The sequence below is a fragment of the Micromonospora sp. Mcm103 genome (assembly GCF_024519755.1).
GTDB classification, from domain to species: Bacteria; Actinomycetota; Actinomycetes; order Mycobacteriales; family Micromonosporaceae; genus Micromonospora; species Micromonospora aurantiaca.
This window is the reverse complement of record NZ_JALJRJ010000008.1, coordinates 1-114828: the sequence shown is the minus strand read 5'-3', so window position 1 is coordinate 114828 and position 114828 is coordinate 1. Positions and strand designations below refer to the sequence as shown.

Genomic DNA, 114828 nt, shown 5'->3' with positions numbered 1-114828 from the left:
GGTGGACGCGGACGCGCCGGTCGGTGCGTACTGCGGCTCCGGGGTGACCGCCGCGCAGGCCGTGCTCGCGTTGCACCTGGCCGGTCGCCCGGACGCCGCGTTGTACGTCGGCTCGTGGAGCGAGTGGGTGGCCGACCCGGACCGTCCGGTCGCGACAGGTGGCACGTCCGGCCGGTGAGCGTACGACTGGTGGGCGCGTCCCGGACCACGTGCGACGATGGCCGCATGGCCGACGACACGGTGGTGGTGTGGGACGAGGCTCTCCTCGCCTACGACATGGGCGACCATCCCCTCGACCCGGTGCGGGTCGAGCTGACCATGGCGCTCGCCCGTGAACTGGGTGTGCTGGACCGGCCCGGCGTACGGCTGGTCAAGCCCGAGCCGGCCGACGACGCGCTGCTCACCCGCGTACACGATCCGGCCTACCTGGAGGCGGTCCGGTCCGCGCCGCGTGACCCGCTGTTCGCCGGCTTCGGTCTGGGCACCTCGGACAATCCGGTCTTCGACGGGATGCACGACGCGAGCGCGCTGATCGCCGGCGCCACGACGGCCGCGGCCGAGGCGGTGTGGCGCGGCGACGCCCGGCGCGCGGTCAGCGTCGCGGGCGGGCTGCACCACGCCATGCCCGCCCGCGCCGCCGGGTTCTGCGTCTACAACGACCCGGCCGTGGCCATCGCGCGGCTGCTCGACCTCGGCGCGCAGCGCATCGCGTACGTGGACGTGGACGTGCACCACGGCGACGGCGTGCAGGAGATCTTCTACCGCGACCCGCGGGTCCTCACGATCAGCCTGCACGAGACGCCGCTCGCATTGTTCCCCGGCACCGGGTTCCCGGACGAGACCGGCGGCCCGGGCGCGGAGGGCACCGCTGTGAACGTGCCGCTGCCCCCGGGTGTGGGTGACGCGGGCTGGCAGCGGGCGTTCCACGCGATCGTGCCGTCGGTGCTGCGCGCGTTCCGGCCGCAGGTGCTCGTCACCCAGTGCGGCGCCGACGGGCACCGCAAGGATCCGCTGGCCGACCTGCACCTGTCGGTGGACGGGCAGCGGGCCACGTACCGCTCGCTGCGGGCGCTCGCCGACGAGCTGTGCGACGGTCGCTGGGTCGCCACCGGCGGCGGCGGGTACGCGCTGGTCGAGGTGGTGCCCCGGGCGTGGACGCACCTGCTCGCGATCGCCACCGGTGAGCCGGTCGACCCGGCGATGCTGACCCCGCCCGGCTGGCGGGAGCTGGCCGCGCGGCGGCTACCCGGGCACGACGTGCCGTTGCGGATGACCGACGACGTGGACCCGTCGTACCTGCCGTGGCAGCCCAGCGGCGAGCCGAACGCGGTGGACCGGGCCGTCGCGGCCACCCGCAAGGCCGTCTTCCCGCTGCTCGGGCTCGATCCGCACGACCCGCGCGACTGAGCCGGCGGCAGGGGAGGATCGACCGGTGACCACCGTCGAACAACCGCTGGACGTGCTGCTCAGCGACGGCACGACCGTCCAGTTGCGACCGATCCGTCCGGAGGACGCGCCCGAGATCGTGGCCATGCACGGCCGTTTCTCGGAGCGCACCCGATACCTGCGGTACTTCTCGCCGTACCCGCGTATCCCGGAACGCGACCTGAAGCGTTTCGTCAACGTCGACCACCGCGACCGGGAGGCGTTCGTGGTGCTGGCCGGCGAGCGGATCGTCGCCGTCGGCCGCTACGAGCGGCTCGGCCCCGCCTCGCCCGAGGCCGAGGTGGCGTTCGTGGTCGAGGACGCCTACCAGGGCCGGGGCATCGGCTCGGTGCTGCTGGAGCACCTGGCCGACGCGGCCGGGCGCCACGGGATCGTGCACTTCGTCGCCGAGGTGCTCCCGGCCAACGGGACGATGCTGCGGGTCTTCGCCGACTTCGGCTACCAGGTCCAGCGCCAGTACGCCGACGGCGTGGTGCACCTGAGCTTCCCGATCGCGCCCACCGAGGCGACGCTTGCGGTGCAGCGCGGCCGGGAGCACCGCACCGAGGCCCGGTCGATCGCCCGGCTGCTCGCGCCGCGTGGCATCGCCGTGTACGGCGCCAGCACCACCGGCCAGGGCGTCGGCGCGGCGCTGCTCGGGCACCTGCGCGACGGCGGCTTCGCCGGGGCGATCGTGCCGGTGCACCCGAGCGCGGCGACGGTGGCGGGGCTGCCCGCGTACCCGTCGGCGGCCGACGCCGGCCAGGACGTCGACCTCGCCGTGGTGGCGGTCCCGCCGGACGCGGTGACCGACGTGGTGCACGACGCCGCACGCGCCGGCGCGCACGGCTTGGTGGTGATCTCGGCCGGGTTCGCCGAGTCCGGCCCGGCCGGCGCGGCGGCGCAGCGCGCGCTGGTCCGCGCCGCGCACCTGGCCGGCATGCGGGTGGTCGGCCCGAACTGCCTCGGCGTCGCCAACACCGACCCGGCGGTACGCCTCAACGCCACGCTCGCCCCGGTGCTGCCGGCGGCGGGCCGGGTCGGCGTGTTCAGCCAGTCCGGCGCGTTCGGGGTGGCGCTGCTGGCCGAGGCGTCCCGGCGCGGGCTCGGCCTGTCCAGCTTCGTGTCGGCCGGCAACCGGGCCGACGTGTCCGGCAACGACCTGCTCCAGTACTGGCAGGACGACCCGGCCACCGACGTCATCACGCTCTACCTGGAGACGTTCGGCAACCCGCGCAAGTTCGCCCGGCTGGCCCGGCGCATCGGCCGCAGCAAGCCGGTGGTGGCACTCGCCTCGCTGGCGCGGCCGCCGGGCGTGGGGGAGGCACCCGCGCTGGACGCGGCGGCGGTGAGCGCGCTGTTCGCCCAGTCCGGTGTGATCCGGGTGGACACCGTGTCCGAACTGCTCGACGTGGGTGTGCTGCTGGCCCACCAGCCGCTGCCGGCCGGGCGGCGGGTCGCGGTGGTGGGCAACTCGTCGGCGCTGACCGGGCTGGCCGCGACCGCCTGCGCCGCCCAGGGACTGGCAGTCGCCGACGGCTACCCGCAGGACGTGGGGCCGAGCGCCGGTGCCGCCGCGTACGCCGCCGCGCTCGGTGACGCGGTGGCCGACGAGCGGGTGGACGCCGTGGTGGCGGTGTTCGCGCCGCCGCTGCCGGGCCAGCTCGCCGACCCGGTGGCCGACTTCGCCGCGGCGCTGCCCGACGCGAAGGTCACCGGCAAGCCGGTGGTGGCGACGTTCCTGGCCGGGCTGGTGCCGGCCGGGGTGCCGGCGTACCCGAGCGTGGAGGAGGCGGTACGCGCGCTGGGCCGGGTGACCGCGTACGCGGACTGGCTGCGCCGGCCACCGGGCGTGCTGCCGGAACTGGCCGACGTGGACCGGGCGGCCGGGCACGCCGCGTTGCGCCCGGACGGGGCCGACTCGGCGGCGTTGCTGCGCGCGTACGGGATCGACGTGGTGGAGTCGGTGCCGGCCGGCAGCGCCGACGAGGTGCTGACGGCGGCCGACCGGCTCGGCTGGCCGGTGGCGCTCAAGGCCGCCGCGCCCGGGCTGCGGCACCGCCTCGACCTCGGCGCGGTACGCCTCGACCTGGCCGACGCCGCCGCGCTGCGCCGCGCGTACGCCGAGATGGCCCCGGTGTTCGGCGCGGAGGTGCTGGTGCAGCCGATGGTCGCGCCGGGTGTGGCGTGCGTGGTGGAGCTGGTGGAGGATCCGGCGTTCGGGCCGGTGGTCGGGTTCGGGCTGGGTGGCGTGGCGACCGAGCTGCTGGGCGACCGGGCCTGGCGCGCGGTCCCGCTCACCGACCGGGACGCCGCCGAGCTGGTCGACGAGCCCCGCGCGGCGCCGCTGCTGCGCGGGCACCGGGGCGCCGCGCCGGTGGACCGGGCGGCCCTTGTCGACCTGCTGGTGCGGGTCGGCCGGCTCGCCGACGAGCAGCCCCGGGTGCGGTCGCTCACGCTGAATCCGGTGCTGGCCCGGCCGGACGGCATCTCGGTGCTGCACGCCGCCGTGCGCACCGGCGCCGAGGCCGCCCGCCCGGACACCGGCCCGCGAAGGTTGTAGACCTCAGCCGCGCGCGGAGATCTGCTGCACCGACCACTCGTTGCCGTCCGGGTCGCGGAAGAACGCGAAGCCGACGTTGTCCAGCGGGTGCGGCACCGGGTACGGGTTCTGGCCCATCACCTGGATCTCGCTCACCTCGACGCCCCGCTCGACCAGTTCGGCGCGCGCCCGTTCCAGGTCCGGTACGACCAGTTGCACGCCCTTGAGCGAGCCCGGCGGCATCTCCGGTACGACGCCCCGGCCGAGGACGATCGAGCAGCCGGAGCCCGGGGGAGTGAGTTGGACGATCCGCCCCGCGCCGCCCAGATCGGTGTCGTGGTCGAGGTCGAAGCCGAGCCGTTGCGCGTAGAACTCCTTGGCCCGGTCCAGGTCGGAGACCGGTACGACCACCACTTCCAGCGTCCAGTTCATGTCGTCGCTCCTGTCGTCGAATCGGTGTGCAGCACTGCCGCGAGCCGGTCGAACGCCTCGCTCAGGCCGCGGGTCATCGGATAGCGCAGGACGGTGTCGCGCCCCTGCGCGGTGGCGTACCGCAGGTGGGTGACGACTGTCGTCCGGTCCGCCGAGCCGGTGAAGTCGTGGCGGACGAGTGTCTCGCCCGGATAGGACTGGTCGTCGAAGAGTTCGGTGCAGACCAGTCGCGCGGGCGGGTCGACCTCCCGGTACGTGCCGCCCTGGCCCATCAGGTCGCCGTCCGGCCCTCGGGAGACGAACCGCCACCGTCCGCCCACCCGCAGGTCCACCTCGCACTCGACGAGGTGCCAGCCGCGGGCGCCCCACCAGCGGACCAGCAACTCGGGGCGGGTGAAGGCGGCGAACACGAGGTGGCGCGGAGCGGCGAAGTCGCGGCTGAGCCGGATCTCCCGGTCGCCGGGCAGGCTCACGGTCAGGCCGGTCACCGCTGCTCCCCGGCGGTCAGTTCGGCGAGCACCTCGTCCAGTCGCGCGTAGCTCTCGGCCCAGTAGTCCCGGTAGTCCGCCAGCCACGCGACCGCCTCCCGCAGCGGCCGGGCGTCGAGCCGGCAGGGACGGCGTTGCGCGTCCCGGCCCCGGGTGACCAGGCCGGCGCGTTCGAGCACCTTGAGGTGCTTGGAGACGGCCGGCTGGCTCATCGCGAACGGCTCGGCCAGTTCGGTGACAGTCGCCTCGCCGGCGGCCAGCCGGGTGAGGATGGCGCGCCGGGTGGGGTCGGCGAGCGCGGCGAAGGTGGCGTCGAGCAGATCCGCGGGCACGTTTATAACCTCCTGGTTGTGTAACCAGTCGGTTGTATACGGTGGGAGCGCGCAGGTCAAGCACGACAGGCCCCGGCGAACCGCCGGGGCCTGTCGGGGCAGGGATGGATCAGCAGGCGTACGCCTCCAGCCGGTTCGCCCGCTCCGGGTCGCGCAGCTTGAGCAGCGTGACCTTCTCGATCTGCCGGATCCGCTCCCGGGACAGGCCGAACTCGCGGCCGACCTCGTCCAGCGTGCGCTGCCGGCCGTCGTCCAGGCCGAAGCGCAGCCGGATCACCGCCTGCTCCCGCTGGGACAGCGTGGCCAGCACGATGCGGACCTCGTTGCGCAGCTCGCCGTTGGTGGCGGCGTCGCCCGGCTCGGTTCGCGGGTCGACGGCGGCGACGAAGTCGCCGAGCGCGCTCTCGCCGTCCTCGCCGACGGCCTGGTCCAGGCTGACCGGCTCCCGGTCGTAGGAGATCAGCTCGATCACCTGGAACTCCGGGATCTCCAGCGCCGTGGCGACCTCGCTCACAGTGGGCTCGCGGCCCAGCGTCACCGACAGCTCGCGGCGTACCCGGACCATCCGGTTGACCTGCTCGACCATGTGCACCGGGATGCGGATGGTGCGGGCCTGGTCAGCCATGGCGCGGGTGATGGCCTGGCGGATCCACCAGGTGGCGTAGGTGGAGAACTTGTAGCCCTTGGTGTAGTCGAACTTCTCGACGGCGCGGATGAGGCCGAGGAAGGCCATGCCGCGACCGGTGTAGCGCTTGGCGATGCTCACCACCAGCCGCAGGTTGGCCTCCAGCAGGTGGTCCTTGGCGGCGCGGCCCTCGGCCGCGATCAGCGCCAGGTCCGCGCGCAGCTCGGCGGAGACGGGGGTGCAGGTGGCCAGCTTCTCCTCGGCGAAGAGGCCGGCCTCGATCCGCTTGCTCAGCTCGACCTCCTGCGCCGCGGTGAGCAGCTTGGTGCGGCCGATGCCGTTCAGGTACGCCCGGACCAGGTCGGTGGAGACGCCGCGCTCGTCGGTGGCGTCGAGGTCCGTGAGGGTGACGTCCATGTCCTGGTGCTCGATCATCTGCTGGGTCATCTCTGTTCTCCCCGTGTCCGACGTGCCTACCGGTCCCGTGCCGCCCACGCGGTGGTGGCCGATGACAAACAGCTTGGCGGTCGGGGCGTGAGACGGGAGTGAGGCGATCGGGGACCCGACAGGAATCCACGTGGGAATCCGGCATTCCCTTGCCCGGCGCGGTTACCGTGCCACCGACCGGCCGTCGGGGCCGGCCCGGCACTGACGATCGGAGAACGTGGTGGTCTTCAAGCGGCTCATGCAGGCGATGGGTGTGGGCGGACCGTCGGTGGAGACGGTGCTGGCCAACCCGAACTGCCGCCCGGGCGGCGTTCTGGAGGGCCGGATCCAGGTGGTCGGCGGTGACCACCCGGTGGACGTGAGCTACATCGCACTCGGCCTGGTCACGCGGGTCGAGGTGGAGAGCTCCGACAGCGAGTACGACGTCAACCAGGAGTTCGGCCGGGCCCAGATGACCGGCCCGTTCCGGCTGGAGCCGGGGCAGCGTCACGACGTGCCGTTCCGCTTCCAGGTGCCCTGGGAGACCCCGCTGACCGACCTGTACGGCCAGCACCTGCACGGCATGACGATGGGTCTGCGTACCGAGCTGGAGGTGGCGCGGGCGATGGACAAGGGTGACCTGGACCCGGTGGCGGTGCACCCGCTGCCGGCCCACGAGCGGCTGCTGGAGGCGCTGCTGCGGCTGGGCTTCCGCTTCGCCCGTGCCGACGTCGAGCGCGGACACATCTACGGCCTGCACCAGCAGTTGCCGTTCTACCAGGAGATCGAGTTCTACCCGGCGCCGCAGTACGCGGGCGCGATGAACCAGCTGGAGGTCACCTTCGTGACCGATCCGCGCCAGGTCCACGTGGTGCTGGAGCTGGACAAGCGGGGCGGCCTGTTCACCGAGGGCCGCGACGCGTTCGGCCGGTTCACCGTGGACCACGCGACCGCGGACCACACGGACTGGGCCGCCCAGCTCGACGGCTGGCTGCGGCAGTCGCTGTCCCGCCGGGGCCTGTTCTTCTAAAGGTCGAGCACGAGGGTCCGGGGACCGACGTTGACGCTCTCCACCAGCATGTGGGCGCGGAACCGGCCGGTCTCCACCTTCGCGCCCCGGGACCGCAGCTGTTCGACCACGGCGTCCACCAGGGGTTCGGCCACCTCGGCCGGAGCGGCGGCGGTCCAGCTCGGCCGCCGGCCCTTGCGGGCGTCGCCGTAGAGCGTGAACTGGCTGACCACGAGCAGCGGCGCCCCGACGTCGGCGGCGCTGCGCTCGTCGTCGAGGATGCGCAGCTCGTGCAGCTTGCGGGCCATCGTGGCGGCCACCTGGGGGGTGTCGGTGTGGGTGACGCCGAGCAGCACCAGCAGCCCGTCGGAGATCTCGCCGGTCACCTCGTCGCCGACAGTCACCCGGGCCCGGCCGACGGTCTGCACCACCGCCCGCATCAGTCGGTCACCGGCTCGACGATGCCGCGCTCGACCAGGTGCGCCACGATCGGTCCGGCCGCCTCGGCCAGCTCGTCCGGCGCCACGTCGTGCGCGGCGGCCAGCAGGGCGAGCTGGTCGCGCAGCGGCAGCCGGCCGTCGGCGCCGCCGACCAGGGCGAGCACCAGCGGGTCGATCTCCTCCGACCAGCGCAGGCCGCGCGGCACGGCCAGGACCTGCCGGTCCACCGCCCAGCCGTCGTCGCCCATGGTGGCCTCCTGCCGGAGCTGGAGCCCTTCGGCGGCACGGTAGCGGGCGGCGAGCAGGCCCTCGGTGTCCCGGGCGCGCAGCCAGTCCTGCCTGGTGAACCACTCGCCGATCCGGTCGCCCAGCGGCGGCTCGACCCGCTGGCGCAGGTCCTCCACCCGCACGACCGGCTGGTCGTGGCCGGAGCGGCGCAGCGAGACGATGCCGAAGCCGATCGCCTCGACCTTGTGCGCGTCGAACCAGTCCAGCCAGGCCGCCATCCGCTGCGGGTCGGCGCTCTCGCCGACGTCGGTGAGCCACAGGTTCACGTACGCCATCGGGTCGGCCACCTCGCGCTGGATCACCCAGGCGTCCAGGCCGGTGCCGGCGAACCAGCCGGTGACCCGCTCGGCCCAGTCCTCGCCGGTGACGTGCACCCAGTTCGCCAGGTACTGCATGGTGCCGCCCTCGGTGAGCAGGTCCGGCGCGGCGGCGGCCAGCTCCGCGCCGATCGCGTCGCCGACCCGCCCGGAGTCCCGGTAGACGTGCGTGGTGGTGCCCGGGCCGACCACGAACGGCGGGTTGCTGACCACCAGGTCGAAGCGGCGCCCGGCCACCGGGGCGACCATGTCGCCGCGCAGCAGCTCCCAGTCCTGACCGTTGAGCGCGGCGGTGGTGGCGGCGAACCGCAGCGCCCGCTCGGAGACGTCGGTGGCGGTGACCCGGCGGGCGTGGGTGCCCAGGTGCAGCGCCTGCACGCCGGAACCGGTGCCCAGGTCGAGCGCGGTGTCCACGACCGGGCGCACGGCGGCCGAGATCAGCGTCTGGGTGGCGCCGCCGATGCCCAGCACGTGCTCGGAGTGCAGCGGGCGCCCGGGCCGCGCACTGGCGGGCACGTCGGCGAGCACCCACCAGTCGTCGCCGTACGGCTCCAGGTCGACCCCGGCGCGCAGGCCGTCGCCGTGCCGCTCCACGATGCCACCGGCCAGCGCCTCGTCCAGCGCCAGCGGAGCCAGCGCGTCGGCGACCGCCGCCTCCGGCTCGGTCTGGTCGCAGATGAAGACGCGGATCAGCGTGGCCAGCCGGTCCCGGTCCTCGGTGGCGCGCAGCGCGGCCCGGTAGTCGTTGCGGGCCACCGCGCCGGTGGTCTGCGGGCCCAGGCGGTCGGCGATCCCGTTGGCGGTGAAGCGGGCGAGCGTCAGCGCGGTGCGCAGCGCGTCGACCCCGGCGGGGGAGAGCAGCATGTCGTGACGGTCCACGTGCTCATCCTGCCTCGGGCGTCGTCCGGCGTGGCGCGCACCCGCCGATCCATAACGTGGACCGTATCTATCGGCAACTATCTCTTTCATGTTTATCGATCTCTGGTTAGCATTCCTGCCAACATCCGTCGATGGGGTGATCCGGCCACAAACCGGGCTGCCCCGGTAGGGAGCCAGACGATGCCCGACGTGTCCCTTCCCCGGCGCCGCGCGCTGCGTGCGCTCGCCGTCACGGCCGCCGCCGCGGCCTTCGCCGCCGCCGCCTCCACGCCCGCTCTCGCCGCACCCACCGGGGAGATCCGGTACGCCGGTGCCGCCGACGCCGTCAGCGGCAGCTACGTGGTCGTGCTCAAGGGCGACGCGGTCGGCACCGCGAACACCCTCGCCGCCCGTACCGCCGTGCCGGACCGGGCCGCCGGCCTGGCCAAGCGCTACGGCGGCAACGTCGGCACGGTGTGGAGCGCCGCTCTCACCGGCTACAGCGCGAAGATGACCCCCGCCCAGGCGCGCCGGCTCGCCGCCGACCCGTCCGTCGCGTACGTCGAGCAGGACCGCGTCATGACCACCCAGGGCACCCAGACCGGCGCCACCTGGGGCCTGGACCGGATCGACCAGCGCAACCTGCCGCTGAACAGCACCTTCACCTACCCGAACACCGCCAGCAACGTGCGCGCCTACATCATCGACACGGGCATCCGCACCACGCACAGCGACTTCGGCGGCCGGGCCACCTGGGGCACCAACACCGTCGACACCAACAACACCGACTGCAACGGCCACGGCACCCACGTCGCCGGCACCGTCGGCGGCACCAAGTACGGCGTGGCCAAGGGCGTGCGCCTGGTCGCCGTCAAGGTGCTCAACTGCTCCGGCAGCGGCACCACCGCCGGCGTGATCAGCGGCGTCAACTGGGTCACCTCGAACGCGGTGAAGCCGGCCGTGGCGAACATGAGCCTCGGCGGCGGCGCCAGCACCACGCTGGACAACGCGGTGGCCAACTCGATCAACTCCGGCATCACGTACGCGCTCGCGGCCGGCAACTCCAGCGCCAACGCGTGCAACTCGTCGCCGGCCCGGGTCGCCTCGGCGATCACGGTGGGCGCCACCACCAGCACCGACGCCCGTGCCTCCTACTCGAACTACGGCTCCTGCGTGGACATCTTCGCCCCGGGTTCGTCGATCACCTCGGCGTGGCGTACCAGCGACACCGCCACCAACACGATCAGCGGCACCTCGATGGCGTCCCCGCACGTGGCCGGCGCGGCGGCGCTCGTCCTGTCCGCCAACACCTCCTACACCCCGGCTCAGGTGGCCAGCTACCTGACCAGCAACGCCACCACCGGCAAGGTGACCAGCCCGGGCTCGGGCTCGCCGAACCGGCTGCTCTTCGTCGTCAACTGACGACACCGGTGACCTGACCACACCGTGGGCCGCGGCCCGGTGGACCTCCCAGGGGTCCGCCGGGCCGCGTCACGTGGTCGGGGAGTCGCCGCCCCTGACCGGCGGGCGGCGCGGCACTATGGTCCCCATGACGCTGTCACTGCCCATCGACCCGCAGGCGAACGAACTGCTGGGCCGCAGCCCGCTGGCCCTGCTCCTCGGCATGGTGCTGGACCAGCAGGTGCCGATGGAGAAGGCGTTCTCCTCCCCGTACGTGCTGGCGCAGCGGCTCGGCCACGAGCCCGACGCCGCGGAGCTGGCCGGGTACGACCCGGAGGCGCTGGTGGAGATCTTCGCCCGGCCGCCCGCGCTGCACCGCTTCCCCAAGGCGATGGCGGCCCGCGTTCAGGAGGTGTGCCGGGCGCTCGTCGAGCGTTACGACGGCGACCCGGCCCGGCTCTGGTCCGACGTGACAGACGGCCGGGAGCTGCTGCGCCGGGTGGGTGAGCTGCCCGGGTTCGGCCGGCAGAAGGCACAGATCTTCGTCGCGCTGCTCGGCAAGCGGTTCGGGATCACCCCGGACGGCTGGCGCGAGGCGGCCGGCGACTACGGCGACGCGGACGCCCACCGGTCGGTCGCGGACGTGACCGATCCGGAGTCGCTGCGCCGCGTACGCGAGTTCAAGCAGCGGATGAAGGCGGAGGCGAAGGCCGCGAAGGGCTGATCCGCCGCCCGCCGCCGCAACCGGCCCGCCGTCCCTGTCGTTTGTTGCCAGGACGGGGGGACGGGGGCGGACGATGACCGAGCAGCGGGGCGGGGCGCTGCTGCGTACCGCGTCCAGTCCCGGGCGGGCCACCTTTCTGGAGCTCTTCTTCGACCTGGTCTTCGTGTTCGCGCTGACCCGGGTCTCCCAGCGGCTGATCAGCGGTCTGGACGGCTCCGCCGGGGCGGTGGCCGCCGACGTGGGCAGGACCCTGCTGCTGTTCCTGGTGCTCTGGCAGGTCTGGACGATCACCACCTGGGTGACCAGCCGGTACGAGCCGGAGCGCACCGTCATCCAGGTCGTCGTGGTCGGCACGATGTTCGGCAGCCTGGTGCTGGGCGTGACGCTGCCGCGCGCCCTGGAGGAGCGGGCGCTGCCGTTCGCGCTCGCGTACGTGGTGGTGATGGTCGGCCGGCCGCTGCTGATCTTGGTGGCGTTGCGCGCGCACCCGCGGCGCCTGGTGCCGCTGCGGCTGGCCGCCTGGGCGGGATTCAGCGCCCCGCTCTGGATCGCCGGCGCGCTGATGCCCGGTCCCCGCCTGGCGCTGTGGGTCGTCGCGCTGGCGGTGGACCACCTCGGCACGATTCTGGGCTGGCCGCTGCCGTGGATCGGGGCCTCGCGCATCCGGCAGTGGCTCGTCGCCGGGGAGCACCTGGCCGAGCGCTACCAGCAGATCTTCCTCATCGCGCTCGGTGAGTCGATCCTGGTGATCGGCGTGACCTTCAGCGGGAAGGAGTTCTCCGGCGACGCGGCGGTGGCGTTCGCGATCTCGTTTGTGATCACGGCGTTGCTCTGGCGGATCTACTTCTACCGGGCCGGTCACCTGCTCGCGGAGGCGCTGCGGGTGGCCGGCACGCCGGGACGGCTGGCCGAGTCGGCGGCGCAGACCCACCTGTTCATGGTGCTCGGCGTGATCGGCGCGGCGGTCGGCTACGAGCTGGTCATCACCCACCCGTACGACACGGCCCGGCCGAGCTGGCTGGTCTTCGTGGTGGGCGGCCCGGCGCTGTTCCTGGCCGCCCGCTCCCGGTTCGAGTACGAGATCTTCGGCCGGGTGTCCCGCCCCCGGCTGGCCGGGCTGGTGGTGCTGGTGCTGCTCCTGCCCGCGCTGGCGGCCGTGCCGGCGATGTTCGCGCTCGGTGCGGTGGCAGTCGTGCTGGCGATCGTCGCGTTCGCCGACGCCCGCCGGGCCTGGCACCGGCCGCCGGAGTCCCCCGCCTCGCCGATCGGGCGGGAGGCGCTCGGCGAGGCCGGCCCCGAGGCGTGAGCGGTCAGGCTGCGGTCGGGCGGGACAGCGACGCCAGCGCCCGGCGCACGTCGGCCAGCGAGACGGTGGCGGAGTCGTCCAGGTCGGCCAGGCCGGCCTCGATCCACTGCCGCATCAACGTGGTCACGCCGATGCCGCGCGCGTCGGCGGCGGCGCGGACCCGCTCGTACGTCTCCAGCGGAAGCCGGACCGACCGGCTGACCATCGGCACGTCGGTGTCGGGGGTGGGCAGCTGCGCCGGTGACGTGTCGTCGATCAGCTCGGCGAACGCGTCGCCTCCGGCGTGGAACCGCTTGGTCGCCTCGTCACGATGCATCGTGACCGCCTCCTCGTCGGCGTGATCTCCGCACCGCCTCGTCGTAGCGCTTGGCCTCGACGTCGCTCAGCTCGCGGGCGGAGAGGATGTCCCAGTCGTTGTCGGTGCCGTCGGCCTCGGCCAGCAGCACGGCGAGCCGCCGTCCCCGGTGGTCGGTGGCGTAGACCACCATCACGTCGTCACCGAGGTGCCGGATGACCCGGCGGTTGCTGTGCAGGGCCTCCCAGACTTCCCCGGGTGTGACGTCGTAGACCCGCAGGTTCGCCAGCGCCTCGTCGGTGAAGCTGAACCGGTTGGCCACGGGCGAAGCGTACCACGCACGTAACACGCGTCCGGCTGTCACGAATTTCGCCGATCATCCGTCCGGAGTGACAGGATGGGCCCTATCCCCTCGTAGGAGGTCCGTGGTGAAGCGTCAGGCGTACCAGCCGATACTGATCACCGACGCCCCGCGCAGCCAGGACGACCAGCTCAACAGCCGGCAGAAGCGATACGTGCTGATGATGGCCATCCGGGTCGCGTGTCTGGTGGCGGGCGCGATCCTGGTCGGCGCGAAGGCCCCACTGCTCTGGCTCTGGCTGCCGCTGTGCGCGCTCGGCATGGTGCTCGTGCCCTGGCTCGCCGTGCTGCTCGCCAACGACCGGCCGCCCAAGGAGGAGCACCGGCTGGCGAACCGGTTCCAGAACCGGCGCCGCGAGGAGCCCGCCCCCACGGCCCTGACCGCCGAGGAGAACCCGCACAAGATCATCGACGCCGAGCCCTGACCGGCCCGGGCGGAGCACCGCCCGGACCGGCCACCGCCGTCAGGGCGCCGGGCGGGCGCCCACCGTCGTCACGGCGAGCGCGCCCAGGTCACCGGCGCGGGCCAGCGCGGCACGCGGGTCGGCCCCGGCCAGCCACGCGGTGAGCAGCCCGGCTGCGAACGCGTCGCCGGCGCCGGTCACGTCCACCACGTCCACCCCGGGCGCCGGCGCGAACTCCACCACACCGCCGCGCTCCACCCACACCGCGCCCGCCGCTCCGCGCTTGACCACCACCCGGTGCGCCACGGCTGTCAGCGCCCGCGCCTGCGCCGCCGGGTCCAGCCCGCCGGCCAGCACCGTCGCCTCGTCCGTGTTGACCAGCAGCAGGTCGACGTCGCGTACCCAGGTCAGGAACGCCCCGCCGACGCGCCGCAGCGGCGCCGCGGACGCCGCGTCGACGCTGACGGTCAGCCCGCGCTCGCGGGCGGTGGCCAGCGCGCGCAGGCCGGCGCCGCGCGACCCGACGTCCAACAGGGTGTACGCGGACAGGTGCAGATGCCCGGCGTCGGGCGCGGCGGCCAGCGCCGCGTCCACGTGCCCGGCGGTCAGCCGCAGGTTCGCGCCCCGCTGGCTGATCATCGTGCGCTCCCCGTCGTGGGCGAGCACGATGACGGTGCCGGTCGGGTAGCCCTCGTGCCGCTCCACCGCGCAGTCCACACCGATCCGGGTCAGCTCGGCCACCCGCTCCCGGCCGGTCTCGTCGTCGCCGACGGCGGCGACCAGCGTCACCGCGGCGCCCTGCCCGGCGAGCCAGGCCGCGGTGTTCGCCGCCTGCCCGCCGCCGCTGAACCGGATCCCGGCCGCGGTGTCCGAGCCGGTGGCGAGCGGCCCGGACAGCACCGCGAGCACGTCGGTGATCACGTCGCCGACGACGACTATTCGCGGCGTGGCGCTCATGGGGCGCGGCGGGTCGCCGCGGCGACCGCGATCCGGGCCGCGAGGTCGGCGTTACGCAGGATGATCCGGACGTTCACCGCCAGGCTCGCGCCCTCGGTCGCCGAATGGAAGTGCGACAGCAGGAACGGGGTGACCGCCTTGCCGGTGATCCCCTCGCGGGCCAGCGCGGCCAGCCCTTCGGCGAGCGTGCGGTCGTGCAGCGCCGGGTCGAGCTGCTCGTCGGCGGGCAGCGGGTTGGCCACCACCAGGCCACCGTGGTGCACGCCGTGCGCCGCGCGGGCGGCCGCCACGTCCGCCACCTGCTCCGGCGACTCGACCGACCAGTCCAGGTCGAAGCCCGAGTCGGTCAGGTAGAAGCCGGGGAAGCGGCGGGTGCGGTAGCCGACCACGCCCACCCCGAGCGTCTCCAGCCGCTCCAGCGTGGCGCCCACGTCGAGGATCGACTTCACCCCGGCGCAGACCACGGCGATCGGCGTCCGGGCCAGCGTGACCAGGTCGGCCGACTCGTCGAACGTCTGCGCCGCCTCCCGGTGCACGCCGCCGAGCCCACCGGTGGCGAACACGCCGATCCCGGCCGCCGCCGCGACAGCGCTCGTGGCCGCCACGGTGGTGGCGCCGTCAGCGCAGGTCGCCGCCGCCGGGGCCAGATCACGGACCGAGAGCTTGCTCACGCCGTCGACGGTGGCGAGCCGGGTGAGCTGGGCGTCGTCCAGCCCCACCCGCAGCTCGCCGGCGACCATGCCGATGGTGGCCGGCACCGCCCCCGCGTCCCGTACCGCCTGCTCGATCTCGCGCGCCACCCGCAGGTTGTCCGGGCGGGGCAGCCCGTGCGAGACGATCGTGCTCTCCAACGCCACGACCGGGCGGCCGTCCCGCAGGGCGTCGGCCACCTCACTACCGAGACTGATGTGAAAGTTGGTCACGTCGGTTACCGTACGGGCCGCTTCCGGCCGGGGCCCAGGTGGACCGGGGCGGACCGACCTGCAAAACTGGAACGCCGGAGGTGTAGTCGTGAGCACAGAGGTTCTCGAGCGTCCCGAGCTGAAGGACGCGGACACTGGTCCGGAGATGTTCCACTACGTCCGCAAGGAGAAGATCGCCGAGAGTGCCGTCATGGGCACCTACGTGGTCGCACTCTGCGGCGAGACGTTCCCGGTCACCAAGGCGGCCAAGCCGGGTTCGCCCGTCTGCCCGAAGTGCAAGGAGATCTACGACTCGTACTCCGAGTGACAGCGGGCGGCTCCGCGGCCCCTGGACGTAACCTGCGGCGGTGACCACCTCCACCGCCCTGCTTCTCGCCGACCTGACCGGCGTGGCGGTCTTCGCCGCCTCCGGCGCCTCCGCGGCGGTGGCGAAACGGCTCGACCTGTTCGGCGTGGTCTTCGTCGGCGTGGTCGCCGCGCTCGGCGGCGGCATCTTCCGCGACCTGGCCATCGACGAGGTGCCCCCACTGGCGTTCGCCGACTGGCGCTACGCCGCCACCGCGGCGGTCGTCGCCACGGCCGTGTTCTGGCTGCACCCCCAGCTCGCCCGGCTGCGCACCACGGTGCTGGTGCTCGACGCCGCCGGCCTCGGCCTGTTCACCGTCACCGGCACGCTCAAGGCCCTCGACGCCGCCGTGCCGGCGGTCGGCGCCTGCATGATCGGCATGCTCACCGCCATCGGCGGCGGTCTCGGCCGGGACCTGCTCACCGGCGAGATCCCGGTGGTGCTGCGCCGCGAGATCTACGCCCTCGCGGCGCTCGCTGGAGCGATCACTGTGGCGCTGCTGTCGGCGTGCGGACAGGCCACCGCCGTGCCGCTGACCGGCGCCGTGCTGCTCGTGTTCGGGCTGCGCCTGATCGCGCTGCGCCGGCGCTGGTCCGCCCCGGTGGCGACGATGCGGCCGCCACGCACCGGCACCCGGGGACCACTGACCTGACCCGCCCTGCGCCGGGACGGGCGGATGTGACAGGCGTGGCGTCGAGTGGGGCGTACGGCCCGCGCTGGTTATGCTGAACCGGCCTTCGCGGCACCGGATGCGCGAGGGCGTTTTCATGGGCGGCGGCTCCCGTGGCCCCGGTCGGGCCCGCCGCCGTCCGCGGCGGAGAGGAGCTACGCGTGCCACCGCGGATGCCGACGCTCGACACGTTCCCGCCCCTGCGCGCCTGGCAACGCAAGGCGCTCGTCGAATACCTGCGCCGCCGGACCGAGGACTTCACCGCGGTCGCCACGCCCGGCGCCGGCAAGACCACGTTCGCGCTGCGCATCGCCGCCGAGCTGCTCGCCGACGGCACCGTCGAGGCGGTGACCGTGGTCGCGCCGACCGAGCACCTGAAGACCCAGTGGGCACAGGCCGCCGCCCGGGTCGGCATCCAGCTCGACGCCGCGTTCCGCAACGCCGACCTGCACTCCGCCGCCGACTTCCACGGCGCGGTGGTCACCTACGCCCAGGTGGGCATGGCGCCGCAGGTGCACCGGCGGCGCACCATGACCCGGCGCACGCTCGTCATCCTGGACGAGATCCACCACGCCGGCGACTCGCGTACCTGGGGCGACGGCGTGAAGGCGGCCTTCGAGCCCGCGGTACGCCGGCTGATGCTCACCGGTACGCCGTTCCGCTCCGACGACAACCCGATCCCGTTCGTCAGCTACGAGCGCGGCGGCGACGGGCTGCTGCGCTCGCGCGCCGACTCGGTCTACGGCTACTCCGACGCGCTGCGCGAGGGCGTGGTCCGGCCGGTGCTGTTCCTGGCGTACTCGGGGGAGACCCGCTGGCGCACGAACGCCGGTGAGGAACTGGCCGCCCGCCTCGGCGAGCCGATGACGCAGGACCTGATCGCCCAGGCGTGGCGTACCGCGCTGGACCCGGCCGGCGACTGGATGCCGCAGGTGCTGCGCGCCGCCGACGCCCGGCTGAGCGTGCTGCGCGCCAACGGCATGCCTGATGCCGGCGGCCTGGTCATCGCCAGCGACCAGCAGGTGGCCCGCTCGTACGCGAAGCTGCTGGAGCAGGTGACCGGTGAGAAGGCCGCCGTGGTGCTCTCCGACGACCAGGGCGCGTCCGCGCGGATCGCGACGTTCGCCGCCTCCCAGCAGCGGTGGCTGGTCGCGGTGCGGATGGTGTCCGAGGGCGTCGACATCCCCCGGCTCGCCGTCGGCGTGTATGCGACGAGTGCCAGCACCCCGCTGTACTTCGCGCAGGCGATCGGCCGGTTCGTCCGGGCCCGCCGTTCCGGCGAGACCGCGTCGGTTTTCCTGCCCAGCGTGCCGCACCTGCTCGGGCTCGCCAGCGAGATGGAGGCCGAGCGGGACCACGTGCTCGGCAAGCCGAAGGACCGCGAGGGCTTCGACGACGACCTGCTGGAGCGCGCCCAGCGCGACGACGGCGCCAGCGGGGAGCTGGAGAAGCGTTTCGCGGCGCTCTCCGCGACCGCCGAGCTGGACCAGGTGATCTTCGACGGCGCCTCGTTCGGCACCGCCGCCCAGGCCGGCACGCCCGAGGAGGAGGAATACCTCGGTCTGCCCGGTCTGCTCACCGCCGACCAGGTCTCGCTGCTGCTGACGAAGCGGCAGGCCGAGCAGCTCGCCGCGCAGAAGCGCCGGGCCGCCCAGCGGACCGCTGAGCCGGCCGCTGCGGCCCCGGCGGCGGCGCCCCCACCGATGAGTGCCGCCCAGCGTCGGGTGGCGCTACGGCGGCAGCTGAACGCCCTGGTGGCCGCCCGCCACCACCACACCGGCCAGCCGCACGGGAAGATCCACGCCGAGCTGCGCCGGATCTGCGGCGGCCCGCCCAGCGCGCAGGCCACGATCGAGCAGCTCGAGGAGCGCATCGCCACCGTGCAGACCCTGTAAGGAAGGGCCCCCTGTTAACGCCTCCGGTAGAGCAGGGGCCCCTCCTTAACACCGGACGGCACCGCGCGGCATCAGGCGGCACCCGCACGAAAAACCGGCCGGAGGCTCCCCTTGCGGGTGCCTCCGGCCGGTCATGTCGGGTTGTGGACTTCTTGTCGGACCTCAGTTCGCCATCAGATCGGCGCCTCGCCAGCTGAACTCCGGGTCCGACGCGTAGCGCACGGTGATCTTGATCAGATCCTCCGCGTACTTGTTCGCGTGGTGCCCACAGAACACCAGCTCGCTCCCACCCGCCAGAGTGATCCGGAGCTTGCCGGCAGCATTGCAGCGGTCGCACCGTTCATCGGCGGCCGGGGGGCTCACCGTCTCGGGCGGCGGCGTGAGGGTCGGGGTCATCGCCTTCCTCCTCTGGTCGTCACCGATGAACACTCTCTTCGGTTGCTCACCTATCGTGCAACACCCATCTCGGGCCCTGCCTTCCCTGTGTGCCCGCGGGGGACCGAGGTCACACCTGGCGTGGAGGACAGTGTGCCGTGCACCAAGGGTGCCACGTCAACGATCACAAACAGGCAACCGAACGATCACCAAAGAGTGTTCTACGGTTGGTGATCAAACCGGCACGATTTGTTGACGTGCGCGGTCAGTCCAGGTAGTCGCGGAGCACCTGGGAACGCGAGGGGTGCCGCAACTTGGACATGGTCTTGGATTCGATCTGCCGGATGCGTTCCCGGGTCACGCCGTACACCTGGCCGATCTCGTCCAGGGTGCGCGGCTGGCCGTCGGTGAGGCCGAAACGCAGGCGCACCACGCCCGCCTCACGCTCGGACAGCGTCTGCAGGACCTGCTGGAGCTGGTCCTGCAGCAGCGAGAACGACACCGCGTCGACGGCGACGACCGCCTCGGAGTCCTCGATGAAGTCGCCGAGCTGGCTGTCACCCTCGTCGCCGATGGTCTGGTCGAGCGAGATGGGCTCCCGGGCGTACTGCTGGATCTCCAGCACCTTCTCCGGTGTGATGTCCATCTCCTTGGCCAGCTCCTCCGGGGTGGGCTCGCGGCCCAGGTCCTGGAGCAGCTCGCGCTGGATACGGCCGAGCTTGTTGATCACCTCGACCATGTGCACCGGGATGCGGATGGTGCGGGCCTGGTCGGCCATGGCGCGGGTGATGGCCTGGCGGATCCACCAGGTGGCGTAGGTGGAGAACTTGTAGCCCTTGGTGTAGTCGAACTTCTCGACGGCGCGGATGAGGCCGAGGTTGCCTTCCTGGATGAGGTCGAGGAAGGCCATGCCGCGGCCGGTGTAGCGCTTGGCCAGCGAGACCACCAGGCGGAGGTTGGCCTCCAGCAGGTGGTTCTTGGCGCGCTCGCCGTCCCGGGAGATCCACATCAGGTCGCGCTGGAGGTCGCGGACCAGCTTCTCCTCGCCCTCGTCGGCGGCGCGCAGCCGCTCGGCGGCGTAGAGGCCGGCCTCGATCCGCTTGGCCAGCTCGACCTCCTGCTCGGCGTTGAGCAGCGGCACCTTGCCGATCTGCTTCAGGTACGCCCGCACGGAGTCGGCGGAGGCGGTCAGCTCGGCGTCCCGGCGCGCCTGCTTGAGCGCCTCGGACTCCTCGTCGTCCCACTCGAAGTCGTTGTCGGTGGCGGAGCTGGCCGCGTCGGCCTCGGCGGCCTGGGTCAGCTCGGCCGGCTCCTCGACCACCACGTCCTCGATCTCGGCGGCCAGTTCCTCCGGGTCGATCTCACCGTCGGGGCCCTCGGCCTTGCCACCGGCCTTGGCCGGCTTGGCCGCGGCGGTCTTCGCCGCCACCGTGGCCTTGGTGGCGCGGGTCGCCTTGGTGGCCTTCGCCGGGGCCGCGGCCTTGGCCACGTCGGCGGTGGTGGCCTTGCGCGCGGTCGCCTTCCGGGGGGCCGGGGCGGGCGACTCGTCGGCGGCCGGAGCCTGCTTCGGGGCGGGCGCGGCGGCCTTCTTGGTGGTCTTGGCGGTGGTCGCGCGGGAGGCCGGGGTGGCGGACCGGGCGGCGGCGACGCGGCGGCGGGTGCTCGCCGAGCCGTCCACCACCACCGTCACGCCCGCCTCGGAGAGTGCGCGGAGGATCTTCTTGGCCTGGGCCGGGGTCACCTCAGCGGACTCGACGGTGCGCGCGAGCTGGGCCGACGTGAGCTGACCGCCGGCGCTCTGCGCGTGGGCGATCAGGGTGTCGGTGAGCGAGCGAACGTCGGCGCCGGTCTGGCGGGGATCTGTCACGAAGACCTTCCGGAGGCGAAAGAGCGAGCACGGCCGGGTCGTCCGGCGCAGCATGGGACGGCCGCGCCGGGCGAGTCGTTGAGGACCCCCGTGTCCCGGCCCGTCCGGTCGCTGGCGGTCCGTGGCGCGTGGGCAGGGTGAATTGTAACGCCGTCTGCCGCGATCATCCCGCGCCGCACGGCGGACCCGCGGTCCGGGACCGCAGATTCGGCGCAGATGTGGACTTTGTAAGGATGATACCCGCGCGCGAGACGGCCGGTCCCGATCGTGCGGGAAGGGGAGAAACATGATCACCTCGACGCCCACGGCGCGGGAGTTGCTCACGATCGCTGTCGACGTGGCCCGGGAGGCAGCCGCCACCGCGTACCGGATGCGGGTCGAGGGTGTCTCGGTGGCCGCGACCAAGAGCACGGTGACCGACGTGGTCACGGCCGCCGACCGGGCGGTGGAGCGGCAGGTGGTCGCCGCGCTGCGGCAGCGGCGGCCCGGCGACGCGGTGCTGGGCGAGGAGTACGGCGCGGGGGAGACCGGCCCGGCCGGCGACGACGGCGTGCGCTGGATCCTCGATCCGATCGACGGAACCGTGAACTACCTGTACGGGCTGCCCTACTGCGCCGTCTCGCTGGCCGCCGAGGTGGCCGGTGAGGTGGTCGCCGGGGTGGTCCGCAACGTCGTCACCGGCGAGGAGTGGACCGCGACGCTCGGCGGCGGCGCGTGGCGCGACGGGCAGCGGCTGCAGGGTTCCACCGCGACCGACCTCGGGCAGGCGCTCGTCGCCACCGGGTTCGGCTACGACGCCGGCCGCCGGGCGCACCAGGCGCGGGTGGTGACCGAGCTGATCCCGCACATCCGGGACATCCGCCGGATGGGCGCCGCCGCGCTCGATCTCTGCCTGGCCGCCGAGGGGCGGGTGGACGCGTACTACGAGAAGGGGCTGGCCGACTGGGACCTGGCCGCCGGCGGGCTGGTCGCCCGGGAGGCCGGGCTGCTGGTGACCGGCCTGACCGGCCGCCCGGCCGGACCGGACATGGTGCTCGCCGCGCCGCCGGCGCTGCACGGGCCGCTGCACGACCGGCTGGCCGACCTGGACGCCTCCGGCGGGCCGTGACCGGCGCCGGACACGCGACGGGGCGGCCTCCCCGGAGGGAGACCGCCCCGCGTCGCCGGGCCGCCGTCGGCTACTTCTCGATCGGCATCGGGCAGGTCTCGGGCGGCGCCTGCGGCGCGCCCAGGTCGCCGAGCGACTGGTTGACCTCGGTAGTGGTGGCGAGCTGCTGGAACTGGTTGCCCAGTACCACGTCGACCACGTCGTCCTTGCGGTTCGCGTCGAAAGCCTGGTTGGCCTCGTTGAGGAAGTACGCCCGCAGCAGGTGTGCCGAGCCCACGGCCTTGGGCCCGAACCGGAGCTCGGCCACGCCGTCGAACGCCTTCTTCTCGTTGCCGACCTTCTTGACCTGGAACTTGCGGTTGCGGAAGTCGTCCGCGACGCTGCCGGCCCGGCCGGCCTCGTCGGTGGCGTTGTAGACGTTGATCTTGACGTCCTTCTGCTCCCGCAGCCGCAGGTCGACCAGCGGCCAGCCGTCCGGGCAGGCGGCCGCCGTACCGGCTGTGCCCTGACTGTCCTTCAGCACGGCGACGACCACGACGACCAGGGCGACAGCCGCCAGCAGTCCGACGACAACGAGTGCTCGCACTCGCGCAAAACTCATCCTGGGCGCTCCCCGGACAGTGATTGGGTGGTGGCGGGCGACGCGGTCGGGCCGCGACCGGTCGGCCGTCCAGTACGCCGCTGAGGTTAACGCTTGTCCGGCTCAGGCGTGGAAACAGTCCGACATACCGGCGCGCCGGGCGGTGAACCGGTAGGACTACCCCTATCTTCGTGTCGCCTGAGTCACATTGGGAACAACTTCGGGCGCAGAGGCGTACATCTCTCCCGCAAGGGCGGTATACATGCCTCGCCCACAGGGGGGGTAAGGTTCCGCGCTCACCGGGGGCATTTCGCACCGGCGGGCCCGGCCCACCGCTCGTCGGGTCGGGTGCCCGACAGAGATGGTGGCCGGTCAGGGGAACCGAAACGGCGTCGTCCGGCGTTACAACCGGCAGCGACAATATCGATATTGGAGAGTGAAACCGATGGCCACCGACTACGACGCCCCGCGTCGCGACGAGGTCGACCTCGGCGAGGACAGCCTGGAAGAGCTCAAGGCCCGGCGGGTCGACTCACAGTCGGGCGCCGTGGACGTCGACGAGGCCGAGGTGGCCGAGAGCTTCGAGCTGCCCGGCGCCGATCTGGCCGACGAGGAGCTCACGGTCAAGGTCCTCCCGATGCAGCAGGACGAGTTCCGGTGCGCCCGCTGCTTCCTGGTCCACCACCGCAGCCAGCTGGCGGTCGAGCGCAACGGCGACCTGATCTGCCGCGAGTGCGTCTGATCCCGACCGGGGACACCAGCGGCGGCCTCCTCGACGGGGCCGCCGCTGTTCGAGCCGCCGCCGTGCGCGCGTGGCCGGGAGCTGCTTGACTCGTACGGGCGGCTGCCACGCCGCGCGGAGCAGGAGGGCGGACGGGTGAGCGAGCGCAGCGAACAAGCCGGCCCGGACACGCCCGGCCCGGAGGTACCCGGCCCGGACAGCCCGGACACCGTGGAGCTGGGCGCCACCGTCGCCGCCCTGACCGCCGACGACATCGCGCCCGCCCGCCGGCGGCAACTGCTCACCCGGCTGGTCGGGCAGGCCCGCGCCCGCGGGATCAGCGACCTGTTCAAGCCCCGTGCCGCGGTGCGCTGGATGACCGACACGGTCGCCGAGGTCGCACCGCACGTGCCGATCCGTGACCTCGCCACGCTGCGGCGGCACTTCCCCGGCCTGGACGACGAGGCGCTCGCCGACCGGCTGGTCCGCAACGCGTCCCGCGCCACCGCCGGGGTCGGCGCCGCGGGCGGCGGGGTCGCCGCCGTCGAGTGGGCGGTGACGCCCACCCTGCTCTCCGCACCCGTGCTGCTGGCCGCCGAGACGGTGGCCGTGGTGGCGATCGAGCTGAAGCTGATCGGCGAGCTGCACGAGGTCCACCGGGTGGCGCTGCCGGCCGGCGGCACCGGCCGTGCCGTGGCGCTCGTGCAGTCCTGGGCCACCCAGCGGGGGATCAACCCGATGATGCCCGGTGTCGGGGTCAGCGCGGTGCTCGGCACCGCCGCCCGCCGCGAACTACGCGACAGCCTGATGCGTCGCTTCGGGCGCAACCTCACCACGCTCGGGCCGTTCCTGACCGGCGCCGCCGTGGCCGGCTACCTCAACCGCCGGGCCACCCGCGCGCTCGGCGAGCAGCTGCGCAAGGACCTGCGGCGTACCGCGCGGGCCCTCCCGGACAAGCCGTCCTGACCGGCTGCGCCGAGCCTCGGCGGCAGCGCCGGGCCGGGCCGTCAGGCCGCGTCGCGGGCGGCCAGCAGGGCGGTCGCCAGCTGGACCGGATGCCGGGTGCTGACCACCCAGAACGGGGTCGGGTCGGCCGGGTCGTCCAGCACCACCTGCACCGCGCCGCCGATCCACGGCCGCTGCACCACGAAGGCCAGCGGGTCGGAGCCGACACCGAGCACCTCGCGCCGGCCGGCCGCGTCCAGCGGCACCACGTCCGCGACGTACCGCACCGGCAGGTGGGCGTCGTCCACCCGCAGCTCGCCGTCACGTACCTCGACCCGGATCCGGCCCAGCCACCACAGGCCGGCCACGGCGGCGGGGATCAGCAGGACGAACGGCAGCCACGCGCGTACCCCGGTCGCGCCCATCCACAGCTCGACCGCGAGCAGGACGGCCGCGGCCAGCCCGGCCGGCCAGGCCCACCAGGGCAGCCCGAGGCGCTCCGCGTACGGCGCGGCGGTGGCCGTCGGGGCGGCCGGAGATGACGACTGACGCACACAGACGAGGGTACGGCGCGCGGGCGGCCCGGCAACCGGCAGGATGGCAGGGGCACCCCGCAGGACCGGACGGAAGAGGATGACCGTGACAGACGTCGTACCCGTGCCCGTGCGGCTGCTCGACCCGGAGCTGCCACTGCCGGCGTACGCCCATCCCGGCGACGCCGGGGCGGACCTGGTGGCCGCCGCGGACGTCGAGCTGCCCCCCGGCGGCCGGGCCCTGGTCCCCACCGGCGTGGCGGTGGCGCTGCCGGACGGCTACGTCGGGCTGGTGCACCCCAGATCCGGACTCGCGGCCAGACTCGGCGTGACGGTGCTCAACGCGCCCGGTACGGTCGACGCCGGCTACCGGGGTGAGATCCTGGTCAACCTGATCAACCACGACCGGGACACACCGGCCAGGATCAGCCGGGGTGACCGCATCGCGCAGCTCGTGGTCCAGCGGGTCGCCCGGGCCGAGTTCCGGCCGGTGGCCGAGCTGCCCGGGTCCCGGCGTGGCACCGGCGGGCACGGATCCACCGGCGGGCACGCCGGGCTGGTCCCGGCGCCGTCCGGCGGGCAGAGCGAAGAGGTGGCAGGGTGAGTGTGAACAGCGGAGGGTGGGCGCAGTGATCTTCTCCCGGAAGCGGGCCGACGAGGCGCGTGACAATGGGGTCCTCGACGCCGAGGAGACCCCGTCGGCGCCGGACCGCGGCCCGTACGACGTCAGCGAGGCGCCGGACGCGCCTCGCCTCGACCTGGGCAGCCTGCAGATCCCGGCGGTGCCGGACGTCGAGGTGCGGGTCCAGGCCGACCCGCAGGGCGTGATCCAGCAGGTCGTGCTCGTGCACGGGCAGAACGCGCTCCAGCTCGGCGTTTTCGCCGCGCCCCGGTCCGAGGGCATCTGGGACGAGGTGCGCGAGGAGATCCGCCAGTCGCTCGTGAACGACGGCGCGACCGCCCGGGAGGTCGAGGGCGAGCACGGGCCCGAGCTGCGCGCCCGCGTGGTTACCCCGGACGGGCCGACCGACCTGCGGTTCGTCGGCATCGACGGCCCGCGCTGGATGGTGCGCGGCGTCTTCCAGGGCGCGGCCGCCACCGACCCGGCCGCCGCCGGCCCGCTCGCGGCCTGCCTGGACGGCCTGGTCGTCGACCGCGGCCAGGAGGCCAAGCCGGTGCGCGAGCCGCTGCCGCTGCGGCTGCCCCGCGAGGTCGCCGAGCAGCAGGCCGCCGACCAGCAGGAGGTCTGAGCCACACGTGCCCGGGCCCGGCGCCGATCGGCGCCGGGCCCGCGCCGTGTCCGGTTCGCCGGCGGCGCTACGCGCGACACGCCGCTCCCGCCGGCGGGCCACACCGGCGTACGCTGGCGGGACGGTTCCGCCGCCCGCGGGGCCCCGCTGTGGAGAGGGTGACGCGGAGGTCATGACGACCGACGAGAGCCGGGGGTCGCTGCGGCGGCTCCTGCACCGGCTCACCGCGAGCGAGGCCGAGATCGAGGCGCAGGAGCTGCGCCGGGAGAGCGCCGAGTCCGGCGGCACGCCCGCCCACCAGTGCAACAGGGGTCAGGTGGTGTCGGTGGCCGGAAGGCTGCGTACCGTCGTCTACACGCCCCGCACGAACCTGCCCACGCTGGAGGCCGACCTCTACGACGGCAACGACGTGGTGACGCTGGTCTGGCTGGGCCGCCGGCACATCGCCGGGATCGAGCCGGGCCGGCACCTGACCGCGCGCGGCCGGGTGGCGGTGCGTGACGACCGCAAGGTGATCTACAACCCGTACTACGAGCTGGAGTCGCCGAAGTGACGACCGGACAGCAGCACACCCCGTCGGGCCTCGGCCCGCAGGACGAGGAGCGGCTGCCCAGCCTCGCCGAGCAGATGGCCGACCAGCTCGGCGGATGGCGCGGGCTGGTCGAGTCGAGCATCCCGGTGGTGGTCTTCGTGATCGCCAACGTGATCGGCGAGCTGCGCCCCGCCGTGTACGCCTCGGTGGCGGTGGCGCTGCTGATCGCCGGGCTGCGGCTGGCCCAGCGCAAGCCGGTGCGGCACGCCGTCAACGGGCTGTTCGGCGTCGGCATCGGCGCGCTGCTGGCGCTGCGCACCGGCGATGAGCGCGACTTCTACCTGCCGGGCATCCTCTACGGCATCGGGTACGGCCTGGCGCTGCTGCTGTCGGCCGCGATCCGGCAGCCGCTGGTCGGCTGGATCTGGTCGGTGCTGGTCGCCAAGGGCCGCTCCGAGTGGCGCGACGACCCCAAGCTGGTCCGCACCTTCACCCAGCTCACCGTGCTCTGGGGCGTGGTGTGGCTGGCCAAGGTCGGCGTACAGGCCGGGCTCTACCTGGCCCACCAGGACACCGCGCTCGGCGTGGCCCGGCTCGCCCTGGGCTACCCGCCGTACGCGCTGCTGCTGCTGATCACGGTGTGGGTGGTGCGCCGGGTCACCCGGGAGACCGCACCCACCCCGCTACCCGGCTCCTGACCCCGCCTCAGGCGCGGTCGCGGTGCCGGTCCGCGCTGGCCGGGCCGAGGATCACCGCGCGCACGTCGTCCTCCACCGCCGCGGTGCAGACGAACACCAGCTCGTCGCCGGCCTCGATCGGGTCGTCCGGGGTGGGCACCAGCACCCGCTTGCCGCGCACGATCGCCACCAGCGCCGCGTCCCGGGGGATCGGCACCGCGTGGATCGGCTGCCCCACGTAGGGCGCTGTCGGCGGCAGCGTGATCTCGACCAGGTTCGCCTCGCCCTGACGGAACGTCATCAGCCGGACCAGGTCGCCGACGGTGACCGCCTCCTCGACCAGCGCCGCCATCACCCGCGGCTTGCTCACCGCGACGTCCACGCCCCACTGCTCGGTGAACAGCCACTCGTTCTCCGCCCGGTTGACCCGGGCGACCACGCGGGGCACCGCGAACTCGGTCTTGGCCAGCAGCGACACCACCAGGTTGACCTTGTCGTCGCCGGTGGCGGCCACGACCACGTCGCACCCGGCCACGTCGGCCTCCTCCAGGCTGGCCAGCTCGCACGCGTCGGCGAGCACCCAGTCGGCGGCCGGCACCCGGTCGGGCCGCAGCATCTTCGGCTGCCGCTCGATCAGCATCACCTGGTGGCCGTTGTCGATCAGCTCCTGGGCGATCGAGCGGCCCACGTTGCCGGCGCCGGCGATGGCGATCCGCATGGCTCAGTGCCCCCCTTCCGGCGGCGCCGCCGCCACCGACGTGACCGGGCCGTTGATGTCGTCGGTCACCAGCATGTAGACCTGATCGCCCTCCTGGATCACCGTGGAGGCGGTGGGCAGGGTGCCGATCCCGAACCGGTTCAGGTAGGCCACCCGGGCACCGACGGCCTGCTCCAGCTGCCGCAGCGGCCGGCCGATCCATTCCTTGTGCACCGGCACCTCGATGATCGAGACGGTGCTCGTCGGGTCGCGGAAGATCTCCACGTTGCCCTCGGGGACCAGGTGGCGCAGCATCCGGTCGGCGGTCCACCGGACGGTCGCCACGGTCGGGATGCCGAGCCGCTCGTAGACCTGGGCGCGGCGCTGGTCGTAGATGCGGGCCGCGACCCGGGACACGCCGAACGTCTCCCGCGCCAGCCGAGCCGAGATGATGTTGGAGTTGTCGCCGCTGGACACCGCCGCGAACGCGTCGGCCCGCTCGATGCCGGCCTGGCGCAGCACCTCGCCGTCGAAGCCCGCACCGGTGACCGTGATGCCGGCGAAGTCCGGCCCGAGACGGCGGAACGCGTCCGCGTCCTGGTCGATCACCGCCACCGAGTGCCCACGCGACTCCAGGCTGTGGGCCAGGGTCGATCCGACCCGGCCGCAGCCCATGATCACCACATGCACGGTGTCCGCTCCTCCCACGGCGCCGCCCGCCGACCCGTCGCCTGCGAGCCTGCCACGTCCCCCCACGGGACGGGGGACCGAACCGTACCGCGCGGCCGCACGCGGGGGAGATCGACCACCCCCGCGCCCCGGACCCGGTGGTCGTACGCTTGGCGGTTGTGGCCCGACCCACCTCGCTGCTGAAGCGACTCCTCCTCGGTCGACCGTTCCGGTCCGACCGCCTCCAGCACACCCTGCTGCCGAAGCGCATCGCGCTGCCGGTCTTCGCCTCGGATGCGCTCTCCAGCGTGGCGTACGCCCCGGACGAGATCCTCCTGACGCTGTCCATCGCCGGTGCCTCGGCGTTCTTCTTCTCGCCGTGGGTGGCGCTCGCGGTCGTCGTGGTCATGCTGACCGTGGTGGCGAGCTACCGGCAGAACGTGCACGCCTACCCCTCCGGCGGCGGCGACTACGAGGTGGCGACGGTCAACCTCGGTCCCAAGGCCGGCCTGGCGGTGGCGAGCGCGCTGCTCGTCGACTACGTGCTCACGGTCGCCGTCTCGGTCTCCTCCGGCGTGGCGAACCTCGGCTCGGTGGTGCCGTTCGTGGCGACCCACAAGGTGCTCATCGCGGTCAGCGCGGTGGTGCTGCTCACCGCGATCAACCTGCGCGGCCTGCGCGAGTCCGGCACCGCCTTCGCCATCCCCACGTACGGCTTCGTGATCGTGATCGGCGGCATGCTGCTGACCGGGCTGGTCCGCATCTTCGTGCTCGGCGACGACCTGCGCGCGCCGAGCGCCGGCCTGGAGATCCAGGCCGAGCACAGCGTCACCGGGTTCGCGCTGGTGTTCCTGCTGCTGCGCACGTTCTCCTCCGGCTGCGCCGCGCTCACCGGCGTGGAGGCGATCTCCAACGGCGTACCGGCGTTCAAGAGCCCGAAGTCGAAGAACGCGGCGACCACGCTGCTGCTGCTCGGCGGCATCGCGGTGGCGATGCTGGTCGGCATCATCTGGCTGGCCCGCCTCACCGGCCTGCAGTTCGTCGAGGACCCGGGCAGGCAGATCGTCTCCGGCCCGGACGGGTACGTGCAGAAGACGGTCACCACCCAGCTCGGCGAGACCGTGTTCGGCGGCGGCTCGGTGCTGCTCTACGTGGTCGCCGGGATGACCGCGCTGATCCTGTTCCTGGCCGCCAACACCGCCTTCAACGGCTTCCCGGTGCTCGGCTCGATCCTCGCGCAGGACCGCTACCTGCCCCGCCAGCTGCACACCCGGGGCGACCGGCTGGCGTTCTCCAACGGCATCCTCTTCCTGGCCGTCTTCGCGATCGTGCTGATCGTCGGTTTCCAGGCCGAGGTGACGAAGCTCATCCAGCTCTACATCGTCGGGGTGTTCGTCTCGTTCACGCTCTCCCAGGCCGGCATGATCCGGCACTGGAACCGGCACCTGCGCCGCGAGCGCGACCCGGAGGCGCGCCGGCGGATGATCCGCTCCCGGGCGATCAACACGTTCGGCATGGTCATGACCGGCGTCGTGCTGATCATCGTGCTGGCCACGAAGTTCCTGCTCGGGGCGTGGATCGCGATCGTCGCGATGGCCGTGATGTACGTGGTGATGCTCGGCATCCGCCGCCACTACGACCGGATCGCCGAGGAACTGGAACCGACCGAGCAGCGCGGCGTCCTGCCCGCCCGCAACCACGCCATCGTGCTGGTCAGCAAGCTGCACAAGCCGACGCTGCGGGCCGTCGCGTACGCCCGGGCCACCCGGCCGGACACGCTCACCGCCGTCACCGTGAACGTGGACGAGCAGGACACCCGCGATCTCCAGGCCGACTGGGAGCGCCGCGAGCTGCCGGTGCCGCTCACCGTGATCGACTCCCCGTACCGGGAGATCACCCGCCCGATCCTCAACTTCGTCGCGTCGGTGCGCCGGGAGTCGCCGCGCGACGTGGTCACCGTCTTCATCCCCGAGTACGTGGTGGGCCGCTGGTGGGAGAACCTTCTGCACAACCAGAGCGCGCTGCGGCTCAAGGGGCGGCTGCTGTTCGAGCCGGGCGTGATGGTGACCAGCGTGCCGTGGCAGCTCGCGTCCACCGCCAGCAAGAACCTGGACCGGCTGGACGCCACGCTGAGCCGGGGACCGGCGCGTGGCCCCCGGGTGGCGCCGCAGAGCACGCTGCCGCCGCCGGTGGCGTCCACGCCGTCCGCGCCCTCTGCCGAACGGGAGGAGCGGTCGTGAGCGCCGACGAGCGTCCCGTTCCTGTGCCGGCGGCGCAGCGGCCCGGGCTGGAGGAGGCCGAGCGGGTCGAGCTGACAGTCGACGCGGTCGCGCCGGGCGGGCACTGCGTGGCCCGCGTCGGCGGCCAGGTGGTCTTCGTCCGGCACGCGCTGCCCGGCGAGCGGGTGATCGCCGAGGTGACCGAGCTGCACCGGGGCTTCGCCCGCGCCGACGCGGTGGAGATCCTGGACGCCTCGCCGGACCGGGTCACCCCGCCGTGCCCGTACGCCCGGCCGGGCCGGTGCGGCGGCTGCGACCTCCAGCACGTCGCCCCGGCCGCCCAGCTCGACTGGAAGCTCTCCGTGGTGCGCGAGCAGCTCACCCGGCTGGGCGGCCTCACCGCGGAGCAGATCGACGCGCTCGGCGTCCACGTCGAGGCGCTGCCCGGCGGGCCGCTGGGCTGGCGCTCCCGGGTCCGCTACGCGGTCGACGCGGCCGGGCGGGCCGGGCTGCTCAAGCACCGCTCGCACGAGGTCGTGCCGATCGACAGGTGCCTGATCGCGCACCCGGCGATCCAGGACCTGCCGGTGCTCCCGCCCACCGGTGCCCGCTGGCCCGACGCCGACGCGGTGGAGACGGTCGCCAGCACCGGCGGGGACGTCGCCGTGGTCGCGTACACCGATGGGGTTCCGACGGCGGTGAGCGGGCCGGAGCGGGTCCGGGAGACGGCGGCCGGGCGGTCCTTCACGCTGCCCGCCTCCGGGTTCTGGCAGGTGCACCCGGCCGCGGCGGACGCGCTGACCGGCGCGGTCCTCGACCTGCTCGACCCGCAGCCGGGCGAGACGGCCTGGGACCTGTACGGCGGGGCCGGCCTGTTCGCCGCCGCGCTCGCCGAACGGGTCGACGGGGCCCGGGTGACGCTCGTCGAGTCGGCGCCGGACGGGGTGGCCGCGGCCCGGCAGAACCTGGCCGACCTGCGCGCCGTCGAGGTGGTCGCCGCGCGGGTGGAGGCGGCGCTGTCCCGGCGCCGGATCACCGGACCGGTCGACCTGGTGGTGCTCGACCCGCCGCGCTCCGGCGCGGGCGCGCCGGTGGTGCGTGCGGTGGCGGGCGCCGGGCCGCGCGCTGTCGCCTACGTGGCCTGCGACCCGGCCGCGTTCGCCCGGGACGTGCGCACGTTCACCGAGGCGGGCTGGCGGCTGGCCGCGCTGCGCGGCTTCGACCTGTTCCCGATGACCCAGCACGTGGAGCTGGTGGGCCTGTTCCTGCCTGGCTAGCCTGACCCGATGAAGATCGTCGGGCTGATGTCGGGCACGTCCTACGACGGGGTGGACGTGGTGGCCGCCGAGTTCACCGCCGACGGCGACACGCTGCGGCTGCGGCCGCTCGGGCACCGGGAACTGGCGTACCCGGACGACCTGCGGGCCGAGATCGGCGCGCTGCTGCCCCCGGCGGCCACCACGATCGAGGCGGTCTGCCGGCTGGACAACCGGCTCGGCGAGGTGTTCGCCGAGGCGGCCGCGGCCGGCGTCGAGCTGGCCGGGGGCACCGCCGACGCGGTCGTGTCGCCCGGGCAGACGGTCTTCCACTGGGTCGAGGACGGCCGGGTGCGCGGCACCCTCCAGCTCGGCGCGCCGGCCCGGGTGGCCGCCCGGGTGGGCGTACCGGTGCTGCACGACCTGCGCTCGGCGGACGTCGCCGCCGGCGGCCAGGGTGCGCCGCTGGTCCCGGCGTTCGACGCGCTGCTGCTCGACCCGGCCGCTGGTGCTGCACCCCGCGCCGCGTTGAACCTCGGCGGGATCGCGAACCTCACCGTGGTCGCGCCCGGCACGCCGGTCCTCGGGTACGACGTGGGCCCGGCCAACGCGCTGCTGGACGCCGCCGCCCGGCGGTTCCTGGACCGGCCCTGCGACGTCGACGGGGCCCGCGCCGCGGCCGGGCGGGTGCACGAGGCGCTGCTGGCCCGGCTGCTCGCCGAGCCGTACTACGCCGCGCCGCCGCCCAAGTCGACGGGTAAGGAGCTGTTCCACGGCGGCTACCTGGACGCCGCGCTGAGCGGGCTGGGCGAGCCGGTGGCCGCCGACGACGTGCTGGCCACGCTCACCGAGCTGACCGCCCGCACGGTGGCCGACGCCTGCGACCGGCACCGGGTCACCGAGGTGGTGGCCGCCGGCGGGGGAGTGCGCAATCCCACACTCCGGGCGCGGCTGGCCGCGCTGGGCGCGGGACGCTGGCGGCTGCGCACCACCGACGAGCTGGGCGTACCGGCCCAGGCCAAGGAGGCGTACGCGTTCGCGCTGCTCGGCTGGCTGTCCCGGCACGGGCTGCCAGGCGCGGTGCCCTCGGTGACCGGGGCGTCCCGGGCCGCCGTGCTCGGCTCCTGGACGCCGGCGGGCCCGTCCGCCACAGCACCCCGCCCACCCGCGCCCCGGCGGCTGGTGGTCGACGCCTGACCTGGGTCGATGCACGGCCGGGCTGCGGACTGTTCCGCGGCCGATAGACTCTCCGGTCATGAGTGTTGAAGAGGGCACGGCCCACCACGGTCGGCTGCTGGGCACCGTCCGCGGCCCGCAGGACGTGAAGCGGATGACCGCCGAGCAGCTGGACATCCTCGCCGCCGAGATCCGTGACTTCCTGATCGCCAAGGTCTCCCGCACCGGCGGCCACGTCGGCCCCAACCTCGGTGTGGTCGAGCTGACCCTGGCGATGCACCGGGTCTTCGACTCCCCGCGTGACCGGCTCCTCTTCGACACCGGTCACCAGGCGTACGTGCACAAGATCCTCACCGGCCGGCAGGAGGGCTTCGACAAGCTCCGCCAGCGGGGTGGCCTCTCCGGCTACCCCAGCCAGGCGGAGAGCGAGCACGACCTGATCGAGAACTCGCACGCCTCCACCGCCCTGTCGTACGCCGACGGCCTCGCGAAGGCGTACGCGCTGCGCGGCGAGAAGCGCTCAGTGGTCGCCGTGGTGGGCGACGGCGCGCTCACCGGCGGCATGTGCTGGGAGGCGCTGAACAACATCGCCACCGCCGGCAACCCGCTGGTGATCGTCGTCAACGACAACGGCCGGTCCTACTCGCCGACCATCGGCGGCCTCGCCGACCACCTGTCGTCGCTGCGGCTCAACCCCGGCTACGAGAAGGTGCTCGACACGGTCAAGGACGCGCTGGGCAACACCCCGTTCGTCGGCAAGCCGATGTACGAGGTGCTGCACGCGGTCAAGAAGGGCATCAAGGACGCGGTCGCCCCGCAGGCCATGTTCGAGGACCTCGGCATCAAGTACGTCGGCCCGGTCGACGGCCACGACGTACCGGCCGTCGAGGCGGCACTGCGCGCCGCGAAGAACTTCGGCGGCCCGGTGATCGTGCACGCGGTCACCCGCAAGGGCTACGGCTACCGTCCCGCCGAGGACGACGAGGCCGACTGCCTGCACGGCCCCGGCGCGTTCGACGCCGAGACCGGCAAGCTGCTCGCCGTGCCGTCGGTGAAGTGGACGAACGTCTTCGCCGACGAGCTGGTCGCGATCGCCGACGAGCGCCCCGACGTGGTCGGCATCACCGCCGCCATGGCCGAGCCCACCGGCATCGCCACGCTCGCCCGCAAGTACCCGGAGCGGGTGTACGACGTGGGCATCGCCGAGCAGCACGCCGCCACCTCCGCCGCCGGCCTCGCCATGGGCGGGCTGCACCCGGTCGTCGCGGTCTACGCCACGTTCCTCAACCGCGCGTTCGACCAGGTCCTGCTGGACGTGGCCATGCACAAGCTGCCCGTCACGTTCGTGCTGGACCGGGCCGGCATCACCGGTCCGGACGGGCCCAGCCACTACGGCATCTGGGACATGTCGGTCTTCGGTGTGGTGCCCGGCCTGCGGATCGCCGCGCCCCGCGACTCGGCCACGCTGCGCGAGGAGCTGCGCGAGGCGGTCGCCGTCGACGACGGCCCGACCATCCTGCGCTTCCCGACCGGCACCGTCGCCGCCGACCTGCCGGCCGTACGCCGGGTCGGCCCGGTCGACGTGCTGGCCGAGTCGGCGCGTACCGACGTGCTGCTGGTAGCGGTCGGCTCGTTCGCCGGCCTCGGCGTCGAGGTCGCCGCCCGGGTCGCCGAGCAGGGATACGGCGTCACTGTGGTCGACCCGCGCTGGGTGCGCCCGGTGCCGGCCGAGCTGGTCGAGCTGGCATCCGCGCACCGGCTCGTGGTCACCGTGGAGGACGGCGTACGCATCGGCGGCGTCGGCTCGGCGCTGGCCCAGGCGATGCGCGACGCGGATGTCCGCGTACCGGTCAAGGACATGGGCGTACCGGCCGACTGGCACCCGCACGGCAGCCGCGCGCAGATCCTGGCCGACCTGCGGCTGACCGCGCAGGACGTGGCGCGCGACGTCACCGGCTGGATCTCCGGCCTGGACGCCGCCCCGGTGGACCCGGCCACGAACGGAGCCCGAGCCCAGAGCTGAGCCTGCCTCCGCCCAGCCCGCCTCGTCGATCTTGCACTTGCGGCCCTCCTGATGTCGGCTTCGCCCGATCAGGGAGGGCCGCAATCGCAAGATCGCGGGGCCTGGCGTGGAAGGAGGGCCTCGTGGAGATACGCGAGGCGGGGGCCGGGGGATCTCTCGGCGATCGTCGGGCTGCACAGCCGGGCGCGGGTCGCCTACTACGGGGCCGGCGGGCTGCCGGTCGGGGAGATCCTCACCCCGGAGCCGGCCCGGGAACAGCGGGAGGGCTGGGCGGCGGCGATCACCTCGGCGCACAAGCAGGTGCGAGTCGCCATCGTGGACGGTGCAGTGGCCGGCGTGCTGGCCATGGGACCGCCGCCCTCGTCCGGCCTGGATCCACGCACGACGGCGCAGCTCTACCAGATCCACGTCGACCCGGAGATGTGGGGACGAGGCGTGGGGAGTGCGCTGCACGCGCTGTTCGTACGGCACCTGGCGGACGAGGGGCTGGTGCTGGGCGTGCTGGAGGTGTGGAAGCGCAACACCCGGGCTCGCGCGTTCTACACCCGCCACGGTTGGCGCCCCGACGGCACCTCCGCCCCGGCCCAGCCCAAACCCCCTACCTGGGCATGCGGCTGACCCGCCTTTAGCCCACCCAGCCCTCAGCCCGCCCCGACCTCGTCGATCTTGCACTTCCGGCCCCCAGATTGCCGGTTATGCCCTGTTCGGCGGGGCCCCAACTGCAAGATCGCCGAGCCGAGTCGAGCCAGCCCTGCCCCGCCTGGCTCCGTCCTGTTGACCAAGGAGTTTGGGTGCGTGGAGGGCCCTCCGGATGGCACAAACTCCTTGATCACCGAGCAGGGTGGCTGATCATGAGGTTGACGGTGTGGGGTGTCCGGTTTGTCGCCGTCAAGTTCATGATCGACGGGAGCGGGCCAACGCGCGAGGCGGGGCCGGGCCAACGCGCGGGGCGGGACGCGGGTCAGGGGGTGGGGAGGGAGCGGTACCACGTTTTCTCGGTGCCGGCCAGGCTGAACGTCTGCCTGGCGTCGGTGTGCTCGACCACCACCAGGCCGGGACGGTCCACCAGGCGCGTCGTGCCGGGCGGTGCGGAGAACGAGGCGTCCCGGGTACGCCAGGACAGCACCGCCAGCGGCCGGCCCGGCATCGGCAGGTGGTACGCCTGAAGCGTGGTGGACCGGTCGGCGGGGGAGACCACCGGGGTGCCGCCGTCGGCCGGCCGGTAGACCACCGCCGTCATGGTCGCGCCCGGCGTCTCCCAGCTGAGCTGCTCCAACTCGCCCGGCTCCCCGTCACCGAGGGCCACCGAACCGAGCGAACGCGTCGCGATCTTCGCCATCGGCCAGGACTCCGGCGCGGAGCGGGGCGCCTCCCGGTCGCCGATGCGGCGCGGCACACTGCCGAACGGGCCCCGCTCACCGGCGAGCACACAGGTGTCCAGCCCGGTCAGCGCGCGCTTGCCGGCGCCCGTCTCGTCGCGTACCAGGGGGTAGCGGGGCGCTTCGGTGGCCGTACCCAGGTCGAGGACGCGGTCCGCGGCCTTGCCGCGCGGCAGCGACGGTGTGGCCCGCAGCGTCGCGGTCAGTTCGACGGCCCGGCAGGCCGGTACGGCGACCGGGTCGCTGACGCCGTCGGTGCCGCCGAGCACCTTGCCGTCGGGCCCGGTCAGGCGTTCGACGCGGGCCGAGGTGAGGTAGCGGCGGCCGGACGGCTCCCGCACCGGCAGCACGTCGGAGTAGACCAGGTAGCCGGGGTCGGTGTACTCGGTGGCGTGGACGACCCGCCAGCGCTGCCCGTCCCGGTCGAGTTGCAGCAGCCAGGAGGCCGACTCGCCGGGCACGTCGGCGGCGACGAGCGCGAGCGCCGACCCGGCGACCTGACCGGAGAAGAGGATGCCGGACGTGGGCACGTGCACCCGGTCGTCCACCGGGGAGCGCCAGTCGCGTACCGCTGTCGTGATCGCGGCGGTAGCCTCGGCGTCGCGGGCCAGGCTGCCGCGCGGCGGCCACACCGCGAGGGTGCCGTCCAGGCTGTCGTAGCCGACCCGCAGGTCCGCCGGCCGCCGTTCGGCGACCGGTCCGCAACCGGCCGTGACCAGCAGCAGAGCTGCCAGCGCGATGCCCGTCGTAGCGCCTCGGCGGGCTGAAAGCACCCTGATCCCCTCGCCGGTCGTCGGTCGGAAGCCCACATGGTACGAGACGACCGGTCACCCGGCCGCGCCCGGCTCACCCTTTCGGCCGATCGGCCACTGCGGAACGTGACGGGCGATTCGGGTACCAATATCCGGCTCCGGTAGACTCCGCCGACTGTGACGCCTGCCGAGACCCGCGGCGCCTCGACGCCGGACGCCGCCGCCCCGACGGGCCACCGCGCCGTCACCCTGGACCCACCATCGGTCACCATCACCGCCGAGCCGGAGCCGGCGACCACCACGCCGCCCGAATCGCCGGCCGAGCCGGAGGCGCCGGCCACGCCGGGCGCACGGCGCGCGCGCCGGTGGCGGTGGACGCGCCGCCGGATCGACCTCACCGTGTACGGCGGATTCCTGCTCGCCGCGATCTGGGTCACCAGCGGCATCTGGGTCGACCCGGCCGGACGGGTCGCCGCGCTCTACAGCAGCGACCCGGCGCAGGTGCAGTTCTTCCTCGCCCACTCGGTGCGGGTGGTGCTGCACGGCGAGTTCCCGTTCTTCACCGAGCAGTTCAACTACCCCGACGGCGTCAACCTGATGGCGAACACCGCCATCCTGGCGCTCGGCATCCCGATGGTGCCGGTGACCCTCCTGTTCGGACCGGCGGTCTCGTTCGTCACGCTGGTCACGCTCGGTCTGGCCGGCACCGCCGCCGCCTGGTACCGGGTGCTGTCCCGGCACCTGATCCGGCACCGCCCGGCCGCCGCCGTGGCGGCCTGGTTCTGCGGCTTCTCACCGGCCATGCTGTCGCACGCCAACTGGCACCCGAACATCATCAGCCAGTTCCTGCTGCCGTTCATCGTGTGGCGGGTGCTGGTGCTGACCCGCTCGACCCGGCCGGTCCGCGACGGCGTGCTGCTGGCGCTGCTGGTCACCGCGCAGGCGTTCATCAACGAGGAGATCCTGCTCTTCACCGCGCTCGCGCTGGGCGTGTTCCTGATCGCCGTGGTGGTGCAGCAGCGGGAGCGGTGGAGCACCGCGTGGCGGCCGCTCGGCGCCGGGCTGGCGGTCTGCGCGGCGCTGGCCGGGGCGCTGCTGGCGTACCCGCTGTGGGTGCAGTTCGCCGGCCCGATGGCGTACCACGGGCTCAGCGACGCGGTGCGCGACTACGGCAACGACATCGCCGCGTTCTTCGCCCCCGGCTCGCCCACGTTCGGCGGCAACGAACGCGCCAACGTCAACCTCGCACCGAACTACTCGGAGGAGAACGCGTTCTTCGGCTGGAGCCTGTCGCTGCTCGTCGTGGGCATCGTGGTGTGGCTGCGGCGGGACGTGATCGTCCGCGCGCTCGCCGCCACCGGGCTGTTCTTCGCCGTGCTCTCCCTGGGCGAGCGGATCTCCTGGTGGGACCGGGAGATCGCCACCGGCCCGTGGGAGCTGCTGGTACGGCTGCCGCTGCTCGACGCCGTGGTCCCGACCCGCTTCGGCCTGATCACCGGCGTGACGGTGGCGATCCTGCTCGCGTACGCGGTCCGGCGCGCCTGGGCGCTGCGCGGCGTGGACCGGCGGACCGCCCGCAGGCTCACCGCCGCGGGCCTGGTCCTCGCGCTGCTGCCGATCGCGCCGATGCCGTTGCAGGTCACCACCCGGGAGCCGGTGCCGGAGTTCATCACCGCCGACCGGTGGCGCAAGTACGTCGGGCCGGACCAGACGCTCGTGTCCGTGCCGGTGCCCGCGATGGGCAACACCGACCCGATGCGCTGGGCGGCCAGCACCAACCTCGACTTCAAGATCCCCGGCGGCTACTTCCTCGCGCCGCGCAACGGCGTCACCGGCGATCCCGGACGCTTCGGCGGCCGCCCCAGCGGCATCGGCGAGATGCTGCGGGAGGTATCGTCCACCGGCCGCATGCCGAAGCTGGACGACCGCCAGCGGCGCCGCTACCTGGACGAGCTGCGGCACTGGAACGCGGCGGTGGTGGTGCTGCCGCGCGACGAGCAGAACGCCGAGCCGCTGCGCCGCACCGTGGAGCAGCTGGTCGGCCCCGGACGGCAGGAGCTGGACGTGTGGCTGTGGGACGTGCGGAAACTGACCAGCCGGTCCGCCTGACCGAACCGGCGGTCCCCGCCCCCGCGCCCCGCCGCCGCCGGCCCCGCCCGGTCGACGTGCTGGTGGTGACCGGCTACCTCGGCCTGGCCGTGCTGCTCACCACCGGCCAGTGGCGCCGGCCGGAACGGCTGTTCCACCAGGCCGGCGACCAGATGCTGTTCGAGTGGATGCTGGCCCGGGCCGCCCGCGCGGTCACCGGCGGCGAGAACCCGCTGTACAGCGGCGCGCTGAACGCCCCGGACGGGGTGAACCTGATGGCGAACACGTCGGTGCTCGGGCTGGGCGTGCCGCTCACCCCGGTCACAGTCGTCTTCGGCTCCCAGGCGGCCTTCCTCGTCGCCGTGACGCTCAGCCTCGCCGGCACCGCCACCGCCTGGTACGCGCTGCTCGCCCGACGGCTGGTCCGCTCCCGGGCCGCCGCCGCGGTGGGCGGCCTGTTCTGCGGCTTCGCCCCGGGCATGGTGGCGCAGGCCGGGGCGCACCTGCACATGGCCGCCCAGTTCCTGGTGCCGGTGATCCTCGCGCTGGTGTTCCGCCCGGCCATCGACCGGGTCCGGCGCGACGGCGTGCTGCTCGGGCTCGCAGTCGCGTACCAGGTGTTCCTCGGCGAGGAGGTGCTTGTCTTCCTGGCGCTGGCAGCCGGGGTGTTCGCCGGGGCGTACGCGCTCGCCGACCGGGCCGCCGCCCGCCGCCTGGCACCGGTGGTGGCCCGCCGGCTGGGCGTCGGCGCGCTGGTGGCGGGCGTGCTGCTGGCGTACCCGCTGTGGTTCCAGTTCGCCGGGCCGGGCCACTACCGGGGGATGCCGTTCCACACCGAGGGCTACCGGCTGGACGTGGTCTCGTTCGCCGCCACCGCCCGGCAGACGGTCGCCGGGGACGCCCACCGGGCCGGGCTGCTGTCGCCGAACCCGACCGAGCAGAACTCGTTCTTCGGGCCGTTCCTGCCGCTGCTGGCCGTCCTCGTGGTGGTGCGGCTGTGGCGGCGGCCGCTGGTGCGCGCGCTCGCCGCGTGCGGCCTGCTGTTCGCGCTGCTGTCGCTCGGCTCCCCGGTGGTGGTGAACCGGCACGACACCGGGCTGCCCGGCCCGTACCGCCTGCTCGCCGGCGTGCCGCTGCTGGACCTGGTGGTGCCGGCGCGGTTCGCGCTGGTCTGCGTACCGGTGCTCGGGGTGCTGCTCGCGCTCGCAGTGGACCGGGTCCGGCACGGCGCCGCGCGCACCTGGGCGCCGTGGGCCGGCGCGGTCGCCGCCGCGCTGCTGCCGCTGGCGCCGACGCCGATCCGCGCGGTGCCGGTCCCGCCGGTCCCGGCCGTCGTGTCCGGCGGCGGCTGGCGGGAGTACGTGCCGGCGGGCCGGACGCTGGTGCCGGTGCCGCCGGTGACCGGGGCGGCGGTCAGCCCCGCCATGTTCTGGTCGGCGCGCACCGGGCTGGCGTTCGACGCGCCCGGCGGCTACTTCATCGGCCCGCAGTCGGCAGGCGACCCGGCGGCCCGCTGGGGCGCGCCGGACCGGCCCACGTCGCTGCTGCTGCGCCGGGCCGCCGAGACCGGCCGGGTGCCGCCGGTCGGCGAGACGGAACGCCGGCAGGCGGTCGACGACCTGCGGCACTGGCGCGCGGCGGCACTCGTGCAGGCCGACTCGTCACCGGCCGATCCGGTGCGCGCCACAGTGGACGCGCTGGTCGGCCCCGGCCGGGACGTGCCCGGCGGCTACCTGTGGGACGTCCGCCCGCTCGTCGGCTGACCGGCGCGGGTGTCACACCCGGTCGCGGACGTCCCAGATCCACACGTCGTCGACCCGCTGCGGCGGGCCGAGCAGCTCGGCCATCAGGTCGCGCAGCACCGCCTCACGCGGGCCGGCCCCGAGCACCACCACCGAGGCCCGCCAGAAGCGCAGGTCGTCCACGGCCTGGCGGCGGTTCTCCTCGGTGATCTCCGGCACCTCGTTGGCGTCCATGGTGGAGTAGATGAGCGTGCTGGTGGGCCGGTTCGGGGCGCCGAACACGCCCTCGCCGCGCTCGTTCGGGCCGATGAAGTAGCCACCCGGGATCGGGAACTCCTGCCCGGTCAGCGCGCTCCAGCGCAGCGTGTGCAGCCCGTGCACGTTGCTGGGGATCGGCACCGGCACGAGCGTGCGGCCCTCCGGCACGTACGGCCGCCAGCCGCCCGCGGTGATGAAGTGCGGCGGCGGGTCGATCCGCTCGGCCGGCAGCGGACGCGGGATCAGCGGCACCACGGCGGCGGCGATGGCGACGAGCCCGGCCAGGCGCAGCACCCGGCGGCGCGTGTCGCGCGCGGCCGTCGCGCCGTCACCGTCGTCGTCACCGCCGTCGTCGTCGCCGGAGCGGGGGGCGGGCACCGGCGGGCGGCCGGCACCGGCGAGCGCGTCCCACGCCAGGGCGAGCAGCACGCCCACTGCCGCCACCACGACCAGGCTCAACCGGGTCGGCATCATCATCTCGACCAGCGGCAGGTCGTCCGGCACGTACGCCCACGGACCGTCGATGTCGGTCTCCGCGCCGTTGAACCGCACGACCGGGCCGATCGAGGCGATCGTGAACACGACCACCAGCACGGCCAGGATCCGGGCCGGCACCGAGCGGCGGACCAGCAGCACCAGCGCGGCCAGCGCCACCAGCACCAGCGGCCAGCCGAACCAGGTGTTCTGCTCGGTCAGGCCGATGGTCTTCTCCACCGCCTCGTCACCGGCGATCGTGTCCCGGGCGAACGTGACGAAGGCGACCAGGTCCTCGCCCCAGTTGTGGAAGACGCCGCCCTGCAACCCGCGGTAGGACTGCGGGCCGTTGAACTGGAACCAGATCGGGTAGGCGGTCAGCAGCAGCGCCAGGCCGCCACCGAGACCGAGCGCGGCCACGAACGACCCAGCTCGCTCGCGGGCCGCGCGGGGCCGCTGCACCGCGTACGCCACCACGACGACCAGGCAGGCCAGCGCGGTCAGCAGCAGCATCTCCTCGTTGATGAAGATCTGGTACGCGACAAGCAACCCGAGCGCCAGCCCGTTGCGCCGCCAGCGGCCCGGCTCGCCCAGCCGCAGCACCCGGGCCACGATCAGCGGCAGCAGGAAGTTCGACACGAAGTTGGGCTGGCCGTTGGCGTGGTGCACGATGCCCGGCGCGAAACCGAGGAACGCGCCGCCGACGAACGCCCCGGCCCGGGACCGGACCAGGTGCCGGGACAGCACCCAGTACGACGTGGCGGCGGTCGCGGACAGCGCGGCGCCCAGGTAGAGCGCGTACATCACCTGCGGGCCGAGCAGCAGCGTCAGCGGCGCCAGCGGCAGCGTCACCCCGAGCAGCGAGGTGTTCGCCATCATGTTCACCCCGTCCGGCGCGTTCTGCCGGGTGGTGAACAGCGGGTTCTCCAGGTGCTGCACCGAGTACGCGCCGTGCGCGAACAGCCACTCGAACCAGCTGTGGTCGGTGGGCAGGTGCGAGGAGACCCGGTGCTCCACGTCGCCCCAGTAGTTGAGGCAGACGAGAACGCCGAGGAGCACATAGGCTCCGATGGCCAGCACGTCGGCGCGGGCCGGCCGGCGACGGGCGCGGCGTGGCGGGTCGGCCACGACGGCGTCCGCCTCGACGGACGAGGGGTTCAACGAGGGGTCCACCACGGGCACGGCCACGACGCGCCATCGTACAGGCGGTTCGTCACACGGCCGGTCACGGTCGGGCGGCGGCCCGGCGCGCGGGAGAGGATGGTCGTGACCGTCATCGATCTGGGGGAGCTGCGCGACGACGCACCGCCCGGCCCGGCGCCCCGCCCCCCGCGTGCCGTCGGACGGCCGTTCCGCCTTCTCGTGGTGCTGCTGGTGGCGTTGCTCACGCTCACCGCCGCGACGCCGCCGCGAGGCCCGGTCGAGTGGACGCTGCCCGGCGGCCTGGGATCGGCCGTGTTCGTCTCCGGTGACGTGGTGTACGTGGTGCGGCCGGACCGCGCAGGCGCCGGCGGCGGGCGGGAACTCCTCGCGTACCGGGGCGACCGGGAGCGGTGGCGCAGCCCGCTACCAGGCGTGGGCACCGCCGTGTCGGTGTGGGAGCAGGACGGCCGGGTGATCGTGGCCGGCCGGGGCGTCGACGACACGGACTGGCAGACGGTCACGTACGACGCGGCCACCGGCGCGGACGTCTGGCGCCGGCCCGGAATCGCGTTCGCGGTGGGCCGGGTGCTGCTGATCCAGTCGGCCGCATCCGACACCACGACGTCGATCGGAGGGCTGGACCCGGCCGACGGCCGTACCGTGTGGACGGCGCCGATGACGGGCGCGCTGGGGTTCGACGCCGAGCCGGCCGGGCCGGTACGCATGGTGTTGTCCCCGGCGACCGGGGAGACGGTGGTCGTGGACGCGCGTACCGGCGCGCGGCTCGTGGCCCGCGACCTGTACCCGGTACGACGGCCCGGCCCGCGCCGGTTGCAGATCGCCCGCGGGCTGCTGCTGGAGTTCCGCGACGGCGACGGGGCCATCGAGGCGTACGACCTGGACACGCTCCGGTCGCGCTGGACCGTCGCGCGGAAGCTCGTCGGCCACGCCGAGAGCTGCGGCGCCCTGCTCTGCGCCGTCGGGCCGGCCGGCGGGATGACCGCGCTCGACCCGGCGACCGGCGCCGTGCGCTGGAGCGCGGACCGGTGGGCGGGCGTGGCGGCGGAGCGTGGCGGCCGGCTGCTCGTCGGCGTCCCCGACACCGCCATCGACGACGGCCTGGCGGTGCTCGACCAGGACGACGGGCGGCTGATCGCCGACCTGGGCGGCTGGACACCGGTCCCGCAGCACGAGTCGGGCGGGCCGCTGCTGGCGACACGGCCGCTGGGCGGCGGCAGACGGCTCCTGGCCGAGGTGGCACTGTCCGGCGATCCACCCTCGATCCGGGGCACGCTCACCGGCACCGACTGCACCACCGGCGTGACGCTTCTGGTCTGCCGCCGGCCCGGCGGCGACTACCTGGTGCGGCGGCTGACGTGAGCCCGGTGATCGAGCTGGGGGAGATGCGGCACGGCGAGTCCGCCGACGAGCCGGCCGCCGCGCCGCCCCGCCGGCCGCCGGGCCCGACGGCGCGGGTGACACTGCTCGGCTGCCTGGTGCTGCTCGTGGTCACCGCCGCCGCCGGGCCGCCGCGACGGCCCGAGCCGATCCGGGTGCCCGCCCCGCAGGGCGCGGCGTTCGTGGTCCTGCCGGACCGCGTGGTGGTGGCCGACGGCCCGGGCGCGATCGGCCGGGGTGGGCGGGTGGTAGCCGCGTACCGGCTGCCCGGTGGGGAACCGGCGTGGCGGTTCGCGCTGACCGACGGCGACCACGTGCTCGGCCTCACCGCAGTGGCCGGGGGACTGCTGGTGACGAGCAGCCCGGCCGGGGACGGCGACTCCGTGTCGGCCATGCTCGACCCGGCCACCGGCACGCTGCGCTGGCGGCATCCCGGCTACCCGGTCCGGACCGCATCGGGCGGGCTGCTGCTGGAGAACCCCCGCCCGCCCGGTGCGGGCACCGTCCGGGCCGTGGACCCGGCCTCCGGCGAGGTGCGGTGGACGCTGCCCGTACCCGGCCAGGAGGTGGGGTACCGCCGCGACGACCACGGGGTGACCCAGCTCGTGCTGGTCACCCCGCAGGGCCGGGTGACCGTGTACGACGCGGACTCCGGTGCGGTCGCGCACACCGGCCGGGTGGCGCCCGCGGCCGATCGCGCCGCCTACCGGTACGCGCAGGTCGTGGCCGACCTCCTGCTCGTCGAGGACGCCCGGGGCACTGTCACCGGGTACGGCCTGGACGGGCTCGACGAGCGGTGGAGCCTGCCGGTCGGCTCCCGCGCCGGGCTCTGGTTCGCCGACTGCGCCGGGATGGTGTGCCTGCGCGACCAGGTGGGCGGCGCGCAGGCCCTCGACCCGGCCACCGGTCGTCCGGCCTGGACGGACGAGCGCTGGCTGGGGATGGGACCGGTCGGCGACCGGCTCATCGCCGCCGAACGCGGCGTCGGGGAGGAACTGGAACTGTCGGCGCTGGACCCGCCGACCGGCCGCGTGCTGGCCCGGCTGGGCCGCTGGCGCGTCTCCGGCAACGACCTCCCGTCCGGGCCGCTGCTCGGACTGCGCACGCTCACCGAGGACCGCACGCTCGTCGGCGCGCTCGACGTGGCGGCCGGGCAGGTGCGGATCCGGGGGATCCTGCCCGGCGCCTGGTCCGAGTGCGCGGACACGGGTACGCAACTGGTGTGCCTGCGCCCGACCGGCGGCATGGCGATCTGGCCGGCCGGCCGCTGATCACCAGTTGGCCTGCGCCGGGGCAGGCGGCAGCGGCGCCGACTCGGGCCGCAGCACGTACGCGATCCCGCCGCTGCCCACCTGCCAGGCGCGCTCGAACGGCGCGCGCGGCACGGTGCGGCGGACCCGCTCGTCGTCCGGCGCGTACGGGTCGTTCAGTACCGGGTCGCCGTCGGCGGTGAAACCGGCCAGCACCATGAGGTGTCCCCGGGTGTCGTAGTCCAGTCCGGGCACCTGACCGGCGGTGAACGCGGCCGAGACGATCAGCGGGATGCCGGCGGCCACGAACCGTTCCGCCTCGGCCAGCGAGCGCAGCCGGGTGACGAAGGCGTCCACCCCGTGCGTCGCCGCGTACGCGGTGTTGAACGGCCAGTTGCCCGGCCCGCCGTAGGCGTGGTCGTAGCAGTGCCGCGCGGCGTGCACCACCTGCGGGCGGGGGCCGGGCGGCGCCACCCAGGCGTACCGGTCCGGGGCGGGGCCGGTGCCCCAGAAGTCGAGCACCATCGACACGCAGGTGGGGCTGCACCAGGAGTCACCGCCGCCACCCCAGCGGGTCTCCCCGGCGGCGTGCAGCCGCTGCGCGTAGCGCGGCACGTCCAGCACCCGCCCCCACGCGCGTGCGTCCCCGACGGCGGTCTTCCGGCTGCCGGCCTTCGCGGTGGCGTCGACGCCCGTGGCCTCCGCGTCGCTGGGCGGGTCGGCCGAGGCGACCACGCCCACCGTGCGCAGCACCGGGCCGTCGGGCGCGTCGAGGCGGCGCAGCAGGGTCACCCGGACCTGCCAGCCGGTCACCGTCGCGCCGGTCACCCGCAGCGTGTCCGCGGCGACCCGCGCCCGGTCGTCCTCCTGCCCGGGTACCGAGGCGCGGTGCACGGCGCTGTCGTCGGCCCCCCAGTGGCCCAGGTCGTACCAGCCGGTGGTGGCAGTGCCGTCGGCCCAGCCGCGCAGCTCGACCCGCAGCCAGCAACCGGGCGGGGTGTCGGCGGTCCACGAGGGCACCAGTTCGGTGACGGCGAAGCCGGCGGACGTCACGGGGGAGGTCCAGGTGCCGGCCGCGTACTCGGCTGTGGTCCCGGAGTGCGGGTCGGTGTGCGCGACCGGGCCGGCCGCGCCGTCGGGCGTGAGCCCGTCCGGCCCGTCGCGCAGTCCGTCCACACGACCCAGGTCGCGGTCCGCCGGGAAGCGGAACCGGCGGTACGCGATGTCGCGGCCGGTCATCGGGAACCCGCCCGGGGTGGACGTCGCCTGTGGCTGGTGCGCTTGCCGATCATTGCCGCCGAGCATCGCGTACCCGAAGGTTTTCTGCAACGGCGGCGCGTGCCGCCGGCTGCGGCCGACCGGTCTGCCGCCCTGTCACTGACCGTAGTCGCAGCGGGCCCCGCGACATGGTCGCCCTCGCGCCCTTTGCTCTGCAGCCACCGGCGCATCGGTGACCCACGGCTACCGCTGCGCATGAGGCTGCAGAGCAAAGGGCGCGGAGGGGTATCTCTCGCCCTGAGGAGTGGTCGACTGTTTCTCCTGGTCAAGGCGATTCGGCTCGACGGGGCGTTCGATGGGCCCAGCGGGCCTCCATTACGGTGCGTGATACCACGCCGAATCAACGTCGGAGTTACGGCGAGTGACAATCGTGGTCCGGTGGCGGTGGCGGTGGCGGTGGCGGTGCCCGGAAGTCGGTGCCGGGCCGGCAGGGGTGGGCCCGTGCGGCGGCCGCGCTTGCCGGTGAACCGTCTGCCGGTGGCCGTCGGCTCCTGCGGCTGCCGGTTTTGCCTGCCGCACTAGGTTGTCAGGGGTCACGAGGTGGGAGGCCGGGATGCGGGTACTGGTGGTCGAGGACGAGCGCAACCTCGCCGACGCGATCGCGCGCGGGCTGCGCAAGCGCGGCATGGCTGTCGACGTCGCCTACGACGGCGACGCCGGGCACGAGGCGGCGTTCGTCACCCGCTACGACGTGGTGATCCTGGACCGTGACCTGCCCGGCGTGCACGGCGACCGGATCTGCGCCGACCTGGCCGCCTCCGGCGCGCTGACCCGGGTGCTGATGCTGACCGCCAGCGGCACCGTCGCCGACCGGGTGGAGGGGCTGCAGCTCGGCGCCGACGACTACCTGGCCAAGCCGTTCGCGTTCGACGAGCTGGTGGCCCGGGTGCAGGCGCTCGGCCGCCGCGCCACCCCGGCCGCGCCGCCGGTGCTGGAGGTGGCCGATCTGGTGCTCGACCCGGCCCGCCGGGTGGTGAGCCGGGGCGGCGTGCCGCTCGACCTCACCAACAAGGAGTTCGGCGTGCTCGCCGAGCTGCTCAAGGCGCGCGGCGCGGTGGTGTCCAGCGAGGAACTGCTGGAACGGGTGTGGGACGCCAACACCGACCCGTTCACCACGATCGTCCGGGTCACCGTGATGACGCTGCGCAAGAAGCTCGGCGACCCGCCGCTCATCGACACGGTCGTGGGCGCGGGGTACCGCATCGGTGGGGTACGGCAGTGAGCGCGCCGGCCACGCGCCGGGTACGGCCGACGCTGCGGCTGCGGCTGACCCTGCTCAACGGCGTGCTGCTGGTCGGCGCCGGGGCGATCCTTGTGCTGCTGGCCTGGCTGCTGGTCCGCGACGCGCTGCGTCCCACCGACGAGCTGCTGCCCGGCACCACAGTGGTGCTCAGCGACGGGCGCACCCTCGACGCCGGGGAGTGGCAGCGGCAGCTCGTCGACGCGGCGTCGCAGGAACTGCTGGTCAAGGGGCTGCTCGCGCTGGCGGCGATCAGCGTGGTCGGGGTGGCCGGGGCGTACCTGGTGGCCGGGCGGGCGCTGCGCCCGCTGCACCAGGTCACCGCCACCGCCCGCCGGCTCGGCGAGGCCACGCTCGACGAGCGGATCGGCTGGTCCGGCGCCGACGACGAGGTGGCCGAGCTGGCCGAGACGTTCGACGCGATGCTCGACCGGATCAGCGGCGCCTTCGAGGCGCAGAAACGGTTCGTCGCGAACGCCTCGCACGAGCTGCGGACGCCGCTGGCGGTGATGCGTACCGAAATCGACGTGACGCTCAGCGACGACGACGCCGACCTCGCCGAGTACCGCCGCATGGCCGGCGTGGTGCGCGACGCCTCGGAGCGCGCCAACGGCCTGGTCGACGCGCTGCTGGTCCTGGCGCGCAGCGAGGCGCAGACCGGCCGGCGGCTGGGCCGGCGCGCCGAGTCGGACCTCGCCATCGGCACCGCCAACGCCCTCTCCGCGGTCTCCCGGGAGGTCGAGCGCATCGGCCTGAAGGTGCACACCTCGCTGCGCCCGGCGCCGGTGGTCGGCGACCCGGGCCTGCTCGACCGGCTCGCCGGCAACCTGGTGGAGAACGCGGTCCGCTACAACCACCTGCACGGCCGGATCTGGGTACGCACCGGCACCGACGGCGAGCGGTCCTGGCTGGTGGTGGGGAACACCGGCTTCGAGGTCGCCCCGGCCGACGTACCCGGGCTGTTCGAACCGTTCCGGCGCGGCGGCCAGGAACGCACCGGCGCGCGCGGCTCCGGTCTCGGCCTGTCGATCGTGCGGGCCGTCAGCGACGCGCACGGCGGCACGGTGAAGGCGGTCGCCCAGCCCGGCGGCGGCCTGGAGGTGACTGTCACGCTTCCGTCGGCCGACCCGGCGGCGGCCACCTGACCGCCGAGCCGGCCCGCCCGGCCGGTGAGACGGCCTCACCTTTTCGTGCGGGCGGCCTCGGCTGTCCTGGCCGGACCCGACGGTGGTCGGCCCCCGGCGCACGGTGGTCGGGCAGAATGCGCCGCCCGCGCTGGACGCGGAGCCGGGGATCAACGGAGAGTAAGCGCAGCGACGCCTCACCCTGCTCACCCACCGGAGCTGCCCGTGACCCACCACTCGGCCTCGCGCCGCCGCCGCATCCTCGCGGTCCTCACCGCCGGCGCCCTCACCGCCGGCGCCCTCACCGTCGCCGGCCTCTCCCCGGCCACGCCGGCGGCCGCCGCCGCGCCCGGCCACGACAAAGTGGTCCACACCGTCCCCTCCGCCGCCTCGCCCGACGTCCAGGACGGCTCGGTCGACGCGATCCACGACGCCGGTACGAAGATCATCGCGGGCGGCTCCTTCACCCGGGTGCAGAACCGCAACTCCGACGTCGACATCCCCCGGGACTACCTGCTCGCCTTCGACAAGGCCACCGGACAGGTGGACACCGCGTTCGCGCCCACGCTCGACAGCGAGGTGACGGCGGTCGTCGCCGGTCCCACGGCGGGCACGGTCTTCGTGGCCGGCAAGTTCAACACCGTCAACGGCGTGACCCGGCGCAAGGTGGCACTGCTCGACGTCGCCACCGGGGCGGTCGTCACCAGCTTCGCGCCGCCGGCGTTCAACGGGCTGATCAAGGACATCGCGCTGGTCGGCAACCGGCTGCTGGTCGGCGGCATCTTCACCACGGCCGGCAACCCCAACCCGCGCGGCGGGCTCGCCTCGCTCAACGCCACCACCGGCGCGGTCGACAGCTACCTCACCACCACGCTGACCGAGAACCACAACTGGGACGGCGTCAGCGGCGCCAAGGCCGGCGTGGGCGCGGAGAAGCTCGCCGTCTCCCCGGACGGCACGCAGCTCGTCGTCATCGGCAACTTCAAGAAGGCCGACGGGGTCCTGCACGACCAGATCGTCAAGATCGACCTGGGTGCCACCGCCGCCACCGTCGCGGACTGGAACACGGCCCGCTACACGCCACGCTGCAAGTGGCAGTCGTTCGACTCGTACGTCCGCGACGTCGCGTTCTCCCCGGACAACAGCTACTTCGTGGTGGTCACCACCGGCGCCCCGTACGGCGGGACGCTCTGCGACACCGCGGCCCGCTGGGAGGCCGGCGCGACCGGCGACAACCTCCAGCCGACCTGGGTCGACTACAGCGGCGGCGACACGTTCCTCTCCGTCGGCATCAGCGAGCAGGCGGTCTACGTCGGCGGTCACCTCCGCTGGCTCAACAACAGCACCGGCGCCGACAACGCCCGGGCCGGTGCGGTCGGCCGGGCCAGCATCGCCGCGCTCGACCCGGTCAACGGCCTGCCGCTGTCCTGGAACCCGGGCCGGCACCCGCGCGGCATCGGCGCCTCGGAGATGCTCGTCACCGAGTCCGGTCTCTGGGTCGGCGGCGACACGCTCTGGATCGGCAACTTCCAGTACCGCCGCGAGCGGATCGCGTTCTTCCCGCTCGCCGGCGGCAAGGCCCCGCACCCGACCGGCACCGCCACGCTGCCCGGCAACGTCTACCAGGCCGGCCTGCCGAAGCCGACGAACGTGCTGTACCGGGTGAACGCCGGCGGCCCGGTGGTCGCCGCCACCGACGGCGGACCGGACTGGGCGGCCGACACCAGCTCCAGCCCCAGCCCGTACCACAACACCGGCAGCTCGACCTCCAGCTTCAACACGGTCGGCAGCCTGGACGCGACGGTGCCGGCCGGCACCCCGGCCGCGCTCTACAGCGACGAGCGGTACGACCCGGCCGGCGGCGCGGAGATGCTCTGGCAGTTCCCCGTGCCCACCGGCACCGAGGTGCACGTGCGGCTCTACCTGGCCAACCGGTACGACGGCACCTCCGCCCCGAACACCCGCGTCTTCGACGTGGCGCTGGACGGCACCGTCGTCCTCGACGACCTGGACCTGTCCGCCAGCGTCGGGCACAACGTGGGCACCATGCGGGAGTTCACGGTGACCAGCGACGGCACCGTCGACATCGAGTTCCGCCACGTCAAGGAGAACCCGCTCGTCGACGCCGTCGAGATCGTCAAGACCGGGCCGCCGCCGGCCGGCACCGGCGAGGAGGTGCAGGTCCGTTCGTACGACGGGCTGACCGGCGTCGGCACGCCCAGCCCGGTGGCGAACCCGGACGAGACCGTGTGGTCCGCCACGCGTAACGCGTTCTGGGTCGGCGGGACGCTGTTCTACGGTGCCGAGGGCGCGCTGTGGCGGCGTACGTTCGACGGCACCACGTTCGGCACTCCCGAGCTGGTGGACCCGTACCACGACCCGTACTGGGACACCGTGGTGACCAACTCCGGCCCGGCGGGGCAGACGTACGTCGGCGCGACCACCGGCTTCTACGCCGAGATCCCCAACGTGACCGGCATGTTCTACCGGGACGGGCGGCTCTACTACTCGCTGAGCGGGCAGAACGGCCTGTTCTGGCGCTGGTTCACGCCGGACAGCGGTGTGGTCGGCGCCGACCGGTTCACGGTGGCCGGGGCGAGCGGGTTCGCCGATGCGGGCGCGCTGTTCGCGGCCGGCACCACGCTCTACAAGGTGAACCGGAGCACCGGTGACCTGTCCGCCGCCGACTGGACGGGCGCCGCTCCGTCGACGACGTTCACGGTGCGCAGCGGCCCGGCGGTCGACGGCGTCGACTGGCGCGCGAAGGCGGTGTTCGTCGGCCCGTAAGGAAGGGCCCCTTCTTAACGCCTGCGGTAGAGGAAGGGCCCCTTGTTAACACCTCGCTGTTAACAAGGGGCCCTTCCTTGCACGAGCGGGGGTTGTGTGCGCGGCGCGGGCGATGGAATGATCAACCGGTCAGCCCGAGAGGTGGAAGGGGGTGTGGTCGATGTCCGTCGTGAACCGTCCCGCGCCCCGCGTTCCCCGCTGACGTTCCCACTCCGCCGGGGCGCGCTCCCCACAGGAGGAAACACTGTGAGTGCACAGATCCACTGCGTGACAGTCGAGTCCGACGACCCGTACGCCCTGGCAGTCTGGTGGGCCCGCGTGCTCGACCGCCGGCTCGCCGCCGACGACCACCCGGGCGACCCGGAGGCGGTCCTCGCCGCACCCGGCGGGCACGGACCCGACCTGCTGTTCGTCCAGGTGGGCGAGCGGCACGGCAAGGGTGCGTTCCACCTCGACCTGCACGCCGCCGAAGGCACCCGGGACGAGGAGGTGGCGCGGCTGCGCGACCTCGGCGCCACGCTGGTGGCCGACCGGCGCCGGCCGGACGGCACCGGCTGGGTGGTGCTGGCCGACCCGGAGGGCAACGAGTTCTGCGTGTGCCGTAGCCCCGCGGAACGGGCCGCGTCCGCCTGATCCGGAAACGACACCGGGCCCCCGCCGTCACGGCGGGGGCCCGGTGCGTGAACCGGTGTCAGTCCTGCTTCTCGATCTCGCCGCGCATCGCCACGAACTCCGACTGGAGTTCGGCCGCGGACTTGAAGTAGACCACCACCATGCCGAGGCTGCCCCGGTCGGCCCAGATGCAGACGGCCACCGGTACGTCCGACGCCTTGCCGTCGGAGCACTTGGCGTCGCCGCCCAGCGGGCCCGCGTCGACAGTCTTGAAGTCCTTGGTGGCCAGGTCCGGGGTGACCGCCGCGGTGGCGTCGGCCAGTTCCTTCTTCGGGTCCGCCATGACGCCGGACACGGCCACGATCATGACCAGGTCCTTCTTGGCCGGGTCGCCGTAGAACGCGCCGACGGTGCTGGTCGCGTCCGGTACGTCCTTGCTGAGCTCGGACTTCATCTGCGCCGCGGCGGACTGCAGCTGCGGGTCGGTGACCTTGGCCCGGCCGCCGAGCGTCTGCGGCTCGACCACTCGGGTCTTGGTGGCGGTGACCACCTCGTCGACGGTGTCCTTCGTGGCGAAGTAGGCGGCGACACCGCCGCCGACGCAGAGCACCAGGACCACGGCGAGGACGATCAGCAGGACCTTGCCGACGCCGGACTTCTTCTTCGGCGGGACCGGCGCGCCGAGCTGGCCACCGTACTGCGGCTGCTGCGGAGTCTGCGGGTAGTCACCGCCGTACTGCGGCTGCTGCGGCGGCTGGAAGCCACCGGGCTGTTGCTGGGGGGAGGGGTAGTTGCCGGAGTAGGGACTGGACGGCGGCTGGGACATGTAGGCAGCTCCTGTGAGAAAACTGGACGCGTGATCGTAGCCAGCACCACCGACAACCCGCTGTCCGCACAAGGGCGGCGACACCAAACCGCGACCTACCCGTGACCTGGGCCGCAGACGCCGATCGCGGTGGCCGGACCGTCCGGAACGGACAGCCCGACCACCGCGATCGATGCGTTTCGGTCGCCTCAGCGCAGGCTTGCCGCGCCGCGCGGCAGGAACCGCTTGCCGGTCACCCGCTCGGAGGTGCCGGTCCGGTCCAGGTACGGCGTGACGCCGCCCAGGTGGAACGGCCAGCCGGCGCCGAGGATCATGCACAGGTCGATGTCCTGCGCCTCGGCGACGACGCCCTCGTCGAGCATGAGCCGGATCTCCTGCGCCAGCGCGTCCAGCGCGTTCTGCCGGACCTGCTCGGCGGTGAGCGGCTCGTCGCCTACCACCAGGAGCTTCGCCACCTCGTCGTTGATCTGGTCGTCGACCACGATCGGCTGGCCCGAGTCGGCGATCCGCTTGAGGTTCTCGCTGACGCCGAACCGGTCCGGGAACGCCTCGTGCAGGGTGCCGCCGACGTGGTACGCCACGGCCGGCCCGACGAGCTGCAGCAGCGCCAGCGGACGCATCGGCAGGCCCAGCGGGTCCAGCGCGCTGTTCGCCACGTCCAGCGGGGTGCCCTGGTCGACGGCGGCGAACACGGTGCCGAGGAAGCGGGTCAGCAGCCGGTTCACCACGAACGCCGGGGCGTCCTTGACCAGCACCGACGACTTCTTGAGCTGCTTGCCGACAGCGAACGCGGTGGCCAGCGTGGCGTCGTCGGTCCGCTCGCCGCGGACGATCTCCAGCAGCGGCAGCACCGCGACCGGGTTGAAGAAGTGGAAGCCGACCACCCGCTCCGGGTGCTCCAGCTCGGCGGCCATCTCGGTGATGGACAGCGAGCTGGTGTTGGTGGCGAGCACCGCCTCCGGCTTGACGATCTTCTCCAGCTCGGCCCAGACCTGCTTCTTGACGCCCAGGTCCTCGAACACGGCCTCGATGACGAAGTCGGCGTCGGCGAAGACGGACTTGTCGACCGAGCCGGACACCAGGCCGTACAGCTTGGCCGCGGTGCCCTTGTCCATCCGGCCCTTGCTCACGGCCTTCTCGATCTGGGTGTGCACGTAGCCGACGCCCTTGTCCACCCGGGACTGATCCAGGTCGGTCATCACGACCGGCACCTGCAGCCGCCGGGCGAACAGCAGCGCGAGCTGGCTGGCCATCAGGCCGGCACCGACGATGCCGACCTTGGTGACCGGGCGGGCCAGGCCCTTGTCCGGCGCGCCGGCCGGGCGCTTGGCCCGCCGCTGCACCAGGTCGAAGGCGTACAGGCCGCTGCGCAGTTCCTCGGAGAAGACCAGGTCCGCGAGGGCCTCGTCCTCCGCCGCGGTGCCGGTGGCGAAGTCGGCGTCCTTCGCCGTCTCCAGCAGATCCAGCGCCTTGTACGCGGACGGGACCGCGCCGTGCAGCCGCTGGTCGAGGGTCTGCCGGGCGAAGTAGAGCACGCCCGCCCACATGTCCTTGTCGACCTCGGGACGGGTCACGGCGACCTCGCCCCGGACGACGCCGGCGGCCCACTCCAGCGACCGCTCCAGGAAGTCGGCCGGCTCCAGCAGCACGTCCGCGATGCCCATCTCGGCCGCCTGCTTCGGCTTGAGCATCTTGTTCTGCATCAGCGGGTTCTGGATGATGACCTGCGTCGCGGCCGGGATGCCGATCAGGTTCGGCAGCAGCTGGGTACCGCCCCAGCCGGGGATCAGGCCGAGCGAGACCTCGGGCAGCGCCAGGGCCGCCGCTCCCGCCGACAGGGTCCGGTAGTGGCAGTGCAGCGCCAGCTCCAGGCCGCCGCCCATCGCCGCGCCGTTGACGAACGCGAAGGTGGGGACGGTGCTGTCCTTGAGCCGGGCGAAGACCCGGTGGCCCAGCCGGCCGATCTCCAGCGCCTGGTCGCGGTTCTCCAGCGCGGGCAGGCTGGTGATGTCCGCGCCCACGCAGAAGATGTACGGCTTGCCGGTGACCGCGATGAACGCCGGCTCGGCGGCCAGCGCCGCGGTGATCGCCTCGTCCAGGCTGGTCAGACCGGCCGGGCCGAAGGTGTTCGGCTTGGTGTGGTCGAAGCCGTTGTCCAGGGTGATGAGGGCGGCGGGCCGGTCCAGCCCGGGTACGGCCACCTGGCGCAGCAGCGCCTTGGTGACGACCTCGTTCGGTGCGGCGAGGCTCACCGCGACTCCTTCGTTCGCGACTGCGGGGCTCGCAAGCTCACTCCTCGCGCTCACTGATCTCCACCCTCCCAGTGCGGGTTCTCCCAGATCACGGTGCCGCCCATGCCGATGCCGATGCACATGGCGGTGAGGCCGTAGCGGACCTCGGGGTGCTCGGCGAACTGACGGGCGAGCTGGGTCATCAGCCGGACGCCGGAGGACGCGAGCGGGTGACCGATGGCGATCGCACCGCCCCACGGGTTGACCCGCGGGTCGTCGTCGGCGATGCCGAAGTGGTCGAGGAAGGCGAGCACCTGCACCGCGAACGCCTCGTTCAGCTCGAACAGGCCGATGTCGTCGATGCTCAGGCCGGCGATGCGCAGCGCCTTCTCGGTCGACGGGATCGGGCCGACGCCCATCACCTCGGGCTCGACGCCGACGAAGCCGAACGACACCAGGCGCATGCCGACCGGCAGGCCCAGCTCGCGGGCGGTGTCCTCGGCCACCAGCAGCGCGGCGGTGGCGCCGTCGTTCAGGCCGGCCGCGTTACCCGCGGTGACCTTGCCGTGCGGCCGGAACGGGGTCTTCAGCCCGGCCAGCTTCTCCATCGAGGTGTCGCGGGGCGCCTCGTCCACGGTGGCCAGGCCCCAGCCCGCCTCCGGGTCGCGGACCGCCACCGGCACCAGGTCGCCCTGGAGCTTGCCGTTGGCGTACGCCTTCGCGGTCTTCTGCTGCGACGACAGCGCGAACGCGTCGGTGCGCTCCTTGGTGATGTGCGGGACCCGGTCGTGCAGGTTCTCCGCGGTGGAGCCCATCACCAGGGCGGACGGGTCGACGAGCTTCTCCGCGACGATGCGCGGGTTGGGGTCGACGCCCTCGCCCATCGGGTGGCGGCCCATGTGCTCGACGCCGCCGGCGATCGCGACGTCGTACGCGCCCATGGCGATGCCGCTGGCCACGGTGGTGACGGCGGTCATCGCGCCGGCGCACATCCGGTCGATGGCGAAGCCGGGCACGGTCTTGGGCAGGCCGGCCAGCAGGGCGGCGGTGCGGCCGATGGTCAGGCCCTGGTCACCGATCTGGGTGGTGGCGGCGATGGCCACCTCCTCCACCTTCTCCGGCGGCAGTTGCGGGTTGCGGCGCATCAGCTCGCGGATGCAGCGGATCACCAGATCGTCGGCGCGGGTGTTGGCGTACATCCCACCCGCCTTGCCGAACGGGGTACGGACGCCGTCGACGAAGACGACATCCCGAACTTCACGGGGCACTTGGAGCCTCCCTCGGCACGGGCATTTCCCCGGATGCTACTCGCCAGTAACCAAACGTGGCACCACCCCCCGCGTGGCCCACCTCACACCCCGCCCGCCGCCGTCACGACTGCGGGGTGTGCAACGCCTCCGTCAGCGCGGGCAGGAGCAGCCCGATCTGCCACTCGCGCGCCCCGAACCCGCGCAGCGTCTCCGCCACCGTCTCGTCGGTGATCTCCGCCGGTGGCTGCCACGCCAGCCGGCGGATCGAGTCCGGCGCGATCAGGTTCTCCGCCGGCAGCCGGTGCGCCCCGGCGGTGCCGACCACGACCTCCCGGGCCCGGGCCAGCCGCCCGGCCGCCACCGGGTCGCGCTCGGCCCACCGGTGCGGCGGGGGCGGCCCCTCCACGGCCGGACTGACCGGCAGCGCGTCGTCCGGCAACTGGCGCGCGTCGTCGAGCGCCGCGAGCCAGGTACGCGCCAGCCGGCGCACCGACCGCCCACCGAACCCGGGGAGCGTCAGCAGCGTCTTCTCGTCCTTCGGGTCCAGCTCGGCGGCGGCCACGATGGCCGAGTCGGGCAGCACCCGGCCCGGCGCGGCGTCCCGGCGGGAGGCGATCTGGTCCCGCGCGTACCAGAGGGATCGCACCCGGGCCTGGGCGCGCGCGCCGCGTACCCGGTGGATGCCGGACGTGCGCCGCCACGGCTCGGCGCGCACGCGCGGCGGGCGGGCGCCGTTGCGCACCAGCGCGTCGAACTCCTCCGCCGCCCAGCCGGACTTGCCCTGCCGCTGCAACTCCTCGTCCAGCGCGTCGCGCAGGTCCACCAGCAGTTCCACGTCCAGCGCCGCGTACGTCAGCCAGGACTCCGGCAGCGGCCGGCTGGACCAGTCGGCGGCGGAGTGGTGCTTCTCCAGGCTGAACCCGAGCAGCTGTTCGGTCAGCGCGGCCAGGCCGACCCGCTCGAAACCGGCCAGCCGGGCGGCCAGTTCGGTGTCGAACAACCGGCGCGGGCGCAGCCCCACCTCGGCCAGGCAGGCGAGATCCTGGCTGGCCGCGTGCAGCACCCACTCGGTCTCGGCGATCGCCGCGTCCAGGGCGGACAGGTCAGGCAGCGGCAGCGGGTCGATGAGCGCGGTGCCGGCGCCGCCGCGGCGCAGCTGCACCAGGTAGGCGCGCTGGCTGTAGCGGTAGCCGGAGGCACGTTCGGCATCCAGGGCCACCGGGCCGGTGCCGGACGCGAAGCGGGCCACCACCTCGTCCAACTCGGCGGGTGTGGCCACCGGGGCGGGCGTGCCGTCGCGCGGCGCGGTGAGGGGGACGGCCGCGCCCGTGTCGGTCTCGGTCCCCGCGTCCGCCGGCTCCGGCAGGGCCGACGTCGGAGCGGCGGACGCCTCTCCGGTACGGCTTTCGGCGGCCCGACGGCGCAGGGGTGGTTCGTCGGTCACCTGACAACCCTAGTAGGCCGGACGATCCGGTGTGCGCAGCCGGTCCGGCGCGTGTCGGCGCGATGGCCGTCAGGTGACCGGAAAGGTGCGGGTTGCGGGGCCGTGAGAGGGTCGGACAAGGGGGAAGACAAAGCCCGTTCCCGCCGGTACGGTCCATCGAGCCGCGAACGGCGTACGGGTGCCGCAGCGGGTCGGGGGGCGTCGGCGAGGCCGACGGGGAGGACGGGCGAGCATGACAGGCGGGTACGGAACCGGCGACGACGTGCCGGGGCAGGGCGGCGAACCGGCAGCCGACCGGCCGGGACCGCTGCCGCCGCGTTTCGCCCCGCCCGCTGGTTCGGCAGCGGTGCCGGGCTCGTTCCCCGGTGGGTCAGAGTGGGCCGGCAGCCCCGGCTACCCGGCGCGGGCCGCCGTCCAGCCGCCCGGCGGCTATCCGGGCCGCCCGGACCAGGCCGGGACACCGCAGGCGACGCCCTACGCGGCCTCGTCCGGCGTCGCGACCCCGCCCGCCACGACCCAGCCGGGCCAGCCGACCTACGGCACCACGCCGGCCGAGCCGGGCCGGTCGTCCCACGCCACCACACCTGGCCAGTCGTCCTACGGCTCCGCGCCGGCCCAGCCGTCGCCCTTCGGCTCCGTACCGGCGCAGACCTCCCGGTCCGCCGCTCCGGCGTACCCGGGCCAGCCGGCCGCCTCGCCGTCGTATCCGGGCCGGCCGGTCTCCGCGTCACCGTCCTATCCGGGCGGGCCGGGCTCGTCGTCGTACCCGGACCGGGCGCCCGCCGCACCGTCGTATCCGGGCCCGTCCGGCAGCGGCCCGTCGTACCCCGGCCAGCCCGTGTCCGCGCCCGCCTACCCGGGGCAGCCGGTGTCGGCGCCGTCCCAGCCCGGCTCCGCGTACCCCGGTCAGCCGGCCCCCGTCGGCGGCCCGGCCGGCTTCGGCGCGCAGCCGGCGCGGCGCAGCCGGGTGGCTGTCGTGGCGCTGGCCCTGGCCGCGGTGCTGGCGGTGGTCACCGGCGTGCAGGCGTACCAGATCTACCGGCTCGACGACCGGCTCGCCGCCGCCGACAAGCGGATGGCCGAGGGGCAGGGCGCGGACGCCGACCGGCTCGACGGCCTGGAGCAGCGCGCCGGCAGCCTGGAGAAGCAGGCCGACGCGGCCTTCAACCCGGAGGCGGTGGCCAGCGCGGTCCTGCCGAGCGTGTTCCGGGTGCGGGCCGGGCAGTTCACCGGTACCGCGTTCGCCGTCGGCAAGGCCCCGTCGGGCGGCGGCACCACGCTGCTGACGAATTTCCACGTGGTCGAGTCGGTCTTCACCGCCGGTGAGCGCAAGGTGTTCCTGGAGCGCAAGGACCAGCGGTTCGAGGCGACGATCATCGCCACCGACAAGGACAAGGACCTGGCGCAGCTGCAGACCAGCGCCAAGTTCACCGGACTGGTCGCGGCCCGCGCCCCGGTGCGGTCCGGCCAGCAGATCATCGTGGTCGGCGCGCCGCTCGGGTTGCAGGACAGCGTCACCACGGGCGTGGTCAGCGCGTTCCGCGAGGACGAGCGCGGCGGCGGTCCGGTGATCCAGTTCGACGCGCCGATCAACCCGGGCAACTCCGGCGGCCCGGTGATCAACGGCTCGAAGGAGGTCGTCGGCATCGCCACGGCCAAGGCCCGCAACGCCGAGGGCATCGGGCTGGCGGTGCCGATCAAGACCGCCTGCGACCGGTTCCGGCTCTGCTGACGGCGGCCACACCGGCCCGGCCGCACCGCATCGACCCCGGCCCACCGGGCCACCCCGCGGGGGACCAGCACATCTGGAGGAACGACATGTCCTACCCACCGGCCGGGGGCGACAACCCGCCCCCGGCGCCGGGGGGCACGGTCTACGGCAACGTGTACGGCAGCCGGCCCGCGCCCCAGCAGTACGACCCGAACCAGCCCGCGCCGACCCTGCACCAGCCCGCAGCGCCCGACGGCGCCCCCGGGTACGGCGGATACCAGCCCACCGCGCCGGGACAGCCGGGCTACGCGCCCGGCGCCGCCCCGGTGCCCCCGCCGGCGCAGCCGATGTCGGCGCCGCCGGTCTCCGTCCCGCCGGTCTCCGGGCCCGGCTACGCGCAGCCGATGTCGGTCCCGCCGGCGTCCGCTCCGCCGGTGTCCGGCCCCGGCTTCGCGCCGCCGCCGATGTCCGGGCCACCCGGCCCGTACGGCCCGGTGGGCGCCGCGCCGGCCGGCGGCGGCCGGAAGTGGGCCCCGCTGGTGCTCGGCCTGGTGGCCGCGTTGCTGTTCGTCTTCGGCGGCGTGATGACCTTCCTGTACGTCTCCACGAACGGCGAACTGGACGAGTCCCGGCAGACGGTCAGCCAGCGGGACGGCACGATCTCGGCGAACCAGCAGGAGATGGAGAAGCTCAAGGGTGAGCTGAAGGCGGTCCAGGAGCGGCTGTCGGACACCCAGCAGGACCTGACCGGCACCAAGAACGACAGGGACGAGCAGGCCCGGCAGAAGAAGGTCATCGCGAGCTGCCTGGACAAGCTGACCACGGCCATGTCGGCGGCGTCGCGCGGCGACCGGGCCGCCTTCGAGGCGGCCAGCAAGGGCCTGGACAAGATCTGCGACGAGGCCGAGAACTACCTCTGACCGGTGTCCACCGAAGGCCGTCCCGGTTCGTCCGGGGCGGCCTTTCGCGTGTCCCGGGGCGGGGCGCGGTCAGGCGGCGCCGGCTGCGCGGCGGGTGGGTAGCGCGGTGACGCCGGGCGGCGGCAGGCCGGCCGTGGAGGCCAGCAGCGTGCACCAGCCGAGCAGGTGCGGACCCAGGTCGGCGCGCAGCGGCGTCCAGGAGGCGCGGATCTCGATGTCCCCGGCGGCGGGCGGCCCGGCCAGCTCGCCGAACCGGGTGGAGAGCGTCTGGGTGACGGTGCCGCCGATCGCCCGGTGCCCGGCGCCCTGGGCGTCGAGCGCGTCGGTCAGCCAGGTCCAGCCGACGCCTGGTAGCAGCGGGTCGCTGGCCAGGTCGACCTCCAGTTCGGCGGTGACGTACGTGACCAGGCGCAGCGTGCCCTGCCACGCCTCGTGCCCGGCCGGGTCGTGCAGCAGGATCAGCCGGCCGGTGGCCACCTCGTCGTCGTCGCGCATCACGGCGGCGGAGAGCGCGAACGCGTACGGGGCCAGCCGCTGTGGCGCGCCGACCTCCTCCAGGACGATCTCCGGGCGGGGTGTCACCGATCGCAGCCCCGCGACCGCGCGAGCGAACGTTTCCGGGAGCGCGATCGGGGGGGCCATGCGGGCAGCCTATGCCGCGCTCACCGCACGGCGCGCGACGGCGCGCCGGGTGATCGACGGTTGAGGGCCTTCCTTCTACGTCACAAATGCGGACGGTGAGCGCGGGCGCGCGCCGGGGGCGTGGCACGATGGCCGCGATGACCACCGACACCACGGGCACTGCCGCCCGAGACGGAGAACCCCGCCGCGGCGGGCCGGCCGACTCGCCCTTCGTCCGCGCCTGCCGGCGCGAGCCGGGCCCGCACACCCCGGTCTGGTTCATGCGCCAGGCCGGCCGGTCGCTGCCGGAGTACCGGGAGATCCGGGCCAACGTGCCGATGCTGGAGTCCTGCCGCCGGCCCGAGCTGGTCACCGAGATCACGCTGCAGCCGGTGCGCCGGCACGGCGTGGACGCGGCGATCCTGTTCAGCGACATCGTGGTGCCGGTCGCCGCGGCCGGCGTCGACCTGGACATCGTGCCCGGCACCGGGCCGGTGGTGGCCGAGCCGGTCCGTACCGCCGCCGACGTCGAGCGGATCTCCCCGATCGGCCGCGACGACGTGTCGTACGTGGACGAGGCGGTCCGCCGGCTCGTCGTCGAGCTGGGCGACACCCCGCTGATCGGCTTCGCCGGCGCCCCGTTCACGCTCGCCAGCTACCTGGTCGAGGGCGGCCCGTCGCGGACCCACGCCAAGACCAAGGCGCTGATGTACGGCGACCCGGACCTGTGGCACGCGCTGTGCGCGCGGCTGGCCGAGGTGACGCTGGCGTTCCTCCAGGTGCAGGTCGACGCCGGGGTCTCCGCGGTGCAGCTGTTCGACTCCTGGGCCGGCGCGCTCTCCGAGGCCGACTACCGCCGTTTCGTGCTGCCGCACTCGACGTACGTGCTGGGCGGGCTCGCCGGCGCCGGTGTGCCGCGGATCCACTTCGGGGTGGGCACCGGCGAGCTGCTCGGCGCGATGGGCGAGGCCGGCGCCGACGTGGTGGGCGTGGACTGGCGGACGCCGCTGGACGTCGCCACCGGCCGGATCGGGCCGGACAAGGCGGTGCAGGGCAACCTCGACCCGACCGTGCTGCTCGCCCCCTGGCCGGTGGTGGAGACCGAGGTGCGGCGCATCGTCGAGCAGGGCCGGGCCGCTCCCGGCCACGTGTTCAACCTCGGTCACGGCGTCCTGCCGGAGACCGACCCCGAGGTGCTGACCCGGGTGGTCGCGCTGGTGCACGAGCTGACCGCGCGACCGGAGCGCTAGGAGGAGACAGTGGTGCGACCGTGGCGGGTGGCGATCGTCGGTGGCGGGATCACCGGGCTGGCCGCCGCCGTCCGGTTGCGCGACCGGGCCCCCGAGGGCACCGAGGTCACCGTGTACGAGCAGTCCGGCCGCCTCGGCGGCAAGCTGTTCACCGGTGAGCTCGCCGGCGGGCCGGTCGAGTTCGGCGCGGAGTCGTTCCTGATGCGCGACCCGGCCGGTGGCGAGTCGGCGGCGGTGACGCTGGCCCGCCGCCTCGGCCTGGACACCTCGATCGTGCACCCCACAGTCGGGCAGGCCGCCCTGCTCGTCGACGGCACGTTGCGCCAGGTGCCGGGCGGCACGCTCGTCGGCGTACCCGGGGATCTGGACAAGGTGGCGGCGGTGGCGCCGCCGGCTGCGGACGCCGACCGCGACGCTGGCCGGCCGCTGCTGGCCGACGGTGAGGACACGTCGGTCGGTGAGCTGGTCCGCAAGCGTCTCGGTGACGCGGTCGTGGAGCGGCTGGTCGACCCGATGCTCGGTGGCGTGTACGCGGGGCGCGCCGACGACCTGTCGCTGGTCACCACGATGCCGGCGCTGGCCCGCGCGGCACGCGCCGAGCACACGCTGGTCGGTGCGGTACGCGCCGCGCAGGCCGCCGCGCCGCGCGCGCCCGGCGCACCCGTCTTCGGCACCCTCGCCGGTGGGCTGAGCACGCTGGTCGAGGCGGCGGCGACGGCGAGCGGTGCGACGATCCGCCGCGGCGCCGCGGTACGCGAGCTGCGCCGTACCCCGTCCGGCTGGCGGCTCACCGTCGGGCCGACCCGCGACGCCGAGCACGTCGAGGCCGACGCGGTGCTGCTCGCGGTGCCGGCCCGCCCGGCCGCCCGGCTGCTCGCCGCCGCCGCGCCCGAGGCGGCCGGCACTGTCGGCGCGCTCGACTACGCGAGCGTCGCCCTGATCACCCTCGCGCTGCCCGGCCCGGCCCTGCCGGAGCTGTCCGGCTTCCTGGTGCCGGCCGGTGAAGGGCTGACGATCAAGGCGTCCACGTTCTTCACCACCAAGTGGGGGCACCTGCGGCGGCCGGACGGGCTGGCGCTGGTGCGCGCCTCGGTGGGCCGGTACGGCGACGAGACGTCGCTGCAGCTCACCGACGACGACCTGGCCGACACGGTGCACCGGGAGCTGTCGGCGGTGCTCGGCGCACCGCTGCCGGCGCCGGCGGCCCGGCACGTGCAGCGGTGGGGTGGCGCGCTGCCCCAGTACACGCCCGGGCACACCGCCCGGGTGGCGGCGGTCCGGACGGCGCTGCGCGCCGCCTGCCCGACGCTTGCAGTGGCCGGGGCCGGTTACGACGGCGTCGGCATCCCGGTGTGCGTCCGCTCCGGCGAGACGGCGGCCGAAGAGATCATCACGGCACTGGAAGGATCGGCAGCATGACCGAGCAGACCAACGCGGCGCGGCTGCGCGAGCTCAACGAGACCATCCGCTACACGATGTGGTCGGTGTACCGGGCCACCAGCCCGCTGCCGTCGCTGCGGGAGAACGTCGTCGACGAGGTCGAGTCGCTCTTCACCGAACTGGCCGGCAAGGACGTCACGATCCGGGGCACGTACGACGTGGCCGGGCTGCGCGCCGACGCCGACCTGATGATCTGGTGGCACTCGTCGTCCAGCGACGCGCTGCAGGACGCGTACCTGCGGTTCCGCCGGACCACGCTGGGCCGGGCGCTCACCCCGGTCTGGTCGCAGATGGCGCTGCACCGCCCGGCCGAGTTCAACAAGAGCCACATCCCGGCGTTCCTGAACGACGAGGAGCCGCGCGCCTACCTGTGCGTCTACCCGTTCGTGCGCTCGTACGAGTGGTACCTGCTGCCCGACGCCGAGCGGCGCGAGCTGCTGGCCGAGCACGGCAAGATGGCCCGGGGCTACCCGGACGTGCGGGCCAACACGGTCGCCTCGTTCGCGCTCGGCGACTACGAGTGGATGCTGGCGTTCGAGGCCGACGAGCTGCACCGGATCGTGGACCTGATGCGTGACCTGCGCGCCTCCGGCGCCCGCCGGCACGTGCGGGAGGAGATCCCGTTCTACACCGGCCGCCGCCGCCCGGTCGCCGACATCGTCAACTGCCTGGTCTGACCGGTGCCCGGCCGGGGCCGCGAGTGCGGTCCCGGCCGGAGCCCGGTCAGGCGGTCGTCGTGCAGGACAGGATGCCGGGCACCGGGTTCGTCGCACCGGCCGAGCCGGTGAAGCCGAACGAGGTGCTGGCACCCGGTGCGAGCGAGCCGTTGTAGGCCGCGTTGCGGGCCGTGACGAGCGTTCCGCTCGTGGTCACCGTGGCGTTCCACGCCGAGGTGACCTGCTGGCCGTTCTGGTAGTTCCAGCTCACCGACCAGCCGCGGATCGGCGAACCGCTGCCGTTTGTCACCTTCACCTCGGCCTGGAAGCCGCCGCCCCACGAACCGGTGATCGCGTACGTCGCGGTGCAGCCACCGGCCGGGTTCGGCGTGGTCGGCGGCGGGCTGGTGGGCGGCGGGCTCGTCGGCGGGGTGCTGGTGGGCGGGGTACTGGTGGGCGGGGTGCTGGTCGGCGGGGTGGTCGGGCCGGCCCCGCCGAAGTCCACGTCGCTGCACAGGTAGTAGGACTGGTCCAGGTGGCTGGCCTGCCAGATGGTGTAGACGACGTGCCGGCCGGTGCGGCCCGGCGCGTTCGCCGGGATCTGGATGGACACGCCGTCCACCTCACGCGTCCACTGGCTGGCCGGCGTGTTGCCGATCTGGCCGACCAGTTCCAGGTCGCTCCAGCGCAGCGGCGAGGTGAGCGCGTTGTACCCCTGCTTGGTCACGTACACCCGGATGTAGTCGGCACCGTGGCTGGCCTGGTCGAAGAACTTGACCCGGAAGTTGTTGGTGACCGGCACGGTCTTCCAGGCGCCGACGGTGTCGAGCGCGTTGTACCGGCCGCTCTGGGTGCGTCCACCGCTGCACAGCTGCCCGTCCGGGATGGCGCCCTGGTGGTTGCCGGCCACGCCCTCGCGGAACAGGCCGTTCCAGTTCCACATGGCGTTCGGGTCGGCCTGCCACGCCTGCCAGCACATCGGGTCCTGGGTGGCCATGGCCGGGTTCTGGAAGTCACCGCCCCAGCGCTGCCAGCAGCTGTAGGCGCGCGAGGCCGGGTCGACCACCGACCCGTGCGCCGAGGCCGGGCCGGAGAACGCGGTGGTGAGCAGCGCCGCCACCACCGCGCAGACGGCGAGGATCGCCGCCGCGAGCGGTAACGGGCGGCGGTACGGAGTGGACATGGAAAGCCTCCGGGATGGGGTGTCGGTGCACGACGCCCGGACTCGGGAGTTGCCCTCTCCCGCGTGGCGGCTCCGCCCGCACGCTGCCACAGAAAGCGACAAACGTCAATGAGTCGGGTCGCGGCGCATCGGAGTGTGCGGGATGCCGTCCTCGACGTAGCCGGGGCCGCTGACCTCGAAGCCGAGCCCCGCGTAGAAGCCGACCAGGTGCGTCTGCGCGTCGAGCACGCACGGCCGGTCACCCACCACGGCGAGGGCCTCGGTCATCAGCGCGCCGGCCAGGCCCGCGCCGCGGGCCACCGGCGCCACCACCACCCGCCCGATCCGTGCCACACCGCCGGGGTCGGCCAGGATCCGCAGGTACGCGACCACGGCGCCGTCGCTGCTCAGCCACAGGTGGCGGGTGCCGGGTTCGACGTCCCGGCCGTCCAGTTCCGGGTACGGGCAGGACTGCTCGACCACGAACACGTCGATGCGCAGCCGGAGCAGGTCGTGGAAGGTGCTGGTGTCCAGGTCGGCGAAGCTTGCCAGGTGGGACTCGACGGGCATCGGCCCAGGTTAGGCGGCGCGTCTGCGGCCGGTCGCGCACACCCCGGCGCGCGCCGGGCCAGCGCGGTCCGGCGTGCCGGTTCAGCGCGCCGGCTCAGCCCTTCGATGCGCGCAGCCCGGTTGCGGTGGCGGTGACGGCGCGTTCGAACCAGGTGCCGGTGTCGGCCGCCGAGCGGGTCCAGACCCAGACGCACTGGGTCACCCGGCCCTGCTGGAGGCAGCCGTAACGGTGCGGGAAACGGGTGCCGTCGGACAGGGTCATGGTGGCCGACACCATCCGGCCCGGCACGCCCAGCCCGGCGGGCAGCTTCCCGGCGGTGTGGCCGGTGGTGACCTGGCCGGCCTCCTCGTCGCGCTCGCACGCCTCCAGCACGCCGAAGATCTGCCGGACCGCGTCCGCGGCGGTCGCCTCGTCCGGATAGACCACCGTCTCCTGGGCCACCTCGACGAACTCGCCGGCCGGTGTTCCCTCCGGCGTGCCGAATACCCGGGTCGACACGACGAGCCGCCGGTCGAGCAGAGGCAGCGGGCGACCGCAGGCGACGCCGTCGGAGTCGAGTTGCTCGCTGGCGTTCTCGGGCTTCTCGGCCAGGCCGGCCAGGTCGCCGGTCGCGGCGTACCGGTCGCGCAGCGCCGCGGCGGCGCCGCCGTCGGTGGGTGAGGGCGCGACGAGGGCCGGATCGGTGGCGGGGGCGGGCTCGGTGGCGGGAGAGCAGCCGGCGAGGGCGACGGTCAGAGCCGCCGCGATGATCATCCGTCGGGACACCGGAGGGATGCTAGACGGAGATCGACGCCGGTGGGCGCCCCGGGAGCGCCCGCGTCAGGCGGGGCGGGCGCCGACCGCGTCGCGTACCTCGGCGCCCTGCTCGCCCTCGACGGCGCGGGCGCAGTGGGCGCAGCAGAAGAAACGGCCGGAGACCTCGACGCCGTGCCCGACGATCTTGATCTGGCAGTGCTCGCAGATCGGCGCCATCTTGTGCACCGCGCACTCGAAGCAGTCGAACGTGTGCCGCGACCCGTCGACGGTGCGCACCTCGAACGCCATCCAGTAGTCGTTACCGCAAACCTCGCAGGTTGCCATGCGAAACCCCCCGAAAACGGACCTGTCATCCGAGAGTTGCGCAGACGACACCTTCGAGCAACCGGAACCGGCGAACCTGATCCGGCCCTACGGCGAGTCGCTCCCGGCGTGTCGCGCGTTGACCCCGGTGACCGCCGAACATCCCCGGAGGATTCGTGATCAAGCGCAACAAGCTCTTCGGCAACCAGACCCGGGTGACGTTCTCGCTGCCCCGGGACGCCCCGGCCGGCACGGTGAGCGTGGTCGGCTGTTTCAACGGCTGGGAGCCCGGCCGGCACGAGCTGGTGCCGCGCCGCGACGGCACCCGTACCGTGACGGTCCGGCTGAAGCCGGGAGAGTACCGCTTCCGCTACCTCGCCACCGGCGGGGTGTGGCTGGACGACGAGGCCGCCGACCAGGTGGACGAGGCCGGCGGCCTGCTGCGGCTGTGACGCCGCCGTCGGTGTGACGCCGCTCGTCAGCCGGCGCTGGGCTCCAGCCGTACCGAGATCGAGTTGACGCAGTGCCGGGTGTCCTTCGGGGTGAAGCCCTCACCCTCGAAGACGTGCCCGAGGTGGCTGTCGCAGCGCGCGCAGCGGATCTCCACGCGCCGCATGCCGAGCGTGTTGTCCGGGATCTCCTTGACCGCGCCCGGGATGGCGTCGTCGAAGCTCGGCCAGCCGCAGTGCGAGTCGAACTTGTCCTGGCTGCGGAACAGTTCCAGCCCGCAGGCCCGGCAGTGGTAGACGCCGGGGGTCTTGGTGTCGACGTACTCACCGGTCCAGGGCGCCTCGGTGCCGGCCTCGCGGAGCACCCGGAACTCCTCGGGGCTCAGCCGCACGCGCCATTCGTCCTCGGTACGGGGCAGTTCGTTGTCGGAAAGACTCACCCCTCAACGGTACGTCGGGTGTCGGTGGCATCGCATATGGTCGCGTGATGGCGGGCAAGGGTGCGGTCGAGGAGATCGAGGTAGCCGGGCACACGGTGCGGCTGAGCAGCCCCGATCGGGTGATCTTCCCGCAGCGGGGCTTCACCAAGGCCGACGTCTTCCGCTACTACCTGGCAGTCGGCGACGGGATCATGCGCGCCCTGCGCGACCGGCCGACGACGCTCCAGCGCTTCCCCGACGGCATCGAGGGGGAGATGTTCTTCCAGAAGCGGGTGCCGCAGCGGGGCGTGCCCCCGTGGGTCAGCACCGCGCGGATCGCCTTCCCGAGCGGCCGCCCGGCCGACGAGCTGTGCCCGGCCGACCTGGCCCACGTGGCCTGGGCGGCGCAGATGGGCACAGTGGTGTTCCACCCGTGGCCGGTGCGCGCCGCCGACACCGACCGCCCGGACGAGCTGCGCGTCGACCTCGACCCGCAGCCCGGGACCGACTTCGCCGACGCGGTGACCGCCGCCGGTGAGCTGCGCGGCCTGCTCGACGAGCTGGGCGTGCCCGGCTGGCCGAAGACCTCCGGTGGCCGGGGCGTGCACGTCTACCTGCGCATCCAGCCGCGCTGGACGTTCGTGGAGGTGCGCCGGGCCACCATCGCGCTGGCCCGGGAGCTGGAACGCCGCCGGCCCGAGCTGGTCACCACCGCCTGGTGGAAGGAGGAGCGGGGCGAACGCGTCTTCGTCGACTTCAACCAGATGGCGCGGGACCGCACCATCGCCTGCGCGTACTCGCTGCGCGCCAACGCCCGCGCCACCGTCTCCACCCCGGTCGACTGGGACGAGCTGCCGCAGGTCGACCCGGACGACTTCCACCTGGGCACGGTGCCGGCCCGGTTCGCCGAGCGCGGCGACCCGCACGCCGGCATCGACGACGCTCCGTGGGACATCACGCCGCTGCTGGAGTGGGCCGAGCGGGACGCCGCCGACGGGCTGGGCGACATGCCTTATCCACCTGAATACCCGAAGATGCCCGGCGAGCCGAAGCGGGTCCAGCCGTCGAAGGACCGCGACCGCCCCCGCTCCTGACGCCGTGCGCCGGGCACCGGATCACGGGCCGCACGGACCGTCGTGGTCGTTGCGGTGGCCGCATCGCCGGCCGGCGCCGTCGAGCCGGGCGTCGCACCAGACCCGGGTACGCAGGAACTGGCTGTCCTCCTCGCTCAGCGTGGTCTCGCCGAAGTCGAGAACCGTGACGTGGCCGAGCGACTCGCGCAGCGTCACCGCGAGGGCTGCTGCCTCGTCGGCGCTGGTCAGCGTGGTGGGCAGGTGAATGACCCATCGCTGTGCCGTCATCGGGGCCATCCGCCCGGCGGGGCGTCCGGATCGCGGAGACGGCAGGCGCGATGCTGGGACTGCCACTGCCGCAGCGCCTGGCGGACGCGCTCGGCCTCGGTCCGCGTGGTGACCAGCTCACGGCTCAGACGTTCGAGTTCGTCGGCCACCCGGTCGAGGTGGTCGCGTACCTGGGCCGGGTCGAGACCGCGCCAGCGCCTGTCGAAGTAGGCGGCGCGCACGTGGTGCGGCAGCAGTCGTTCCCCGGTCACGTAGATCACCGCACGGGTGCCGTCTGCTCGGCGACGAGCGTGTGGATCTGCCGGTCGGTGAGGCCACGCAGGTCGAGCACCCGGCGGCCCCAGCGGTGTAGCCGGCACGGGTGGGGCGCCCGGTCGTTGCGGCAGCGCGGTCCCTCGGGCCACTGCTCGGGGGCGTGCACGGTGATCGCCCGGACCGCGAAGGTGACATCCTCGGCGGTGACGTAGGGCGGAAGCGGAATGTCGCCGAGGATGCGATCGATCGAGTCCATGACTCTCCTTTGGGGATCGGTGCCAGGCGCGGGGACGGATGCCGGGATGAGGTTTCGGGGAAAGGCATCCGTCCCCGCGAACCCGCCGCGTCCCCGGCGGGCACCACAATGGTCAATTCACCTCTGGCCCGAGACAATCTTTCGCGGCAGAATGCAGACCAAGGGATGAGGTGCCTTACGCGACAACACCAAAGGAGATGACGTGGACGACTCGGGAAGCACCGTCCCGCGTAGGCAGCTCGGCAGATATCTGAGAGAACTTCGCGAAGGCGCGCACGTCACGGTGACCGCGGCGGCCAAGGAACTGGAATGGTCGGCGCCCCGGATCTGGCGTTACGAAACGGGCCAGGTGCCGATGCACCCGAACGACGTGGAGGCCATGTGCCGCGTTTACGGCGCGTCGCGAGAAACCATCGAAACCATGCGCGCTCTGGCCCGGGAAACCAAGGCGCACGGCTGGTGGCACAGCTACGGGGAGGCAATCAAAGACTGGTTCAAGCTGTACGTGGGCCTCGAAGCCGCCGCGACGAAGATTCGCAAGTACGAGGCCAATTTGGTGCCGGGCTTGCTACAAACCGTCGAGTACATGACCGAAGTGATCGCTACCGACAACCCGCAGTTGAGTGACGCGGAGCGGCAAGCGAAGGTGGACGTCCGGCTGCGGCGGCAACGGCTGCTGGCCCGTGCAGTGCCGCGAGCTCCCTACCTAGACGTGATCCTGAATGAGGCGGTGCTACGTCGACCGCTGCGCGATCTGTCGGCGATGGGTAGGCAAATCGATGCCCTGGTGGTGGCGAGCCAACAGCACAACATCCGTATCCGGGTGCTCCCACTCAGCGCTGGTCTCTACCGCTGGGCGTCGGCCGGAACTTTCACGATGCTCGACTTCCCGACCGACGTGCGGGAACCGGAGCCGACCACCATCTACATGGACGGTCCATGCGGCGCGGCATACCTTGACAAGGTTCACGAGATCCAGACCTACGAGGACGGATGGCGCTCGCTCGGTGAACGGGCGCTCGATGCTGATGAGTCCCGCAAGCTAATGATGGCGATAGCTGAGGAGATGACCGATGGGACGTGATGGAGTGTGGCGCAAGTCGTCCCGATCCGGCGGTGAAGGCGATTGCGTCGAGGTGGCTGGTTTCGCCGATGCGGTCGGAGTGCGGGACACCAAGGATCGGCAGGGGCCGGCGCTGAGCTTCGACTCGACGGCCTGGACCCGGTTCGTCGGCGCGATTCGCACGGGCCGCTTGAACGACCGGGCCTGAACTTGATGGGCGGCGGGCCTGGTGCCGAGTTGGATGGCACCAGGCCTGCCGCCCATGCCGTTGGCCCGGCCCTGGTCCGAAGCGATCGAAGCAGCGTTAGGCAGGGCGGGGCTGCATGGCCACGGAGTACCTCCACATGCGTGGGGAAGACGAGATCTGGGGCCTGGGGCTGGAGCACGTTGACGGAGCACCCCTACGTGCGTGGGGAGGACGCCACACTCCGTCACGTTCCATCGAGCATCTCCGGAGCACCCCCACGTGCGTGGGGAGGACGTGGGCGCGGACTCCGCGACCGCTGCACCGAGGCGGGCACCGCCGGAGCACCCCCACGTGCGTGGGGAGGACACGCATCCCTGAACATTCTCAACGCGGCCGGGCGGAGCATCCCCACGTGCGTGGGGAGGACTGGACCTGGACACCGCGTTCACCGTCGAGGGGCGGAGCACCCCCACGTGCGTGGGGAGGACTCACCCGTGCTGCAGCCTCAACCGTTCACCCACGGAGCACCCCCACGTGCGTGGGGAGGACCGCCTTCGCCCGGCCCTCACGCCGGCAGTCCGCGGAGCACCCCCACGTGCGTGGGGAGGACGTGGCGTCGTCGGGCAGCTCGCCGACGTACAGCGGAGCACCCCCACGTGCGTGGGGAGGACGGCATGGTGGTCCGCCGCAAGGACATCCTCACCGGAGCACCCCCACGTGCGTGGGGAGGACTCAGGGTTGGCCAGGGCCTGCATGCTCGCGGCCGGAGCACCCCCACGTGCGTGGGGAGGACATCCCCCGTTGTCCTCTCTACTGCCCGAGCAGCGGAGCACCCCCAAGTGCGTGGGGAGGACGTGGCGATGTCGCCCGCGATGGGCACGTGGAGCGGAGCACCCCCACGTGCGTGGGGAGGACACCCCGTTCACGGTGGAGGTTCCGGCGTACGGCGGAGCACCCCCACGTGCGTGGGGAGGACGCGAGTTCACCGAAACCCACTGCGGGCCGACGCGGAGCACCCCCACGTGCGTGGGGAGGACACGGCGAACAGCTCCTTGTTCTTCGCGTCGAGCGGAGCACCCCCACGTGCGTGGGGAGGACGCCGCGTTGAGCGTGACGATGTTGCCGCTGGCCGGAGCACCCCCACGTGCGTGGGGAGGACGACACCAGCGACGGCACGCTCCCGCCCTACAGCGGAGCACCCCCACGTGCGTGGGGAGGACCGCAGCTCCTCCAGCTCCGCCCGCAACTGTGCCGGAGCACCCCCACGTGCGTGGGGAGGACACCAGCGTCGCCATGTCCGTCCAGATGACCAGCGGAGCACCCCCACGTGCGTGGGGAGGACGGCAGCCGCAGCGCGGCGGCGAGGTTGTCGCGCGGAGCACCCCCACGTGCGTGGGGAGGACCGGGGTGGCCGGGTCGAGGTGCTTGATCGGGCCGGAGCACCCCCACGTGCGTGGGGAGGACTTCAGGTGGCCGGTGTCGACCGGGACGAACAGCGGAGCACCCCCACGTGCGTGGGGAGGACATGCACCGACGCATCGATGCGGCCCGGGCTGTCGGAGCACCCCCACGTGCGTGGGGAGGACCCGGTACAGCGCGGCCCGCTTCGCGCGGGCGGCGGAGCACCCCCACGTGCGTGGGGAGGACCGAAGCCCCGCCGATCGGGGGATGCGGCGGGGCGGAGCACCCCCACGTGCGTGGGGAGGACGCCGAACACGGCCTGCACGCCGGTGGACCGCGCGGAGCACCCCCACGTGCGTGGGGAGGACCCGCAGCGGGCGGCCGACGGCTGGGACGACTACGGAGCACCCCCACGTGCGTGGGGAGGACGAGCGGATGGCCTCGGCGGCGGCGAGGCGGTCCGGAGCACCCCCACGTGCGTGGGGAGGACCAATCGCTCGGCGGACCGTCCCGACAGACGTTCGGAGCACCCCCACGTGCGTGGGGAGGACGTCTCGTCGGTGTCGGGCTTGTCGGCCGTGGCCGGAGCACCCCCACGTGCGTGGGGAGGACGAAGAGTGCACGGTGACCGGCGACACGGCCAACGGAGCACCCCCACGTGCGTGGGGAGGACGTGGTCAAGCTCAAGCAGCAGCTGACCGACATCGGAGCACCCCCACGTGCGTGGGGAGGACCGCACGGTCGCCCCCGGCACCCGTGGCGACGACGGAGCACCCCCACGTGCGTGGGGAGGACGTGACCGCCAGCCCGGTCAGCCGGTCGCCCGCCGGAGCACCCCCACGTGCGTGGGGAGGACTCGGCAGCACCCCGCCGGAGATCCCGCCCGTGCGGAGCACCCCCACGTGCGTGGGGAGGACCAACTCGCGCTCGCGTTCGCGCAGCCGGTCGCGGGAGCACCCCCACGTGCGTGGGGAGGACGGCGGGGCGGGCGGGAACCTGTGGGGCGGGCACGGAGCACCCCCACGTGCGTGGGGAGGACAGGTCAGCGGCGAGCAGAGCGTCCGCGATCTCCGGAGCACCCCCACGTGCGTGGGGAGGACCCCGGCTGCGCGGTCGCCATCAGCCGATCCATCGGAGCACCCCCACGTGCGTGGGGAGGACTCCAGGGAGCGGACCACCCGCCATGGCTGTCCCGGAGCACCCCCACGTGCGTGGGGAGGACACGACCGCCTCGGGCACCACCGCGCCGCCGCGCGGAGCACCCCCACGTGCGTGGGGAGGACGTCCACCGCGACTGCGACGGCGAACTCGTGGACGGAGCACCCCCACGTGCGTGGGGAGGACACTTCGCCACCTGCGGTTCTATCCGCCCGCTGAGCAGTTCTGCACTGGCGGGGCTGAAGTGTCGTACGGCCGTGGTTGCATGCGGTTGCCCTCACGAGCGGATGTGGAGCGGAGGCGATCGGTTTGGGTTTCGACCATGAAACGGTCGACGCCGGGATCTGGGGTAAGTCTAGCCAGCTCCTGAAGCCGTACCCGTTGCTGTGGCACTTGATCGACACCGCTGCCGTCGCCGGGGAACTGTGGGACCGTTACCTGGCACCGAATCAGCGCCGCGTCATTGCGGAAGGGCTTGGCACCAGCGATTCTCACGCCAAGTCGTTGGTGATGTTCTGGGCAGGGCTGCACGACGTCGGTAAGGTCTCGCCTGGCTTTCAGAAGAAGAACGAGGCTGCCTTCGGGGCGCTGCTCGCTTGTGGCTTGTATGAGGACACGTCAGGCGATGGTTCGCTCCGTCACGATGCGGCCGGCCAGTTGTGTCTACCCAATCTTCTGGGGTCACTCGGATATTCCCAGTCGGGCCGTCGCGTCAGTAGCCGTCCGGCGTATCGCGTGGCTCAGGTCGTGGGCGGCCATCACGGACGTTTCCAGCAGACCAGCGGCCCACACAGCGGGCGGCAGCAACTGGGTGAAGGCGGCTGGGCGCGACAGCGTGCGGCGTTCGTGCGGGTGGTGCATGAGGCAGTGGGCTGCCCCGAGCCGCCGCCGGCCGTGACCGCGCCGACCAGTGTGCTGGTCACGGGGCTTGTGATCCTCGCCGACTGGCTGGCCAGCCAGGAACACTTCTTGGTCGAGCAGTCGTCGCGGGTGCCGCAGCGCACCGATGCCGCCAGCGCCTCGGCGCACCTCGCTGGCCTGGCTGCGCCCGTCCGCACCTTGCTCGACGATGCGGGCCTGGTGGCGCCGCTGTACCGATCCGCGGGGTTCGAGGATCTGTTTCCGCACCGTCCGAACGCGCTTCAACGGTCCATCCTCGACGAGATGCTTCCGGTGGTTGATGGGCCAGGGCTGGTGGTCGTGACGGCTGCGACGGGGGACGGGAAGACCGAAGCCGCGTTGGTGGCAGCCCGGAGGTTGGCCGAGGTGTGCGGCGCGCACGGGTTCTTCTTCGCCTTGCCGACGATGGCGACCTCGGACGAGATGTACCGCCGCGTACGCGCATTCGCCGCCAAGCTGGCCGCCGGGCCGGCACCGGTCACCCTGCTGCACAGCATGTCGTGGCTGAACGCCGAGTACGAGGCTCGGGCCGCCGCCGACCTCGCCGATCCCGGCGAGGTGATCTCCGACGATCCGAGCCGCGACGTGATGGCGACCGATTGGCTGCGTGGCCGCAAGCGCGGACTGTTGGCCCCGATGGCGGTCGGCACCGTCGACCAGGCACTCCTGGCCGCGCTGACCACCAAACACAACGCTCTACGCCTGCTCGGCCTGTCGGGCAAGGTGTTCGTGGTCGACGAGGCGCACGCCTACGACGAATACATGACGACCCTGCTGTGCCAGCTCCTGAACTGGCTCGGAGCGTACGGATGCCCGGTTGTCCTGCTGTCGGCGACGTTGCCGTCGTCGCAGGCGGCGACCCTCGTGCGGGCGTACGAGGAAGGTGCCGGGGTCGAGCGGCGGGCGTGCGCCGTGCCGTATCCGGGTTGGACGTACGTGCCGGCAGCCCAGGAACGTGATCCGCTCTCGATCTCACCGCAGGCGCGAGAGGCGCTGGTGGCGGGGCGGAGCGTGGAGTTCACGCTCGACGTACGCCCGGTGCGTCACCTCGACGGGCCGGTGAGCGATCCGGCCGACCGACGAGACGTGGTGCGGCAGGTGCTCGCGCCGCTCGCGGAGCACGGTGGGTGTGCGGGCGTCGTGTGCAACACGGTCAACGACGCACAGCAGACCTATCGGGTGATCCGCGACTGGATGCCAGCCGGAGTGGATGTGATGCTGCTGCACTCCCGATTCCCGGCCCGCCGACGGGAAGAGATCACCGCAGCTATCACCGGTCGCATGGGCAGAGCCGGCGACCGGTCACGTCCGACGGTCGTCGTTGCTACCCAGGTGATCGAGCAGTCACTGGATCTCGACTTCGACCTCCTGGTGACCGACCTGGCCCCGATGGCGCAACTCCTGCAACGGGCCGGCCGATGCCATCGGCACGACCGGCCGAGGCCGAGCTGGGCGGAACTGCCGCGGGTGGTGGTCCTCGACCCGCGAGGGGCAGATGCTACGGCACACGCGAAGCCCGCTGCCTGGGGTGACGTGTACGCGCGATACCTGCTGCGGGCGACGCACCAGCGCCTCGCCGGCATCGACACGATCGCGGTGCCGCACTCGGTGCAGGACCACGTCGAGGCGGTGTACGTGCCGCCAACCATCCGACACGACCAGGTGCTGAGCGCGGAGTACGACGAGTACCGGGCCGGCCGGAGCGTGGAGCGAGGGGCAGCCGAACTGGGCGTCATCCCGAGCCCGGACGAGGTGACCGACCTGGAATCGCTGAGCCGCACCGAGACACCGGAATGGCGCGCGTCCACCCGTCTCGGCGCCGAATCGGAGCGCGTGCTCTGCTGCTACCTCGATCCGGACGGCGGCCAGTGGCTCGACGCGGAACGCCGGACTCCGCTCCCACAGCACGGTTCCAGGCGTGACGGGCGGTTCCGGAACGACGAGGTACGGGCGATCCTCCAAGAGACGATCCCGGTGCGGGCCGACCTGATCCGGGGACACGAGCCCTCAACCGAGTTGCCGGCGGCATGGAGTGAGAACACCTGGCTCAAAGAAATCCGCCCGCTATGGATGCCGATCAGTCCCCGCGGCCCCGGAGCGGCCGTCTGGGGAAACCGATCGGCTCATCTCGATCCAGAACTCGGACTCGTTGTCACTTCCATAGGTGCGGGATGAGCCGATGGTGGAGTCATTCATCTGACATGAGGCTTCGCATCGAGCCGTCGACTCGGCACCCTCATCCGGTCTGCCTTCAGGAGTCATGCTAAGTGATGATATCTTTCGATCTAATTGATCGACCGTGGATACCGGTGACGGCCGGCGGTGAATCCGAGTTGGTCGGGCTTCGTGAGCTGTTCGTCCGGGCGACGGAGTTCGACGATCTCGTGCTTCCGGTGCCGCCGGCCGCGTCGGGGCTGTGGCGGATCCTGTACGCGATCACTGCCCGCGTGACCGGCCTCGACGCCCTGCGGGGGGACCGATGGCGGCAGCGGCAGGAGCAGGTGCTCGATCGGGGCGGGTTCGTCGCGGAGGACGTGGACGCCTACTTCGAGAAGTATCGCGGTCGTTTCGACCTGTTCGACTCTCGTCGGCCGTGGATGCAGGATCCACGGCTCGCCACCGAGTGTCCGAAGTCCTCGGGAGTCAACAAGCTGGTTTTCGACCGTCCGGCCGGCAACACGCAGGTGTGGTTCGGCCACCACACGGACGCAGACCCGGCGGCTCTGGCACCCGGACAGGCGGCATGGTACCTGATCGCGCAGTTGTACTACGGCGCTTCCGGAAGATGCAGCAGCCGCGAGGTGGCCGGGCAGAAGTTCGCCAACAGCAACGCCGGCCCGTTGCGGGGCGCCATGTCGTATCACCCGCTCGGGGAGAACCTGTTCGAGTCGCTGGTGGTAGGCGTGCCCTCGCAGGTGTCCGGGCAGGACGAGGGACCTGACCTGTGCCCTTGGGAGCGCGACGAACTATCGGAACCACTGGGTGTGCCGTGGGAGATGTCCTGGCCGTGTGTCGCGTTGACCGGCCGCGCCCGGCATGCGGTGCTGCTGGTTCCGGACGCCACCGGTGCGGCGGTGACGGACGCCTACGTCACCTGGGCGTGGCGGCTTCCCGGTGCGTCAGTTCGCGACCCGTACGTCGTGCACCGGCAGAACAAGGAAGGCGGCTGGTACCAGTTGCCGGCTGACGGGTCCCGGGCGTTGTGGCGGGACGTCGATTCCCTGCTGGGCGGCAACAGTGAGGTCCAGAGCCATCGCCCCGACATCATGACCACCGCGGCGGATCTCGAACTCGACGGGCGGGTCCGTGCGTACGGCTTCGACCAGGACGGGCAGGCCAAGGACCGGCAGTGGTTCACCGCCGTGACCCCGCCGATCCTGGGCTGGCTGCGGGAACGTGACCCAGCGACCGCCCATGGAGTGGCGGCGCTGACCCGGTCGGCCGAGTCGGTCGGCCGGCGTGTCGGTTTCGTGCTGCGGCAAGCCTGGCGTGAGGCAGTCAACGTCAAGGATCGGGAAGGTCCGTGGGCACGTGTAGGCGAGGCGTACTACTGGTCGCGGGCCGAGGCGGTGTTCTGGGAGCACGTCAAGGACGGCCGGTTCTCCGAGGGCGGCAGATCCTTCGCCCGGCTGGCGCACGAGGCCATCGACCACGCCGCGGACGACGTGACCTCACCACGGTTGGTACGGGCAGTGCAGACGGCGCATCGGCTGCTGTCAACCACATCGAAGAAGGGATCCGCAACATGACGTCCGCGGACACCGAGGAAAGGCACTCCGACGCCTTCGTGCGGCGGATCACCGAGCAGTGCCTCCGCGATCGTGGCCGACGTGCGGCGCTGCGCCGCGGGCTGCGTCGTCCGCCCGAGCAGGCGCACACCATGCACGCCGTCGTCGCCCCGCTGCTGCGGCCGTCGATGCGACAGGACCAGGAGTACGCCTATTACGCCGTAGCGGCGATGATCGCCGCTACGGTTCGGGACCGGCCGATCATCGGCCGTACCGACGAGACCGTCGAAGCCGACGAGGCCGAGGATTCAGCGACCGGTGACACCGGGCGGGAAAGCCGGCCCAACCTGGGCCAGTCGTTGGCCTGGGCGGTGTGCCGGCCAGGACCGGGACGCCGCGCGATGAACCGGGCCACCGCCGAGAAGCGGCTGCATCTGCTGGTCCGCCAGGGCTACCCGGGCGTCTACCAGCACCTGGCAGGCGTCGTCCGGCACCTCGGCGCGGTCGAGTCCCAGGTGGACTGGGCGCAGCTTCTCGACGACCTCTGCCGGTGGCGGTACTACCGCGACCAGGTCGCCAAGTCCTGGCTTCAGTCGTTCTACCGCACCCTGCACGACGCCGACCGCCGTGCCGAGAAGCAGCACCACCCGAGCCTGGAGGAATCAGCATGACCGCCCGCTACATCGACATCCACCTGCTGCAAACCGTGCCGTACGCCAATCTCAACCGCGACGACCTGGGCTCGCCCAAGACGGTGCGTTTCGGGGACGCGGACCGTACCCGGGTTTCCAGCCAGAGCTGGAAGCGGGCCGTACGGCACGAGTTGGAGGCGTCGTCCGGTGACGCGGCCAAGCGGACCCGGCAGCTACTGCAGGCCGTCCAGGCGCGGCTGGTGAGGCAGGGCTGGGAGACGGAGCTGGCGGCGTTCGCCGCCGCGCAGGTCATGGCGACGCTCGCCACGATCGCGGTCAAGACCGATGGCTTCAAGGTCGACAAGGAGTCCGGCGAGGCGCAGGTGCTGTTCTACCTGCCGGAGCGGGCCTTCGACGAGCTGGCCGACGTCTGTGTGCAGCAGCGTGACCGGCTCGTCGGTCTGCACGCCGGTACGGTCAAGCTCAAGAAGGGCGAGGCGTCGCTTCCGGCCGACGCCGTGCGCGCGGCGATGGCCCGCCGCAACGACGTGATCAACCTGTTCGGCCGGATGCTGGCGGAACTGCCGGGCACCAACGTGGACGGCGCGGTGCAGGTCGCCCACGCGTTCACCACCCACGGCACGGACCCGCAAGTCGACTTCTTCACCGCCGTGGACGACCTGAAGCAGGACGCCGACCAGGCCGGCAGCGGACACATGAACAGCGCTGAGTTCAGCACCGGCACGTTCTACCGGTACGCCAGCGTCAACCTGCGCGACCTCGCCGACAACCTTGGCGACGCCGCCACGGCGGTCGAGCTGACCTCGGCGTTCCTGTCGGCGTTCATCACCGCCATGCCGCAGGCGAAGAAGAACTCCACCGCGCCGTTCACCGTCCCCGACCTGGCCTACATCGCCGTCCGTGGCGACCGGCCGGTGTCGCTCGCCAGCGCCTTCGAGGTGCCGATCCGGGCCACGCTCGACAGCGGATACGCCGATCCGTCGCGGCGGCAACTCGCCGACTACGCCGGCCGGATCTACCGGCTGATCGGCGACCGTGGGTTGATCTACCACGGGTACGCCAGCATCGACGACAAGGGGTTGGAACAGCTCGGTGAGACCCGACCGAGCTTCGACGCCCTGATCGCTGCCGCCGTCGAACGCGTGAGGGCGGAATGACGGGTCTGCTGCTGCGGTTGGCCGGGCCGATGCAGTCGTGGGGTGACCACAGCACGTTCAGCGTCCGGGACACCGCCACCGTCCCGACCCGCTCGGCGATGATCGGCATCATCGCCGCCGCCCAAGGTCGGCGGCGCGGCGAGTCGATGAGCGACCTCGCGGCTCTGGAGTTCACCGTTCGCGTCGACCGGCCCGGCAGCGTCATGTACGACTTCCACACCGTCGGCGGTGGCCTGCCACCGGAGCGGACCGTGCCCACAGCGGAGGGCAAACGGCGGGCGGCGGGCGCCGGCACGATCGTCTCGCGCCGGTTCTACCTGGCCGACGCCGTGTTCACCGTCGCGGTCACCGGCCCGGACGTGCTTATCGGCCAGGTTCACAAGGCGTTAACGAGCCCTGTCTGGGCGCCGTACCTGGGACGTCGCTCGTGCCCGGTGGAGCAGCCGTTCGTGCTGTCCGGCCCGATCGCCGACGCCGTGGGCCACCTGGAACGCCTGCCCCTCAACCGGTGCCGTCCCAATCGCGATGCGGCCTCCGTGAGCGTGGACTTCGTGACAGGAGGGCCGGGCGGCGATGGCACCGCAAGCCGGATGACGCTCAACGACGTACCCGTGGATCTTGATTCGGCGGCGGCGGCGGCGGGGGAGCGGCGTCCGCGCCGCCGCTTCCTGACCCGTGAGGTCCACGTCAGCAGCCGCAGCCTGCCGGTCGATCTGTGCGCGGGCATCGGCGTGAAGTATCTGGACGTACTGGACGAGCATCTGCGAGGAGTCCGCACGTGACCGCCTGGCTGACCCGAATCGCACCCGACCTCCGCCACCCGGCGGCGCGACGGGATCTGCGCGACATCACCGCCGTGCACCGCAGGGTCATGTCGCTGGTGCCGGACGACCTGGGCGAGCAGCCGCGGCAGCACGCCGGTGTCCTCTTCCGGCTCGATCACACCACTTCCGGTCCGGTACTGCTGATTCAGACGACCCTGCCGCCGGACCCGGCCCGGCTGCCGGACGGCTACGGCACCGTCGACACCCGCGATGCCAGTCCACTACTCAAGGCGCTGGTTGCCGGCATGCCGGTGCACTACCGGATCGCCGCCAACGCGTCCAAGCGAGCGTGGAAGGGCGACAGCGCCGGCAAGATCGTCGCGTTGTCCGGTCAGCAGGCCGAGCAGTGGTGGCAGCGCAAAGCCGAGACCGCTGGCCTCGACCTGCGCCACCTGCGTGCCCAGCCGCAGCCGGCCGCCCGCGGCCGTGCCGTTCCGGTACGCCACGCCATCACCCTGTTCGAAGGGCAGGCCGTGATTGCCGACGCCGACCGGGTGCGCGCCGCCGTGCTCAGCGGCATCGGTCGCGGGCGCTCGTTCGGCTGCGGACTGCTCAGCCTCGCCCCAATGCGGTGAGCGCCAACGCCCGACAGCGGCTCGCCGCGCCGACCCTGGCCATGCTGCCCCGAGTGGCGGACTCGCTGGGCTTCCTCTACGCCGACATCGTCCGCATCGTCCAGGACGACACAGGCGTTCTCGCGCAGGTCGACACCCCGAAAGGAACCGAACGCGTCTACCTGCCCACCGCTGCCATCAGTTGCCTCCTCCTCGGCCCCGGCACGTCGATCACCCACCGTGCCCTGTCCACCCTTGCCCGGCACGGCACCACGGTCGTCTGCGTCGGCTCCGGCGTGGTTCGCTGCTACGCCGGCATCACTCCCACCTCGCTCACCACCAACTGGCTGGAGAAGCAGGCCCGGAGCTGGGCTGACGACCACAGCCGGCTACAGGTGGCGACACGCATGTACGAGCATCGCTTCGGCGAGTCCGTAGCCGAAGGCACCACGCTGGCCCAGCTTCGCGGCATGGAGGGCCAGCGCATGAAGGCGCTCTACCGGCTGATGGCGCAGAAGTACCGAACCGGCAAGTTCCGCCGCAACTACGACCCCGACGCCTGGGACACCCAGGACCCGGTCAACCTGGCGCTGTCCGCAGCCAGCGCCAGCCTCTACGGGGTGGTGCACGCCGTCATCCTCGCCCTGGGCTGCTCACCGGCGCTCGGCTTCGTCCACAGCGGCACCCAGCACGCCTTCGTGTACGACATCGCCGACCTCTACAAAGCCAAGGTCACCGTGCCGCTCGCCTTCTCCCTGAGCACGTCAGCCCAACCCGAACGAGACGTACGACGCAAGCTGCGAGACGAATTCCGTCTGCTCAAGCTGATGCCGACAATCGTCGCCGACATCCAGCGCCTACTCGATCCCGACAGCGCACCCAAACAGCGTCAACCCGCTGCCGAAGTCACCTCGCTGTGGGATCCGGAGATGGGCGCCATGCCGTCCGGGGTCAACTACGGCTCGGACCCGTGGGACTGACATGGCCTCGATGGTCGTCCTCGCCACCACCGCCGTCCCCGACCACCTCCGGGGTGCACTCAGCCGCTGGATGATCGAAGTGACCCCCGGCATGTTCGTCGGCACGCTCTCGGCCAAAGTCCGCGACGAACTCTGGAATGCCGCGAGTGCCGTTGTGGGCGATGGCGCTGCCGTCCTCATCCATCCGGACGACACCGAACAAGGCTTCTCGCTGCGGACAGCGGGAGAGCGCCGACGCCGCCCGGTCGACTTCGACGGCCTCACCCTCGTGGCCATGAGCCCGAAGGAAGACCCACGTGCCGCTCAAGAGCCGGTCGAAGAAATCTGGCCGGAGGGCTGGTAAAACCGCAGGTCGCGAAGTGTCCTCCCCACGCACGTGGGGGTGCTCCGTACGCGAGCGCGAAGGGCTGCGCCGCGTACCTGTCCTCCCCACGCACGTGGGGGTGCTCCGACGTACACGATCTCCGTGTACGTGTGGGTGCCGTCCTCCCCACGCACGTGGGGGTGCTCCGGTGTAGACGGTCGGCACCCGGACGGTGGCGGTGTCCTCCCCACGCACGTGGGGGTGCTCCGGTGGCCAACCGCGAGATCGGACGCTGGATTCCGTCCTCCCCACGCACGTGGGGGTGCTCCGCGCTCGGGTCTGCCGGTGTCGCGGGTTCCGCTGTCCTCCCCACGCACGTGGGGGTGCTCCGGCGCTCGACGTGCTCGACGAGTTCCTGTCGCTGTCCTCCCCACGCACGTGGGGGTGCTCCGGCACGCGAGGCGACCAAGGAGCGCGACGCTCTGTCCTCCCCACGCACGTGGGGGTGCTCCGGACATCGCGGAGCGCCGAACGATCGGAGATTACTCCTCCCCACGCACGTGGGGGTGCTCCGGGAATACCACCGGTATCCTCTTTCGACTCAACGTCCTCCCCACGCACGTGGGGGTGCTCCGGAGACGGTGATGTCGGATATCCCTGACGGGCTCCTCCCCACGCACGTGGGGGTGCTCCGGACGGCGACCCCGTGCGGACGTGGACCAAGGTGTCTTCCCCATGCACGTGGGGGTGCTCCGGGCTTGGGCGAGTCCGCCGAGAAGTAGGCGCCGTCCTCCCCACATGAGTGGGGGTGTCAGCGTGCCGGCAAGGGCAGGGTGACGTCCGCGTTGCCGGTGCAGGGCGATGGCGTCCGTCGCAGCCCGAACACCAACGGCCCGGCCCTTCTGTGGGATGGACTGTCCGACCGGTTACAGACCGAAGCCCTGAAGGACCCGGCGCATGCCACGCCGGTCCTGGCTCTGTCGGCCTGGAGCAGCCACCAGGGCACGTGCACCTGTCGACACCAGCGGTCACGCCGTAATAGACCCTACGGTCGCTCCCCGGGTCCGGGGCGCTGTGCCGCAGGCCGATAACGATCATGTAACGGGAGCGAACCTTTTGCGGGGTGTCACTGCTCTCTCTCGGCATCGGCCCGCCGGGGCCAGGAGAGGACGTCGGATGAAGCTGGTGTGGAGGCGGGCGATAGAGGCCCGTGGGCTGCTGCTCGCCGCCGCTGTCGCGGCACTCGTCGCGGTCGCTTTGGTCACCGGGCTCTCCGACTACAACCGCCGGGCGGTGGACGCGGGCGCCCGGGCGGTGCTCGACGCCGCCCCGGCCGAGGAGCGCAGCCTGCTGATCAGCGGCTCCGGCGGCGCCGACGCCGCCGCGTTCGCCGAGCGGGACCGGGCGGTACGGGAACAGTTCGCGAACGGGCTCGGCGGCGCGCCGGTCACCGTGGCCGCGAGCCGCGCCGGGACCGGGCGGGAGCTGACCGGGGACGTGGGCGCCGCCCGTACCGACGACGACCCGATGTTCGCCAACCTGGCCACGCTCGACGACCTGCCGGCGCACGCCGAACTGGCCGCCGGGGCGTGGCCGGTGCCCGGCAGCAACCCGTTGCAGGTGACGTTGCCGGAGAAGGTGGCCGCGCAACTGAGCCTGGAGGTCGGGGAGCGGGTCCCGCTGTACGACCGGGGCGCCGAACGCGCCGGCACCGTGGTGGTCGTGGGCACGTGGCGCCCCCGGGACGCCGCCGAGGCCTACTGGCGTCTCGCCCCCGGGGTGGGGGAGAGCCAGGGCGACGCGGAGATCACCTCGTACGGGCCGTTCGCGCTCGACCCGGCCGACTTCGCCCGTATCTTCCCGGGCTCCACGTCGGCGGCCTGGGTGGTCGACCCCGACCTGGTGGCGGTCGAGCCGGCCCGGCTGCCCGCCGTGACCACAGCGCTGGACGAGATCACCGGGAAGCTGCCCGAGGCCACCGGCCTGGGCTCCTCGACACAGCAGGTCAGCCACCTGGACCGGCTCGTCGACCGGCTCAGCCGGGCCGACCTGGTGGGCCGGTCCGCGCTGCTCACCCCGCTGCTGCTGATCGTGGTGCTCGGCGGGTACGCGCTGCTGCTGGTGGCCGCGCTGCTCAACGAGGACCGGCGGGCGCAGACCGCGCTATTGCGGGCCCGGGGCGCCGCCCGGGGGCAGATCGCCGGGCTGGCCGTACGCGAGGCGACGCTCGTGGTGGCGCCGGCGCTGCTGCTCGCCCCGGCGCTGACCGGGCAGGCGATCCGCTACCTGGGCGCGGACCTGGGGCTTGCCGACGGCGACCTGGCCCGGGTGTGGGTGGTGGCGGTCGGTGCGGCGGTCGGCTGCCTGCTCGCCATGGTGCTGCCGGCGATGCGCCGGGCCGGCACGTACGTCGCCGACATGGCGGCCCGGTCCCGCCCTTCCCGGGGCGCGGCGGTGCAGCGGGCGAGCGTGGACATCGCGTTGGTGGCCCTCGCCGTGCTCGCCTGGACCCAACTGCGGCAGTACTCCTCGCCGCTGGCCGGCGCGAACGGCAGCCTCGGCATCGACCCGCTGCTGGCCGCCGCACCCACCATCGGCGTGCTGGCCGGCGCGGTGATCGCGCTGCGGCTGCTGCCGCCGACCACCCGGCTCGCGGAACGCTTCGTCGACCGGCGCACGTGGAACGCCACCATGTTCGGCATGTGGCAGGCGGGCCGCCGCCCGCACGCCGGCCCGGTGCTGCTGCTCGCGCTCGCCGTCGGCGGCAGCACGCTCGCCTGGTCGCTGGTGGCCTCCTGGGAACGCTCGCAGCGCGACCAGGCGCAGCACACGGTCGGCGCGGACCTGCGGCTGACGGAACGGGACGGCACCGCCCCCGCGGATCGGGCCGCCCAGCTGGCCGCCGTGCCGGGCGTGGACCGGGTGCTGCCCGCCTGGCGCGACGACGTACGTGTGGGCCGTGAGGCGCGCCCGGCGACCGTGGTGGCGTTCGACGCCGCCGCCGCGAAGGGGATGATCCGGCTCGACGACGCCGGCGGTGACGCGTCCACCGGCGCCCTGCTGGACCGGCTCGCGAACGGCCGGACCGCGCCGGCCGGCGGCGTCCTGCCCGAGGGGGCGAAGACGCTGTCCGGCACCGTGCGCACCCCGGTGGAGAGCATGTTCGACCGGCCCCGGGTGGCGGTGACCGCGTTGTTCACCACCGACGCCGGGGCCACCTGGCGGGTCCGGCTGGCCGAGGCCGGCGGGGACGGAAAGCCGGTGCGTTTCTCGGTGCCGCTGCCCGACAGCGGCGGCGTCCCGCTGCGCCTGGCCGGCGTCGAGGCCGACGGCGGCGACGCCACCGGCAGTTCCTATCGGCTGCTCCTGGACGAGCTGCGGCTCACCGACGCCGCCGGGGCGGCCCTGCCGGTGCCGGTGGAGGGGGCGTGGCGGGTGATCGACCCGGGCGCCGGGCCGCGCGACACCGCGAAGGCGAGCCCGACCCGGATCGACGGGACGCAGGGCTTCGACGTACCGGCCGGACTGTTGCAGTTCGCCCGGATCCCCTCGTCCCGGTTCGCGCTGGTGCCGCAGGCGCCGGACCGTCCGGTGCCGGTGCTCGTCACCCCCGGCGTGGCCGCCGCGATGAGCGTCAAGACCGGCGACACGGTCAAGCTGTCCGTCGCCGAGGTGACGCTCGAGGTCACTGTGGTCGGCCAGGTCGCCGCGATCCCCGGCACCGGGGGCGACGGGGTGCTGGTGGACCTGCCCACCGCCACCACGCAGCTCCTTGAGCGCAGCGGCGGCGTCCGGCCGGTGGCCGAGTGGTGGCTGCGCACCACGCCCGGCGGGCACACCGCCGCCGCCGACGCGCTCGCCTCGACCGGCGGCACGGTGCTGCTGGACCGGCGGGCGGTGGCCGCCGAGGCCGCCGAGGATCCGTACTGGCAGGGCGCGCGCACCGGGCTGCTGGCCGCCGCGCTCGGCTCGGTGCTGCTCGCCCTGGTCGGGCTGGCGGTCGACGTCTGGGCCACCACCCGCCGCCGGCTCACCGAGTTCGCGGTGTTCAACACGCTCGGCGCGAACACCCGGCTGCTGGCCCGCGCGTACCTCGCGGAACAGACGTTCCTGGCCGCGATCGGCGTCGGCGTCGGCATGCTCGTCGGTGCCCTCGTCGCGGCCACCATGGTGCCGCTGGTGATCCTCACCCCGGCCGCCGGCCGGCCGGTGCCCGAGGCGGTCTTCACAGTGCCCTGGGTGCCGATCGGGGCGACGGCCGCCGGGCTGCTGCTCGCCGCGCTCGCCTTCGCCGCCCTCATCACCACAGGCATCCGCCAGCGGGTCGCCGCCGCGCAGCTCCGGATCGGAGGAGAACGATGAGCCTTCCTGGTGCCGCGCGCCGGGTTCGCGCATACGGGGGGCAGTTCCTGCTGCTCGCCGTCCTGACCCTGGTGACCGCCCTGCTGATCACCGGCGTGCCCCGGGTCGCCGACCGGCTGACCGGGCAGGGGCTCACCGAGTACGTGGCCGGGCAGCCGGTGGCCCGCCGGGATCTCACCTACAGCACCGCGCCGACCGCGTTCCCGCCGACGACCAGGACCGCCGTGACCGGTCACGCGGCCGAGCTGGCGCGGATCGAGAACACGATGCCGGGCGTGGTCCGGGACACCGTCGGCCAGCGCTGGTACGTCGCCCAGACCGTGCCCGGACGGCTGCGCGGCCCGGCGCTGGCCCCCGAGAAAGGGCTCATCGACCTGCACCTGCGGGCCGGTACCGGCATCCGGGAGGCCGCCACCCTGGTCGACGGGCGGTGGCCCGAAAGCGGGATCACGCCGGCCGGCGCGGTCGAGGTGACGCTCGCCGAGACGATCGCCGGCACGCTCGGCGTGAAGACCGGCGACCGGTTCCTGCTCCTGATCCTCGACCAGGACGACAACGTGCTCAAGTCCCTCCCGGTCGCACTGGTCGGCGTGTGGCGGCCGAACGACCCGGCCGACGGCGTCTGGGACACGCTTCCGTCGATGCTGAAGCTCACCCCGCCCGAGGGCGACGGCGACCCGTTCGTGGGCGTCGCCTACACCGCCGACGGGGGCGTCGACGAGGCCGTCGCGACCGGCTGGCCGGTGAGCTTCGGCTGGCGGTACCGGATCGCCCCGGACCGGCTCGAACCGGGCCGCCTCGACGCGCTCATCGCCGGGGTCGACGGGCTGGAGCGCACCCGTCCCGCCGTGGCGACGCTCAGCCAGGGCGTGGACATCCCGCTGCGGCGCTTCGCCGACTCCCTCGCGGCCGCGCAGACCCTGCTCGCGGTCATCGCCGCCGGGCTGCTCGCCACGCTGGCCGGGCTGACGCTGCTCGCCGCCCGGCTGGCCGCGCGCCGCCGCCGCGCCGAGTTCCACCTGATCCGGGCCCGCGGCGGCTCGACCGGCGCGGTGCTGCGCCGCGGCCTGGCCGAATCGCTGCTGGTGCTGCCGGCCGCGGCCGGGATCGGCTGGCTGCTCGGCGGGCTGCTGCCCGGCACCGGTGCGTCGTGGCGCTGGGTGGTGATCGCCGGGCTCCTGGCCACGCTGCTGCCGCCGCTCGCCGCGCTCGCCGTCGGCCGCCGGGCCGGTAGCCGCGCCGACCTGGGCGGCCGGTCACCCGCCGTCCGGCTCACCGTCGAGGTGGTCGTGCTCGGGCTCGCCGTGCTCGGCGCGTTCCTGCTGCGCCGCCGCGGGCTCACCGCCGGTTCGGTGGACCCGCTGCTGGTCTCCGTACCGGTGCTGCTGGCGATCGCGGCGGCGCTGCTGGCGCTGCGCGCGTACCCCTGGCCGTTGCGGCTGGTCAGCCGCGTCGCCGCCCGGGCGCGTGGCAGCGTCGCGTTCCTCGGCACCGCCCGGGCGGGCCGGGCCGCGAGCACCGGGCCGCTCGTCGTGGTGGTGCTGGCCGTCGCCACCGCCGCGTTCTGCGGCGTGGTGGCGACCGGCATCGAGACCGGCCGGGACACCGCCGCCGCCCAGGCCGTGCCCGGTGACCTGCTGGTACGCGGGGAGCGCTTCACGCCGGACACCGCGGAGAAGCTGGCCGAACTGCCCGGGGTACGCGCCGTCGCGCCGCTGCTCACCGTGCCGGCCGAACGCCCGTACGCCGACCGCGCCGGACGCCCCGCCCCGATCACCGAGCTGCGCGTGGTGCTCGTGGACGGGGAACGGTTCGCCGACGTGGCACGGCAGGCTGGCGTACCGGTGGACGTGCCCGACCCGGTGCGGGCCCGCGCCGACGGGAGCACGCCGCTGCCGGCGCTGGTGTCCCCGGCGGTGGCCGAGGAACTGGCCGACGCCGGGCTCGCCGACGCCCGGGGCGAGCGGCCCGCCTGGCTGGACGTGCAGGGCAACCGGCTGCCGGTGCGGACCGCCGCCACGGTCGACGGGTTCGCGCTCGTCGGCGAGGGCGTACGCCGGTTCGTGGTGCTGCCGTGGCCGGCGTTGCCGGCCGACGCGCCGCACCAGCTCGCGCCCACCGGTTTCGTGCTCGCCGGGTCCGGCGTGGACGCGGCCGAGGTGGACCGGGTGGCGCGGGACGGGCAGCGGCGCTACCTGCGCATCGGCGGTGTCGACGCCGGGGACAAGGCCCGCGCGCCGGAGGTGACGACCCGGGCGGCCGTGCGCGCCGACCTGGGCGGCACCGGCGTGAACGGCCTGCTGGTGTTCGGCTTCGTGCTCGGCGCCGGAGGCGGCGCCGCGCTGGGGCTGCTCGGACTCGCGCTCGCGGTGCTCGCCGGGGCCCGCTCGCGCGGGCAGGTGCTGTCCCGGCTGCGCACGATGGGCCTGTCCCGCCGGCAGTGGCGCGGCCTGCTGATGGTGGAGCTGACGCCGCTGGTGCTGGTGTCGGTGCTCACCGGGGCGGTGGTCGGCGCGTTGCTGCCGCTGCTGCTCACACCGGTGCTCGGGCTGCCCGCCTTCACCGGGGGCGTGGAGGTGCGCCCGAGTTTCGAACCCGGCCTGGTGGCCGGGGTGTCGGTCCTGGCCATGCTGGCCCTCGGCTTCGCGATCACCGTGGAAGCCGTGAACAACCGCCGGTTGCGCCTCGGCGAGGTGCTGCGGCTCGGAGAGGAGAGCTGACATGACCGCGACCGCTTCCGGCCACCCGGGCCCGGCGCGTCTCACGCCGCGTGACGAACCGTCGTCGGCCGTACCGGACCTGGCGTCGCTGCAACAGCGCGCCGCCCAGCGGGCCGCCGAACGGGCCGGTGGGCGCGACCGGCTGCGCGGGCACATCGTCTGCGACGGCCTGGTGCGCATCTTCAAGACCGAAGGCGTCGAGGTCGTCGCGCTCCAGGGCCTCGACCTGGTCATCGACCGGGGCGAGCTGGTCGCGATCGTCGGCGCGTCCGGCTCCGGCAAGTCGACGCTGCTGAACATCCTGTCCGGGCTGGACACCCCGACCGCCGGCATCGCCCGGGTCGCCGACTACGACCTGCTGTCGCTGTCGAACAAGCGGCGGCTGGCGTACCGGCGGGACGTGGTCGGGTTCATCTGGCAGCAGACCGGCCGCAACCTGCTGCCGTACCTGACCGCGCTGGAGAACGTGGAACTGCCGATGAAGCTGGCCGGACGGGCCGGCGGGGGACGCAAGCGGCGGGAACGGGCCCGCGAGCTGCTGGACATGGTGGGCGTCGGCTACTGCGCGGACCGCCGGCCGGGCCAGATGAGCGGCGGCGAGCAGCAACGCTGCGCGGTCGCCGTGGCGGTCGCCAACGACCCGGAGATCCTCTTCGCCGACGAGCCGACCGGTGAGCTGGACGAGGCCACCGGCGCCGAGGTCTTCGCCGCGCTGCGCACCATCAACGCCGAACTGGGGGTCACCATCGTGGTGGTCACCCACGACCACGCCGTGGCCGGCCAGGTCCGCCGTACCGTCGCGATCCGCGACGGCCGGACCGCCTCCGAGGTACGCCGGACCGCACGCGTCACCGCCGACGGCGGCACCGAGATGGTCAGCGAGGAGTACGCGGTGCTCGACCGCACCGGCCGGATGCAACTGCCGGCGCAGTTCGTGGAGGCGCTGTCCCTGCGCGACCGGGTCCGGCTCAACCTGGAACCCGACCACGTCGAGGTGCGCCCCGGCGACCGGACGCACGCCGAGGAGAGTGAGTGATGACCGACCAGACAGTGGTGCTGCCGGCGGAGCCGGGGACGGCCGTCGACGACGTGGTCCGGGTCGAGGGGGTGAGCCGCACCTTCGGCAAGGGGGAGCACGCCGTGCACGCCGTACGGGACGTCTCGTTCACTGCGGGACGCGGCGAGCTGGTCGCCGTCCGGGGCCGCTCCGGCGCCGGCAAGACCACGCTGCTGAACCTGGTCGGCGGCCTGGACCGGCCGGACGCCGGGCGGATCCGGGTGGCCGGGCACGACGTCACCGCCGCGGGTGAGCGGGAGCTGCTGTCGCTGCGCCGGGGCACCATCGGGTTCGTGTTCCAGACGTTCGGCCTGGTGCCGATCTTGTCCGCGGCGGAGAACGTCGGGGTGCCGCTGCGGCTGGCGAAGGTGCCGGCGGCCGAGCGGGAGCAGCGGGTGGCGGTGCTGCTGGAACTCGTCGGGCTGGGTGGGCACGCGGCGCAGCGCCCGTACGAGCTGTCCGGCGGCCAGCAGCAGCGGGTGGCGGTGGCCCGGGCGCTGGCGAACGAGCCGGACCTGCTCATCGCCGACGAGCCGACCGGTCAGCTCGACTCCGAGACCGGCCGGTCGATCATGGACCTGCTGCGCGCTGTGGTGCACGCCCGGGGCATGACAGCGCTGGTCGCCACGCACGACCCGGCGCTGATCGAGCTGGCCGACCGTACGGTCACACTGCGCGACGGCCGGCTGGTGTCGGAGGACTGATCCGGGTGCCGGGCCGCGCGCCTTCGGGCGGCGGCCCGGTGCCGGGTCAGAGCGCCAGCTTCATGCCCTCGTGGCTGGCCACGAAGCCCAGGTCGCGGTAGAACCGGTGCGCGTCGGCGCGCTGCTTGTCGGTGGTGAGCTGCACCAGCGCGCAGCCGTGCTCCCGGGCCCGGTCGATCGCCCAGCGCATCATCGTCCGGCCCAGCCCTCGGCCGCGCCGGTCGGAACGGACCCGCACGGACTCGATCAGGCAGCGTTCGGCGCCGTGCCGGCCCAGCCCCGGGATGTACGTGAGCTGGAAACAGCCCACCAGCTCCCCGCCGTCGTCGGCCACGATCAGATGGTTGCGCGGGTCCGCGTCCAGGTCGGCGAAGGCCCGCTCGTACGCCTCGTCCACCTCGGGCAGGTCGCGGGTGCGGCCCAGCACGTCGTCGGCGAGCAGCGCGAGCACGGCGGGCAGGTCGGCGCGAACCGCCTCCCGGAAGATCACCTCGGTCACCGGGCCAGCCTGGCACAGCGCCGCGCGCCGGTGCGGCCCGGGCGGCGTCCCGTCGCGTCGCCCGGTCGTGCCGCCCGGTTGCGTCGCCCGAATGCGTCGCCCGAATGCGCCGTCCGGGTCGCGTCGCCTGGTTGCGCCGTCAGTGGTCAGCGGTCGTCCAGCCAGCTCCGCAGCGCCCACCACCAGTGCACGGTCTCCGGCACCGTGCACCGCGCCCCCTCCTCGACCGGTGGCCCGCCGGTCAGCTCCCGCAGCCGCCGCAGCCGGTAGCGCACCGTGTTCGGGTGGACGTGCAGCTCGGCGGCCGTCTGGTCCAGCCGCTGGCCGTGGTGCAGCCAGGCGAGCGCGGTGCCCGCCAGCTCCCGGTGGAACTCGTCGGCCGGGTCGAGCGCGCCGAGCAGCGTGCCGCGCAGCAGTTCGGCCAGCAGCGGCTGGGCGGCGAGCGCGGTCTCCCCGGCCAGGTCGGTGACCTGATGCAGCCCGCGCAGCCGCCGGTTCGCCGCCGTGGCGAGGGCCGCCAGGCAGAGCGCGTACATGGCCGGGGCCCGCGCCAGCGGCTGCGCGGGCGCCACCAGCGTCAGCAGGTCGGCCGGTACGGCGTCGGGCGGTCGCGGCAGCAGCCCGGCCAGCCGGTCCCCGACCGTGCCGAGCAGGCCGCCCCGCGCGGTGAGCTGCCGGTGCAGCGCGTACGCCCGAACCGGGTCCGGTGGCGCGGCCACCAGGCAGTGGTAGCGCCCGTCCGGCCGCAGCCCGAACCGGGTCAGCTCGGTCGGGGACAGGCCCGCGGGGCCGTCGCGCAGCAGTCGCCGCAGCAGGTGCGCCCGAGCCGCCGCGCCGGTACGGGCCAGCTCCCGCTCAGCGCCGCGGTGCCCGTCGACCACCGCCCGCTCCACCGCCGCGGCGTACCGGCCGATGGTGAGCAGCCCCTCCAGCAGCACCTCGTCGGGGATGCCGGCGGCGCGGCCGTGCCGGACCACCAGCTCCACCGCGCGGTCCCGCCCGGCCTGCACCCCGCGCAGCAGCCCGGCGACGGAGACGCCCTGCGCGGCCCGGTCCGCGCCCAGCCGGCGGGCCTCGGCGAAGTCGCGTCCGGCCGGGTCCTCACGGCGTTCCAGCGCGCCCAGGCCGCTGGTCAGCAGCAGCACGACCTGGCGGCGTACCTCGTCGGCCGGCAGCCGGGCCACCTCGGGGGAGTCCGCGCGGGCCGCCCGCGCCACCTCGTCGACGGCGGCCGGATCGGCGGACAGGTCGCGCAGCAGCGCGCCGAACGTCGGGGCCTGTCCGATCCGGGTCATCGGCGTCCGCCGCCCTCCGGTTGTCGACGCGGCACAACCGGGCCGCGCGGGCGTTGGCGTCGGGTCCCTAGCCCGGGCGGGCGGCCGGTTGCTCTCCTGGTTGTTACCGCAAGGTAACACCGCTCGCGCCACTGAGAAACGTCGATGTCGTACCGGCTGCCAGGAGGCGTCCATGACACCCGTGCCACAGCACCCGTCCCGTACCCGCCGCCGTGCCGGCCTGGCCGTGCTGGCCGCGCTCGCCCTGGTCGCGCCGGCGCCGCTGGTGACCGCGCCCGCGCCGGCCGCCGCCGCGGCGGCGGCGCTCCAGGAGGTGATGTTCGTCGGCAACAACTGGGACGGCACCGCCGACGTGATCCGGTCCCGCGGCGACTACGCCAGGCTCGGCCGGATCAACGTGATCCCGGACCGCGCCGCGCGGCTGCGCGAGATCTACCTCAACCCGATCAAGCTGGCGTTCTTCCTCGGCATCCGGCAGGGCCCGGGGGAGGGCCACGACCAGCTCATCGACGACATGTACACCACGCCGGACGGCACCGCGCTCGTGGTGTCCCGGCCCAGCTTCGCCGACGTCGTCTCGATCGACCTGGCGACCGGCGCGCTGCGCTGGCGGTTCCCGGTCTCCGGCTACCGCGCCGACCACATGGCCGTCTCGCCGGACGGCACCCGGGTCGCGGTCTCCGCCTCCACCTCCAACACGGTGCACGTGCTGGACATCCGCACCGGCGCGCAACTCGGCTCTTTCGGCGCCGGCGACAAGCCGCACGAGAACATCTACACCGACGGCGGCACCCGGCTGTGGAACATGTCCATCGGCGAGGTAAACACCGACCTGGACGCGCCGTGGCTCGACTGGACCAAGGGCGACCGCCGGATCACCGTCGCCGACACCGGCACGTACCAGGTGGTCAAGGTGATCGACATGCGGGACCGGCTGGACGCCGCCGGCCGCCGGGACCTCTCCGACGCGGTCCGTCCCGCCGTGTTCACCCCCGACGGCAGCCGGCTCTACTTCCAGGTGTCCTTCTTCAACGGCCTGGTCGAGTACGACGTGGCCACCGACCGGGTCACCCGCGTCGCCACGCTGCCGAAGAACCCGGCCACCAGCGAGGACCGCACCACCTGGGTCAACGACTCCCGCCACCACGGCCTGTCGATGAGCCCCGACGGCACCCGGATCTGCGTCGCCGGCACCATGGACGACTACGCCACGGTGCTGGACCGGGCCACGCTGCGGGAGGGGCCGCTGGTGCCGGCGAGCAAGCCGTACTGGGCCACCGTCAGCGGGGACGGCCGGGACTGCGTGATCTCCGAATCCGGCGCGGATCAGGTCACCGCGATCAACTTCGCGACCGGGCAGAAGGTCGCGAGCGTCCCGGTCGGCGACCACCCCCAGCGCGTCCGAATCGGGCACATCGCGGAGGGCTGGACGCCCCCGGCCGCCGGCTGACCGCCGGCGTTCGACCGGCCGGCGTCCGGCTCCCGGCCGCCGGCCGGACCGTCACCGGGCGGGGCAGCGCAGCCCCTCCCGGGGGACGGTCAGCGAGATCAGGTACGCGTCGACCGCCGAGGTCACGCACGACGTCTGCGGGTAGGCGGTGTGCCCCTCGCCCTCCCAGGTGAGCACTCGTCCCACGCCGAGCATCGACGCGAGCGCCGGTGTCTGCTCGTACGGCGTGGCCGGGTCACCAGTGGTGCCTACGACCAGGATCGGCGGCGCGCCGTTCGCCCGGCCGGTCGGGTACGGATCCCGCTCACCGGGCCACTCCACGCAGCCCAGCATCCCCACCGCCAGGGCGGGACCGAACAGCGGGTACTTCTGCCGCCACTGCGACTGCAACGAGCGGACCTGCTCGCGGGACGGCTTCTCGGTCTCGTCGGCGCAGTTGACCGCCAGGTTGGCGTCGAACAGGTTGGAGTAGTGCCCGTCCGGCTCGCGGCCCGCGTACGAGTCGGCCAGCTTGAACACGCCGTCCGGGTCGCCGCCCTGCAGGTCGTCGATCGACCGGGCCAGCTCCTGCCAGCCCTGCTCGGTGTAGAGCGAGGAGATCACCGCGTAGAAGACCCAGCCCGCGGTGGCCTTGCGGCCGTCCTGCGCGCGGACCGGGGAGACCTTCGCCTTGGCGATCGCGTCGGTGACCGCGCCCCGGGCGTCCGGAGCGATCGGGCAGCGGCCGGCGTTCGCCGCGCACCAGTCGGCGAAGTTGTCGAACGCCCGCTCGAAGCCCTTCGCCTGGCTCTCCGACCCGGCGATCAGCTTCTGCTGCGGGTCGACCGCGCCGTCGAGCACCAGGGCGCGCACGCGCTGCGGGTAGAGCTGCGCGTAGGTCGCGCCGAGCAGCGTGCCGTACGAGTAGCCGAGATAGGTCAGCTTGTCGTCACCGACCGCCGCGCGGACCGCGTCCATGTCCCGCGCGGCCTGCTCGGTGCCGTAGAGCGGGAGCTGGTCGCCGTACTTCGCGCCGCACCGCTCGCCGATGCGCCGGTTGAGACCGACGAATCCGTCGAACGACGACTGGCTCTCCGGGTCGGGGTCGTAGCCGAAGCTGGCGTCCAGGTCGGCGTCGGAGATGCACTTGACCGGGCTGGACCGGGCCACCCCGCGCGGGTCGAAGCCGACGATGTCGAACCGGTCCGTGATCGCCGTCGGCAGGCCGCCGAACGCCGGGCCGAAGGACAGGTAGACGGCGGTGTCGACGCCGGACGCGCCGGGACCGCCCGGGTTGATCACCAGGGAGCCGATCCGGTCGCGCTGCTTGGTCGAGCGGGCCCGGATCAGCGCGATCTCGAACGTCTCACCGGCGCCCGGCCCGGCGGTCGCGCCGGTGGTGGCCCCGGTGCCCCAGTTGCGCGGCACCGCGATCCGGGCGCAGTCGTAGCGCATGTCCGCCGCGCCCCGGCCGACCAGCTCGTCGGGCACCTCCGGGCAGGCCCGCCACTCCGGTGCGGTACCCGGCGGGGCGGCCTCGCCCTCGCTCTCGGCGCGCGGGGCGAACGCCGGCAGCGTGCAGCCGGCGGTGAGTACCACCGCCGCGACGAACGCGGCCAGGACGGGCCGGAACCGGCGGGTCCGGTCGGGGAAGCGGGTCACGTGGGCGCCCTCCATGATCGTGTCGACCGTCAGGCTACGCCCGGCCGCGGGTGTCACCGACCGTCGCCGCCGGATCGCCGCGCAGCACCTCGTCGACGTCGTAACGGATCGGGCGGTCGAGCTGGCCGTAGTCGCAGGAGCGGGGATCACGGTCGGGACGCCAGCGCACGAACCGGGCGGTGTGCCGCAGCCGGTCGCCCTCCATCGCGTCGTACGCCACCTCGACCACCAGCGCCGGGCGCAGCGGCTCCCACTCCAGGTTCTTGCCGCCGGTCCACCGGCTGACCCCGCCCGGGATGCGCTGACCCCGCTCGTGGTCGCCGTGCACCCACGGGTGCTCGCCGCCGACGTCGCGGTAGGGCTCCAGCTCGTCGAGCAGCTCCTTGCGGCGGGCCATGGTGAACGAGGAGCTGACGCCGATGTGGTGCAGCACGCCGTCGTCGTCGTAGAGGCCGAGCAGCAGCGAGCCGACCACCGGACCGGACTTGTGCCAGCGGAAACCGGCCACCACCGCGTCCATCGTGCGCGCGTGCTTGACCTTGGACATGAGCCGCTTGCCCGGCTCGTACGGCAGGTCGGCCGGCTTGACGATCAGCCCGTCCAGCCCGGCGCCCTCGAACACGTCGAACCAGCGGCGGGCCGTCTCCGGGTCGGTGGTCACCTGGGTCACGTGCACCGGCGGGCGCACCTTGGACAACGCCTGCTCCAGCCGCTCCCGCCGCTGCGGATAGGGCTGGTCGATGAGCAGCTCGTCGTCGATCGCCAGCAGGTCGAACGCGACGAAGTCGGCCGGCGTGGTCTCGGCCAGCAGCTTCACCCGGGAGGCGGCCGGATGGATGCGCTGGGCCAGCAGCTCGAAGTCGAGCCGCGGCTGCCCGCCCGGGCCGTCCCGCCGGATCACGATCAGCTCGCCGTCGACCGCGCAGCGGGCCGGGAGCTGCCGGCGGGCCTGCTCGACCACCTCGGGGAAGTAGCGCGTCATCGACTTGCCGCCCCGGCTGGCCAGCTCGACCTCGTCGCCGTCGCGGAACACGATGCAGCGGAAGCCGTCCCACTTCGGCTCGTAGGTCAGGCCGGCATCGGTCGGCAACTGGGCCACGCTCTTGGCGAGCATCGGCTCGACCGGAGGGTTGATCGGCAGGTCCACGGCGACCAGTCAACCAGACCCCACCGACAGTGGTGGCGCAGATCACCGCCGGTGGCCGGGCGGCGTGTCCCGCACCGGCCGCGTTCGTCACCACCGCCCGAATGGTGAAACCGCAGGTCAGAGCTACCGTCGCGGCGTGCCGGAGTGGATTTGCGAATGCTGCGGGCGCTGGCGGGTCAGCGTCGAGTTGATCCGTGGCCGCTACCGCTACCGGCTGGCGCACCGCTATCCGCCGGAGCACGGCGGCGGCGTGAACGTCCTCGGCGAGGTCGGCTCGGTCACCGAGCTGGAGCGCCTGCTGAAGCGCTACGCCCCGGTCACCCTGGCCGACCTCCACGAAGCCGCCTGACCCTCCGGCCGGCCCGGCGAACCGCCGATCTTGGAGTTGTGGCACCTCACAAATCCCGCCGAACGGACATCCTGGGCGCCACAACTCCAAGATCGAGGCGAGCGGGCGAGCGGGCGAGCGGGCGAGCGGGCGAGCGGGGCGAGGGGCGGCGAGTGGGGCGGCGCGGGAGCGGAGCGCGGGCATAGCCTGGGGGGACCGTCCACGGGGGAGGAACGCCGATGCGGTTCACCGAGTCCGTCGAGATCGCCGCCGACGTCGAGCGGGTCTGGGAAGTGCAGAGCGACGTCGAGCGCTGGCCGGAGTGGACACCGTCGGTCACCGCCGCCCGCCGGCTGGAGCCCGGTCCGCTGCTCCTCGGTTCGACAGCCCGGCTGGAGCAGCCCCGGCTGCGCCCGGCGGTCTGGCGGGTCGTGGAGATCTATCCCCCGTACTCGTTCGCGTGGGAGTCGGCGAGCCCCGGCGTGCGTACCCGTGGTGAGCACCGGCTGGTGCCGCTCGACGACGGGCGCACCCGGGCCGAGCTGGTCCTGGTGCAGACCGGGCCGCTGGCCTGGCTGATCGGACTGCTCGGCGGGTCGATGATGCGCCGCTATCTGCGGCAGGAGGCGGACGGGCTCAAGCGCCGCTGTGAGCGGAACTGACCGTCTTCTCCAGCACGGCGAGGCGGTTGCCGTTCTCATCCGGCCGGTGTGCCACCACCCGGTAGCCGCGGCCCGCGTACAGGGACAGGTTCGCCGCGCTGTCCGCGCCGGTGAACAGCGCGAACCGGGTCACCCGGCCGGCGCAGGCGTGCTCGACGGCGTCCAGCAGCCGCCCGCCGACGCCCCGGCCCTGCTGGTCGGGCGCGACCGAGAGGCGGCCCACGTGTGCGGTGTCGCCGTCGAGGCGGGCGCGTACCGAGCCGACCAGGCGGGTGCCGCGCCGGGCGGCGAGCACCACGTCCGGCCCGGTCAGCGCCGCCCGCACCTCGTCCAGCGTCTCGGTCAACGGCGGCAGGAACACGTCGCGGTAGCGCTGCGCCTCCACCAGGTACGCGGCACGCTGCACGGTGAGGATCTCCCCGGCGTCGGCGAGGCCGGCGGGGGCGATGGTCACGTCGGTCACCGGCTCAGCTCACCACAGCGCTCCCGGGCGGCCGTACGCTGGCGGGGGTGTTCCCATGAGCGTGGAGGTGACAGGCGTGCCGGAGCTGACGTACCCGGAGGTGGGCGCGACCCGCGACGGCGGCCTGCCGGCCGGTTACCACCACCTGCGCCACCGGGTCCGGCTGCCGGACGGCGGTTTCCCGCTGGCGGCGGACGCGGTGCTGGGCTGGCGGCTGCACCGCGCCGCAGGCGTGGTGATGCGCGCGGACGCGCCGCGCGCCGCCCCCGGGGTACGGGTCACGCCGGGGGTCGGTGTCGGCCCGGTGCGGCTGTGGGGGCCGACCGAGGTGGTGTGGACGGTGGACGAGCCGGATCGGGCCGGGTTCGGCTACGGCACGCTGCCCGGGCACCCGGAGGTCGGTGAGGAGGCGTTCCTGGTGACCCGGGGCGCCGACGGCGTCTGGTTCGAGGTGACCGCGTTCAGCCGCCCGGCGCACTGGTACGTGCGGGCCGGCGGGCCGGTCGTGCTCGGTTTCCAGCGGGCGTACGCCTGGTGGCTGGGGCGCACGCTGCGGCGGCTGTGCCGGCGGCGCTGAGCGGTCAGTAGCGGGCGAAGGAGCGGATCGGGGCGCGCGGACCGTACTTCGGCGCCTGCACGCCCGCCGCCTCCAGCAGCACGCACACCCGGCCGCGGTGGCCCCGGAACGGCTCCAGCAGCGCCAGCATCCGGGCGTCGTCGCCACGCGGCTCGCCGGCCAGCGCCCAGGCGACGGTGTTCGGCACGTGGTAGTCGCCGACGCTGACCGCGTCCGGGTCGCCGTACGCGATGCGCACCACCTCGGCGGCGGTCCACGGCCCGATACCGGGGATCGCGGTGAGCCGCCGGGTGGCCTCGGCCGAGTCGGCGCAGCGTTCCAGCCGGTCCGCGACGGCCGCCGCGCGGCGCAGCGTGTCGGCGCGCCGCTGCTCGACCCCGAACGGGTGGAACACCCAGTACGGCGTGGCCGCCACCGCGGCCGGCTCCGGCGGCAGCAGCAGGGGTTGCAGCGGGCCGGGGGCGGGCTCGCGGAAGTGCCGCACGGTGGCGGCGTACGCCCGGTACGCCTCCTTGCCGGTGACCTTCTGCTCGAAGACGGCCCGCAGCAGCCGGGGGAAGATCTGGCCGGTGGCGGGCATCCGCAGCCCGTGGTGCGTGTGCGCGAGGCGGGCCACCAGCGGATGCGCGCCGGCGAGCGCCGCGAACCCGGTCAGGTCGTCGCACAGCCCGGCGATCCGGTCGGCCCGCTCGACCACCCAGCCGGCGCCCGGGCCGTACCCCTCGGCGGTCAGTTCGCCGGCCTCCGGGCGCAGCGCCAGCGTGGCCGGGCCGTCCGGGGTGCGGGTGGCCCACCAGAACGTGCCGGCGGCGATCCGCGCGCACGGGTCGTACGGGCTGAACGTGAGCGCCCGCACCGACGGGGCCAGGCGGTAGCCGGCCGGCGGGCGCAGCGTACGGCGGGCGTCGGGCGAGGTCACCAGGCCACTCTGCCACGCGGCCCGGCCGTGACGCCGGGCACGCCTGGCCGGGAGGCGGGCCGATGCCGGTGCGGCCCGCCTCCCGGGGTTCGCGACGATGACCGGCCGCGCCCTCCCCGGCAGCGACCGGTCACCGTGTCCTGGTGCGTCAGTACGAGTAGTCCGAGCCGCCACCGGAGGAGCTGCCGGCCGCGGGCGGCGCGACCGCCTTGGGCGTGCCGGTCGGCAGGCAGGTCAGGTTCTTCTTGCCGTTCGGGTCGACCACGAACCAGGTGCCGCCGACGCCCTGGCCCTTCCACTGGCCGGGCTTCTTGTCGCCGATGTAGCGGTAGACCGGCCAGCCGCCGATGGTGAGCTGCCGGGTGCCGTCCTGGCGGGTGATGGTGCCGACCTTGTCGTCGGAGACGCCCTGCAGCTTCGGGTTGCCGTCGGTGAGCGACGGCGGCCAGACCTCGGCGCACTTGTCCACGCAGTTGGACTGCGGCGGATCGTCGGAGTCCTTGTCGAACCGGTACAGCACCCAGCCGTCCTGGTCGGTGACGACGCGGCCCATCCGGGGCAACTTCTTGCCGACCAGCTCGTCGGTGATCTTCACGTTGGCCGGGGGCGCCTTGTCCGCTACCGGCTCCTCCTCGGGAGCCGCCGACGCCTCCGGTTCGGCCGCCGCGGTGGGTTCGGCCGCGGCGACGGCGACCGGCTCGGCCGCGCCCGAGTTCGCCCCGTTGTAGCCCGCTGGGGCGCAGGCCGTAAGTGCGACCATCGCGCTCGCGACGATGACGGTCGTCCGCTTGTGGTGTGCCACGTGCCCTCCTCGTTCTTGGCAGTTCGCCGAGTAGTACGGGCGCGGCGCTGTCAAGGTTGAACCCGCAGGGGTGGCACATTTCACAGTGGACCGATTGAACCGATGGGCGTCGCCGCGCGTGCGTCAGCACGAGGGGGTCCGCCGGCCGGGCACGACACGACGGCGCCGGGTGGCCCAGCCACCCGGCGCCGCTTCGCGTTCGATCAGATGTCGTCCACCGTCACCAGCGTGCTGGCCACCCCGTTCGCGTCGACCGACTGCACCTGGAGCTTTTCGATGTCTCGCACCGGGGTCCACGTGGACGCGCTCAGCTCCAGCGGAAGCTGGTTCTGGTTCGTCCCGTAGCCGCCGACCGGCACCGACCAACTGGAGATCACCTCGCTGGTGGCGTCCTTGCGGACCACCACCAGCCGGCACGTGCGCGGCCCCGGCAGGCGGCTGAGCTGCACCGCGATCTGCGTGCCGTACTCCTTGCGGGCCAGCCACATCGTGGTCTGCACGCCCGTCCCCGGGTCGGTCGCGTTGTGCTGGTCGCCCTCGATGGGCTTCTCCCCGCCGACGCCCGGGTCGTTCGGATTGCCCGGCTCGCCGCTCGGCGCGACGCTCGGCGCGGCCTGCGTCGGCACCGCCTGTGGCGGCGCGGGATCGTCGCCGAGCATCCCGGCGGCGACCCCGCTCAGGCCGCCGAACACCACCACTGCCGCCGCTGTGGCCAGCAACTGCCGCACCCGGGTACGACGCCGGTCCCGCCGTACCGCCACCAGCGTCCGGTCCAGCAGCGCCGGATCGGTGTGCGTCTGCTCCAGCGCGGCCATCGCCTCGCCGTCGATGCCGGAGAGCAGCCCCACCACCGGGACCATCGTCTCCAGTTCCGCAGCGCAGGCCCAGCAGGTGGCCAGATGCTCCTCGAACCGCTCCGCGTCCTGCGCGTCCAGCACGCCGAGCGCGTACGCGGCGACGTCCATGTGATCGGCCCGGCTCATTCGGTCACCCCCCTCTCCTGCAGAGCCGTGCGCAGCGCGCGCAGCGCGTAGTAGACCCGCGACTTGGCGGTACCCAGCGGAAGCCCCAACTCCTCGGCCGCCTCCGGCACGGTGCGTCCCCGGAAGTACGTCGCCACCAGGATCTCCCGGTGCGACTGGCTCAGCGTACGCAGCGCGTCCGCTACGGTCATCGTGCGCAGCACCCGGTCGGTGCTGTCCGACTCGGCGAACATGGTGAGATCCCGGTCGTACGTCTCGGGCGGGCGGGCCTGCTCGCTGCGGTGCTCGTCGATGGCGATCCGCCGGGCCACCGTGACCAGCCACGGGCGCAGCGAGCCCTGGCCCTGCACGCCGAGCCGGTGCGCGTTGCGCCACGCCCGCAGCAGCGTCTCCTGCACGATGTCCTCGGCGCGCTGCCGGTCCCCGCCGGTCAGGCGCATCACGAACATCAGCAACGGGCCGGCGTGCTCGGCGTACAGCAGGCGGATCAGCTGGTCGGAGTGGCTGGCCTCGGCGGAGGTCGCCTGGTGGCGTCCGGGAGCGGGTCGCGGCGGCACCGGGTCATTCTGGCGATCGGCGGACCGGGCGTCGACCCCCCGGCCCGAACGCGAGGCGCGCGAGTGTGGTTGTGCCCGGGCGAACATCCACTCGGGCCGCGCCACTTCGCCGTGCCAGCCGGCCGCCACCGCATGCATGCAGACCTCCGCTGTCCAATGACATCAGCCGGCCCCCCACGGGCATGGCCGCCCGGTGATACGCAGCGATCAGCCGATCGGATCAACGTTTGACGGAAAAAATTCCCGGCGGCGGGGGAGTGGAGTCGACGGCGTCCGCGTCGTGCACCACCGCCGCGCCGCCGGTGAAGCGGTCCAGCTCGGCACCGGCGAGCACCCGGCCGGGGAACCAGTCGCCCGCCGCCCGCCGGGTCAGCTCCGGCACCGGCGGCTCCACCCGGGACGCCACCAGCACCAGGTTGCCGTAGCGCCGGCCGCGCAGCACCGCCGCGTCACCCACCAGGCAGGCCCGGGGCAGCACGGTTCGCACCGTCGCGACCTGGGCGCGGGCGTGCCGCAGCGGCGGGCCGTCGGCCACGTTCGCCAGGTAGCTGCCGCCGGGCGCGAGTACCCGGGCCACCTCGGCGGCGTACTCCACCGAGGTCAGGTGCGCGGGGGTACGGGCACCGGCGAACACGTCGGCCACGATCACGTCGTACGCGCCGTCCCGGCTCGACGTCAGCGTCGCCCGCGCGTCGGCCACCCGGACCTTCAGGCGCGGATCCGACGGCCAGGGCAGCTCACGACGGACCAGCTCCACCAGCGCGCCGTCCACCTCGGACACCCGCTGCGTCGAACCGGGCCGGGTGACCTGCACGTAGCGGGGCAGGGTGAGCGCGCCGCCACCCAGGTGCAGCACCCGCAGCGGCGTCCCGGCCGGCGCCACCAGGTCCAGCGCGGCGGCGAGCCGCCGGACGTACTCGAACTCCAGGTGCGACGGGTCGGTCAGGTCCACATGCGACTGCGGCGCGCCGTCCAGCAGCAGCGTCCAGGAGCCCGCACGGTCGGCGTCCGGCACCAGCTCGGCCCGGCCGGTGTCGACGTCGGCCACCACCCGGTCGGAGTCGCGTCGCCGGCCCATCAGCGCCGCATCCCACGCGCCGCGGCGGTGAGCACCCGGTGCAGCAGCCGCGCATCGCCGAGCATCCCGCGCAGCCGGCGTTCCAGCCCGGCGATCGGCACCAGGTTCTGCGGGGCGCGCGGATCCTTGTACGGGGTGGAGGCGAACCGGGGCAGCGTCACCAGCGACAGGTCGGCCAGCGCGATCGCCTCCGGCACGGTCAGGTCGGCCGAGCACTCCACCCGCACGATGCCCGCCCACGGCGCGCCCGCGCGTACCGGCAGCCGCAGATACCACGACCAGCCGCCCCACGCCGTGCCCAGCCGGAACACCGGGCAGCGCTCGCCCGGCGCCAGCCCGGTCACCACGGCGGTGAGCCGCCCGTCGAGGTATTGGCTGTGCTGCGTCTTGATGTACCCGAGCGTGCGCGGCAGGTTGCGCCGGCTGCGCAGCGGCCCGTCCACCACCAGCAGGTCGCCGTCGGTGCGTACCGCGTCGGAGACGGCCACCTCCAGCGCGGTCAGCGGCGCCTGCACCGCCGCGGGCAGCTTGCTCAGCTCGCCGGTGCCGCTGACCCGGTGCACCGGGTAACGGACCGTCCCGGCGACCACGTCCTGCGCCGACGGGCTCGCCGTGAACAGGCCACGCCCCACCCGGGCACCGGCCATCTCGGCGGCGCCCCGGTCCAGGTCGCAGCGCACCACACCGGCCGCGTACGAGGCGGCGATGCCGGGGAACGAGCCGCCGTCCTCCTCGGCCGTCCAGACGCTGGCGTCGATCCGGCGCACCCCGTCGACGAGCAGCACCACATCCGGCGCACGTACGTCCGCGCGGGGGCCGATCGCCCGCCAGTCGGTGGCCGGCAGTTCGACGTCGGCGTCGACCTGGGCGCTGCTCGGCGCGGCCGGACCGGCGCCACCGGCCGCCTCGAACGACGCGCCGTACGCCGGATCCCAGGCGTCGACGAAGAACGCCGGCGACGGCCCGGTCACGCGGCGCTCCGCCGGGACGCGCCGGTCACAGGCCGGTCCGTTCCACGCGGGCCGTCCGCGCGTCCTTGCGGACCTCGAACCGGACCGGGATGCGCTCGGCCAGCGCCGGCACGTGGGTGACCACGCCGACCATCCGGTCGCCCCGGGCGGCCAGGTTCTCCAGCGTCGCCGCGACCGTGTCCAGCGTCGCCGCGTCGAGCGTGCCGAAACCCTCGTCCAGGACGATCGACTCCAGGCTGGCGGCGGTGGTGGACATGCCGGCGAGCTGCTCGGACAGCGCCAGGGCCAGCGCCAGCGACGCCTGGAACGTCTCCCCACCGGACAGCGTCCGCACCCCGCGCCGCAGCCCGGCGTCGTGGTGGTCGACCACGAAGAACTCACCCTTGTCGTGCACCAGGTCGTACTGCCCGCCGGACAGCTCCCGCAGGATCCCCGACGCGCCGTCGACCAGCAGGTCCAGCGCCTCGGTGAGCAGCCAGCGCTCGAAGTTGTTCGCCCGCAGGTGCGAGGCGAGCGCCCGCGCCACCCGCGCCTCGTGCTCGTGCCCGGCCCGCTGTTCCCGCAGCTCGGCGGCCTGCTCGCGGCGCTCGTCGAGGCGGCGCAACTCCGCCTCGGCTCGCTCCACCGCCACCGCCACGTCGCGCGGCGCGTCCTGCGGCGCGTCCAGCCCGGCGGCGGTGAACAACGCGGCGATCGCGTCGGCGACCTCGGCCGCGGCCCGCTGCGCCGCCTCCACCGAGTCGGCCAGCCCGTCGCGGTCCGCGCGCCGCGCCTGCGCCTGCTCGCTCGCCCAGCCGGCCAGCGCCGCCCACGCCGCCGCCACGTCGTCGCGGTCGGCGGCCGGCGGACCGAACCGGGCCAGCCCGTCGCGTACCGCGTCGAACTCACGCCAGGCCCGGCGCAGCCGCTCCTGCGCGGCGTCGAGTGCGCCCCGCGCCCGCCGGGCCGCCTCCCGGCCGGCCCGCACCGCGCCGGCCGCCTCCTCCAGCGCGGTCCGCAGCCGCGCGTGCTCGGTCAGCGACTCGCGCAGCCGCTCCGGCGCCGGCGCGTCCGCGAGCTGCTCGTCCAGCTCGGCCAGGCGCGCACCGAGCTGGTCGTGCTGGGTCCGGGCGCGCAGCAGCACCCGGTCGGAGTCACGGGCCGCGGTGTCGCGTTCCTGCACGACCCGCTTGGCCGCCTCGCTCGCCGCCCGCGCCGCCTTGCCCGCCTCGATCGCCCGGCTCACCGCCGAACCCTTCGGCACCGCCGGCACCGTGGTGACCGTCTGCTCGCACACCGGGCACGGCGCGCCGCCGACCAGGTGCGCCCGCAACGCGACCGCCTGGTCGGCGGCCTTCGCGTCCTCGTGCGCGCGGAACGCCGACTCCAGCTCCGTCTCGGCCCGCTGCGCGTCCGCCCACGCCGCCGCCAGCGCCGCCACCGCCGCGTCGTGCTCGGTCCGCGCCGCGTCCACCGCCGCGCGGACCGTCGCCGCCTCCGCGGTCAGCCGGTCCCGGTCCGCGTACGCCTTCAGGTGCAGCCGCAGCGCGCTCTCGTCACCGGCGGCGGCCAGCTCCCCGCGCAGCTTCTCCTCGCGCTCCTCGGCCAGCCCGACCGCGGCCGCCGCCTCGTCGGCGGCCACCCGGGCCTGCGCCACCGCCCGCGCCAGCTCGCCGGTGCCGTCCGGCGGCCGCACTCCGGCCAGCACACCCAGCTCGGCGTCGAGGGCGGCCAGCGCCGCGGCCCGCTCGCCCGCCGTCGCACGGGCCCGCTCCCATTCGGGTACGGCGGCAGCGACCGCCGCGGCCAGTTCCCGCATCGCGTCCACCCGCTCCCGGGCGGCGGTCAGACTCTCGTCGTCGACGTCGGCGAGCCCGCCGAGCATCTTGTCGACCGTTTCCAGCTTCGCCTCGGCCTGCCCGGCCCGCTCGACCGCCTTCTTCTGCACCGACTCGTAGACGCCCAGCCCGAGCAGGTTCACCAGGATCTGCTGGCGGGTGGCCGGCTTGGCGTGCAGGAAGTCGGCGAACTGGCCCTGCGGCAGCACCACGCAGGAGGTGAACTGCTCGTACGGCAGCCCCACCGCGTCCAGCACCGCCTGCTCCATCTCGGCCGGGGTGCCCGCCACCACCTCGCCCAGATCCTCCGGGCTGAGCCCGGTGTCGAGCTTGGTGACGTCGAACCCCGGCGGCATGAGCTGCAGACCGGCGTTCGCCGTCTTCACAGTGCCCCGGCCGTCCCGGCGGACCACCCGGGTCGCCACGTAGCGGTCCCCGGCGGACTCGAAGACCAGCCGGACCCGCGCCTCGGTGGCCGACGGCGCCAGCGCGTTCGCCAGCCCCCGGGCGCCGCCCCAGCGCGGCACCGTGCCGTAGAGCGCGAAGCAGATCGCGTCGAGCACCGTCGACTTGCCCGAACCGGTCGGCCCGACCAGCGCGAAGAAGTCCGCGTCGGTGAAGTCGACAGTGGTCTCGTCGCGGAACACCGTGAACCCGGCCATGTCCAGCCGCATCGGCCGCATCAGTGCTCCACCTCCTCGAGCAGCTCGTCGAAGAGTTCCCGGACACCCTCGTCGGCGTGCCCGCGGCTGTCCAGGTAGTCGCCGAACAACTCGCCCGGCGACCGGCCGGCCCGCTGGGCAGTCCGGGTCCCGCTGCCCGGCGCGGGCACCAGCTCCGGGTCGATCCGGATCTCCAGCGCCCGGGGCAGCAGCTCCTGCACCTCCTCGCGCAGCCCGGCCCGGGGCTGCTCCCGGACGTAGACGCGCAGCCAGCCCTCCGGCGCCTCGATCTCGGCGAGCTGCGCGAGCGTGCCGCGTACCGTGCGCAGCGGCACCGCGCCCGGCACCGGCACCTCGCGGATGCGGGCGGCCGTGGTGGCTGTCACCTCCACGATCGTCACCGAGCAGACGTTCTCCTGCTCGCCGAAGTCGACGGCGAGCGGGCTGCCGCTGTAGCGGATCGGGCACGGGCCGATGACCCGCTGCGACCGGTGCAGGTGACCGAGCGCCACGTAGTGCGCGTTGCCCGGGAAGACCGTCGCCGGGACCGCGTATCCGAGCACCGTGTGCGCGTCCCGCTCGCCGCCGCCGGTGCTCGCCCCGACCACTGTGAGGTGCGCCGTGACCAGGTGCACGCGGTCCGGCTCGGTGAAGCCCTCGGCGAGGCGGTCCAGCACCCGGCCCAGGTGGTCGGCGTACGTCTGGTTGGCCTCGGCCGGGGTGAGCGTGTACATCTCCACCGCGCGCACCGCGTACCGCTGGGACAGGAACGGCAGCGCGGCGACCCGCCAGCGCTCCCCGCCGGCGGTGACCCCGTCGACGACGTGCTCGTCCGGGTTCTCCCGGACGCTGCCGCGCAGCGTGATCCCGGCCGCCTCGGCCCACGGGCGCAGCGCGTCCAGCGCCGCGCCGTTGTCGTGGTTGCCGCCGATCGCCACCACGTCGGCGCCGGTACGCCGCAGCGCGGTGAGCGCCCGGGTGACCAGGCGGGTCGCCTCCGGGGTCGGCGCGGCGGTGTCGTACAGGTCACCGGCGACGATCACCAGGTCGGGCTGCTCGCGCTGGGCGATCTCGATGACCTGGGCGAGGACCTGCTTGTGCTCCTCCGCCCGGGACTGCCCCTTGAGGACCTTGCCGACGTGCCAGTCGGAGGTGTGCAGGATCTTCATCTGGGTGCCGCCTAGAACGGGATGTCGTCGTCGGAGGAGCCGGAGCCGACCACCGCGAACGGATCGGCGGCCTGCGTGATCGACCGTAGCGTCTCCGAGGGCGCGCGGCCCGCCTCCGAGACCCGGGTGGCCCACGCCGGGAACGGGAACTCCAGGCAGAGCGGCACCGGGATGTCCGGCTGGTTGACGAACATCGTGCCCGGCTTGGCCAGCAGCGCCCGCTGCCGCTGGGCGGGCGGCAGGAAGCCGTACTCCGGGCGGGACGCCTCGGCCGGGTCGAGCCGGCCCACCACCCGGATCGCCGAGTTGGTGACGATCCGCCGTTCCACCTCGCTGGCGGTCTGCTGCGCGCCGACCAGGATCACACCCAGCGAGCGGCCCCGCTCGGCGATGTCGAGCAGCACCTCCTTGATCGGCGACGAGCCCTCCCGCGGCGCGTACTTGTTCAGCTCGTCGAGCACGACGAACAGCAGCGGCTTGGCGGTGCCCGCCTTCTCCTTGCGCTCGAACTCGCTCTTGAGCGTCACACCGACCACGAACCGCTGCGCGCGATCCGGCAGGTTGTGCAGGTCGACCACTGTGACCTGGGCGCTCTCCGCGGTGTTGATCGAGTGCGGGCGACGGGTCGCCAGGTCACCACGGATCAACCGGCCCAGGTCCTTCTTGCTGCCGATCAGCCGCCGGGCGAACGCGTTCACGGTGCCCAGCCCGACCGCGCTGCCGGCCCACTCGCCGCGCGTCTCGTCGTCGTTGAGCTGCTCGACCACGTGGTCGACCAGGTCCGCGTACGAGCCGAGCCGCACCCCGTCGATGCTCACCCCGCCGTCGGCGGGCTGGGCGTAGCGGGCCAGGTGCGCGGCCACCGAGTGCACCACCATCGTGTACTGCTGGCGCTCGTCGTCGGCGTCGGCGAACACGTACGGCAGCAGCCGGTCGGCGCAGAACTCGGACAGCGTCCAGTAGAAGCTGTCCACGCCGGTGAGCCGGCTGCTCACATCCGGCGTGCCGGAGGAGTCGCCGACGCGCGGCGGGGCGTACACCCGCACGTCCGGGAACGCGCCGGCGTCCAGGCCCAGCTTCGCGTACGCCGCCCGGGTCGGGTCGTCGAGCCGGCTGTTCGGGTGGTCGAGGAAGAGCAGGTCCTCGCCCTTCACGTTGAAGATCAGCGCCTTGGCGTTCACCGCGTCGCCGCCCAGCACACCGGAGCGGAACACCGAGTAGAGCAGGAACGTGGCGAAGCTCGTCTTGGTGGCGACACCGGAGATGCCGGAGATCGACACGTGCGCGCCCCGGGTGCCGTCGAGGAAGTCGGCGTTGAGGTAGACCGGCACGCCGTCGCGGCCCATCCCCATCGGGATCCGCCGCTCCATCCGGTCGAAGTGCAGCGCCCGCGCCCGCGCGTCACCCTCGGCCCGGTGCACCACCGCGCCCGGCGTCGGCGGCACGTAGAACTCCGGGTCGACCCGCGTGGTCGTCACCTCGGCCGCCTCCTGCACCTGCGCCGGCAGCGTGCCGTCGGCGATGGCGAAGACGTCGGAGTCGAACTGCGCCCCCTCGTGCCGGGCGCGCACCTGGGTCACCACCCCGGCGATCGTCACCGGCTCACGGTCGGGCAGGTCGCGGCGGGTCACCACCACGTCGTCGAGTTGCAGGTAGCTGCCCGGCGCGACGGCGGTCCAGAAGGTGAGCGGGGTGGCGTCGGCGGTGCCGAGCACCCGGCCGACACCCTCGCCGGGCCCGTCGAGCTGATCGTCGGTCATCGGCGGTCTCCGGTCGGCTGGTCGTACCGTTGGCGGTGCACGTCGTGCATCCTGCCCGAGGGATGCGACAGGTTGCCACGCGACGCGGCGGACGCCACGCCACCCGTGCGCCGAACGGTAGCCCCCCGAATCCGCCCGACCACTGAGCGTGCGTTTCCTTGGTTGTTCGCGCTTTCCCGGCCGTTCCCGTGCCCCCGGCCGGTCCCGCGTCCCCGAACCGCCCGCCGTTCCCCGCGCCGCCGTCCCTCGGTCGTTCCCCGTGCCGCCGCCGGCCGTTTCCCGCGCTGCCGCCCGCCGCCGGTTCCCGGGGTGACCCGACCGATGACCTCGGCGGTGCCGTCGGGCGGTCCGGGTGGTGTCCGGCGCCGTGCGGTCGGGCCCGGCCGCTCGGTGGAACACCATGGGTGCCTCCGCGGGCCGATGACACCCATGGCGGCCCACCCGTCGTCTGCCCGCACGGGATTCGCCGCTTCCGGTCCGCATCGTCCCGAGCAGCGGGAGTCGTGTCCCGCAGGTCAGGACGACGCCGAGATCTTGGTAGGAAAGGGCCCCTATAGGGGCCGTTTGGTACCAAGATCTCGCCGCTGCCGCTGCCGCTGCCGCTGCCGCTGCCGCTGCCGCTGCCGCTGCCGCTGCCGCTGCCGCTAGTGGGTCAGGCGGCGGGGGCGGCGCCGGCGGGCGGGGTCTCGGCGGGGTCGCGGGCGTAGCGCAGCATCAGCACGCCGTCGGCGGCGGCCAGCACGTGCCGCAGCGGCAGGTGACGCGGGACGCTGGTGTCCCCGGCGGTGATCCGGCCCGGGCCGGCGCCGGCGAGCAGCGGCGCCACCGTGAGACACAGCTCGTCGACCAGGTCAGCGGCGGTGAGCGCGCCGAACAGGTGCGGACCGCCCTCGCAGAGCAGCTGGTCGAGCCCGCGCCGGCGCAGCTCGGCCAGGCCGGCGACGAGATCGACCCGCCCGGTGCCACCAGTCCGCCCGGCGCCGTCCGCCCGGCCGCTGCCGTCGACGCGGTCGGTGTCCTCGGCCGGGTCGGTGCCGCAGGGGACCACGTCTGCCACATCGGTCAGCCCGGGCGGCGGTTCGGCGTCGGCGTGGGTGAGCACGATCGGCCGGACCGGGGCGTCGGCGAAGGCGGCCTGCGCCGGGTCGAGGTCGAGCGACCCGGAGACGACCACCAGCGTCGGGTACTCGGCCAGCCCGTGCTCGCGCCGCCAGGCCCGGCGTTCCGGGCTCAGCCGGACCGCCCGGTAGCCCTCGTGCCGCAGCGTGCCGGCGGCCACCACGAGGCCGTCGCAGAGCATCCGCAGCAGGCCGAAGACCCGCTTGTCCGGCTCGCCGGACAGCCCGGCCGAGTATCCGTCCAGTGTGACCGCGCCGTCGGCGCTGGCGACGAAGTTGACCCGCAGGTGCGGACGGGCCGCGCGGCCGTAGAGCGCGGTGAGCTGCGGATCGGTGAGCGCACCGGTAACGGGTGCGGGCCAGATCCGTTCGATCGGGGTTCCGACGGTCATTCGCCGGCCGGACCGGTGACCGGAGGGGTGGGTTCGGGGGTACGGTGCTGGCAGTCGCACCACTTCCGGCCAGGACAGTCGTCGTGCCGCCGTTCCCGGCAGGCTCGGCAGATCATGCAGGCAGCCTATGCCCAGGAAGGATGGGACGTCGTGTCGCGTCAGATCTTCCAGCTCATGGTGTCGCTGGCCGGCGTCCGGCCGCCGGTGTGGCGGCGGGTGCTGGTGCCCGGCGGCTACACGCTGGACCGGCTGCACCGGGTGATCCAGCACGCGATGGGCTGGCGCGACTGCCACCTGCACTCGTTCGACGTCGACGGCCGGCAGTACGGCGAGCCCGACCCGGACGGCGAACTGTCGTTGCGCGACGAGCTGGACGTCCGGCTGGACGCGCTCGTGGGCAAGGGCGACCGGTTCCGCTACACCTACGACTTCGGTGACTGGTGGGAGCACGACCTGGTGGTGGAGGACTGCTGCGCCGCCGACCCGGACGAGCGCTACCCGCTGTGCCTGGACGGGGAGCGGGCCTGCCCGCCGGAGGACGTGGGCGGTCCGGCCGGGTACGCGGTCCTGCTGGCCGCGCTCGCCGACCCCGAGCATCAGGAGCACCCGGCCATGCGCGAGTGGGCCGGCCCGGCGTTCGATCCGGCCGCGTTCGACCCGGACCGCGCCACCGTCCTGCTGCGCCGCTGCTGCTGACCTGAGCCCCGCGCCGCCGACCGCGCGCCGACGCGGTAACGAAATGGGAACGCTCCCAACGGTCTATTGACACCCCTGTCACCTCCCGGCAACCTCATGGGAGCGCTCCCGAGAGTGGTGCGGATCTCCCTCCTGCCCGCTCCGGCCCGCGCGAAACGCACCCCCCACCACACAGCAGATATCGCCTCACCACCGAAAGAGGGGTCTCGGATGAGCGTCCCAATCCGTCGTCGGCGCTTCGCGGCCATCGCGCTCGCGTCCGTCGTCGTGCTCGGCACCACCGCCGCCTGCGGCGACGACTCGGACAGCGGCGACAGCGGCAGCGGCGGCGGCCCGATCACCCTGGTCGTCGACGTCTTCGGCGACCAGGGCTTCGGCTACGAAGAGCTGTACAAGCAGTACGAAGCGGAGCACACGAACGTCAAGATCCAGGAGCGGGGCAAGGGCCTCGGCCTCGGTGACTACAACACCCGCCTCACCCAGCAGATCACCGCGGGCTCGGGCGCCGGCGACGTGGTGGCCCTGGAAGAGGGCACGATCGTCCAGTTCTACGCCCAGGCCGACAAGTTCGTGAACCTCGCCGACCACGGCGCGAACGACCTCAAGGGCAACTTCCTGCCGTGGAAGTGGGAGCAGGGCACCACCCCCGACGGCAAGGTGCTGGGCCTCGGCACCGACGTCGGCTCGATGGCGCTGTGCTACCGCAGCGACCTGTTCAAGGCCGCCGGGCTGCCCACCGACCGCGAGCAGGTCGGCGCGCTCTGGCCGACCTGGGACGAGTTCATCGCCACCGGCCAGAAGTTCGCCGCCGCCGACAAGAAGCACAAGTTCGTCGACTCGGCGACCAACTTCTACAACGTGGTGCTGATGCAGGTCGCGGGCCAGGGCACCGGCTACACGTACTACGACAAGAGCAACAAGATGGTCATCGACCAGAACCCGGACGTGAAGACGGCGTACGACCTCACCACCAAGATGATCGCCGCCGGGCTGTCCAACAACCTCCAGTCGTTCTCCAACGAGTGGAACGCCGGCTTCAAGAACGGCACCTTCGCCACCATCGCCTGCCCCGCCTGGATGACCGGTGTCATCAAGGGCCAGGCCGGTGACGCGGCGGCCGGCAAGTGGGACATCGCCAAGGCGCCGGGCGCCGGTGGCAACTGGGGCGGCTCCTTCCTCGGCGTGCCGAAGTCGAGCAAGCACCAGAAGGAGGCCGCGGAGCTGGCCAAGTTCCTGACCAGCGCCAAGGGCCAGATCGGCGCGTACAAGGCGGTCGGCAACCTGCCCTCGAACCCGCAGGCGCTCACCGACCCGGCCGTGGCCGACTCGACCAACGACTACTTCAGCAAGGCCCCGGTCGGCAAGATCTTCGCCGCCGGCGCCACCGAGCTGAAGCCGGTCTACCTCGGCCCGAAGAACAACGCGGTCCGCACCGCGGTGGAGAACAGCCTGCGCGCCGTGGAGCAGGGCAAGTCGGCCGGCGAGCAGTGGCAGACGGCCCTCAAGAACGGTGCGGCCGCCGGTAAGTAACCGGTTGAGCCGCCCGCGGTGCCCGCAGAGTCCGGCGTCGCCCGTGTGGCGGGTGACGCCGGC

105 protein-coding genes and 2 CRISPR repeat arrays (1 of these 107 only partly in view) are annotated in these 114828 nt (G+C 73.5%); of the genes, 58 read left to right on the top strand and 47 right to left on the bottom strand.

Annotated elements, in window-relative coordinates; genetic code table 11:
• The 3 genes in view from OC439_RS12675 to OC439_RS12665 are tightly spaced (at most 47 nt apart) and all read left to right on the top strand, a layout consistent with a single transcriptional unit that may run on beyond the window.
• On the top strand, positions 1 to 178 hold the 3' portion of the coding sequence (locus OC439_RS12675) for a sulfurtransferase (protein ID WP_262013562.1). The gene continues 680 nt to the left of window position 1, outside the view; only the last 178 of its 858 coding nucleotides appear in the window; the start codon falls outside the window, past its left edge; its stop codon occupies positions 176 to 178.
• A gap of 47 nt (positions 179 to 225) precedes the next feature.
• Positions 226 to 1407, top strand: coding sequence for an acetoin utilization protein AcuC (locus OC439_RS12670; protein WP_262013561.1), 1182 nt, complete (start codon positions 226 to 228; stop codon positions 1405 to 1407).
• Between the two features lie 25 nt (positions 1408 to 1432).
• The gene (locus OC439_RS12665) at positions 1433 to 3988 is read left to right on the top strand and encodes a bifunctional GNAT family N-acetyltransferase/acetate--CoA ligase family protein (RefSeq protein ID WP_262013560.1); all 2556 of its coding nucleotides are present in this window, start codon (positions 1433 to 1435) and stop codon (positions 3986 to 3988) included.
• A 3-nt stretch (positions 3989 to 3991) separates the two neighbouring features.
• Here OC439_RS12665 and OC439_RS12660 read toward each other — a convergent pair whose 3' ends face one another.
• The 4 genes from OC439_RS12660 to sigB all read right to left on the bottom strand — a co-directional run bounded on the left by OC439_RS12660 (position 3992) and on the right by sigB (position 6291).
• Positions 3992 to 4399, bottom strand: coding sequence for a VOC family protein (locus OC439_RS12660; protein WP_262013559.1), 408 nt, complete (start codon positions 4397 to 4399; stop codon positions 3992 to 3994).
• A complete protein-coding gene (locus tag OC439_RS12655) occupies positions 4396 to 4887 on the bottom strand; it encodes an SRPBCC family protein (protein ID WP_262013558.1) in 492 nt (163 codons plus the stop codon). Before OC439_RS12655 ends, OC439_RS12660 begins: the two co-directional genes overlap by 4 nt.
• Positions 4884 to 5219 (bottom strand): ArsR/SmtB family transcription factor, encoded by a 336-nt coding sequence (locus tag OC439_RS12650; RefSeq protein WP_262013557.1) that lies wholly within the window; start codon positions 5217 to 5219, stop codon positions 4884 to 4886. Before OC439_RS12650 ends, OC439_RS12655 begins: the two co-directional genes overlap by 4 nt.
• Before the next feature lie 109 nt (positions 5220 to 5328).
• Positions 5329 to 6291: an RNA polymerase sigma factor SigB gene (gene sigB, locus OC439_RS12645; RefSeq protein WP_262013556.1), complete on the bottom strand. Its 963-nt coding sequence runs from the start codon at positions 6289 to 6291 to the stop codon at positions 5329 to 5331.
• A gap of 220 nt (positions 6292 to 6511) precedes the next feature.
• On the opposite strand from sigB, the gene OC439_RS12640 reads away from it, so the two are divergent.
• Positions 6512 to 7300 carry a sporulation protein gene (locus OC439_RS12640; protein WP_262013655.1) on the top strand — a complete coding sequence of 263 codons (789 nt, stop codon included), beginning with the start codon at positions 6512 to 6514 and terminating at the stop codon, positions 7298 to 7300.
• Here OC439_RS12640 and dtd read toward each other — a convergent pair.
• Positions 7297 to 7719: a D-aminoacyl-tRNA deacylase gene (gene dtd / locus OC439_RS12635; RefSeq protein WP_262013555.1), complete on the bottom strand. Its 423-nt coding sequence runs from the start codon at positions 7717 to 7719 to the stop codon at positions 7297 to 7299. The two genes, OC439_RS12640 and dtd, sit on opposite strands and share 4 nt — an antisense overlap.
• On the bottom strand, positions 7719 to 9203 hold the full coding sequence (locus tag OC439_RS12630; protein WP_262013554.1) for a methyltransferase: 1485 nt from the start codon (positions 9201 to 9203) through the stop codon (positions 7719 to 7721). The genes dtd and OC439_RS12630 overlap by 1 nt, the downstream gene beginning before the upstream one ends.
• 180 nt (positions 9204 to 9383) lie before the next feature.
• Here OC439_RS12630 and OC439_RS12625 point away from each other — a divergent pair, with 180 nt between their 5' ends.
• The 3 genes from OC439_RS12625 to OC439_RS12615 all read left to right on the top strand — a co-directional run bounded on the left by OC439_RS12625 (position 9384) and on the right by OC439_RS12615 (position 12613).
• The gene (locus OC439_RS12625; RefSeq protein ID WP_262013553.1) at positions 9384 to 10604 is read left to right on the top strand and encodes a S8 family peptidase; all 1221 of its coding nucleotides are present in this window, start codon (positions 9384 to 9386) and stop codon (positions 10602 to 10604) included.
• 118 nt (positions 10605 to 10722) lie between these two features.
• Positions 10723 to 11307 carry an HhH-GPD-type base excision DNA repair protein gene (locus OC439_RS12620; RefSeq protein ID WP_135238934.1) on the top strand — a complete coding sequence of 195 codons (585 nt, stop codon included), beginning with the start codon at positions 10723 to 10725 and terminating at the stop codon, positions 11305 to 11307.
• Between the two features lie 73 nt (positions 11308 to 11380).
• Positions 11381 to 12613, top strand: a complete 1233-nt coding sequence (locus OC439_RS12615) for a low temperature requirement protein A (RefSeq protein WP_262013552.1) — start codon at positions 11381 to 11383, stop codon at positions 12611 to 12613.
• A 4-nt stretch (positions 12614 to 12617) separates the two neighbouring features.
• Here OC439_RS12615 and OC439_RS12610 read toward each other — a convergent pair whose 3' ends face one another.
• Both OC439_RS12610 and OC439_RS12605 read right to left on the bottom strand, forming a co-directional pair.
• Complete coding sequence (locus OC439_RS12610) at positions 12618 to 12929, bottom strand: hypothetical protein (RefSeq protein ID WP_262013551.1); 312 nt, start codon at positions 12927 to 12929, stop codon at positions 12618 to 12620.
• Positions 12919 to 13230 (bottom strand): hypothetical protein, encoded by a 312-nt coding sequence (locus OC439_RS12605; RefSeq protein WP_262013550.1) that lies wholly within the window; start codon positions 13228 to 13230, stop codon positions 12919 to 12921. Before OC439_RS12605 ends, OC439_RS12610 begins: the two co-directional genes overlap by 11 nt.
• Before the next feature lie 106 nt (positions 13231 to 13336).
• Between OC439_RS12605 and OC439_RS12600 the strand changes: the two genes are divergently transcribed.
• Positions 13337 to 13693, top strand: a complete 357-nt coding sequence (locus OC439_RS12600; RefSeq protein WP_013284780.1) for a DUF3099 domain-containing protein — start codon at positions 13337 to 13339, stop codon at positions 13691 to 13693.
• 39 nt (positions 13694 to 13732) lie between these two features.
• Here OC439_RS12600 and OC439_RS12595 read toward each other — a convergent pair whose 3' ends face one another.
• Both OC439_RS12595 and OC439_RS12590 read right to left on the bottom strand, forming a co-directional pair.
• Complete coding sequence (locus OC439_RS12595) at positions 13733 to 14629, bottom strand: carbohydrate kinase family protein (protein ID WP_262013549.1); 897 nt, start codon at positions 14627 to 14629, stop codon at positions 13733 to 13735.
• A complete protein-coding gene (locus OC439_RS12590; protein WP_262013548.1) occupies positions 14626 to 15552 on the bottom strand; it encodes a pseudouridine-5'-phosphate glycosidase in 927 nt (308 codons plus the stop codon). Before OC439_RS12590 ends, OC439_RS12595 begins: the two co-directional genes overlap by 4 nt.
• 88 nt (positions 15553 to 15640) lie before the next feature.
• Here OC439_RS12590 and OC439_RS12585 point away from each other — a divergent pair, with 88 nt between their 5' ends.
• From OC439_RS12585 to OC439_RS12575, 3 genes are all read left to right on the top strand, one after another.
• Entirely contained in the window at positions 15641 to 15859 is a 219-nt protein-coding gene (locus OC439_RS12585; protein ID WP_091579574.1) for a DUF3039 domain-containing protein, read from the top strand.
• Positions 15860 to 15899: 40 nt separating this feature from the next.
• A complete protein-coding gene (locus OC439_RS12580; protein WP_262013547.1) occupies positions 15900 to 16550 on the top strand; it encodes a trimeric intracellular cation channel family protein in 651 nt (216 codons plus the stop codon).
• A 179-nt stretch (positions 16551 to 16729) separates the two neighbouring features.
• Positions 16730 to 18463, top strand: coding sequence for a DEAD/DEAH box helicase (locus OC439_RS12575; protein ID WP_262013546.1), 1734 nt, complete (start codon positions 16730 to 16732; stop codon positions 18461 to 18463).
• Positions 18464 to 18625: 162 nt separating this feature from the next.
• Here OC439_RS12575 and OC439_RS12570 read toward each other — a convergent pair whose 3' ends face one another.
• Both OC439_RS12570 and OC439_RS12565 read right to left on the bottom strand, forming a co-directional pair.
• Entirely contained in the window at positions 18626 to 18859 is a 234-nt protein-coding gene (locus OC439_RS12570) for a hypothetical protein (protein WP_262013545.1), read from the bottom strand.
• Between the two features lie 244 nt (positions 18860 to 19103).
• Positions 19104 to 20705, bottom strand: coding sequence for an RNA polymerase sigma factor (locus OC439_RS12565; protein ID WP_121684303.1), 1602 nt, complete (start codon positions 20703 to 20705; stop codon positions 19104 to 19106).
• 286 nt (positions 20706 to 20991) lie between these two features.
• On the opposite strand from OC439_RS12565, the gene OC439_RS12560 reads away from it, so the two are divergent.
• Positions 20992 to 21813, top strand: coding sequence for an inositol monophosphatase family protein (locus OC439_RS12560; RefSeq protein ID WP_262013544.1), 822 nt, complete (start codon positions 20992 to 20994; stop codon positions 21811 to 21813).
• 70 nt (positions 21814 to 21883) lie between these two features.
• On the opposite strand, the gene OC439_RS12555 is transcribed toward OC439_RS12560, so the two are convergent.
• Positions 21884 to 22399, bottom strand: a complete 516-nt coding sequence (locus tag OC439_RS12555; protein ID WP_262013654.1) for a LytR C-terminal domain-containing protein — start codon at positions 22397 to 22399, stop codon at positions 21884 to 21886.
• Positions 22400 to 22838: 439 nt separating this feature from the next.
• On the opposite strand from OC439_RS12555, the gene OC439_RS12550 reads away from it, so the two are divergent.
• Entirely contained in the window at positions 22839 to 23135 is a 297-nt protein-coding gene (locus tag OC439_RS12550; RefSeq protein WP_013284790.1) for a DUF4193 domain-containing protein, read from the top strand.
• A 210-nt stretch (positions 23136 to 23345) separates the two neighbouring features.
• Positions 23346 to 24080, top strand: a complete 735-nt coding sequence (locus tag OC439_RS12545; RefSeq protein WP_262013653.1) for a hypothetical protein — start codon at positions 23346 to 23348, stop codon at positions 24078 to 24080.
• Between the two features lie 41 nt (positions 24081 to 24121).
• Here OC439_RS12545 and OC439_RS12540 read toward each other — a convergent pair whose 3' ends face one another.
• Positions 24122 to 24613, bottom strand: coding sequence for a DUF3093 domain-containing protein (locus OC439_RS12540; RefSeq protein ID WP_194803000.1), 492 nt, complete (start codon positions 24611 to 24613; stop codon positions 24122 to 24124).
• Between the two features lie 85 nt (positions 24614 to 24698).
• Between OC439_RS12540 and dut the strand changes: the two genes are divergently transcribed.
• The 4 genes from dut (at position 24699) to OC439_RS12520 (ending at position 27072) form a co-directional block, all read left to right on the top strand.
• Positions 24699 to 25196, top strand: coding sequence for a dUTP diphosphatase (dut, locus tag OC439_RS12535; RefSeq protein WP_181726802.1), 498 nt, complete (start codon positions 24699 to 24701; stop codon positions 25194 to 25196).
• Positions 25197 to 25221: 25 nt separating this feature from the next.
• The gene (locus OC439_RS12530; protein WP_262013543.1) at positions 25222 to 25842 is read left to right on the top strand and encodes a DUF3710 domain-containing protein; all 621 of its coding nucleotides are present in this window, start codon (positions 25222 to 25224) and stop codon (positions 25840 to 25842) included.
• Positions 25843 to 26014: 172 nt separating this feature from the next.
• Positions 26015 to 26395, top strand: coding sequence for an OB-fold nucleic acid binding domain-containing protein (locus tag OC439_RS12525; protein WP_013284795.1), 381 nt, complete (start codon positions 26015 to 26017; stop codon positions 26393 to 26395).
• A complete protein-coding gene (locus OC439_RS12520) occupies positions 26392 to 27072 on the top strand; it encodes a DUF3159 domain-containing protein (protein WP_194803002.1) in 681 nt (226 codons plus the stop codon). The genes OC439_RS12525 and OC439_RS12520 overlap by 4 nt, the downstream gene beginning before the upstream one ends.
• Before the next feature lie 7 nt (positions 27073 to 27079).
• Here OC439_RS12520 and OC439_RS12515 read toward each other — a convergent pair whose 3' ends face one another.
• Positions 27080 to 27769, bottom strand: coding sequence for a potassium channel family protein (locus tag OC439_RS12515; RefSeq protein ID WP_262013542.1), 690 nt, complete (start codon positions 27767 to 27769; stop codon positions 27080 to 27082).
• 3 nt (positions 27770 to 27772) lie between these two features.
• Positions 27773 to 28438 carry a potassium channel family protein gene (locus tag OC439_RS12510; RefSeq protein ID WP_262013541.1) on the bottom strand — a complete coding sequence of 222 codons (666 nt, stop codon included), beginning with the start codon at positions 28436 to 28438 and terminating at the stop codon, positions 27773 to 27775.
• A gap of 158 nt (positions 28439 to 28596) precedes the next feature.
• On the opposite strand from OC439_RS12510, the gene OC439_RS12505 reads away from it, so the two are divergent.
• The 5 genes from OC439_RS12505 to OC439_RS12485 all read left to right on the top strand — a co-directional run bounded on the left by OC439_RS12505 (position 28597) and on the right by OC439_RS12485 (position 35709).
• Positions 28597 to 30657 carry an APC family permease gene (locus tag OC439_RS12505; protein ID WP_262013540.1) on the top strand — a complete coding sequence of 687 codons (2061 nt, stop codon included), beginning with the start codon at positions 28597 to 28599 and terminating at the stop codon, positions 30655 to 30657.
• Complete coding sequence (locus OC439_RS12500; RefSeq protein WP_262013539.1) at positions 30654 to 31913, top strand: class I SAM-dependent RNA methyltransferase; 1260 nt, start codon at positions 30654 to 30656, stop codon at positions 31911 to 31913. The genes OC439_RS12505 and OC439_RS12500 overlap by 4 nt, the downstream gene beginning before the upstream one ends.
• Before the next feature lie 9 nt (positions 31914 to 31922).
• Complete coding sequence (locus tag OC439_RS12495; RefSeq protein WP_262013538.1) at positions 31923 to 33089, top strand: anhydro-N-acetylmuramic acid kinase; 1167 nt, start codon at positions 31923 to 31925, stop codon at positions 33087 to 33089.
• 58 nt (positions 33090 to 33147) lie between these two features.
• Complete coding sequence (dxs, locus tag OC439_RS12490; protein ID WP_262013537.1) at positions 33148 to 35091, top strand: 1-deoxy-D-xylulose-5-phosphate synthase; 1944 nt, start codon at positions 33148 to 33150, stop codon at positions 35089 to 35091.
• Positions 35092 to 35406: 315 nt separating this feature from the next.
• A complete protein-coding gene (locus OC439_RS12485; RefSeq protein ID WP_262013536.1) occupies positions 35407 to 35709 on the top strand; it encodes a GNAT family N-acetyltransferase in 303 nt (100 codons plus the stop codon).
• Between the two features lie 343 nt (positions 35710 to 36052).
• Here OC439_RS12485 and OC439_RS12480 read toward each other — a convergent pair whose 3' ends face one another.
• A complete protein-coding gene (locus tag OC439_RS12480) occupies positions 36053 to 37243 on the bottom strand; it encodes a hypothetical protein (protein ID WP_262013535.1) in 1191 nt (396 codons plus the stop codon).
• A gap of 156 nt (positions 37244 to 37399) precedes the next feature.
• Between OC439_RS12480 and OC439_RS12475 the strand changes: the two genes are divergently transcribed.
• Together OC439_RS12475 and OC439_RS12470 are read left to right on the top strand one after the other, a co-directional pair.
• Positions 37400 to 39331: a hypothetical protein gene (locus OC439_RS12475; protein WP_262013534.1), complete on the top strand. Its 1932-nt coding sequence runs from the start codon at positions 37400 to 37402 to the stop codon at positions 39329 to 39331.
• The gene (locus OC439_RS12470; RefSeq protein WP_315985927.1) at positions 39289 to 41073 is read left to right on the top strand and encodes a hypothetical protein; all 1785 of its coding nucleotides are present in this window, start codon (positions 39289 to 39291) and stop codon (positions 41071 to 41073) included. The genes OC439_RS12475 and OC439_RS12470 overlap by 43 nt, the downstream gene beginning before the upstream one ends.
• A 12-nt stretch (positions 41074 to 41085) precedes the next feature.
• Here the strand turns inward: OC439_RS12470 and OC439_RS12465 are convergent, their stop codons facing one another.
• On the bottom strand, positions 41086 to 42957 hold the full coding sequence (locus OC439_RS12465) for a hypothetical protein (RefSeq protein ID WP_410054917.1): 1872 nt from the start codon (positions 42955 to 42957) through the stop codon (positions 41086 to 41088).
• 93 nt (positions 42958 to 43050) lie between these two features.
• Here OC439_RS12465 and OC439_RS12460 point away from each other — a divergent pair, with 93 nt between their 5' ends.
• Together OC439_RS12460 and OC439_RS12455 are read left to right on the top strand one after the other, a co-directional pair.
• Positions 43051 to 44307 (top strand): PQQ-binding-like beta-propeller repeat protein, encoded by a 1257-nt coding sequence (locus OC439_RS12460; RefSeq protein WP_262013532.1) that lies wholly within the window; start codon positions 43051 to 43053, stop codon positions 44305 to 44307.
• Entirely contained in the window at positions 44304 to 45596 is a 1293-nt protein-coding gene (locus OC439_RS12455) for a PQQ-binding-like beta-propeller repeat protein (RefSeq protein WP_262013531.1), read from the top strand. Before OC439_RS12460 ends, OC439_RS12455 begins: the two co-directional genes overlap by 4 nt.
• Here the strand turns inward: OC439_RS12455 and OC439_RS12450 are convergent, their stop codons facing one another.
• Entirely contained in the window at positions 45597 to 46814 is a 1218-nt protein-coding gene (locus OC439_RS12450; RefSeq protein ID WP_262013530.1) for a peptidase C39 family protein, read from the bottom strand. It abuts the gene before it with no gap.
• A 592-nt stretch (positions 46815 to 47406) separates the two neighbouring features.
• Here OC439_RS12450 and OC439_RS12445 point away from each other — a divergent pair.
• The 4 genes from OC439_RS12445 (at position 47407) to OC439_RS12430 (ending at position 52637) form a co-directional block, all read left to right on the top strand.
• A complete protein-coding gene (locus OC439_RS12445) occupies positions 47407 to 48075 on the top strand; it encodes a response regulator transcription factor (protein WP_018788976.1) in 669 nt (222 codons plus the stop codon).
• A complete protein-coding gene (locus tag OC439_RS12440) occupies positions 48072 to 49238 on the top strand; it encodes a sensor histidine kinase (protein WP_194803014.1) in 1167 nt (388 codons plus the stop codon). The genes OC439_RS12445 and OC439_RS12440 overlap by 4 nt, the downstream gene beginning before the upstream one ends.
• A 204-nt stretch (positions 49239 to 49442) precedes the next feature.
• A complete protein-coding gene (locus tag OC439_RS12435; protein WP_262013529.1) occupies positions 49443 to 52004 on the top strand; it encodes a malectin in 2562 nt (853 codons plus the stop codon).
• Between the two features lie 246 nt (positions 52005 to 52250).
• Positions 52251 to 52637, top strand: a complete 387-nt coding sequence (locus OC439_RS12430) for a VOC family protein (protein WP_262013528.1) — start codon at positions 52251 to 52253, stop codon at positions 52635 to 52637.
• Between the two features lie 58 nt (positions 52638 to 52695).
• Here OC439_RS12430 and OC439_RS12425 read toward each other — a convergent pair whose 3' ends face one another.
• The 4 genes from OC439_RS12425 to OC439_RS12410 form a co-directional block, all read right to left on the bottom strand.
• A complete protein-coding gene (locus tag OC439_RS12425; protein WP_135238961.1) occupies positions 52696 to 53442 on the bottom strand; it encodes a hypothetical protein in 747 nt (248 codons plus the stop codon).
• Between the two features lie 188 nt (positions 53443 to 53630).
• Positions 53631 to 55694 (bottom strand): 3-hydroxyacyl-CoA dehydrogenase NAD-binding domain-containing protein, encoded by a 2064-nt coding sequence (locus OC439_RS12420; protein ID WP_262013527.1) that lies wholly within the window; start codon positions 55692 to 55694, stop codon positions 53631 to 53633.
• 50 nt (positions 55695 to 55744) lie between these two features.
• Positions 55745 to 56941 (bottom strand): thiolase family protein, encoded by a 1197-nt coding sequence (locus OC439_RS12415; RefSeq protein ID WP_262013526.1) that lies wholly within the window; start codon positions 56939 to 56941, stop codon positions 55745 to 55747.
• 103 nt (positions 56942 to 57044) lie between these two features.
• Positions 57045 to 58367: a ribonuclease D gene (locus tag OC439_RS12410; protein ID WP_262013525.1), complete on the bottom strand. Its 1323-nt coding sequence runs from the start codon at positions 58365 to 58367 to the stop codon at positions 57045 to 57047.
• Positions 58368 to 58599: 232 nt separating this feature from the next.
• Between OC439_RS12410 and OC439_RS12405 the strand changes: the two genes are divergently transcribed.
• Both OC439_RS12405 and OC439_RS12400 read left to right on the top strand, forming a co-directional pair.
• Positions 58600 to 60099 (top strand): S1C family serine protease, encoded by a 1500-nt coding sequence (locus OC439_RS12405; RefSeq protein ID WP_262013524.1) that lies wholly within the window; start codon positions 58600 to 58602, stop codon positions 60097 to 60099.
• 86 nt (positions 60100 to 60185) lie between these two features.
• Positions 60186 to 60998, top strand: coding sequence for a hypothetical protein (locus OC439_RS12400; RefSeq protein WP_262013523.1), 813 nt, complete (start codon positions 60186 to 60188; stop codon positions 60996 to 60998).
• 69 nt (positions 60999 to 61067) lie between these two features.
• On the opposite strand, the gene OC439_RS12395 is transcribed toward OC439_RS12400, so the two are convergent.
• On the bottom strand, positions 61068 to 61640 hold the full coding sequence (locus tag OC439_RS12395) for a DUF3000 domain-containing protein (protein ID WP_135238966.1): 573 nt from the start codon (positions 61638 to 61640) through the stop codon (positions 61068 to 61070).
• 128 nt (positions 61641 to 61768) lie between these two features.
• Here OC439_RS12395 and hemE point away from each other — a divergent pair, with 128 nt between their 5' ends.
• Genes hemE through hemQ form a run of 3 tightly spaced genes read left to right on the top strand, consistent with a single transcriptional unit; the run spans position 61769 to position 64986 of the window.
• Positions 61769 to 62869, top strand: a complete 1101-nt coding sequence (gene hemE, locus OC439_RS12390; RefSeq protein ID WP_262013522.1) for a uroporphyrinogen decarboxylase — start codon at positions 61769 to 61771, stop codon at positions 62867 to 62869.
• Positions 62870 to 62878: 9 nt separating this feature from the next.
• Complete coding sequence (gene hemG / locus OC439_RS12385) at positions 62879 to 64288, top strand: protoporphyrinogen oxidase (RefSeq protein WP_262013521.1); 1410 nt, start codon at positions 62879 to 62881, stop codon at positions 64286 to 64288.
• The gene (gene hemQ / locus OC439_RS12380) at positions 64285 to 64986 is read left to right on the top strand and encodes a hydrogen peroxide-dependent heme synthase (RefSeq protein WP_135238969.1); all 702 of its coding nucleotides are present in this window, start codon (positions 64285 to 64287) and stop codon (positions 64984 to 64986) included. The genes hemG and hemQ overlap by 4 nt, the downstream gene beginning before the upstream one ends.
• A 46-nt stretch (positions 64987 to 65032) precedes the next feature.
• Here hemQ and OC439_RS12375 read toward each other — a convergent pair whose 3' ends face one another.
• The 4 genes from OC439_RS12375 to OC439_RS12360 form a co-directional block, all read right to left on the bottom strand.
• Positions 65033 to 66148: a lytic polysaccharide monooxygenase gene (locus OC439_RS12375; RefSeq protein WP_262013520.1), complete on the bottom strand. Its 1116-nt coding sequence runs from the start codon at positions 66146 to 66148 to the stop codon at positions 65033 to 65035.
• A gap of 105 nt (positions 66149 to 66253) precedes the next feature.
• On the bottom strand, positions 66254 to 66697 hold the full coding sequence (locus OC439_RS12370; protein ID WP_262013519.1) for a GNAT family N-acetyltransferase: 444 nt from the start codon (positions 66695 to 66697) through the stop codon (positions 66254 to 66256).
• A 94-nt stretch (positions 66698 to 66791) separates the two neighbouring features.
• Positions 66792 to 67463 (bottom strand): hypothetical protein, encoded by a 672-nt coding sequence (locus OC439_RS12365; protein WP_262013518.1) that lies wholly within the window; start codon positions 67461 to 67463, stop codon positions 66792 to 66794.
• 54 nt (positions 67464 to 67517) lie between these two features.
• On the bottom strand, positions 67518 to 67778 hold the full coding sequence (locus tag OC439_RS12360) for a hypothetical protein (RefSeq protein ID WP_030503017.1): 261 nt from the start codon (positions 67776 to 67778) through the stop codon (positions 67518 to 67520).
• A 155-nt stretch (positions 67779 to 67933) separates the two neighbouring features.
• Here OC439_RS12360 and OC439_RS12355 point away from each other — a divergent pair, with 155 nt between their 5' ends.
• Complete coding sequence (locus OC439_RS12355; protein WP_262013517.1) at positions 67934 to 68209, top strand: isoamylase early set domain-containing protein; 276 nt, start codon at positions 67934 to 67936, stop codon at positions 68207 to 68209.
• A 26-nt stretch (positions 68210 to 68235) separates the two neighbouring features.
• Here the strand turns inward: OC439_RS12355 and msrB are convergent, their stop codons facing one another.
• Positions 68236 to 68646 (bottom strand): peptide-methionine (R)-S-oxide reductase MsrB, encoded by a 411-nt coding sequence (gene msrB, locus OC439_RS12350; RefSeq protein ID WP_013284828.1) that lies wholly within the window; start codon positions 68644 to 68646, stop codon positions 68236 to 68238.
• Positions 68647 to 68693: 47 nt separating this feature from the next.
• Here msrB and ligD point away from each other — a divergent pair, with 47 nt between their 5' ends.
• Positions 68694 to 69719, top strand: coding sequence for a non-homologous end-joining DNA ligase (ligD, locus tag OC439_RS12345; protein WP_262013516.1), 1026 nt, complete (start codon positions 68694 to 68696; stop codon positions 69717 to 69719).
• Between the two features lie 21 nt (positions 69720 to 69740).
• Here ligD and OC439_RS12340 read toward each other — a convergent pair whose 3' ends face one another.
• The 3 genes from OC439_RS12340 to OC439_RS12330 are packed head-to-tail and all read right to left on the bottom strand — an operon-like array spanning position 69741 to position 70497.
• Entirely contained in the window at positions 69741 to 69986 is a 246-nt protein-coding gene (locus OC439_RS12340) for a hypothetical protein (protein ID WP_262013515.1), read from the bottom strand.
• Positions 69983 to 70246, bottom strand: coding sequence for a DivIVA domain-containing protein (locus tag OC439_RS12335; RefSeq protein WP_262013514.1), 264 nt, complete (start codon positions 70244 to 70246; stop codon positions 69983 to 69985). The genes OC439_RS12340 and OC439_RS12335 overlap by 4 nt, the downstream gene beginning before the upstream one ends.
• Positions 70243 to 70497, bottom strand: a complete 255-nt coding sequence (locus OC439_RS12330) for a hypothetical protein (RefSeq protein ID WP_018789000.1) — start codon at positions 70495 to 70497, stop codon at positions 70243 to 70245. Before OC439_RS12330 ends, OC439_RS12335 begins: the two co-directional genes overlap by 4 nt.
• Before the next feature lie 202 nt (positions 70498 to 70699).
• Between OC439_RS12330 and OC439_RS12325 the strand changes: the two genes are divergently transcribed.
• The 14 genes from OC439_RS12325 to OC439_RS12260 all read left to right on the top strand — a co-directional run bounded on the left by OC439_RS12325 (position 70700) and on the right by OC439_RS12260 (position 92249).
• Positions 70700 to 71581 (top strand): helix-turn-helix domain-containing protein, encoded by an 882-nt coding sequence (locus tag OC439_RS12325; RefSeq protein WP_262013513.1) that lies wholly within the window; start codon positions 70700 to 70702, stop codon positions 71579 to 71581.
• Positions 71582 to 71585: 4 nt separating this feature from the next.
• Positions 71586 to 71768, top strand: coding sequence for a DUF397 domain-containing protein (locus OC439_RS12320; protein WP_194803286.1), 183 nt, complete (start codon positions 71586 to 71588; stop codon positions 71766 to 71768).
• Positions 71769 to 71890: 122 nt separating this feature from the next.
• Positions 71891 to 74492: direct repeats of the CRISPR family, unit length 29 nt; unit sequence CGGAGCACCCCCACGTGCGTGGGGAGGAC.
• 123 nt (positions 74493 to 74615) lie between these two features.
• Complete coding sequence (cas3, locus tag OC439_RS12315; RefSeq protein WP_262013512.1) at positions 74616 to 77381, top strand: CRISPR-associated helicase Cas3'; 2766 nt, start codon at positions 74616 to 74618, stop codon at positions 77379 to 77381.
• Positions 77382 to 77473: 92 nt separating this feature from the next.
• The gene (casA, locus tag OC439_RS12310) at positions 77474 to 78955 is read left to right on the top strand and encodes a type I-E CRISPR-associated protein Cse1/CasA (protein WP_262013511.1); all 1482 of its coding nucleotides are present in this window, start codon (positions 77474 to 77476) and stop codon (positions 78953 to 78955) included.
• On the top strand, positions 78952 to 79605 hold the full coding sequence (gene casB / locus OC439_RS12305) for a type I-E CRISPR-associated protein Cse2/CasB (protein ID WP_262013510.1): 654 nt from the start codon (positions 78952 to 78954) through the stop codon (positions 79603 to 79605). The genes casA and casB overlap by 4 nt, the downstream gene beginning before the upstream one ends.
• Complete coding sequence (gene cas7e, locus OC439_RS12300) at positions 79602 to 80744, top strand: type I-E CRISPR-associated protein Cas7/Cse4/CasC (protein WP_262013509.1); 1143 nt, start codon at positions 79602 to 79604, stop codon at positions 80742 to 80744. The genes casB and cas7e overlap by 4 nt, the downstream gene beginning before the upstream one ends.
• The gene (gene cas5e, locus OC439_RS12295) at positions 80741 to 81526 is read left to right on the top strand and encodes a type I-E CRISPR-associated protein Cas5/CasD (protein ID WP_262013508.1); all 786 of its coding nucleotides are present in this window, start codon (positions 80741 to 80743) and stop codon (positions 81524 to 81526) included. The genes cas7e and cas5e overlap by 4 nt, the downstream gene beginning before the upstream one ends.
• Positions 81523 to 82143: a type I-E CRISPR-associated protein Cas6/Cse3/CasE gene (gene cas6e / locus OC439_RS12290; RefSeq protein ID WP_262013507.1), complete on the top strand. Its 621-nt coding sequence runs from the start codon at positions 81523 to 81525 to the stop codon at positions 82141 to 82143. The genes cas5e and cas6e overlap by 4 nt, the downstream gene beginning before the upstream one ends.
• Before the next feature lie 41 nt (positions 82144 to 82184).
• Positions 82185 to 83102 (top strand): type I-E CRISPR-associated endonuclease Cas1e, encoded by a 918-nt coding sequence (cas1e, locus tag OC439_RS12285; RefSeq protein ID WP_410054916.1) that lies wholly within the window; start codon positions 82185 to 82187, stop codon positions 83100 to 83102.
• Between the two features lies 1 nt (position 83103).
• Positions 83104 to 83445 carry a type I-E CRISPR-associated endoribonuclease Cas2e gene (gene cas2e / locus OC439_RS12280; RefSeq protein WP_166455443.1) on the top strand — a complete coding sequence of 114 codons (342 nt, stop codon included), beginning with the start codon at positions 83104 to 83106 and terminating at the stop codon, positions 83443 to 83445.
• An 18-nt stretch (positions 83446 to 83463) separates the two neighbouring features.
• Positions 83464 to 84161: a CRISPR direct-repeat array (repeat unit 29 nt; unit sequence GTCCTCCCCACGCACGTGGGGGTGCTCCG).
• A gap of 421 nt (positions 84162 to 84582) precedes the next feature.
• Positions 84583 to 87768: an ABC transporter permease gene (locus OC439_RS12275; protein ID WP_262013505.1), complete on the top strand. Its 3186-nt coding sequence runs from the start codon at positions 84583 to 84585 to the stop codon at positions 87766 to 87768.
• The gene (locus tag OC439_RS12270; protein ID WP_262013504.1) at positions 87765 to 90488 is read left to right on the top strand and encodes an FtsX-like permease family protein; all 2724 of its coding nucleotides are present in this window, start codon (positions 87765 to 87767) and stop codon (positions 90486 to 90488) included. The genes OC439_RS12275 and OC439_RS12270 overlap by 4 nt, the downstream gene beginning before the upstream one ends.
• Before the next feature lies 1 nt (position 90489).
• A complete protein-coding gene (locus OC439_RS12265; protein WP_047893122.1) occupies positions 90490 to 91524 on the top strand; it encodes an ABC transporter ATP-binding protein in 1035 nt (344 codons plus the stop codon).
• Entirely contained in the window at positions 91524 to 92249 is a 726-nt protein-coding gene (locus tag OC439_RS12260) for an ABC transporter ATP-binding protein (RefSeq protein ID WP_262013503.1), read from the top strand. Before OC439_RS12265 ends, OC439_RS12260 begins: the two co-directional genes overlap by 1 nt.
• Before the next feature lie 46 nt (positions 92250 to 92295).
• Here the strand turns inward: OC439_RS12260 and OC439_RS12255 are convergent, their stop codons facing one another.
• Positions 92296 to 92748 carry a GNAT family N-acetyltransferase gene (locus OC439_RS12255; RefSeq protein WP_013284835.1) on the bottom strand — a complete coding sequence of 151 codons (453 nt, stop codon included), beginning with the start codon at positions 92746 to 92748 and terminating at the stop codon, positions 92296 to 92298.
• Positions 92749 to 92894: 146 nt separating this feature from the next.
• Positions 92895 to 94043 (bottom strand): helix-turn-helix domain-containing protein, encoded by a 1149-nt coding sequence (locus OC439_RS12250; RefSeq protein ID WP_262013502.1) that lies wholly within the window; start codon positions 94041 to 94043, stop codon positions 92895 to 92897.
• A gap of 172 nt (positions 94044 to 94215) precedes the next feature.
• Here OC439_RS12250 and OC439_RS12245 point away from each other — a divergent pair, with 172 nt between their 5' ends.
• On the top strand, positions 94216 to 95493 hold the full coding sequence (locus OC439_RS12245) for a YncE family protein (protein WP_262013501.1): 1278 nt from the start codon (positions 94216 to 94218) through the stop codon (positions 95491 to 95493).
• A 51-nt stretch (positions 95494 to 95544) separates the two neighbouring features.
• Here OC439_RS12245 and OC439_RS12240 read toward each other — a convergent pair whose 3' ends face one another.
• Both OC439_RS12240 and OC439_RS12235 read right to left on the bottom strand, forming a co-directional pair.
• Positions 95545 to 97149 (bottom strand): alpha/beta hydrolase, encoded by a 1605-nt coding sequence (locus tag OC439_RS12240; protein ID WP_262013500.1) that lies wholly within the window; start codon positions 97147 to 97149, stop codon positions 95545 to 95547.
• 19 nt (positions 97150 to 97168) lie between these two features.
• Positions 97169 to 98281 (bottom strand): ATP-dependent DNA ligase, encoded by a 1113-nt coding sequence (locus OC439_RS12235; protein WP_262013499.1) that lies wholly within the window; start codon positions 98279 to 98281, stop codon positions 97169 to 97171.
• Between the two features lie 136 nt (positions 98282 to 98417).
• Between OC439_RS12235 and OC439_RS12230 the strand changes: the two genes are divergently transcribed.
• Positions 98418 to 98630: a hypothetical protein gene (locus OC439_RS12230; RefSeq protein ID WP_262013498.1), complete on the top strand. Its 213-nt coding sequence runs from the start codon at positions 98418 to 98420 to the stop codon at positions 98628 to 98630.
• A 218-nt stretch (positions 98631 to 98848) separates the two neighbouring features.
• The gene (locus OC439_RS12225; protein ID WP_262013497.1) at positions 98849 to 99271 is read left to right on the top strand and encodes an SRPBCC family protein; all 423 of its coding nucleotides are present in this window, start codon (positions 98849 to 98851) and stop codon (positions 99269 to 99271) included.
• On the opposite strand, the gene OC439_RS12220 is transcribed toward OC439_RS12225, so the two are convergent.
• Positions 99246 to 99734 (bottom strand): GNAT family N-acetyltransferase, encoded by a 489-nt coding sequence (locus tag OC439_RS12220; RefSeq protein WP_262013496.1) that lies wholly within the window; start codon positions 99732 to 99734, stop codon positions 99246 to 99248. The genes OC439_RS12225 and OC439_RS12220 overlap by 26 nt on opposite strands.
• Positions 99735 to 99789: 55 nt before the next feature.
• Between OC439_RS12220 and OC439_RS12215 the strand changes: the two genes are divergently transcribed.
• Positions 99790 to 100311 carry a DUF1990 family protein gene (locus tag OC439_RS12215; RefSeq protein ID WP_262013495.1) on the top strand — a complete coding sequence of 174 codons (522 nt, stop codon included), beginning with the start codon at positions 99790 to 99792 and terminating at the stop codon, positions 100309 to 100311.
• 4 nt (positions 100312 to 100315) lie between these two features.
• On the opposite strand, the gene OC439_RS12210 is transcribed toward OC439_RS12215, so the two are convergent.
• The 10 genes from OC439_RS12210 to OC439_RS12165 form a co-directional block, all read right to left on the bottom strand.
• Positions 100316 to 101230 (bottom strand): DNA-3-methyladenine glycosylase family protein, encoded by a 915-nt coding sequence (locus OC439_RS12210; RefSeq protein ID WP_262013494.1) that lies wholly within the window; start codon positions 101228 to 101230, stop codon positions 100316 to 100318.
• Positions 101231 to 101378: 148 nt separating this feature from the next.
• On the bottom strand, positions 101379 to 102032 hold the full coding sequence (locus tag OC439_RS12205; protein ID WP_047893130.1) for a lipoprotein: 654 nt from the start codon (positions 102030 to 102032) through the stop codon (positions 101379 to 101381).
• 203 nt (positions 102033 to 102235) lie between these two features.
• Positions 102236 to 103015, bottom strand: coding sequence for an anti-sigma factor family protein (locus OC439_RS12200; RefSeq protein ID WP_262013493.1), 780 nt, complete (start codon positions 103013 to 103015; stop codon positions 102236 to 102238).
• The gene (locus OC439_RS12195) at positions 103012 to 103710 is read right to left on the bottom strand and encodes a sigma-70 family RNA polymerase sigma factor (RefSeq protein ID WP_047893132.1); all 699 of its coding nucleotides are present in this window, start codon (positions 103708 to 103710) and stop codon (positions 103012 to 103014) included. The genes OC439_RS12200 and OC439_RS12195 overlap by 4 nt, the downstream gene beginning before the upstream one ends.
• 82 nt (positions 103711 to 103792) lie before the next feature.
• Positions 103793 to 104650 (bottom strand): spermidine synthase, encoded by an 858-nt coding sequence (locus tag OC439_RS12190; protein WP_194803268.1) that lies wholly within the window; start codon positions 104648 to 104650, stop codon positions 103793 to 103795.
• Positions 104650 to 105621 (bottom strand): hypothetical protein, encoded by a 972-nt coding sequence (locus OC439_RS12185; RefSeq protein ID WP_047893134.1) that lies wholly within the window; start codon positions 105619 to 105621, stop codon positions 104650 to 104652. The genes OC439_RS12190 and OC439_RS12185 overlap by 1 nt, the downstream gene beginning before the upstream one ends.
• A gap of 25 nt (positions 105622 to 105646) precedes the next feature.
• On the bottom strand, positions 105647 to 108121 hold the full coding sequence (locus OC439_RS12180; RefSeq protein ID WP_262013492.1) for an AAA family ATPase: 2475 nt from the start codon (positions 108119 to 108121) through the stop codon (positions 105647 to 105649).
• Positions 108121 to 109269 (bottom strand): exonuclease SbcCD subunit D, encoded by a 1149-nt coding sequence (locus OC439_RS12175; protein WP_262013491.1) that lies wholly within the window; start codon positions 109267 to 109269, stop codon positions 108121 to 108123. The genes OC439_RS12180 and OC439_RS12175 overlap by 1 nt, the downstream gene beginning before the upstream one ends.
• An 11-nt stretch (positions 109270 to 109280) precedes the next feature.
• The gene (locus OC439_RS12170) at positions 109281 to 111029 is read right to left on the bottom strand and encodes an ATP-binding protein (protein ID WP_043325613.1); all 1749 of its coding nucleotides are present in this window, start codon (positions 111027 to 111029) and stop codon (positions 109281 to 109283) included.
• Between the two features lie 652 nt (positions 111030 to 111681).
• Positions 111682 to 112539, bottom strand: a complete 858-nt coding sequence (locus OC439_RS12165; protein ID WP_262013490.1) for a pyrimidine reductase family protein — start codon at positions 112537 to 112539, stop codon at positions 111682 to 111684.
• A gap of 150 nt (positions 112540 to 112689) precedes the next feature.
• On the opposite strand from OC439_RS12165, the gene OC439_RS12160 reads away from it, so the two are divergent.
• Both OC439_RS12160 and OC439_RS12155 read left to right on the top strand, forming a co-directional pair.
• On the top strand, positions 112690 to 113235 hold the full coding sequence (locus OC439_RS12160) for a plasmid pRiA4b ORF-3 family protein (RefSeq protein WP_262013489.1): 546 nt from the start codon (positions 112690 to 112692) through the stop codon (positions 113233 to 113235).
• Between the two features lie 210 nt (positions 113236 to 113445).
• Positions 113446 to 114765, top strand: coding sequence for an ABC transporter substrate-binding protein (locus tag OC439_RS12155; protein ID WP_120570966.1), 1320 nt, complete (start codon positions 113446 to 113448; stop codon positions 114763 to 114765).
• Positions 114766 to 114828: the final 63 nt, after the last annotated feature.

Excerpts from the sequence above, each read along its gene's own strand:
- OC439_RS12445 (WP_018788976.1), top strand. The coding sequence starts at position 47,407 with ATGCGGGTACTGGTGGTCGAGGACGAGCGCAACCTCGCCGACGCGATC.
- OC439_RS12625 (WP_262013553.1), top strand. The coding sequence starts at position 9,384 with ATGCCCGACGTGTCCCTTCCCCGGCGCCGCGCGCTGCGTGCGCTCGCC.
- dtd (WP_262013555.1), bottom strand. The coding sequence starts at position 7,719 with ATGCGGGCGGTGGTGCAGACCGTCGGCCGGGCCCGGGTGACTGTCGGC.
- dxs (WP_262013537.1), top strand. The coding sequence starts at position 33,148 with ATGAGTGTTGAAGAGGGCACGGCCCACCACGGTCGGCTGCTGGGCACC.
- OC439_RS12245 (WP_262013501.1), top strand. The coding sequence starts at position 94,216 with ATGACACCCGTGCCACAGCACCCGTCCCGTACCCGCCGCCGTGCCGGC.
- OC439_RS12660 (WP_262013559.1), bottom strand. The coding sequence starts at position 4,399 with ATGAACTGGACGCTGGAAGTGGTGGTCGTACCGGTCTCCGACCTGGAC.
- OC439_RS12595 (WP_262013549.1), bottom strand. The coding sequence starts at position 14,629 with ATGAGCGCCACGCCGCGAATAGTCGTCGTCGGCGACGTGATCACCGAC.
- OC439_RS12170 (WP_043325613.1), bottom strand. The coding sequence starts at position 111,029 with ATGACCGACGATCAGCTCGACGGGCCCGGCGAGGGTGTCGGCCGGGTG.
- OC439_RS12180 (WP_262013492.1), bottom strand. The coding sequence starts at position 108,121 with ATGCGGCCGATGCGGCTGGACATGGCCGGGTTCACGGTGTTCCGCGAC.
- OC439_RS12550 (WP_013284790.1), top strand. The coding sequence starts at position 22,839 with ATGGCCACCGACTACGACGCCCCGCGTCGCGACGAGGTCGACCTCGGC.
- cas2e (WP_166455443.1), top strand. The coding sequence starts at position 83,104 with ATGGCCTCGATGGTCGTCCTCGCCACCACCGCCGTCCCCGACCACCTC.
- OC439_RS12195 (WP_047893132.1), bottom strand. The coding sequence starts at position 103,710 with ATGCATGCGGTGGCGGCCGGCTGGCACGGCGAAGTGGCGCGGCCCGAG.
- sigB (WP_262013556.1), bottom strand. The coding sequence starts at position 6,291 with ATGACCCAGCAGATGATCGAGCACCAGGACATGGACGTCACCCTCACG.
- OC439_RS12340 (WP_262013515.1), bottom strand. The coding sequence starts at position 69,986 with ATGACGGCACAGCGATGGGTCATTCACCTGCCCACCACGCTGACCAGC.
- cas5e (WP_262013508.1), top strand. The coding sequence starts at position 80,741 with ATGACGGGTCTGCTGCTGCGGTTGGCCGGGCCGATGCAGTCGTGGGGT.
- OC439_RS12260 (WP_262013503.1), top strand. The coding sequence starts at position 91,524 with ATGACCGACCAGACAGTGGTGCTGCCGGCGGAGCCGGGGACGGCCGTC.
- OC439_RS12275 (WP_262013505.1), top strand. The coding sequence starts at position 84,583 with ATGAAGCTGGTGTGGAGGCGGGCGATAGAGGCCCGTGGGCTGCTGCTC.
- OC439_RS12250 (WP_262013502.1), bottom strand. The coding sequence starts at position 94,043 with ATGACCCGGATCGGACAGGCCCCGACGTTCGGCGCGCTGCTGCGCGAC.
- OC439_RS12175 (WP_262013491.1), bottom strand. The coding sequence starts at position 109,269 with ATGAAGATCCTGCACACCTCCGACTGGCACGTCGGCAAGGTCCTCAAG.
- OC439_RS12405 (WP_262013524.1), top strand. The coding sequence starts at position 58,600 with ATGACAGGCGGGTACGGAACCGGCGACGACGTGCCGGGGCAGGGCGGC.
- OC439_RS12525 (WP_013284795.1), top strand. The coding sequence starts at position 26,015 with ATGACGACCGACGAGAGCCGGGGGTCGCTGCGGCGGCTCCTGCACCGG.
- OC439_RS12560 (WP_262013544.1), top strand. The coding sequence starts at position 20,992 with ATGATCACCTCGACGCCCACGGCGCGGGAGTTGCTCACGATCGCTGTC.
- cas1e (WP_410054916.1), top strand. The coding sequence starts at position 82,185 with ATGCTGCCCCGAGTGGCGGACTCGCTGGGCTTCCTCTACGCCGACATC.
- OC439_RS12215 (WP_262013495.1), top strand. The coding sequence starts at position 99,790 with ATGAGCGTGGAGGTGACAGGCGTGCCGGAGCTGACGTACCCGGAGGTG.
- OC439_RS12450 (WP_262013530.1), bottom strand. The coding sequence starts at position 46,814 with ATGACCGGCCGCGACATCGCGTACCGCCGGTTCCGCTTCCCGGCGGAC.
- OC439_RS12225 (WP_262013497.1), top strand. The coding sequence starts at position 98,849 with ATGCGGTTCACCGAGTCCGTCGAGATCGCCGCCGACGTCGAGCGGGTC.
- OC439_RS12610 (WP_262013551.1), bottom strand. The coding sequence starts at position 12,929 with ATGCATCGTGACGAGGCGACCAAGCGGTTCCACGCCGGAGGCGACGCG.
- cas7e (WP_262013509.1), top strand. The coding sequence starts at position 79,602 with ATGACCGCCCGCTACATCGACATCCACCTGCTGCAAACCGTGCCGTAC.
- OC439_RS12265 (WP_047893122.1), top strand. The coding sequence starts at position 90,490 with ATGACCGCGACCGCTTCCGGCCACCCGGGCCCGGCGCGTCTCACGCCG.
- OC439_RS12330 (WP_018789000.1), bottom strand. The coding sequence starts at position 70,497 with ATGGACTCGATCGATCGCATCCTCGGCGACATTCCGCTTCCGCCCTAC.
- OC439_RS12620 (WP_135238934.1), top strand. The coding sequence starts at position 10,723 with ATGGTCCCCATGACGCTGTCACTGCCCATCGACCCGCAGGCGAACGAA.
- hemQ (WP_135238969.1), top strand. The coding sequence starts at position 64,285 with ATGACCGAGCAGACCAACGCGGCGCGGCTGCGCGAGCTCAACGAGACC.
- OC439_RS12400 (WP_262013523.1), top strand. The coding sequence starts at position 60,186 with ATGTCCTACCCACCGGCCGGGGGCGACAACCCGCCCCCGGCGCCGGGG.
- OC439_RS12615 (WP_262013552.1), top strand. The coding sequence starts at position 11,381 with ATGACCGAGCAGCGGGGCGGGGCGCTGCTGCGTACCGCGTCCAGTCCC.
- OC439_RS12375 (WP_262013520.1), bottom strand. The coding sequence starts at position 66,148 with ATGTCCACTCCGTACCGCCGCCCGTTACCGCTCGCGGCGGCGATCCTC.
- OC439_RS12370 (WP_262013519.1), bottom strand. The coding sequence starts at position 66,697 with ATGCCCGTCGAGTCCCACCTGGCAAGCTTCGCCGACCTGGACACCAGC.
- OC439_RS12515 (WP_262013542.1), bottom strand. The coding sequence starts at position 27,769 with ATGCGGATCGCCATCGCCGGCGCCGGCAACGTGGGCCGCTCGATCGCC.
- OC439_RS12165 (WP_262013490.1), bottom strand. The coding sequence starts at position 112,539 with ATGACCGTCGGAACCCCGATCGAACGGATCTGGCCCGCACCCGTTACC.
- ligD (WP_262013516.1), top strand. The coding sequence starts at position 68,694 with ATGGCGGGCAAGGGTGCGGTCGAGGAGATCGAGGTAGCCGGGCACACG.
- OC439_RS12360 (WP_030503017.1), bottom strand. The coding sequence starts at position 67,778 with ATGGCAACCTGCGAGGTTTGCGGTAACGACTACTGGATGGCGTTCGAG.
- OC439_RS12270 (WP_262013504.1), top strand. The coding sequence starts at position 87,765 with ATGAGCCTTCCTGGTGCCGCGCGCCGGGTTCGCGCATACGGGGGGCAG.
- hemE (WP_262013522.1), top strand. The coding sequence starts at position 61,769 with ATGGCCGCGATGACCACCGACACCACGGGCACTGCCGCCCGAGACGGA.
- OC439_RS12570 (WP_262013545.1), bottom strand. The coding sequence starts at position 18,859 with ATGACCCCGACCCTCACGCCGCCGCCCGAGACGGTGAGCCCCCCGGCC.
- OC439_RS12425 (WP_135238961.1), bottom strand. The coding sequence starts at position 53,442 with ATGTCCCAGCCGCCGTCCAGTCCCTACTCCGGCAACTACCCCTCCCCC.
- OC439_RS12190 (WP_194803268.1), bottom strand. The coding sequence starts at position 104,650 with ATGGGCCGGCGACGCGACTCCGACCGGGTGGTGGCCGACGTCGACACC.
- OC439_RS12240 (WP_262013500.1), bottom strand. The coding sequence starts at position 97,149 with ATGGAGGGCGCCCACGTGACCCGCTTCCCCGACCGGACCCGCCGGTTC.
- OC439_RS12395 (WP_135238966.1), bottom strand. The coding sequence starts at position 61,640 with ATGGCCCCCCCGATCGCGCTCCCGGAAACGTTCGCTCGCGCGGTCGCG.
- OC439_RS12495 (WP_262013538.1), top strand. The coding sequence starts at position 31,923 with ATGAAGATCGTCGGGCTGATGTCGGGCACGTCCTACGACGGGGTGGAC.
- casB (WP_262013510.1), top strand. The coding sequence starts at position 78,952 with ATGACGTCCGCGGACACCGAGGAAAGGCACTCCGACGCCTTCGTGCGG.
- OC439_RS12155 (WP_120570966.1), top strand. The coding sequence starts at position 113,446 with ATGAGCGTCCCAATCCGTCGTCGGCGCTTCGCGGCCATCGCGCTCGCG.
- OC439_RS12670 (WP_262013561.1), top strand. The coding sequence starts at position 226 with ATGGCCGACGACACGGTGGTGGTGTGGGACGAGGCTCTCCTCGCCTAC.
- OC439_RS12200 (WP_262013493.1), bottom strand. The coding sequence starts at position 103,015 with ATGAGCCGGGCCGATCACATGGACGTCGCCGCGTACGCGCTCGGCGTG.